Below are 115343 nucleotides of genomic sequence, written 5' to 3' on the forward strand. Positions count from 1 at the left end.
TGCGGAGAACTCCACGCACCAACTTCTCCCGGCACAGCGTCCGCGCATCCATCTCTCCCAGGCGAAGCCGTCCGGGAGAGGTCGGGCGAGCGGAGCGATGCCCGGGAGAGGGCCGACCGCGCGTTCAGCCTTTCGACAACACAGCACCACGTACGCGCGGACGACAAACGAATCCATACACTTCCGTTTTCCGCAAACCTGGCGAATATCCTGTCCGATGGCCGAGCGGTCTGCGTTATCGTGAGAAGTCGACGCCATCAATCTGACTTCCCCCGGGCATCGTACAGCGGCGGCTGTGACGGGTGACAACTATGGACGACCTTCATTTTTCGCAAGATTCGTCAGATGACCCCGATTCGATTATCGATCTGCAGCAGCACCGCTGGAGGAATGGCGACCGCGTTTCGGTTGAGGCGCTAATCGCTGAACAACCGGCGGTCGCGGCACGGCAGGATCTAATGATGGATCTTGTTTACGGCGAAGTTTTGCTGCGCGAAGCCCGCGGGGAATCACCGGCACCGGAGGAATACATCCGGCGGTTTCCTCAACTGCAGGCCGAGATCGCCCGCCAGTTTCAGATTCATCGAGCGCTGGAGATCTCGGTTGGCGACGCTTCCACAGCCGACCCTGATGCGACTCTGACCGGTACTCCGCCGTCGCTGCCGAGCCGCGCGCCTCGGATTCCCGGCTTCGAACTGGAACGCATTGTCGGTCGCGGCGGCAATGGAGTCGTCTATCGCGCGACGGAAGAACGTCTGAACCGGCCTGTCGCGGTCAAACTGCTGATGAACGTTGATGCCGCCGGAGAACAGCAGCGGTCGTCCCTGTTTCGTGAAGCCGAAGCGGCCGCGTCACTGCGGCATCCGGGAATTGTGCCGGTCTATCAGGTCGGTGAATTCGACGGCGCGGCGTTTCTGGTGATGGAATTTTGCGACGGTGGTTCGCTGGCCGAGCGTCTGCGGAACGGACCACTTCCCGTCAGCGACGCCGTCGCGCTGATGAAGCAGGTTGCGCTGGCGGTTCAGTTCGCTCATTCCCGGGGAACGATTCACCGCGATCTGAAACCGGGTAACGTGCTGCTGGATCGACACGGACAGCCTCAGGTCAGCGACTTCGGCCTGGCTCGACGTCTGGACGCCGAACACACGCTGCGCGCTACGGGCGACGTTGTGGGAACTCCCGCGTATATGGCTCCGGAACAGGCTCGCGGCGAAACGGCCGACGAACGGTCCGACGTGTATTCGCTGGGAGCGGTGCTGTATGAAACGCTGTGCGGTCGGCCACCGTTTCAAGCCGCCACTCCCTGGGAAATCGTCAGCCAGGTGCTGACAAATGATCCGCCGCTGCTGAGAGAGCTGAATTCTTCTGTCCCCGTTGAACTGGAAACGATCTGCGCCCGGTGTCTCGAAAAGGACGCGGCGCGACGTTACGCATCGGCACAGGAGCTGGCTGAGGAACTCGTCCGGTTCGAAAAGGGTGAACCGATTCTGGCCCGGCCGGTCAGCCAGTTTCAGCGGTTCCGAAAGTGGTGCGGACGCAACCGGCGAGTCGCATCGCTGGCTGCCGTATCGCTCACTCTGCTGCTTGCGCTGGGAATCGGTTCCACGATCGCGGCGTTCTGGCTGTCATCGGCCAATAATTCTGTCCGGCAGGAACGCACCAAAGCGCAGCAGGCGGAACTGGCGGCTGATCAGGATCGTACGGCCGCCGTCAATGCGCTCAATTCGCTGGTGGAGTCTCTGTACGACGATCTGTCCGCCAACGCGGCGACGATCAGGACACGCGAAAAGATCGTTGACGCGGCCATCGATGGTTTGAACTCTCTGTCGCAGGTTCGCGGCGACCGCGCCGCCGATCGGACAACACTGCGGGCTCTGCATCGCATCGGCGATCTGATGTCTCTGAAGGGATCGCACGACGAAGCCGCACAATCCTTTCAGCGGGCCATTGACCTGGCACGCGAGGTCCTTGAGCGGCACCCCGATGATCCGGAGCCGAAGCTGGACCTGGCAGCGTCGCTCGGCCGATTCAGCGTGCATTACACGAGACTGACGAAGCCAGCGCTGGCCGAAGCGTTCGCAAACGAAAGTTTCTCGCTGCTGAACGAAGTGCTGGCCGACGACCCGGACAACCAGCAGGCGCTGCGGCAGATTGTTGTTCAGCATCAGCAGAAGCTGGATTCCATGTGGCAGGCGATGGCCAGCCCCGCACAGGTCATCGAAGCCGGCAACCAGGCGATTTTGCACATCGACCGGCTCAATGCACTAGCGCCCGACGACACGGTTGCACAGCGATCCGGCCAGATGATTCATTTTCAGATCGGGCGAGCATTCCTCGACAGCGGAGACGCCGCGACTGCCGGGAAGCACTTTACAATCGCCCGCCAACTTGTGGATCGCCTGCTGGAAACGCAGCAGCACAACACCGATCTTCGCAGTTCCGCTGCGCTGCTGGATCGAGCCCAGGGGATGGTCAGTACGGCGCTGGGCAATCCCGATCGAGCGGCGGAATTGTTCGAACAGTCCTTGCTGACCTTTCGCGAACTGTCCGCCGCCGATCCACAGAATTCTCAGGCACGACGAAACATTGCCAACACCGAAAGTCTGATGGCCGACACTCTGCACGCCCTGCAGCGCGATGAGGAATCCATGCACTACCTGCAGGAGGCCATCGAAATCTACGACGCGATGATTCGGGATGAGCCTCAGAACAATTCGAATCGCATCCTGATCGCCGAAGCTCTGTTAAAGATGTCCAACGCTCATCTGGCCGGCGATCATTGGGAACAGTCGGCCGAAGACTGCCGGCAAATGCTGCACTACCTGCACGCCGACGAATCCGGCGAATCCACGACGGGCGGAGCTGCCGCCATGTATTCCCTGCTGGCGACACTTCTGCTGGAAAGTACCGAGCGTCTGCTGGGAAATTCCGCAGACAGCAAAACGACCACCGGCGAATGTATCGCTCTAATGCTGGCCGCCCGCCGCGATGCGCAGGCAGCGACGTCCGACGTCCTTTCCGAGGAAGCCAGGAATGTCATTCGCAACGTTAATCCGGACGTGACGGCAAACACTTTTGAAGAACTGTTCGACCATATCAACGGACTTCAGGATGTGAACCCGATGTTCAGCGGATACCGACTCATCTACCACGCCGGCACGCACGCCTTTCGAGCACAGAACCTTGTGGAGTCAGATTCCGAAGTGAATCGCGAGACGGCTGCCATTCACGTCGCTGAGGCGATTGCTTTGCTAAAGAAGCTCGCCACCGAAAACCCGCCATCGCTGCAATTCATTCTCAGCGACCCCGACCTGACCTGGCTGCGCAGCACCAGCGAATGGTCCACCACCAACTTCCTTCCAGCGAATTAGGCGCTCCGACTTCCTTCGAACGTCCTCGCGCGATGGATCCGGAAATCCAGCCCTGACGGGGCTCGGTGATCTCTGTTTCTCTGTGTTTCATGGCGCATCCGAAGGCGCGAAGTTGAAAAAGCTACTTCGCATCTTCGTATGAGAACCGCGGTCGCGGTGCGTCGCGAGGTGCAGCGGGAGAATTCGCGTTGTGCTGCGGCTCGTGTCAGCTCAGGTGGGAGCGCACTTTTTCGGTGGTGGGAGAATTGATCACGCCGCGTTCTGTGATGATTGCGGTGATCAGTTTGGCAGGTGTGACGTCGAAGGCGGGGTTGTAGACGTCGACTCCGTCAGGAACCGTGACTCTGCCGAATCCGCTGGCGATTTCGCTGCGGTCTCGCTGCTCGATCGGGATGGTGTCGCCGGTTTCCAGAGTCAGGTCGAACGTGCTGGACGGAGCGGCCACGTAGAACGGGATGCCGTGGGCTTTCGCCAGCACGGCCACTCCGTAGGTTCCGATCTTATTGGCGGCGTCTCCGCTGGCGGCAATCCGATCCGCACCGGTGACGACGGCCTGAATGCGACCTTCCTTCATCACCTGAGCGGCCATGTTGTCGCAGATGACGGTGATGGGAATGTTGCGCTGCTTGAGTTCCCATGCGGTCAGACGAGCTCCCTGCAGCAGCGGCCGGGTTTCGTCGGCGTAGACGTGAATCTTGTTGCCGGCGGCCGCCGCGGCGAATATGACTGAAAGAGCCGTGCCGTCACCGGCCGTCGCGAGCGCTCCCGCGTTGCAGTGAGTCAGGATGCCTCCGGATGACGGCATCAGTTGGCTGCCGTGACGCCCAATGTCGCAACACATCTGTTTGTCTTCGGCGTCGATCGTCTGTGCTTCCGTCAGCAGCGCAGCGTGGATCTGTTCGGACGCAAGCTGCGACCGGTCGGCGGCGAATCGATTCATTCGGTCCAGCGCCCAGAACAGATTCACTGCGGTCGGACGACTGGAAGCCAGATCGTCCGTCACTTGCTTCAGTCGAGCGTTGAAATCGCCGCGACCTGCCGAACGGTGCGTCTGCGTTCCGATGACGACTCCGTATGCCGCCGCGACGCCGATGGCCGGAGCGCCGCGGACTTTCAGCACTTTGATCGCGTCCCGGACGTCTTCGACACAGCGGCATTCGATTTCGCGGAATTCCGTCGGCAGCAGTGTCTGATCGATCATCCACAGCGATCCATTCGAACCGCCCTGCCAGCGCAGAGTTTCATATGTTTGCGTCATCCGGGGGGGCACCTGTTTCGGCGGTTACTGCCTTTCAGCGGGCAAAACCAGGACGTCAGCCGTAAACTTCCGGCACATTCTGCGTCACCGTGAAATTGTCCGCCAGTCACCGGTCTGACTGCTCTTGAGGCAGGGAATCAACACTGTTACTTCTGTGCCGTGCGAAGTGCGAACGATGATCATACGTCATGAAGTACCGGGCCGGTTCACCAGGCTTGTTCTGCTGGTGATCGGTCTGGCTCTGGCTGGAATCTTCGTTGTGGCGGCGCTGCTGAATCCGGATTCCCGGGGCTTCGGCACGCACGAACAACTGGGATTTCCACCGTGCCAGTTCAAGTCGCTGACCGGGCTGAACTGTCCCCACTGCGGCATGACGACAGCGTTCTCGCATTTCGTACGAGGACAGTGGAGCGACATGTGGCGATCGAACCCGAGCGCCATGATTCTGGCTCCGCTGTTTGTTCTGACTTCAGTCTGGTGCTTCACAGTTTCCGGCACGGGCCGGTGGTGGCTGACAGCGGAACCGACGTGGTGGCTGATCTTTGGCGGAATCGCCTATCTGGCCGCGACGGTTGTGCTGTGGGTGATCCGATTGTTGTGACTCACCGTACGGAGTCTGGGAACGCGCCGGCGACTGCGGCGTCGGGAATGCGTCGCTGGTTCAGGATTTGAATTGCACAGTTCAGACGGTGCCGAACAGTCATGTCGCAAAGTTCCATCGCAACCACGGAAGTGCGCCAACCCGCCCGAACAATGCCGAACGTCGCGCGGGGCATTGCGATCGCGCTGCTGCTGGCTTCGTTCAGCGGTTGTTCGCTGTTCGTGATGGCCGGGAAGGCCATCCTTGGTGACCCGCAGGTTTCTTCGGAGTTTCGGCTCCATACGGGCATCGACTTGACGGACGGCGATGACTCCGTGTTGATTCTATGTACAGCACCTCACGGAATTGTCGGTCAGTTTCCTTCTCTGCAGATCGATATCGTGGATCGGATGACGCGGACCCTGAAGACTCGCAAAGTCAAAGTGATTCCCTCGGACGACGTCGCCACGTGGTTTGATGACCACGGTGAATGGGGCGACTTCTCAGAGCTGGCGAAGAAGTTTGATGCGAAGTACGTCATGCATGTCAACGTGCAGGCATTTACCTACAAGGTTCCGGACAGTGAAACACTGCTTCAGGGAAGCAGTCACGGCCGCGTTCTGGTTTATGCCGCCAGCAGCGACGATGACGCTGAGGTGCCGATTCGACAGGTCTTCGACCGTTCCTTCAAGATTCATTTCCCGACGTCGTATCCGGTTCCCAGGGAAAACGAATCGGATGAAATCTTCGTGGAACGCTTTATGGATCGCGTTGCTCTGCACATCGCTCAGATCTTCTACGACCACCCGTTCAGCGAAAACATTCACTGATCCACAGAACCGCAGAAGCGACGGCCACAAAACTCGCGGCTGTCGGAGGATACGAGATGGCATTTTTCGGCAAGGCAGAGAATTCCCGTATGGTCCACAGAACCCGGATCTCGCGCGCAACACAATTCGCGGCAATGCTGCTGCTGTTGTTGACGCTTCCCGGATGCAACTATTTCATCCTGCTGGGATACCTGATCGGCGGTCCGCCGCAACTGGAGCCTCTGTTCGAAGCGGAAACAAAGGAGTCCCTGACAGATCGCGGAGTTCGCGTGGCGGTGGTCTGCTATGCCGACAAGGAGCTGAAATACTCCTATGACAACATCGACTATCTGATCGCCGCTCACCTGACGACGAAACTGCGGCAGAACAAAATTGATGTTGTCAGTTCTGACCGCATTCGTGTGTGGATGGAAAAGAACAAGGACTGGGACAGTCCCGAAGAAATCGGAGCAGAGTTCGACGTGACTTACGTGGTTTACGTCGACATCGCCGATTTCTCGCTGTTCGAACGGGACAGTAACAATAGTCTGTTTCGCGGTCGCTGCGAATGCATTGTCAGCGTTCACAAGATGGAGGCCGACGGTGACGGACGCCGGATTTTCGTCAAGGACGTGACCTCGGTGTTTCCGATCCAGGTGCCCCGATCGGCCGCCGAAGTCAGCTATGACACCTTTCGCGCGGAGTACTTCTGGCGACTGGCGGATGAAATCGGACGGCTGTTCTATCCCTACATGAATGGTGACGACATCGTCAACGCGACGTAGTGCCCTGTCCATCGTAAGTTGATGTGTGCCACTGGCCGTGCCAGTGCCCTTTGCTCCGGAAAAAACTGGCTGTGCCAGTGCCCGGCACTCCTGAACACACTGGCACAGCCAGTGGCACACGACCCACCGATCCACGCCTGACAAAGCACTAGTCGACGAAGAACAGCGCGGACGAAGAACTGCCAATGTCAGTGACCATCACCGGTTTCGAGACCTTTGATCTGAGGTTCCCGACCTCCGAGCAGCTTGACGGTTCGGACGCGATGAATCCGGACCCGGATTATTCGGCCGCTTACGTCGTGCTGCGAACCGATTCCGCGGAACTGAGCGGCCACGGCATGACGTTCACGATCGGCCGCGGAAACGAACTTTGCGTCGCGGCCATCGAATCGCTCGCGGCACTGCTGATCGGCACACCTGTCGAATCTCAGATGAAGACTCCGGCAGCGCTGTATCGCCGGCTGACGGGCGACAGCCAGTTTCGCTGGGTCGGGCCGGAAAAGGGAATCATCCATCTGGCGGCGTCCGCCCTGCTGAATGCCGTCTGGGACCTGTGGGCTCGCTTGCAGCAAAAACCGGTCTGGCGACTGGTCTGCGATATGACCCCGGAAGAGATCGTCCACTGCATTGACTTTCGCTATCTGACGGACGCGCTGACGCCCAACCAGGCCACGGAACTGCTGCAGCGTCAGCATTCGACGAAACGTGAACGCATGGAGTTCTTGTTGTCAGAAGGCTATCCCAGTTACACCACGTCCGCCGGCTGGCTGGGCTATTCGGACGAAGCGCTGAAGGAAAAATGCCGCGATCTGAAACACCGCGGCTGGTCTCACTTCAAGATCAAGGTGGGGCGCGACCTGGCCGACGACGTGCGCCGCTGCCGTCTGCTGCGTCAGGAAATGGGCGAAGACGCGTTCATGATGATCGACGCGAATCAGGTCTGGGACGTGCCTCAGGCGATCGAATGGATCTCGCGGCTGGCGGAATTTCGTCCGTGGTTTGTCGAGGAACCCACCAGCCCCGACGACATTCTGGGCCACGCGGCAATCGCAAAGGCGATCGCGCCGATTCGCGTCGCGACGGGAGAAATGTGCCACAACCGCATCATGTTCAAACAGTTCCTGCAAAGCGGAGGCATGCAGGTCTGTCAGCTGGACAGTTGCCGTCTGGGCGGTATCAGTGAAATTCTGGCAGTGATGCTGCTGGCGGAAAAGTTTCGCGTACCCGTGTGTCCGCACGCCGGCGGAGTCGGACTTTGCGAATACGTGCAGCACCTGTGCATGATCGACTACGTCTGCGTTTCGGGTTCGACGGATGGCCGTGTTGCGGAATACTCCGATCACCTGCACGAACACGTCAGGCATCCGGTCACGATGAAAAACGGTCGCTATCTGCCGCCCGGTGACGTCGGCTACAGCGTCGAATTCCTCGACTCAACGCTGGATCGGTATACACTGCGAAAGCCGTCGTGAGTGTGGCGTCGGCACTGTCCTGCTGATCCAGAGACCGTCCGATGTCCCGAATCGCTTTCCTGGCCTGTGCCTGCTGTTGCCTCATCGCAGGTGTTCCCGCCGACGAAATTCAGCCCGCTGTGAGCCAGCCCGCCGGCAACAATCCCCCGCTGGAGTTCACCAAATGGAGCGGCCGGATCAACGTGCCCGATCCCGTCGCCATTTCCCTGGACAATCACGGTCGCGCATACGTGACGCAGACACAGCGGCGCAAACTGCAGGATCTGGACCTGCGCGAACATCGCGAGTGGACGGCCGATGATCTCAGCCTGCAGTCGATCGACGACAAGCGAGCCTTCTATCATCGCACGCTTGCTCCCGGTAACGAAGCAGCCAGTGCAAAGCACATCGGCGATCTGAACAGTGACGGACATCACGACTATCGCGATCTGATGGTTGTCAGTGAAAAGATTCATCGCCTGGAAGACAGCGATGGCGACGGCACCGCCGATGCCATCACGACATTCGCCGACGACTTCCGCACCGAAGTGACAGGCATTGCCGCTGGAGTCCTGGCTGACGGTGACACCGTCTACGCCACGATCGCTCCGGATGTCTGGAAGCTTCGCGACACTGACGGCGACGGCGTGGCTGACGACCGAGAGCTCCTGGCCACCGGTTTTGGGCTGCACATCGCGTACGGCGGCCACGACATGCACGGTCTGACCGTCGGCCCGGACGGAAAGATCTATTGGTCGATCGGCGACAAAGCCATCAGCGTCATGTCGAAGGAAGGCCGGCGCTTTCACTATCCCAATCAGGGCGGAGTCATGCGGTGCAATCCGGACGGCACCGACTTTGAAGTCTTCGCACACGGACTGCGAAACGTTCAGGAACCGACCTTCGATCAATTCGGCAATCTGTTTGGAGTCGACAATGATTCCGACAACGAAGGTGAAAAGGAACGCTTTGTGTACATCGTCAGGGGCATGGATGCCGGCTGGCGGTTCAACTACCAGCTTCGCGAAAGCCGGTACAACCCGTGGATGGCGGAAGGCATCTGGGAAACGTACCACGAAGGTCAGCCGGCACACGTGATTCCGCCGATCAGCTATTCAATCGACGGTCCGGCCGGATGCGCGTTCAATCCGGGAACGGCTCTGAGCCCTGTGTGGCGCGACTATTTCTTTCTGACGGGGGCACCCAACGGAAATCAGATCGCGTTTCAGGTACAGCCGGACGGCGCTTCGTTTCGAATGGTGAACGAACAGACGATCGGCAACGGCATTCCGCTGGTCGGCATCAACTTCGGACCGGACGGTGCCCTGTACGGAGTCGACTGGGGCGGTGGCTATCCGCTGAATCAAACCGGCGCTGTCTGGAAGATCGACGATCCGGCGTCCGCGAATTCCGACATTCGCGCGCAGGTGCGTGAGTTGCTGGGACGCGGACTGAAGAACCAGGAAACAGCAGCGCTGGTCGGACTGCTGTCTCACGCGGATCAGCGAATCCGCCTGAACGCGCAGTTTGAACTCGTCAATCGAAATGCGGTCGGGGAACTCATCCGGACCGCCACGGCGCATGAAGAACAGCTCGCCGGAATTCATGCCGTGTGGGGACTCGGGCAACTCGCGCGACAAGGCAGCCAGCCGGCATTGACGAAACTGACTCACCTGCTGGTCGACAATGATCCGGAAATCGTTGCTCAGGCTGTTCGAGTGATCGGTGACCTGAAGTCGTTCAACGGAAGGCTGCTGCTGTCGATTCTGGCTAACAAAAGCCCGCGAGTTCAGTTTGCCGTCGCTTCGGCTTTAGGCGATCACCCGACTCCTGACGCCGTGCCGTCGCTGGTTGAGTTCTCCAAAACGCTGCGAATGTCCGACACGTACCTGCGATTCGCGCTGGTCCGGGCACTTGCGAGTTGCGCCGCGTCCGACCAACTGCAGTCGATGCGGGAAAGCGACAGCGAACTGCTGCGGCTTGCGGCCGTCGTCGCATTGCGGCAGCAGGCCAGTCCGCTGGTTGTCGATTTTCTGTATGACAAGTCTGAAGTTGTGGCGACGGATGCCGCGCGAGCAATCCACGATGATTTTTCCATACCCGCCGCGCTGCCGGAACTGGCTGAGGCGCTGACCGATCCCGTGTATCACAACGAAGCCTTTCTGCGCCGCGCGTCAGCGCGAACTTTCGGCTGGGGCAGCCGGAACATGCGCTGCGAATCGCGAAGTTTGCCGCGAGTCCTCAGGCGTCACCGGTCATGAGGCTGGAAGCGCTCGCCGCACTGGCGGACTGGAAGCATCCGTCACCGCTGGATCGTGTGACGGGACGGTACCGCGATCCGGCAGCGATCGAACGACACCTGGATCCCGGACCTTTGGCGGCAGTATTGTCCGGGCTGATTCGCGATGCACATTCTGAGATCAGCGCCGCGGCTCTGGCGACCGCGGTGGCGCTCGATTTCAAAGTCAACGAAGATGCCCTGGCAGATCTGGTGATGGCGAGAATACAGCGTCGGACGTGCGAGTCCAGGCTTTGAGCGCGCTGGATTCGCAGGCGTCCGAATTGCTGAATCCGCTGATCCAGAGATCACTGAAGTCCGAGACGACGCGGCCTTGCGAATTCGCGCTGGAACTGCTGGCGAAACACGATCCGCGTCGTGCGGTCATCCAGATTGCCGCCACTCTGAAGACTTCATACGTGACGGCCGAACGCCAGCGAGCGGCAGCGTTGTGTGCCGAACTGGACGTTCCTGGCGCCGACCGGCTGTTGTACACGCTGATTCAGGACCTGACCGCCGCGGAGTCCGCTGACATTCGGCTGGAAGTCATCGAAGCGGCCGAGATCCGCAGCCGGGACAACAGCCAACTGGCGGCTTCGCTGGCCGAATTTCGGACCGCCCGCGAACAATCCGCCGGTGACGACCCCGCGGCGGCGTTTGACGAATGCCTCGTCGGCGGAGATCCGCAGCGCGGCCGGCAGTTGTTCCTAAATCACATTTCCGCTCAGTGCGTTCGCTGCCATCGAGTCGGGCGTCAGGGAAGCAACATCGGTCCCAGGCTGGACGACGTCGCCCTTCGACGCGATGCCAAGTACCTGCTGAGATCCATTGTCGCACCCAGCGCCGATATCGACGACAAATATCGGTCGCAGGTGGTTGTGATGAATTCCGGAAAGGTCGTTCAGGGACTGCTGCTGAAAAAGGACGACCTGTCGATGACGCTCGCGGACGCGCAGGGGCAGGAAGTGGAAATCGCTCTGGCGGATGTCGAGGAATTCGTCGATCGGAAGGTGTCGATCATGCCGGAGATGACCGAAACACTGTCACGACGACAGATCCGCGACCTGCTGGCGTTTCTGCTGACTCTGGAAACCGAAGTCAGGCCAACAGCTCGTTGATAACCTGCGCGGGAAGAACACCCGTCAGCCGCTGATCCAGTCCCTGGAACCGGTACGTCAGTCGTTCGTGGTCGAAGCCCAGCAACTGCAGAATGGTGGCGTGAAAATCGCGGATATGAACGGGATCGCGGACGATGTTGTAGGAAAAGTCGTCGGTCTCTCCGTAGATCGCTCCGCCTTTCGTTCCTCCGCCGGCCATCCACATTGAAAAGCAGCGAGGATGGTGATCACGACCGTAATTTTCCTTTGACAGTCCGCCCTGACTGTAGATCGTGCGGCCGAATTCGCCGCCCCAGATGATCAGCGTGTCGTCCAGCATGCCGCGCTGCTTCAGGTCTTCCAGCAACGCGTAGCAGGGCTGGTCGATGTCTTTGCACTGGCTGGGCATCCGGCCCGCGACGTTGGCATGATGATCCCAGTTGTTGTGATACACCTGGATGAACCGCACACCCCGTTCCGCCAGCCGGCGAGCCATCAGCGCCGTATAGCCAAACGTGCCGGGCTTCTTCGAATCTTCACCGTAGAGTTCAAAGATATGCTGCGGCTCCTGGCTCATGTCCGTCAGTTCCGGAACACTGGCCTGCATTCGGAACGCCATTTCGTATTGCCGGATCCGCGTTTCCGTTTCCGGATCATGCAGCGACTGGTACGTCAGTTCATTCAGCCGGTTCAGTCCGTCGATGGAACGTTTGCGAATGAAGTCAGGAACGCCCGGCGGATTGTTGACGAAGAGAATCGGATCGCCGGTGCTGCGGAACGAAACGCCGGCATGCTGGCCGGGAAGGTAGCCGGAACCCCACAGCCGCGCGGAGATCGCCTGTTCCTGGTCGCGATTGCTGGGTGTGGCGATCAGCACGACGAAGGCCGGCAGATTTTCATTCATCGTGCCCAGACCGTACGACGCCCACGCTCCCAGACACGGACGGCCGGTGACCTGATTTCCCGTCTGCATCGCGGAAATCGCCGGCTCATGGTTGATGGCTTCCGTGTGCAGACTTTTCATCCAGCAGATTTCGTCGGCCTTCTCCGCAAGCCTCGGCAGCAGTTCGGTGTTCATCCACATGCCGCAGTCGCCGGCCTGGCTGAACTTGTATTTGGACGGAGCAATCGGAAAGCGAGCCTGTCCGCTGGTCATCGTCGTCAGCCGCTGACCGTTGCGAATCGATTCCGGCAGATCCTTGTCATACCAGTCGTTCATCACCGGCTTGTAGTCGAACAGATCCATCTGCGCAGGTCCGCCAACCATGTGCAGGTAGATGACTCGCTTTGCCTTCGGCAGAAAATCGGGCCCGACGGCAGCTTCGCTGGAACCGAATGCGGAGTTTCCCATCAGCGTCGCAATGGCCGCACCACCGAGCACGCTGCGGCCCGTCGTAAAGAAGTTCCGGCGGGAAAGGAGATGCGGCGAGTCCGCGGCTGCGATGAAAGGTGTGTGATGCATGGCTTGGAGTCCGGGAGGGGATACAGTCTTCAGTCGTCAGTCGTCAGTCGTCAGTCGTCAGTCGTCAGTCGTCAGTCGTCGGTGCCTACTTGTTCAGGACTTCGTCAAGATTCAGCACCTGATTACAGACCATCGTCCATGCCGCCAGAGTAGCGGCGTCGATGTCGGTGGCGGCCGGGGATTCGCCGACGTCGGTGAGTGCCTTTGCGTCGTCGGGATGTGACTGGTAGTAGTCGAAGAAGTCCCGTTTGTCGTTCAACAGCACTTCCATTTCGACGTCATTCATCGATCGAAACAGCGCGCGGCGAGCGATCTCGCTGACGATTCTCGCGTCGTCGTCGCCGCCAGCCGTGTGAATCGCGTTTTCGGCAAGATGCCGGGCTGCTTCGACGAACACCGGATCGTTCAGCGTCACCAGCGCCTGCAGCGGCGTGTTGGTTCGTTCGCGGCGAACGGTACAGACTTCGCGGTTTGGAGCGTTGAATGCTTCCATGTTTGGCGGAGGAGCCATTCGCTTCCAAAACGTGTACAGCGAACGCCGGTAGAGGTTCTCACCGGTGTCCGCGACGTATTCGCGGGTGTCGCTGACGTTCAGACCCACGACGTTCCAGATGTCTTCCGGCTGGTACGGTTTGACTCCCGGACCGTACATTTTCGGCGACAGCAGGCCGCTGACCGCCAGGGCGTAATCGCGGACCATCTCCGCCGCCATCCGAAAACGCGGGCCCCGCGACAACAATACATTGTCACGATCGAGTTCCAGCTTTTCAGGAGTGACCGCAGCCGACTGCCGGTACGTGGCGCTCATCAGCATCAGCTTGAACAGTCGCTTTGTGTTCCAGCCGGATTCGCGGTATTCCACCGCCAGCCAGTCCAGCAGATCCTGATGGCTGGGCAGCGATCCCATGACTCCAAAATCTTCGGGAGTCGCAACAATTCCCTGCCCGAACAATTCCTGCCAGAAGCGATTCACGGTGACTCGCGCGGTCAGCGGATTGGTCGGATCAACAACCCATTCGGCCAGTCCCAGGCGATTCTTCGGTGCTCCATCGGGCAGCGGGTGCAGCGCCGCCGGAGTGGTCGCCGACACTTCTTCACCGGGTTTGTCGTATTCGCCGCGCATCAGAATATGCGCCATGGCCGGTGAGTCCTTCCGTTCCTGCTGAATGTGAGTCACCGGGCTGCGTTTTCTGATGGCGTCACGTTCTTCTTCCAGCGACGTGACCGCTTTCGCCAGCGCGGGGAACTGAGGGTCGTGAACGTTGAGGTAATGGTCGAACAGCGACGCCTGCTGTTCCGGCGTGCGCTGGTCCGCGGGAATGCTCAGGATGGAACGCAGCAGGGCCGTGTCAGCAATCGCCTTGACTTCATCGGCGCCAAGAGCGCGAGCGTACACACGGACGTCCTGAACGGCACCACCTTCGAACACCTGCCCTGTGCTGCGCTGTCCGATGCGCAGAGACGTCGTGGTGTGAATTGACGCGTCCGGCTTCAGATTGTTTGTTTCGATCTTCGTTTCCTGCGGAAATCCGTTCACGTAGATGCGGATGCCATCCGGCTTTCCGGAACCATCGTACGTGGCAAACACGTGCTGCCATTCACCCGTTTTCAGGACGTCGTTTTTCGTCACGACCTTGATGGCGTTGCCGGGCCAGGTGTCGATGATGTGAACTCCCACAGCGCGGCCCTGCTGCCAAAGATCCCAGCCGCGATACGCGTTCTGTTCGTCCATCCGCGCAATGATCGCGCCGGAAACAGTGTCACTGGCGCTGCGAATCCAGGCACCGTCGCTGAACGGCTGGTTTGTTTCGAAGTCGGCCAGATCGCCAAGATCGAACGTGCCTCCCGGCTTCATCACCGGTGCCGGGCCGAGCCTGCCGTCGGGCACCCAGGAAATCTCGCCGGTTGACTGCAGCGAACTCGCGGAACCCGACGACGTCAGCACCTGATTGTCGCTGGCCGATGTCAGCGGGACGTGAATGACCAGTTGCTCGTTCGAAATCCCGTCTTCCGGCGATTCCGGTGTCAGAGCACTCAGCCAGCGTTCGAAGTCTTCGCGAGCGGCCGTCTTACGTTCGTCGCGCTGTCGAACTGCCGTGGCGATTTCTTCCGGCAGAGCATGCCAGCGAGACTGGTCGGCCTGAGTCGGGACGACGATCACGGGACCTCGACCGTCCTTGACATTGCCGTCCTTTGCCGGCTGGGTGGTGTTTCGGAAATACGCGGCCAGCGAATAGAAGTCCCGCATCGTCAGCGGATCAAACTTGTGATCGTGACACTGGCCGCAGTTCGTCGTCAGGCCCAGAAACACCCAGCCGAACGTCTGCACGCGGTCCGTGGCGTAAATCGCCAGATTCTCCTCGTCGATCGTGCCGCCTTCGTTGGTGGTGATGTTGCAGCGCTGGAATCCGGTGGCGATCAACTGATCGTCGGTGGGATTGTCCAGCAGGTCGCCGGCAAGCTGTTCGATCGTAAATTGATCGAACGGCTGGTTGGCATTGAACGATCGAATCACCCAGTCCCGGTACGGCCACATTTCGCGGTAGTTGTCGAAGTGCAGGCCGTGAGTATCCGCGTACCGCGCGGCGTCCAGCCAGTAGCGAGCCCGCTGTTCGCCCCATGCCGTGGAACTCATCAGCCGGTCGATCCATTCCGACAATGCTTCGTCGCCGCGTGCGCGGTAGTCAGCGACAAACGAATCGACATCCTGCGGCGCAGGCGGAAGACCGGTGATGTCCAGATGCAATCGGCGGTAGAGAGATCTCGGTTCCGCTTCTTCGGCGGGAGTCAGCCCGTGAGCCTCCAGCTTTGCCAGCACGAATCGATCGATTTCGTTTTTCGCCCAGGCTTCGTTTTTCACCGCCGGAGGCTGTGGTTTCACCGGCGGGATCAGCGACCAATGCGACTGATACTCGGCGCCTTCGGCGATCCAGCGTCTTAGCGTGTTCTTCTGCGCCGGCGTCAGTACCTTCTTCGTTTCCGCGGGCGGCATCACAAGATCGGCGTCATCGGAATCGATGCGTTCGATCAGACCGCTGCCGTTTGGGTTTCCCGCCGCGATTGCGCCGGCGTCGAGCGCCGCTTCACGTCGATCGAGCCGCAGGTCGGCTTTCCGAGCGGCACTGTCCGCGCCGTGACACGCAAAGCAATTCTCCGCCAGAATTGGGCGAATGTCGCGGTTGTATTCCAGCTTGTCTTCGGCGCACGCCGTCGTTGTGACAAGCGCTGAGACGGCCAGCGTCAGCAGCAACAGGCTGCCTGTGCGGAGGAAGCCGCCGTTCGACGGGCTCGCGGCGGCGGTGCAGAACGCAGTGCGGCCGCGGAAGCACGCTGCGATTTGAGCGGAAGTTGCGTCCAGGCGGCGACCCGTGAAATTTGCCGGATTTTGAATCATGGAAGTCTTCCAGGAGTCAGCGAATGAATGTCGCTTCCACGATGGCTCAACGCGGCGATCGTGCAGCGATTGGCAAAAACCACCTTCAATTTTACAGACGCGTCATGGCCGTGTCTCACGATTCGCGCGGGCGGGAATCGGATTCTCACGCGGCAGGACGAATGTGCCGGCAGGACGAATGTGTCGGCAGACGGCGTGAGCGGTTGGCGGCATCGACACGATTGCTTGACGCTCCGCAGGTCCGCCTGCACACTGAATGCCGCGTGCGACGTCTGCCGAACACGGTCGAATCTCGCAGCCGGGCAACATTTTTCGCAGCCGCGATGCATGTCATTTCACCACACTGGTTCCGTTTGTCATGAAGATTCGAGCACTCCGCCGGTTTCGCGAAAAGCTTCGTCGTGACGACAGCGTTTACGGCCTGTGGGTTACTCTGGAATCGGCCACCATCACGGAAATCGCCGTCGCGCTGGGGGTGGATTGGGTCGTTGTCGACGCCGAACACGGGCACCTGGGCTGGAAGGACATCAACGATCACGTCCGCGCCGCTCTGCGAAGTGATACCGTCGTGCTGGTTCGTATTGCCGAACGCAGCACGTCGCTGACCAAACGCGTGCTGGATATCGGAGCCGACGGCATCGTCATTCCCTGGGTCGAAACGGCCGAGCAATTTGACGAAGCGGTTCGCGACTGTCGCTATCCGCCCGAAGGTCGACGCGGAATCGGCGGCGAGCGGGCGACGGCGTGGGGCCAGAGTTTCGCCGAACATACGGCCGACGCGAATGATCACGTGCTGGTCGTGCCTCTGATCGAAAGCGTCGCCGCGATCCCGAATGTTGAGGCCATGTGCGCCGTCGACGGGGCCGAAGTTTTCTTTTTCGGCCCGGCGGATTTTTCGTCCACCGCAGGGTTCCGCGGTCAGTGGGAAGGACCGGGTGTCGCGGAGCAAATCGTCACGCTGAAAGACACGATCCGATCGCACGGCAAACACTGCGGGTTGATGACAACCAGTATCGACGACTTGCTGAAACGCCGCGAACAGGGGTTTCGAATGCCGGGGCTGGCGTCGGACACGGGCTTTCTGCTGCGGTCACTGCACCAGGCACTGCAGGCCGTTGGACGCGATCGCATGCCCGCTGCCAGTCTTGATCCGAAAGACGGCCGAGCTGTGCAGCAGCCACTGCCAAAGCGGCCGACGGCCATGCAGCCGGACCGTGATGAAGTCGTCACCCGGTTGAGCGACGTCAGCCCGGTTGAAATTCAGTCCGCCGTGACTTTCGAAGCGCTGGTCGGCGGATTCAACGCGGCCCGGAATCTGACAACCGGTATCGTGACGTTTCAGCCATCGGCAGTTCTGGACCGTCATCGTCACCCGTGCAGCGAATCGATCACGGTTCTGGAAGGCGAAATCGAAGTCACGGTGGAAGGGCGCGTCTATCGCCTTTCGCCGCTGGACAACATCGTGATTCCGCGGTGGGTGCCGCACACCGCGCGCAATCCTGATTCGGAAAAACCAACCATGCTGCACGTTGCAATGGCGATCAGTGTTCCGGAACGAGAACTCGTGACGCGGCAGTTCCCGCTGGAGCAAATGCCGTCGACGTCCTCGGGACTGCCAGGCTGCGAACGTGTGACGCGGTATCAGACCGCTCAGCGAACGTTTGGCGTCGGTCCCGGCGCGGAGTTCGTCGACTACTTCAACGCGGAACTGATCCCCGGAATTGAAATGAGCGGCGGGTTCGCGAGATTCCAGCCAGGCGGCAGACTTCCCGCGCATCTTCACGATTTCGACGAATCGATCTGCATCACGGCCGGAACAGCAACGTGTCTGGTTGAGGGGCAGCGTTATTCTCTGAGCGGCTGTGCGACCGCGATGGTGCCTCGGGGGCGGATCCATTACTTCGTCAACGAATCGCCGGCGACGATGGACATGATCTGGGTCTACGCCGGCCCGATGCCGGAACGCATTGTCGTCGAAGAAGCCTGTGCCTTCGCGCCGAGATCCGGATAGAGCGCGGCTTCGGCAGTTTCTGCGCGTGAGAGCCCGATGTTCGATCGGTTCGCATCTTTCGCGAGCGGCAGATGAACTGTTACCTGCCCGCACGGCGCAGGGCTTACGCGGATTGGCTTCGTGGCTTTGAACCGCGGCCATCGGCGCAGGATCCGCGCGTCGCTCCGGAATTCCGTGGCACCGGCAAGTGGGTTTGAGGCGAGGAATCTGGTCGGCTGGAAAGACGGGGACTTCAGGAAGACATTTCCGGATTTGCGGTTTTCTCCGATTTTGTTCCGGGAACTCCTGGTATCGACGGTATCAGCGGTGCTGAATGATTCATCCTCACAACCGTCATTAGCCGAACTTTACGACTGAGGTGCTTTGTTTCACCTCGCCGTACCTGACGACAGGACGATCGAGTTCGTAAGCCACGGAGGGGGCAAAGCGATGCTTCGCAGAGGATTAGTAGCGCTCATGGTTGGCGTCATGGGCATAGCCAGCGTAAACGCCGAAGACGCCGGTCAGAATCGAAACGGGATGATGGGCTGGCTGCGAAAACAGACTCCGCCCGCCAGCCGCCAGCAGGTTCGCAGCGGCGCGCCGATCCGACATGCAGTTGTCGCGGATGCAGCCCGGCAGGCTCCGGAGATCCGGCAGACCAGCAACGAGCCTCAGCCGGCTCAGCCGCAGCCGGGAACAGTTCCACTGCAGCCCCTGCCGATTCAGTACACGCCGCCCGTGCCGAATGCCTCGGCCGAATCCGGGCCGCAGTACTTCAGCGCCGTCGGCAGCAACGGACAGGCGATGCCCGTTCAGCCGGCTAACAACTGGCAGCAATACAGTGCTCCGACCGCCGTCTATACGGGCTCGTCTGCACCGTTCCACTTTGCTTCTTCAACGGGAATGATGTCCGCCACCAGCGGCGCTGCCGGTCCGTACGTGACGGGTGTCGGCGACGTGGTGACGGGTTCGCCGTCCATGGGAGTTCCCCGAACGGGAGCTGCTTTGTACCCGGCACCGATTCCCGGAATTGCTCATCAGATCGGCGGAGTCACAATTCCGACGCAGGCCCTGCATCCTCATGAGATGCTGTATCCGCACCACTACAAGGCCATGTATCCGCCTTACTACTACAAGGTGAATGGCGGCTGGGTCGTGACACCATGGGGCGTCTGGTCGCACGAAGACTGGAAGCTTCAGGGAACGACGGTCGACGTGAAGTACAAGTCCTACATCAGCCCGTGGGCAAAGTTCACGCCGCCGATCATTCGCTGAACGGCTGATTTTCGCCGCCTGGCAGCGTCCGACGGCGCTGCCGAACCGGCGATTTCTGAGCGACCCGACTGTTAACTGAACTGCGACGCATTCCGGTGTCATCCGGGCTGCCCATCTTTCATACCGCCAGCGGCGGTCAGGAACGGATCTGTCACGTGGATTGACACGCGAGGAATCGTTCGGGCCCTTATCGCCGGCAGTGAAACCTCTGAACACAGGTGAAACCCAAAATGAGACCGATTTGCTGCAACCTGAGCTGGTTCGCTGCCGCGGTCTGTGTGCTGGCAGGTTCCGGATTTGCCGTCGCACAGCAGGGCGTGGTTCGAATCTCCGATACCGGACGAAACGTTCCGGCCGCCTCCGCCGCCAGCCGACAGGCGCCCGGTGTTCATCGCACGGGATACGTCGTGAGAGCGCAGTCCGAAGGCGCAGGCGCGTATGTGCCTCCCGCTGATTTCAATGAGAACATGGCTCCTCCTCCGGTACCGACGCCTGATCCAAGTTCGTACGCTCCTCAGAACTTCGACAGCGGTGCCTGCGGACTTGGCTACTGCGGCGAAGGCGCTGCGTGCGGCGAAGGCTGCTATGACGGCTGCGGCTGTGGCGAAGGCTGCGATCAGGGCCAGTGCTGCGGATGCGACATCTGCCTGTGTGACCCTTGCTTCTGCAACGGCGGCAACGGCTGCCAGTGCGGCTACGGCAACGGCTTCAACCAGCGGATGTGTACTCTGTTCGCGCGGCCGGCAAAAAGCTGCTCGGGCAACATCGCCTGCAAAGCCTGGCGAGGACAGCAGTACAACTATCTGAATCGCAACCAGCGGCTGTCCAACTGTCTGTTCGGCTGGATGGTGCCGTCGGGCAACTGTGGTCAGGGCACACCGCCGGTCGGCAAGTACCGCATTACCTACGCGAACCAGCCTGACTACGCAGACGCTCGCGACGGTCAGTTGTACGGCGTCCAGGGTTACGGCATGCCGATGACTGTGCCGATCGCGCCGACAGTTCGCTATGCGTACAACTATAGCTGGGGAACTCCGGCCAGCCGGCTGACTCCGCTGTCGACCTACAACCCGCAGACGTCGCCACAGCACCTGCTTCACCGCACGTGGTAGTCTGCAATTCCCTGCAACGACTTGATGGCTCGGACCCTAACTTACCCGCAACACGAAGTTCTCGACGGCCGCAGAGGTTGGCGTCGAAGGAGACGGATCTCATGAAACGAATGATGACTCTGTTGCCCCTGTTCGCAGTGGCAGCGCTGACGGCGGATGTCGCGAACGGTCAGATTCTGCAGGCCGACTGCTACGGCGGATCCGCATGTGCCTGCGGTGACGGCTGCGGCGAAGGCTGCGGCATGGAAGGCTGCCAGAGCTGGGACTACAGCGGCGGCGGCTACTACGGCGATGGCTACACCACCAGCAACTGCGACTGTGAAAACTGCCGCCGCAGCAATCGCCAGGATCGACGCAGCCAGCGGATTGAAGACCGGAACACGCGCCGCACAGATCGCCGCAACCGTGCGATCAACAGTTGGAACAACTTTGCTCTGAACTGGTGTGGCGGCTGTGCGAAAAACACCTGTCTGTGCAGGTGCTGCTCGACAAAGGGCTCCGGTGACTCTGGCTGGGCTCCTCCCGCCCGGCTGCCCGTGAATCGCGACGGCCTCTGGTACCAGAACTTCACGCCGCAGACATGGTACGGAAACTCCGGCGGAGGATTCGTCGGAAACTATCCGACGGTCTACCAGCCAACCGACACGGCTCAGCTCGGCTACACCTACTCCCAGGTGCCGACATGGCGTCCGAATCCGAACATGATTCCCGCCACGCCCTGTCCGTCCATGTATCACGCTCGCGTTTGTCCGCCGGACCAGACCGTTCGTTACCTCGGCAACCCGTGCAACTCCGCGTACGGCACCGTTGATACCTACTACGGTTCCGGATTCGGAACCTGCTATGACTGTCAGGCGTCCATGACGGCTCCGGAAATGCCGATGGAAACGGCGGAACAATTCGCGGCTGCGGCACCTTTCAGCTATGCCGTGCCGTACACCGCTCCGGAACTGCAGCAGGTGAAATTCCAGGCGGAAGAGCCTTTGGACCTGCTGAGTGTCCAGGGAGTTCAGCCGCCTGCTCAGCGCGAACAGACGACTGCCACGCGACCGGCGACAGCTACGCGACCGGCGACACAGACTCGCCCGCAGGTACAGCTTCCGTCGCGACGACCGGTATCGCAGGCGAGCCGTGACACGTTCGAACCTCCGCGTCGCGGAAACCCCGTCAAGCGGTTCTTCATGAACACCGCACTGACGGCATCAGACCTGTTCAACTAGCGAACCACGCCGCGAACTTCGCGCGGCCGGATCACTTCACTTCGCACAGCAGCCCGTCATGTACCGCAGCATGATCGGGCTGCTGCTGTTTTTGTTTCGGTCTGCTGGTGGCACCGGCACAGACGACGTTCACGCCGTTTGCCCGATCATTGTGGTGTGTACCCGGCCTGTCAGCCGACGCTGATCTGACGCAGCCAGTTCCGCTGCGAGCTGACCGCTTCCGGAGCAAACGCTGCGGTTGGCGCTTCCGACAACAGTGTCTGATCGAGCCGTGTCGGTTCATCCAGCCAGTTCAGGTCGGCGAAGACTTCATCGGTTTCTGTCTGGACGGAAGATGGCGTCTGCGCGGCGGCGCCGTTTCCGAGCCCGAATGCTGACGCAAAGGCAGTTCCGTCAGACACGGGAGCTCCGGCCTGCGGTGGAAGATAGCCGTTCAAATGCGCCGTTACCTGGGCGGCGGTTGTGCGAGTCGCATCGGGAGCGATCGCGTTCTGAATCAGGCTGTTACCCGTCAGGGGCACAAGAAACCGAACGATCAGAATGCCGTCGGTGAAAAGTTCCCTGACACCGTTGCCGTCGGCGTCCAGCATGTCGTGAGCGTTGTCCAGGAACTCCTTGACTGCCGCAGCTGTCGTCCGCGTGGCTCCAGCGCCGATTGCATCTCTGATCAGCGGTTCGCCCGTGAAGTTGATGATGTAGCGGGCCATCAGGATGCCGTCGGTAAACAGCTCCGCCTGCCCGTTGCCGTCGACATCCAGCGAAGGCAGCACGGGAATCGAAATCGTGACCGCGTAATCTTCCACTTCGCCATTCGGCGCGGCTCCCGTGGAATTCGCGGCCGCGGTCGTAGTGCTGATGCGGAATCTGGCGTATGTGTGTTCCACCGCAGTTCGGGGAACCTGCGGGAATGTCAGCGTGACCGTACCGTTGACGGTGCCGGCAGCAACGGTCACAGATGCTCGTTCACCGGAATTCTCGAACAGGCCATTCCCGTTGTAGTCGATCCATCCATACAGCGTGGCGGCGCTGGCGAGTTGGTTGGTGACGGAAACGCTGACGACGGGACGAGTGCCCGCAACCAGCGTCAGTTGCTGAGCGGCGTTCGCGATACCGTTTTCGTCGTCGGAACCATTCGTGTCGTCCGCGGTGGCGGCTGCGTTCTGCAGGGTTCCACTGTCGGCGTCGACACTGCCGCCCAGCCGAAGCTGAGCACCGACGACGTGACTTGCACCGCCATCCGCGGCACGAGTCTTATAGTTTCCGGTTCCGGTACCGTTCGACGCATCCGGCGCGTCACCGAAATCGAGCTGCGTCGACACAGCGGAAACGTCCCAGCCCAAATCGTCCAGTCCGGCCCAGTCCAGATCGGTTATCAGCTTGCGCACGCCGGGCTCAAAATCCGGATCCATCAGCGTTTCCTGACGCGTCGACGTGCCGGGAAGATTGGCTGCCGTATCAACCATCCAGTGACCGGCTCCCGTTTCCAGCGGCACGTTTCCGCCGAACAACTGACGCGACTTGGTTCCGGTAAACTGGTTCGAGGCGTTGACGAGTCTCATGTAAGACGGCGCCAGACCGAAACCAAGCAGGTGCGCCATTTCATGAACAGCGACGGAGAAGAAATCATACTGGTTCGCGCCGGGCGCTCCGGTGCCGAAGTTCCATGACTGCCCTGCATCCAGCGCCGTTGTGAATGCCAGGGCTCCACCCCACGCGGCGAAATCGGTGCTTGCCGCCGGATTGGAAACGTTGACGCCGGACTGTCCGCGAGTGACGACCGCCGTGCCAAACGCCTGAGTCCCCCGCCAGGACGGGACGCCACCCGAACTGCCCTGACCAAGTACCGGGCGAGTGCCGATTTTCCCGAGGTTTCTGGCGCCCGCAAAGATCACGATCTGATTTGCCGCCACAGTCAGGTTGCCAACCTGCGATCTGTTACCGGTTGCCGGATCGAATAATTCCGCCGTCCACGTGTTTCCGCTGCCGGGAGTAATCGCCGAAAGCGTGTCGGTGATCCGTGCTTCAAGAACCGCCGCGGCACGTTCCAGAGCGTCCTTCCGTTCCTGCGGCGCGAAGAACCTCGAATCGTCCATGCTGTAGTCGAACTTGATGTTCAGTGTCAGCAGTCGACGATCTTCCAGAACCTCAGCAGGCCCGGTGATGATCGATCGATGCCGGCAGTTTCGACGAACCGAGGATGACGTTTCGCGGGCATTCCGTTTGAGCAGAAATGTCATTGTCTGGCCTTTTCCGGACATCACTCAGGGGACGGCGGTAAATCAGGTTTCCGGCAGGAAAGGGGACATGTCCCACTGCGTTCGCGACGCCAAATAACCCGGCCGGGCATATATCGACACACGGTTAATCCTGCCGCCAGGGTGCGCCGAATCCCGTCCGCGGACGTTGCTTCCCGTTTCGGTGTCTTCACTTTGACAGCGTGACCGGCTGCCGCGACACTCACAGGGTACGCACCTGGCTCCGAAAAATGAACATCTCGTCGCAAACTGCGGACCGGGCACACGGAAATGCAATTCCGGCTCCCGAAACCGGGACTGACTTCGGAACACAGCAAGGCAACGTCATTCGGTGACCGCTTCGCGCGCCGGGAGTTGCATGATCGAGCTGGCGAACAGGATGCGGCGAACAGCATGCGGCGGTGAGCCGTTGCCGAATCGTCAGTCCAGCGGATTCGAATCGTACACTCAACCCCGACCCAGGAGATTCTCCATGAAACTGATGAAAAGCCGGTCTTTGGCAGTCTTCAACGTCTTCGCGGTCTGCGGCGTGGCTCTGGCCGTGCTGTCCGGAGCTGTCCAGGACGCGGAACGCAGGTTTTCAGACACCACGGTCGACCTGGGAATCGTCGTCAGTGATCTGGACCGCAGCCTGAAGTTTTACACGACAGTTGTCGGTTTGACGCACGACAGCGAATTTTTCGTCGATGAAAACTTCTGCCGAGACGCGGGTCTGACAGACGGGCATGGCCTGAAGATTCAGGTGCTGCACCCGAACGGCGACGTCGACGGCACGGGAATCAAACTGATGCAACTCAATGGCGTCAACAGCGCCAAAGCCGATCACGGCTTCATTCATTCGACGCTGGGCTACAGCTATCTGACCTTCCATGTGGCCGACATTGATGCCGCGTCGGCTCGCCTGAAAGCCGCGGGAATCAAGCCTGTCGGAAAGGACCAGGTCCGTGTCCCGCTGGAAACGCCGGAACCCATCTATCTGACAGTCATTGCCGATCCGGACGGCAACCTGATCGAACTGCTCGGCCCAAGAGGGGCAAAGTAGTTTTAAAGCCCGTGGCCGATGAGAACAGACCCTCCCGTTTCAACGGGAGGGTCGAAGTTTGATCGCCGTGCAGGCGATCAAACGAGGGGAGGGCGTCCGCGCAACGGGAGTTGCCCGTGCATGGCCCTCCCCGCGATCGAACGCCTGAACGGCATTCGATCGGCGACCCTCCCGTTTCAACGGGAGGGTGAAGCTATTGTCGCTGTGCGTTGGTAAGTTCTCATCTGCCAATCGCCGTACGGTCGCGAGCCTGCATGCCTCGTTTTTCCCCGCCCGCGGCATAAATTCTCATCTGCCGATCGCCAAAGACATCAGACAGCGCGACATGCGCGACGTCAAACCCGGTCGCGGCGACTGCCCATGTCCCTCCGCGAACTCGGGATTTCGCCGGGTCGCCTTCTACAGCGGCTGCGGATCATCGACTCGCAGCGTCCGGCGGATTTCGTCCGTCTTGAATCCCAGCGCCTTTGGCCGACGAATTTCCGGCAGGACAACCACGTCGTAGAGTTCTTCGACGATCCCGTCGATCCGGAGCCAGTGAACGCTGTCGCCGGTCCTGAGGTCGATGATCTGCAGGCCGCAGCGAGGTTCGGCCTGGCGCGACGCCAGATTGTCATCCAGCGGAAGGTCGCTGAACGTGCGGTTCTGACGCTGCTTTGAAAGACCAACCACCGCGTAGTCACCGATGAAACTCAGTCCCCGCATATAACCCGGACAGAACGTGACTTCTTCGAAGCGGCCGTTGACGGGATCAACGGTTCCCAGGAACCCCGTACCGGAATTCAGCAGCCACAACCGGTCTCGGTACCATCGAGGCGAATGCGGCATCGCCAGTCCCGTTGCGATGACCTCGTCCGCTTCAACATCGATGACGCAGCCCGAATCCCTTCGGCGATCACGCCAGCCGTCCGCGACGTCCGACTGGCTGACAGCCGTGACGTATTTCGGCCGACCATCCTTCATCGCCATTCCGTTCAGATGACAGCGATCCTCCGCGGCAAGACGGCTGATGAACGGTGGTTTCCAAAGCGGCGCAAAACTGTGAGTGTCGCTGGTTGTCGCAAGGCAGCAGAACAGCGTGTTCACAAAGATGACTCGCCCGCTGCAATCGACGGACACATCGTGAATGTCCAGATCGCCCGTCGTATATCCGACCTGAGGCACATACAGCCGGTCGTAGCCGTCCGCGTCGTGTCCGGCCGGAATCACGTTTTCAAAACGCCAAAGCTGGTACAGCGACGTCATCCACATCGTCTGGCCGTTGCTCCACAGCCCCATGCAGCGGTTGAATGTTCGCTCGAATACCGAAAGCCGTCCATTTGGCTGCAGTCCGACCAGAAACAGCTTGCCGGACTGATATGTTGTGAATGCAAAGCTGACGAAGTGTTCAAGCATCCATTCCGGAAGCTGACGGGATCCCGTCAGTTCCAAGCGCGGTTCTGTCACTGCAGTTTCCGAAGAGTTCACTCTGGAGTCTTTCGATACGTGTCCCGCGATCGTCGCAGGAATTGCAGATCGCAGGCCATGCAGCATAGTAAACGTGCCGACGCCGGACATGCGACATCGAGCAGCCGCTGAAGTCGTGAATCGAAGCGCCGGACGCTACGCAGGCAAATCCACACTGGTCTGCCGACGTGTTCCCGAAGCAAATTCAGCATTCCGGAACGTGATCGCAAAAAGGCACGACGTACGGACCTTCCGGAATCACGGCCACCGCGTTGTCCGCACCTTGCTCCATGCAATGGCGAATCGTCGAATCCAGTGACTCCGCTCGCTGAACGCCGGTCAGTTCAAATTCGTCGGCGGACAGTCCGTGGCTGTGCAGAAAGACGTTTCCAATCGCCTGCGTCCTGAGCTGCATCTGCGTCTGCCATTCATCGATTTCGGCATGTGATTTCAGCAGCAGCGAATTCAGAAACGCCTGCGGTCCCAGAGCCCGCAGTCGCTTCTGAGCGTTCGTGAATTCCGCCGAGCCCATTCCTTCGGAACAATCCGACACAATTATCAGGCTGCCGCCGGGTTCCAGAATGTCGATCGCCGTCACCATGCCCTTGACCGTTTGATAGTAGGTTCTGTCCAGCGGATAACCGGCGGCACTGGTGATCACCGTGTGGAATCTGCGGCCGACCGGCACTTCGCAATACTTTCGCACATAACTGACCGCTGCCTGGTGACTGGCAATCACTTCACCGAAATTGACGAACGACAGTCTGCGGAATTCATCAATCACTGTGTTGACGGCGAGTGCTCCGCCCAGCAGTCGGACAATTTCCAGTTGTTCTTCGTGCAATGGATTACCTGCGAAGTTACAGCTTGTTGCGGCCGGATCGGCCATGAAGCGAGCACTGTGGAACGTTGTGATCGTTTCCGCGTGAGCCAGGCCGGGAGCGATCACCTTGCGGCCTCCCGAATATCCGGCCATGAAATGCGGTTCGACCAGTCCCGTGGCGATCCGCAGATCGGCTTCGACGAACCGGCGATCCAGCCGAACCACGGTGCCGCGCGTGCGCGTATTGCCGAGATGAACATGCTGAGCATCGTCGCGAGCGAAGTGGTTGACGACCGACACGTTTTCCAGCACCCACGGATCACCGATCAGTTCCTTCAGTTCGTCCCCTTCGTTCGGGCGGTGCAGTCCCGTCGCGATCAGCACCTGGATGCGATCCGGCGAAATGCCGCCTGCGATCAGCGTTTCGATCAGCGGTCTGAGAAACAGATGATTCGGCACCGGCCGAGTAATATCGCAGACGGCAATGCAGGCACTGTTCGCGCCGCGGGCCAGTTCACGCAGCGGCGGCGATTCCACCGGCTGCGCGAAAGCGGCGGCAACAGCATCCGGCGGTGAACTGATAACCGGCATCGGCGGCTTGCGAATGACCGTCACATCAGCGTCATCCGGCAGCGACACCGGGACCGAGCCGCGCCCGCATCGAAGTTCGATCTGCATAGTCCTTCGCCGAGTTCAGCGCCACTTCAGAAGACGCGGTTCCCAGCTCTGCTCAATGCGCGAATACGCGACGACAAAGCCGGAGACACCGGAATCAGTCGCTACCGCAATCTGAGCGGCGATGTCGTCGTCGTCGACACCCCAGCCCTGAACCACCGTGACCAGTCGCGCGGCTTCCACTCCGCGGGCTCCCTCACGGCGCGGCATGGTTTCGAAGAATTCGACAGCCTGCCGAATCCACTCGGCCTTTCCGCCGTAGACTTTTGAATCGCGCTGAAATTCCCGGTACGCCGCCAGCACTCCCACGCGACGACTGACCCTGGCAACTGGCACAAGCTGTTCGGTCCACGCTTTCCAGCAGATGCCGTTGAAGCAGCCGACTCCCGCGCAAAGCCCGTCGGCCGCACCATCGTGTTCTTCGCACTCGGTGGCCCAGACGGGAATGACCGCGCATTCCGGCAGCGAATCCTGCACCGCTTTGACAAACAGCGCCGCGGCGTCCGGACCGAGCGCTGTTGTCGTTCGTTTCCTGCCATAGTCGCTCGTCCAGCGGCACAGTGGATGTCCGCAGCCGCACGCCGACGGCGCTCCCTGCAGGTCGTTGAGGAAAACTCCCTTCGCGTCGGTTCGCTTCGAAAGCAGTGCCGTCACGCGCTGAAGCTGGCCATCAAAAGTTTCACGCGAAAGTATGGGAACCCACGGATAGACCTTGATGACTTCGTCGTCGCCCGCGGCGGGAGCATCCGGAAACAGCCGCCGCCATTCCTCATGAGTCTGCAGGCTTGCCATCCACTTCGGTTGAGCGTTCGCCAATTCCGGGCAACGCGCGACTTCGATCCAGTAATAGAGTTCCAGACCCGCGGCGGCGATGCGTTCGACGGCTTTCTGTTCGGCAGGCGTGACGTTTCCGGCTGCTTCCGGAAGCGATAACACGATGCCGGTTGTGCCGCCGGCTTTCAGCGTCTGAATCCGTTTCTCAGTTGCGTCATCAATCGACAGCAGCGCCCCGCGCAGGCCATCGGTGACGTGAATTTCCGCGGGATCATCGGCCAGGGCCGCGGAACCGGCGCACGCCGCCGCCAGGATCAGCACACGCAACAGGCAATCATTCCGAGTCGACATGAAGCTTAGTCTCCGGGTATTCGGCCGACCAGGCGAACCAGCGGCACTGAATGCTGCTCACCCATTTCAGTTCTTTTCCCCGCAGAGGTCCGTCGATTCCGCGTCCGGCGATCGACCACCGCGTTCCCGTTTCTCTGTCCTTGAAGGGCGCCGATTCCGGAGAAATCTCGTCGGCGTAAAACGTCAGCGTCTGGTCATCCACCCGTCGATCGAACGCCACGGCGGTTGCCGTTGGCTGATACCAGAACACGGCAACCTGCTGGTCGTCCTCTTCGTCCACGATGCATGCACGTTCAGGAAGCTCGTCCAGCGAATACGCCTTCTGACCGGAATCAAACTCGATTCCCAGCACCATCGCTTCGGCAGGAAGCCGCTGGTCGGCGTCATCGAGAGCGGCCTTCGCGACCGGGCCAACTTCCATCGGCAGCGCCACGGATTTGTACGTGTCGCCATCGAACAGGTCATACGTTGTTGATTCCGGATGCAGCATCATCCAGTAGTTCCAGTCCGTAACCAGACTGGGAATCCGCTGCAGGCGTTCTCCCTTCCGGGGCCCGGAAAATGCCATGCCCGTCAGTGCCGACCACAGTGTTCCGTCTTCTCCCTGAACAATCATGACACCGTTTCGCCGGCCGTACATGCGGTATCCGTAGGCTTTCTCGTACGCCGCCACGAAGTTGCTGTCCGGGTCGTAGAAGAACAGGCCATAGGTGTCGTTCACGACTCGCGGTCCGGCCAGAAAGTAGCGAATCGGAAAAGCGCCGCCGTTGTGGCTGGCTCGCAGCCACGCAATCACGCGATCGTCGCCGCGGATGAGAGCCTTGCGGTTTTGAGTCGAACAATACGAACACGGCGGTTCCGTGATGGGCTTCGCCGTTTCGCGGGGAATCGCGGGCTCATCGTCCGCACGCGTGCATCGAGGCAGCACTATGCAGGAAATCAACACGTGACGACCGACAACACGCCGCGGAAGAGAGGCCCGGGGTGTCCAGGACTTTACGGCAATCCGGTATCATGACCTGGCGTTTCCGAAATTCGAGGACAGACAGGGTTGTCGACTACCGCAATGATATCGCAGGTAAGACGCTCCGGCCACGCCATGCAATCGTCCCGCGTTCGCCGGAGTCCATCATTCGCAAAGCGTCGCCGCCGGATTAAAAGCTGCGGATTCGAAGGTCTGCCGAAGTGTGCTGGAAGCGTTGCTGCACGAATCGAACACGAACGCATTCTGCATGACCATGTAACGTGATTTCGGTCGAGCCCTGTCGACGTCTACTGCCCTTCTTTCCGAACCACCGGCAGCACCTTCACGATTGATTCCGCAAGGTCGAAGAATGCCGGCTGCGCGTCGGCAAGGTTGCCGTCGTTGGTCACAACAACGATTACGGCATCGCGCGAAGGCACCAGCATCAGTAGTGTGTACCACATCGTGTTCGAGCCGTTGTGCCAGATCAGTCGCCCGTCGGCCCAGTCTCGCTGCCAGATGACCCAGCCGTAGCCGTAGTCGCCGGCAGCCGGTGTATGCAGCTTCACGAAAGTATCCGCCTTCAGCATGCCGTCCGGTGTGGTCTCGCCATGCAGGTGCTGCCAGCCGTAGGCCGCGAGATCCTTCATGGTCATATGGATGATTCCTGCCGGTCCGATGATCGGAGAATTGTCCGCCCCGCCTTTCGGGTCGGCGGGAACGCGGACGAACAGCGATCGCCGATGTCCCCACGGCTGATCGAGTTCATTCTCGCCGACCGGCGGACCGAAGCCCGCTGATGTCAGTTTCAGGGGAACAAACAGTTCACGTTCCATCAGCGTTTCCCATGGCACACCGGCCTTTTCCGCGGCGATGAATCCGGCAAGCGTGTAGCCGATGTTGGAATAGGAATGCCTGTCACCGGGCGGTGATCGCGCTGGTTCCGCCAGGACCGCCACCAGTTCCTGACGACGCGTTTCGTGAAGTGACGACCGTGATTCAGGCCGCAGAAACTGCACACGAACCGGAAAGTTTGCCGGAAGCCCGGCAGTGTGGGTCAGCAGATGATGCAGGTGGACGTCATTCCAGCTCGAGTCGAAGTCTGCCGACATTTCGGGAAGCAGTGCCGGCAGAGTCGCGTCCCAGGCCAGTTCGCCTCGTTCGACGAGTTTGGCGATCACCGTGGCGGTCATCGATTTGGTGACCGATCCGATGTGCCAGCGGTCGTCTACGGTGACGGGTACGTCGGACCCCTGCCGCCGCTCACCGACAGCCGCCTCCGCGATGACCTGGCCATCAACCATTACCGTCGCGCCGATTGCTGTCAGACTCGCAGATTTCCTGATCGCCTGAATCTGTTCACTCAGCGTCGGGGAGTCGATCGATGTGACTTGTCCCTGAACCGGCATGGCGGTGGCAGGCAGCAGCGCGAACGCCGCGGCGCACAAAGCGAGGTTTTTCATCATGCGACCTTCCGGATCTGCAACCTCAAGTCGCAGACATTTGCGGGCAAGCGGATCGTCCCGCAGCGATCACGCACCGTCCAGAACCTTCCGATACACTTCGCGGATTTGTTTGGTCATGGATTCGTGGCGAAACCGTTCGGTGAACCGGTCGCGGCCGGTCGTTCCGAAGCGTGCTCGCAGTTCCTGGTCCAGGCACAATCGGTTGACGGCCTGAGCAAGTTCGCTGACCGATCTCGGTGGAACCAGCAGTCCGGTGACTTCGTCTATGCAGACTTCGGATGCTCCATCGATGTCAAAGCTGACAACCGGCTTGCCCGCGATCAGCGCCTGCGGCAGAACTCGCGCCAGCCCTTCCCAGACACTTGTGTGAACGACGACGTCCATCGCGTGCAGATAGTCGGTCACCCTTTCCGGAGGAACCAGGCCGGCAAACACGAAATGCCGCGTCAGTCCAAGTTCGGCGATGCGCTGAACGAACTGGTCGTACAGGATGCCGTCACCGAGCAACAGGAACTTCACGCGGGGAACTTTCGCGACGATCGCCGGAGCTGCTTCGATCAGGTATTCGTGCCCCTTCAGATTGAACAGCCTGGCGATTTTTCCGACGACGATTTCATCGGGACTGATGCCCAGTTCGGCCCGCACCTCCGCCCGGCTGCGCGACGGCTGAGCAAACTGTTCCACTTCCATGCCGCTGTAGATCGTCGTGAACTTTTGGGCCGTTCCGATTCCCGCCGCCAGATACTGCTGCGACATGGCGTCGCACACGCTGATGAAATGTCGGCACCATTTGTCGGCGAAGCGTTCGGCAATCCGGTAGCTGTGATGCAGCAGCGCCGGCTGCCCGAAGTGAAACGAGGCTCCGTGAATGGTGTGAACCGCGGGAATCCCCAGAGCATACGCCGCGCGCCGACCCAAAATTCCGCCCTTGGAACTGTGAGTGTGGACGATGTCCGGCCGGTAGTCCCGCAGCATTCGCTTCAGAGCGAAATAGCAGCCGATATCCCGCCACGGATGCAGACTGCGCTGCAGTTCGGGAAGCGTTCTGATGTCGAGTCCGCGGTCATGTGCCCGCTGTTCCAGCGACCCTTCCGGACCAAGGCCCGGCCCCGTGATCAGGCACACGTCGTCGCCGTGAATGTGGTGCTGGTCGTCGACGTTGTACAGCGTGTTTTCCTGAGCACCACCGATGATCAGCCGCGTAATAATGTGAGCGACTCTCACTCCGCCAGCCACTCCGTCGCGCTCACGTTCTGCAGCATCGAATACAGCACAATGTTGATTCCCAGCCGAAGGGCATCTTCTTCCAGATAGCCGTCACAGGCCAGCGACGCCTGATTTTCCAGAGCGCAACTGATGTCGTAGGGACTGTAGATGACCACGTAGCGGCCTTCAATTTTAACGCCGTAAAGCAGCGGCGGCCCGACAACTGTCTGAGTCTTCATCGAGGCATTTCCCTGACCGGGAACCTGTTTTCGTCGCTTGACGTCTTCGATCTTGAAACCAGTGGTCTCAGCGTAGAGTTCATGGTCGGCGGGAATCAGTTCCAGCGGGTTGTCGGGATACATCTGCTGCATCAGGTCACGGAAGCTCTGATCAAATCGCGGCGAACCACAGCAGGCGTCCGCGAACAGCATCGTGCCGCGGCTCAGATAGTCGCGCAGAGCGTCGCGTTCCTGCGCGGCAAGCTGAAAGCGATAACGGCCGTGCATATAGGCAATGGGAAACCGCGTCAGTTCGGGCAGAGTAATGGGAATCGCCTGACGCTCGGGCGACACGGCGATACCATCGATCTCACTCAGACCTCTCAGCAGATTTGTCAGCGCTTTCGGGGCGGTATCCCAGCCGCCGTCGTGCCGCAGTTGAGCGATCTCCAGCAGTCCCCGCTTGACGCGCATTTCGGCGTCGTCTTTTCGCACCATGGCTTCGTTCAGCTTCTCCGGCGGTTCGCGACCGGTGGCATAGGCCAGTACGTTCACTCCGACTCGAGTACTTCGAATAATTGCCGTCGTCAGATCCTGCTTGCGGTCTCTGGGATCGTGCTTCATCCATTTCTGCCACAGACAGGCGTGGTCTTCGGGAGCGTAAACGATTGCCGTGCGGCAGCCGAAATCGACTCCGTGCAGCTCGATTGAATCGGCGTTCAACGGATGTTCGCTGCGGAAGATCGGATGATCGGGCTGCAGCCGCTGCAGTGAGGCTTCACCGAGAGGAAACATTCGTTCGACGATCTCGCGAAAGCCGGCATCGAAAGTTCCGCCTTCGCAATTCGCCACGGCGAAGATAAAGCCGCCTTCGTCGACGTAGTCACGCAGCCAGCGAATGTGCTGATCGGTCAGTTGCGGCGCGTCTTTTCCGGAAATATACAGCACGGGAGCCTGGTTCATGTCCAGCACAGCGCTGTCATCCGTCAGCCGAGACAGCGACAACACCTGACTGGTCAGTCGGGGAGGCCAGCCTTCACTTTGGTCGATCAGTTCAATCAAATTCGGGATGTCCAGCGGATGGCGGTTCCACGGACCATGAACGTCCTGTTCCAGTCCCGTTGAGGAATAATCCAGCTTGTTCACGACGACTCGCGAAAGTCCCTTTGACAGAAACAGCATCGCATACGACGTCGGCATTGTCAGATCCCACTTCGCTCCGTTGCGGCTGACCCAGCTTCCGTCGGCCTGCTGTACTCCGTTGCTGACCAGATAGCGGGCTCCCATTCGGTACCAGTCGTGCTGTCCGAAGAACCGCACGCTGCTGAGTCGCCCGGCGCGTTCCAGGCCATAGAGATAGTAGTAATGCCAGTTAGGCGAACCGGGGTTCTTGAAAACGTCGAAGTAGGTCGCCATCCAGCGGCGGCCTTTTTGAAACGCGTCAGAAACCGGATGCTCGGCACAACAGTCGGGACGTCCGTTGGCCCCGACATCAGAATCGTCGGCCAGCATCCGTGTCGTAATCGCCAGCGTCGACAGCCCGGCTACGGTCATGCTGCCCCGGGCGGCGTCTTCGGGATGATAGCCCCATCCTCCGTCCGGCCTCTGCAACCGCTGCCAGTGTTCGTGCGTCCGCTGCCAGACAGACCGGTCAATCGGAACTCCCGCGTAGGCCGCATCGCGAAGTGCCAGAACGGCAAACTGACCGTTGCTGCGGTCTTCTCCGTTGCTGCCGGGAGATCCGCCAAGCCGAGCCAGCCGATACCCCCACAGACCGCTGTTCTGCCCCTGCTGACACTGCGTTTCGATCAAAGCGGTTGCCAGGTTGTTGATCCGCAAACCGTCGCGCTGCGGATCTTCAGCGGCACACAGAGCCATGATCATCAGCGATGTTTCATACACCGAACGTTTATCGTTCGCCTTCAGGTGCGCTTCGCCGTGGTTGCGAAGATAGTTCAATCCTCCCTGAACTTCGTCCGACGTCACAGGGACGTCGCTGTTGATCAAGGCCATCACCGCCAGCGACGTCAGTCCGACATGATGCTCGCCATACTCTTCGTCGATCCGGCCCCACGAACCGTCCCCATTCTGCCGCCGGCGCAGATAGTCCGTTCCGTTCCGAAGAGCCTTGTGGACGCGGTCCCGAAGTTGCAGGTCGGTCAGAGATTCAGCGCGAAACTGAGCGTCCGCCGACGTGGTCAACCCGATGGAAACCATCCATGCCGACAGGAACATGAGCACGATTTGTCTCATCAGGACGATGCTCCTTCACACACGAACGTCAGGGCAATCGGCAACACGCGGGACCGCACGGGCCGGCTTCCGGAGGCGGACACCCATTCGCCAGAGGCAGCGCCGACGAACTGCCGACGCGACCTGTCGACACGCTCATCAGCTTTTCCAGCTTCTTCGAAGAACATGCGGGGCACACCGGCTTTTCTCCGTTGCGGACCAGAAGTTCGACTTCCCGGTGGCAATCTTCACAGAAATACTCAAACAGCGGCATTAGGTCACCTGCTTCTCAATCTTCTTGATCGATTATGGAATATACGAGATTTGTTCATTTGCTCCGAGACGCACTTCCGCCTGATGTCGCCGAATGACCGTCGGCTGCGACAGACGAGCCGGGCCACATCGCGACTTGACAACCGGCTCACGCGGAACCAACTGGTCGCGCACAACATGTACCGGAACTCGCTCAGCCGGCACCGATCAGCAGAATACTGAGACGAACGGAACCGCGACAAACTCCGAATCCTTCGCGGCCATATCAAAGCGACAGCGGATGCGACAACGAGCGCCCGGTGGGACACCATTGTTCCATCGGCAAAGCGAATAATACCGCCAACCGCCGACACAGGCGAGTCGTCACCGTTCGCCACTGCTGGCGACCGCCGCGCCGAAATTGCTGCGTTGTCCAAGCGCCCTGCAGGAGAAAACAGCACGGCAACCGCGATTCGTCAGCCAAACGCTGACGGACCGCTCGGGCGCGACGTTCGGAACGGCGCGGCACGCGCAGAAGCGCCGTAAATGGGAGCGAGAGGCTCCTGTCGAGCCGCCGCCGCGTCGGGCGACCTCGGACACAGCGATTCTGCAGGAGCAACGAAATGCCGACCGTGGTCACGGTCGCACGTCGGCATTCGTCAAACGGTGCATGACTGACGATTAGTTCGTCAGGTAACCGGACAGGGCATCGGCAGGCTGTTCACCGTTACCTTTCAGGTGGAACCTGCGGCGATAGATTTCCTGCCCGGAACTGCGAAGGACGAACTCGTATTCGCCCGGGACCAGCCTGCTTCCGAGCAGATACGGGAAGTTGACGCGGTACATGTCGCGCGTCGCGAACTGACCAAGTTGTTCGATCGTGCGTTTTTCCGTGTCCTGCAGAATACATTCCACCCACATATCTTCATGGGGAGGATTCAGCGTACACTGAGCAAAGACCTGTTCACCGTATTCGAATTCGTGACGTCGATTTGCCAACTGACCACCAATGGTAAAGCTGCCGAGTTCAAAGGAAAAGAACTTGTCCTTTTCGCGCAGCGGCAGTTCGTTGGTGGTTTTTGCCAGCGCTTCGCTGGTGGACATTTTTTCCAGCGGCATCAGTCCTTCCGGACGCCGCTGGCCATAAAGATCCGCTCGATATTCCACTTCCGTTGCCGTCACAGCCGTTGCACACACAAGCAGAATCCATGTGGCCGCTGCGGGCAGTGGTGCCGGCAGCCGATCGAAAAGCTGATTCAGTCTTAGCTGGAAACCGTTCCGAACGGGCTTCAGGAAGGACAGCCTTCGTGCCTGAGCCCGCAGCCAGATCACGTCGCGCTCATTGATGAACGACAGGTAACCGCTGATACAGATTGCAGGAAAAATCCGCAGCCCGAGCAGAAGGAAGGTGAAAAAGTGGAACGTCGCACCGATCCCCAACACGAAAAAGCGGCTGCGACCACGCCACACCAGAAACACAAAAACAATCTCCCAGACGACCGTGATATAGGCGCTGACAAGGAGCAGGGGTGTCCACATCGCCATTACCTCGCCGATGGGATTGTCATAGTTCAAGTTGCTCAGCATCCAGTAACGCATTTGTTCGCCGCTGAAGAATGCATCCGTTTGAATCTTCGTGATTCCTGCACCAAAATACATGAAGGCAAACACGATCTGCATCATTCTCGCCGGCCAGACGGGAAACCGCGGCGGCACAATATCTGCCATTGCTCCCTGGCGACGTCGTTTCAGAAACGCGTCGATCGACCAGATGGCTCCCGCGTTGGACAATGTCAGCATCAGCAGCAGATGAGTCGACAGGACGGAATACTTTGTAAACGTGCCAATCGTGTCCAGGAAATTAAAATAAGCATACAGCACCGTCCCGATGGCTAGTGAAATTCGAGTTCTCCAGCCGACGATTCCACACACCAGGCACGCAACCATGACGGCGAACAGGGCAACGGCTATCGCCGGCGGAGCCAGCGGCATCCACTGTCCGACTCCGAAACTCTCGGACAACTGCACGCTGGTTCCTTCAGTGGAATACAATTCCCGCACTCGCGGAAACCGCTGCAGCATCGGAGTCAGTGCAGCGGCTGGAAGAAAGATTCGGGCCAGCGCCGCGCCATAGGGAATCTCTTCCGCGAAGAAAAACTGTCGGATACGGGCAGAAAAAGCAGCAGACTCGGATTTCATGGCGTTCGTCCCTGAACATGAAGGCGTAGTCAGTTTGTCGAAACGGGTCCGGCGGTGAAGCTTCCGAGTGCCCCGGAGCTCGCTCCCGCAGTGACAGGTGTAAACAATGTGCTGTACGTCGACTGTGCCTGCTGGATCTCATTCCGCAGGCGCGGGTTGTCTGCGACGGAATTCAGCGCCTGTTGTGTCATCCAGTTGGGGAAGGCGGATATCTGCTGGCCGGTTTCCGTAAACACTGCCCGAACGTGATAGTAGGGCACACGATCGGGAGGCTGCTGATAGTAGTGATCCCAGAGCCGGGGTGGCATGTTGTACTGCTTTGGCCAAATCTCTTCGGTCACAATCACGCGATCAATGGGTTCGTGAGCCGTGTACTTCAGGATGTTGGCAATCTGCTTTGGCAGCAAAGCGTTATTGACATCATAGTGGATTCGATCCGTGTGCCCGAACGGCTGGAACGCACCCCACGGCTCCGTGACCCTGTAGTATTGGCCACTCGCGCCCTGCGCGATGATGTGAGTGCGGTCATCATAGGCACTCCAGCCGCAGAACATGTCCCAGACCACGTAATAGCTCATCGGATTGCCGCAGATTCCCACCTTCAGCGCGTGGGCGACAATTCCCCAGGACAGCCAGCCGAGATAGCAGGTGATAAACAGGCTGGTGACAGCAAACATCAAACGACTCATCTTCCGCCCTCCATGGCTGGCGATGACAACGGAAAGAGCCGGCAGTCAGGCAGATCAATGACTGACTGCCGATCAGTACGACTGCCGATGTTCACGGAGCCGTCAATACACGGGTACTCGAAATTTGCTCGTTTTTTCAAATTGCGTCAAGATCGATCGAACATTGTCCGCCGTTTAAGAGTGAAACGAGGCAGGCGACTGGCGATCAGTTGGTGGCGACCGCCCGACGGCGGTTCAGAACTCGCCCGTCACGTGCCCGTCATTTCGCTGGCCCAGATGCCGCCAAAGCGTCAGATCGATGTTCTCGCTGACGCTTCGGGCCGAGCCGTCCATCAGCAGAGACTGGACCGCTCCGACGTGCCAGCTTCGGATGTCACCGCGGCAAACGTTGGACCGCTGCAGCCGGCATCTTCGCGGCAGGAGGTAAAGTCACCCTCGTTCGGCCGGTTCCCGCCCGGCACCGTCATCTTTGCATTCGGGCCAAGCGTGACAGTGAACCCCGTCTGATGAACTCTGCCGTCGACCCATTCCGTGTGGCCGCTGTCGGCCTTGCTGCTTCCTCCGGCGGCGACCAGTGATTCGACATCCGTGGCGGTCGTCGGAATCGCCGCCGTGCCGGTGTCGCCATCGCGGTTATAGGCCGTGAAGGCCTTGACCTCGGAAAAGCAAAGCGTGTTACTCATTCCATCCGTGAAATCGGCCGGCCGAAATCGCGAATTGGGCGCGAACGCGCCATCGCCCTGCTGGTGAGTGGCGTTCGTCCAGACACGCCAGGTTCCGCCGTTGAAGCCGTACGTCAGCGGATAGTGAACCTTTTGACCGGAGCTACTATCCGTGCGAGCGCGATCGTTGGGTTCCGACGGGCACAGGTACGCGGCGATTCGCTGTGTCGCGATATTGCCGTTGGCAGGGTGCTGGTACGGAAGCTCCAGACTTGCCGCGCTGTAAAGGTTTGCCTGCTCCAGATATGGCAGGATTCGCGCCTGGACGGACCACTCGCCGCCGGTCGTGTTCAGCGTTGAAATGTCGGACACGAACGACGGAGGAAACGCGCTGTGCACGTCCAGGTAGTTGTGCAATGCCAGCCCGATCTGTTTCAGGTTGTTCTTGCACTGAATGCGCCGAGCTGCCTCGCGAGCTTGCTGCACAGCGGGCAGCAGGAGCGAAATCAGGATCGCGATAATGGCGATCACCACCAGAAGTTCGATCAGTGTAAAGCCACGCTTGAGAGATTTCCGAGCCACGATGGAAAGCCTTTCTGTCTGGCGTCGAGCGCACGGGCTGACGCGGAAAGATGCTGGCTTGCTCCAAACGGGCTGGCTGGCGAAAAGTAGAGATTTGGTAACAGACTGCACCGCGATGTATTGCGACTGAGTCTCAATATCACTATCGTAGCGGCGTTGTTCCCGAATGCAATTCCGCGAACGAAGACTTCCCGGACACGGGAATGACTGCCGCAACGTTCCTCCAGGAAGACTCTTACATCGAATGCACGTCTATGACGCCGGATCCGCGTAGCCAGGAATTGCACTCGACCGGTCAACGACCGGACAAACCGGAATCGCAGGAAATCGTCCTGTCAGAAGACCTGCTGCGCGGCCGGAATCAGGTGCTGATCCGGCACGGGAACGATGTCTACCGACTGTTTCGCACGAAAAACAACAAGCTGGTGCTGCAGAAGTAGCCCGCGCGGACGTCGGGGGCACATGTTTCTGCCGGACGCTCGGCGGATTGGAAGTCAGCAACCGGTGACGGATCGCAATCGCGATTTGCGGCGGCGCTGCTGAACCCGATTTCGTGCGGATCAGACCCGGCGATACGTGTTACCGAAGTCGCAGTGCCCGTCGCGGCGAACGGTACGGACATGTTGAACGCAGACCGCGCGGATGTCGGTGCGGGGCGGAATCGCGTTACCGGCGCCGGTCCTTGTCGGACGAAGTGCCTTCTTCGATGTGCGTCAGTGTCAGCGTGCGTTCGGCGGAATTGATGCGGAACTCGAAGTTCTTCAGGAAGCTCATCCCCAGCAGCGGATCGGCATTGATCGCGTCTCGTCCAAGCACAGCGCAATCGACATCCGGAACTTCGAACTGACCGACTCGCACCGTCTTCAGCTTTACTCGTGTTCCCGTGATCTGGCTTCCGTCCGCCAAAACCAGTGTGATGGGCGGGTCGCCCGGTCCGGGGACGACATTCAGTTTCGCGGCCGCATCGGCGGGGAGCGTGATGATGCTGGCGCCGGAGTCGATCACCATCTCGATCGCGTCCTCTCCGTTGACGACAACAGACACGCGACCCGTGCCACCGGGGTCGGCTCGAATGGCGATGTCCTCCGACAGCACCATCGCTTCCAGATCTTCCAGTTTCTGCAGCGCCTGCGAGAATGCTCGCGACGGCTTGTCGAGCGTGTATTCCCTGTCGTCGGCGGAGTTGAGTTCCCGAACAGCCGCCTGAGCGGCTTCATTCTGAGCGGCCTTCTGACGTTTTTCTTCAACGGCATTCGCGAGGGCGCGAGTTTCCAGGACGTATTGAATGAAGTCCTCCTGAGCCTGGTTGGCGGCGGCCCGGATCTGTTCAATCTCCTTCCTTCCCGCCTGAAGCTGCTGCTGGCGAAGTTTGATGCTGCCGACGTTTGCGTTGTTGGCGCCGACCAGTTGATTGTAAAGCGCCGCGTTGCTGTTTGGATCGGTGTTGGTCAGTTGAGCGTTGATCTGGATGTTGGCCGCCGTCAGTGCCGCCAGATTCTGTTCCATCTCCAGGATCTGCAGTTCGGCAATCGCCAGTTTCTTTGCCGCTTCGTGCATGGCGCGTTTGACCTTTGCGGCCTTCGCGACCTGCGACCGGAACTCGCCTTCGTCCTCCATGGTCAGCGTGCTGCCGAGCACCCGGACACCGTGTTCCTTCAGCACGGTTTTCGGATCATCAAGCGTCGTGCCGGCAATCGCGACGACGGATGACGTCAGCAAGTATCCAGACAGCAGGCACAGCATTTTCATGTCAACGGCTCCCGGAGCACGGTTTTCGAAATGCGGTCTTCGAAGGGCTGGACGCGGCAATGGTTGATTGTTTCCCTGTCGCCGAACAAATGCAATCCGTGATATCAATCAACTGCCGCACAGCCGGTGACGTCTTTGCAGCGTTTGCGGACACGCCGCGTATCGAGTGCGTCCGGCGAGCGGCTGGAATACTGATCGAACCGGGACTCCCGTCCTGCGGACGACGAAGTGCGCAGGCTGCGAAGTGCGAGAATCACGGCGGGGAGACGATTGTGCGGGCGACTCGGAAACCGGCACGTTCGTTGGTGAAGCCGACGTCGTAGTGATATCGCGCGGCGGATCGCAGGCCGTTTGCCGGTGTCCAGACGGAGCCGCCGCGAAGTCGTCTGGCACGTTCTCCCGACGGTTTTGTCACCGTATCGTGGATCCATTCGGAGATGTTTCCGAGCATATCGAACAGGCCCAGATCGTTGGGCTTGCGAAGGCCCGGGATCTGGACGATTCCGTGAGCTTCGATGGCGCCAAAAGCGTAGTGCCGAAGCATTGACCGATCGTGCCCGAACGGCTGAGCCGTCAGTGTTCCTGCGCGGCAGGCCATTTCCCATTCGATGTCGGTGGGAAGGCGATAACCGGTCAATTCAAGGGCATTCGACCTGGCTTCCATCCGGCCGTTGCTGTTGTGAATGGAGATGTAGCACCATTGTTCACTGGGAATACCATCCAGTTCGCTGAGACGATTGCAGTGCCAGGCAGCGGCGTCCCACTGGCAGTTATTGTGGGGCAGATCAGGCTGATTCGCGGGTTCTGATTTCCAGTGTTCCGGCCGCAGATCAAAAAACTGTTGCCTGCTGACTTCTTTGGTGGAGATCGCAAACGAATAGGGAATTGTTTCCTGGTGCAGTGTTTCGTCCTGCAGCGGCTTGTTTGTAACGCGGTCCGCTTCGTCGTCCGGCGACCCCATTGTAAACGTCACCGGCCCCGGGATGACGACCATCGTCTGGCCCTGGCTCGTGACGTACCAGCCGCTGTCGCGCGGAATTGATTTGCGCCTAAGGATCGGCAGCAGCGACTGCACTTCGTCCGCGGCGCCCCAGCGACGCAGCAGCCATTCCACGGCCGAATGCAGCGCGGGATCGTTTTCCGACTGGAACCATTCCAGAAGTGCGGGCGTCAGCGTGCCGCGAAGTTCGGCGGGCAGCGTATCGGTGTCGTATTCACCGAGAGCCATCACCAGCGCCGCGCGGACTGACGGAGTCTGCGGTCGGTTCAACTGATCGACGAGTCGCTGCGGATCGACGCCCGCAGCCGCGACCTGATGAATGATGGCCGTTCGAACTGTGGGATCGGCGCTGGCCTGCAGCAGATGACAAACATCCTGCAAATCGGCGGCGTCGGGTGAAGAATCGCGGATGCGACGAACAGCGTCGTCTGTGATGGCAGCGACTACAGTCTCGTCCGCCGCAGGCTGTGTCGCTCTCGGCACGTGGACGTTTGGTGGCTGCGTGCCGTCAGCAACGCCCGAATCGCTGCTTCCGGTGATATGGGGCCGGAAGTGATCCTTCACGGAGTTCCATGCCGCCATCGCAACCAGGACGGCGATCACCGCGACGGCGGCCGGGCGCGCGATCCGGGACCTGAATGACCGTCGCGGGGAATTGACGGTGGCGAACGGTGGATCGATGACTGCCGTCGCAGCCTGACGCCCTGCGACCTGCGGATGCGGGTCCGTTGCGGAAACGTCCTGCAGAGACACGGTGGGAAGTGCCGCAGGCCGCACGCTCCGGGTGGTTTGTTGGCTCGGTGCCAGCAGCGAGGACGATTCTTCCATGCTGAACGAGATGGAAATCGGAGCCCAATCGTCAGCGGAAATCCCGGATCGGGACATCGCGTCGGCAATCAAAACCCGCGGATCGGCACCGTGACAGAACGGAGTCGCTGCGGCGACGATTTCGGCGGGTGTCTGAGTGCGTTCGTCGGCCTCATGTTCCAGCAGGTTTGCCACAACGGCGGCAAGATCCGGCGACACGTCATTGCGAAACTCCAGCAGCGAAGGCGCCGGCTGCGTTGCCAGCGCGGCGATCTTTCGAAACTGAGACTTGTACTTCCTGCCTCCGAACGGCCCGTGTCCCACCATCAGGGCGAACAGCGTGGCTCCCAGACTGTAGATGTCGGTTCGGATGTCGACCGCGTGAGTGTTGTCAGCCTGCTCCGGAGACATGTAGTCGATCGTGCCGAGCAATTGTCCCGTCGCGGTCAGTTCCTTTCCGTCGACGGCAGTCGCGTGCAGCAGTGCCAGACCCAGATCGAGGATCTTGACCTGTCCGGCGACGGTCAGCATCAGATTTCCCGGCTTCAGGTCGCGATGCACCATCCCGTTTTCGAACACGTGCTGCAGTCCGGTGGCTGCCTGGCGAACCAGTTCGCAGGCATCCGGAACCGGCAGCGGGCCTCGTCTGCGCGTGAGCGCGGAGAGATCGATGCCATCGACGAATTCCATGACCATGAAGTGGACACCGTCAATCTCGTCCGCGTCGAATGCCCGGACGATGTGCTTATGGTCAAGACGTGCGACGGCCTGCATTTCCCGATCAAACCGTTTCAACATCTCTTCATTCTGAACGACGGCCGACGACAGGACCTTCAAAGCGACGATACGGTCCAGCCTGACATGCCTGGCTTTCAGCACAACTCCCATTCCGCCGCGGCCGATCACCGACAGCAGCTCGTACTGCCCCAGCCTCTGACCGGGGCTGACCTGATCGGGAATTCGGTGCTGAAACTGCGTCGCCGCTGATCGCTCGGTCGACTTTCCGGAGCCGTCAGACAGCAGAGCCCGCTCGGGCAGTGGCTGCTGTCCGGTGTTCGGCGAGGATGACAACTCACTGACGGCACGAGAACACGAGTCGCATGTGCGAAGGTGCCGGGAAAGCCGTTCCTGTTCGGCCGCGGTGCCTTTGCCTGCGACATACCGCACAAGGTGTTCGGGGCGGGGACAGTCTGACGTGTTCACGGTCGAGCCATTCAATGCAGGTCTATCGATCTGCCGGAAGACCGCAGGTTTATGTTTCGCGGCAGGATCGGGAGGGAATTCGGGCCCGGAGCTGCATTCTAACACGATCGTGCCGAAAAATGTTCGCGAAAAAGCCCCCGCGGCGGATGGGAATCAGTCGGTGCGGCAATTGCGTTCAGATCCGTTTCGCAGCGCGACTTTGCCGGGCAGGCACCGGTTTTCGAAATATCGCGGTCAGCTCCGCTCCTGCATGGCATTGAGCGATGCCGCACTTTTCTTGTGTGCGGATTCTGAAATCCGGCACACTCGCGCGTCACGGCTGCACACTGCCGGACTCGGACATGAGACTGCGGAGAACATCGCGTAAAAATCGGCCGCAGTACAGTGGTCGATCACTTGAAGTATGGGGGGAAATCCTATCTAAAGCCGCCAGTTGACGAGATCGAGGGCCTGTCTATTCAAACTAACCTGCCCTGTTCTCCAGGGCGGGTGGGTGCTTCCCAAGGAGTCTCCCCGTGCTGCTGACACATTGGCTCGCTGCCTTCTCACGCCACGTTCGGAACGGTTCTGTGCTGGCAAATCGGTTTCGAGGACGTCGAAACCGAAAGTCATCCGGCGGCGCTGGTGGTAGCGGTCAGATTGAGCATCTGGAAGACCGCGTCCTGCTGACGTTTGAAGGTCTGGAGCCACTGGGATCGCTGGCCTACCAGGATTCCGTTTCCGCTGACTTTGCCGCGGTGAACGAGACGGATCAGTTCACGTTCGATCTGGATGCCGACCAGGTGCTGTCTGCCGCGTTGTTTCCGTCCAGCGGCACGCTGCAGTCTCGGATTGAAATCTTCGATCCGTCGAACGCATCTCTGGGAGTCTTCGACGCCCCGGCAGTCGGCGAACCGGCGTTTTTGCAAACGGTTTCCGTCAGCAGCTCAGGCACCTACCGGATCGAAGTCACCAGTCTTGCGGGGACCGGCAACTACGATCTGGATGTCCTGCTGAATTCCGCCGGGGAAGAAGAGGGCTTCACCGGAGTTTCGAACAACACGATCGCCACGGGCCAGGACATCGACGGCAGTTCGATTTCGCTGGCCGGTACGGCGTCACGACTGGCGGTGAATGGCGAAATCGACAGTGCCGACGCCGATTTCTTCAGTTTCACGCTGACTGCCGGTGAGTCGACGGACCTGGTTCTGGCCAGCGACGGCGGAACTGCGGCCGTCGCACTGTTCGACAGCAGCGGAGTTCAACTGGCTGCCGGAATCGCGGGAGCCACCAACGCGAACGAATCAATTACCGGCTTTATCGCTCCGTCGACTGGGACGTACTTCGCGCGGGTCGATTCGGCCGCGGCTTTCGAAAACTACGGCCTGGTCGTAACACGCGGCATCAGCTTCGATCTGGAACCGAATAATGCTGCGGCAGATGCTCAGGACATCAACGGGACGTTCGGAGTCGTCGGGGAACTCGGCGGATCGGCGGGAGCCGGAGGTGGCGGCGAGGTCTTCACCGACAGCCAGACGCAGACGAACGTCTACACCCCGAATACATTGACGTACACGTTTTCCGGTCTTCCCAACGCCGGAGGCGACGCCACACTGACTATCGATGCGAATGCGGACCTGGACCTGACATCGGAATTTCTGGCATTCAACGCCGAAGGCTTGCTCGCTCAGAACTTGTTCGTCAACGGCGGGCTGCAGATGGTTCCCGTCCAGACACAACTGACGATTCCGCTGGAAACGCTAAGTCAGTTGCTCAGTGACAACGCGATCACGTTCACATTCACACCTTCATCGTCTGTCAACAACCTGGGCGGCAGTCCGTACCTGACCGTCACTCTGGAGTATCCTCTCGGCGACGATCACTACTCCTTCGAAGCTGTTGCCGGCGACACACTAACGCTGTCGACAACGACGCCGGGCGGTGGTGCCGGCGAACCTGTGAACCTGCTCGATCCGTCGGTTCGGCTGTTCTTCGAAGACGGCATCAATCCGCCTGTCGAAGTTGCGTTTGACGACAACAGTGGCGGCGACGGTCGAAACTCGCTGATCAACTACACCGTTCCAGCCAGCGAAGGCGGCACGTACCGCGCGGTGGTTCAGGGGACCGGTTCGGGGGACTATACGCTCAGCGTTGTCGGGGCCACGGCCGCTGCCGTGCCGACTCTGGATGGAATGGCGGTGGCTCCGGCAGACGGAGATTCCGTCCCTGTTTACCCGGCGACGGTCCGTTTCGATTTTTCGGAGCCCCTGCTGTTCTCGACCCTGACTGCGAGCGACCTGCAGGTGACCGATCCGCTGGGCACAATCAGTCCGGCGGCCGGCGTTTCGATCATCGACGGAGATACGATCGAATTCGATCTCTCGACGCTGAACGTCGGCGACGGAACGTATTCGCTAAGCATCGCCGGAGGAGCGCTGTCATCGATCGAAGGTGCGGCGAATTTGCCGATTTCCGCGACGTTTCAGTTCGACACGGTGGCGCCCACGGTGGCCTCCGTCACCGCCAACGGGACGGCTTTGCCGGGAGGTTCACCGATCGAAACGGGAGCGAACACATTTGTGATCACGTTCTCCGAACCGATGGCCGATTCCGACATCGGACCGGAAGACGTCGCTTTGAATAACCTGTCGTTCGGAACAGGCTTCATTCCATCCTCCGGCGTGCTGGACCCGAGCGGAATCACGCTGACTCTGACCTACGACGACCTGCCCGAAGGCCTTTACGACTTCTCGATTCGCAGCGCGGCCGATGGAGCCCGCGACCGTGCCGGCAATCTGCTGGACGGTGACAGCGATGGTACGGCCGGCGGCGATTTTGTGCTGTCGTTTGCTGCCGACTTCGGTTCCGACACGCCGTTTCCAACACCGCTGGAAGCCAAGCTGCCGCTGGGGTCTCTGATCTATGATCCGCCGGTCACGGGTTTCTTCGATGCGGTCGGAGACGTCGACAACTTCACCATCGACGTTGATCCGGGACAGACGATTACCGTCGTGTTGACTCCCGACGATCTGAGCATCCAGGCGTCCGTGGACCTGATCGCACCCGGCGGCGGATCGGTCGCGACGTCGTCCGCCGCTGCGGCTGGCGAAGGCGTGCTGATTCAGACTTTTACGCCGACGGTTGCGGGCACGTACACCGTACGAGCAACCGGCCTTGCGGGCGCCGGGATATACGACGTCGACGTCTTTCTGAACGCCCATGTCGAACTCGAAGCCGCCACCGAAGGTACCGTCCCGAACGACACGCTTGCGCAGGCCGAAAACATCGACGCCAGCGCCGTTGCGGTAAGTGGCACCGCCGATCGACTGGCGGTCGTGGGAATCTCGGATTCGGTTGCCGGACCCGACGTCTATTCGTTTACGGCTGCTGCAGGGGTGCCCGTGACGATCGTGATGGCTTCCGAAACGTTCGACGGCATCGCAACCCTGACCGACGCCTCGGGCAATATCCTGACGTACAGCGTGGCCGGCGCTGAGAACGTCACCGGCTCGATCGTGGACTTCGTGTCGCCGACCGGCGGAACATACTTCGTCCATCTGACCGGAATTACACCGGACGCTCGCTACTCACTGGTCGTGACCCGAGGTGCCACATTCGGAATCGAACAAGTCTCCGGCGACGCTCAGCCGATTGGCGGCAGCGGGCAGGTTCTGGGATACGCCGGAATCGGCGAAATCGACGTCCCGGCGGGAACCGGCATCACTTTGCCTCTGGGAACCGCACTGGTCGACGGAAGCGGTGCTCAATGGGACATTCAGGGCAGCGGTTACGTCCTGGACGGCAGCAACAATGCGTTTGACGGCGCCTTCAATTCTTCGCCGTTCGGTTTTGGAAATCCGGCATCGACCGAAGACGGCGGCCGCGAAATTGTGATTGGACCGCAGTTCAGCGGAAACATTGAGGCTCACCGCAAGATTTATGTTTCGGACACCGAGGGCTTCACTCGCTTCCTGGAAATCTTCACAAACACGGGCACCTTCCCCGTCAACCAGTTCATTCAGATCTTCACGAATCTGGGTTCGGACGCGGACACTCGCGTGGTTTCGACATCCAGTGGCGACACGCTGTTCGATACTGACGACGACTGGATCGTTACCGACGACAACGTTGCCAATGGAGGCGACTCCGCGGTTGCTCACGTGATTTCCGCGCCCGGCGGCGTGCGTCCGGACTTTGCATTCCGGTCCGGAGCTGACGGGATTGCGTATGAATGGAACCTGCAGCTGCAGCCCGGCGAAACGCAGATCATCATGCACTTCGGAGTCCAGGATCCGGACTCCGCAATCGCCGCCTCGACCGCCGCTGGTCTGGCAAATTTGCAGGGTGACGCTCTGACGGGAATGACGCCCGATGAAATCGCCGCTGCCGTGAACTTTGCCGGAGCGTCAACGGCGTCCGTGGACCGGTACACCATCGACGTGACATCCGCCACAACGCTGACGCTGTCAACGACAACTCCGGGAGACGGTCCCGGCGAATTCCGGAACGACATGAATCCGTCGATCGAACTTTTTGATCCGTCCGGCACGTCGATCGGCTTTGACGACAACAGCGGTGTCGACGGCCGTAACGCGGCGTTGACCGTTTCTGTGTCAACGCCTGGTCGGTACGAGATCGTTGTTCGAGCCAGCGGCAGCGCAGCCGGTGAATACGGATTAGCCGTGGACAGCAGCATTCCCGGCGCGGTCGCGGGAATTCCGTTTGAAGCCACGGCTGTCGACCCGCTCGACGGCGAAGCATTCGCGGCACTGCCGTCGCGACTGACACTGGATTTCAGTCAGGCTCCGCTGCTGGCGACGCTGCAACTGACGGACATCGTGATCACTCAGCCCGGCGGATCGACAGTCAATCCCGCCGGACTGCTGGTGATTGACGGCGATACGGTTGACTTCGACCTGACCGGTCTCGACATCGGCGAAGGCGCTTACGTCATCGATATCGCACCCGGTACCGTCGACAGCATTTCGGGAGAACCGCTGGCCGCGTTTTCGACCACGATCTTTGTCGACGCGACTCCGCCGACCGTGGCCGAAGTCCGAGCCAATTCCAGCGTGATCGTTGATGGTGATGTCATCGATGTCGGTGCTCTGACTCTGGAAATCGACTTCAGTGAGCCGGTCCTGAATTCCTTCCCGTCCGTGTTCGAAGCTCCGCTGTACGATGCCGTCACGGGAATTACATTTCTGCCGACGTCAATTTCCGTGGATCCCGGCGGGACGACGCTGTCCGCAACCTACGACGCTCCAGGACTTCCGGAAGGCGACCTGACTCTGACGCTGGACAGCTTTGCGTTCCGGGACCTTGTCGGCAATCCGCTGGACGGCGGTACCGACTTCACGTTCCGCTTCTTTACGGACATTGTCAGCGAAGCACTGCCGGTGCCGCTCGTTCCGCGGAATCCGCGCGGATCGCTGGTCTTCGGACAGGACGTTTCCGGCGCCTTCCATCCGCTCTCCGATGTCGACGAATGGACGGTCGACCTTGACCCCGACCAGACGCTCAGCGCCGCTCTGTGGGTGAGCGATCCGTCGGTCGTCAGCGAAATCACGCTGCTGGATTCGACCGGAACGCCGGTTGCCACGTCCGCAGCGCTGGCCGCCGGGGAAGCCGTCTTTCTGCAGAATATCGCCGTCGCCAGCGCCGGTATTTACACGCTGCAGGTTTCCAATAGCGCCGGAAACGGAGGCTACCGTCTGCGAACTCTGTTGAACTCGCAGATTGAAGAAGAACCCTTTGCGCTGCTTAATTCCAATGACGACATTGCCAGTGCAATCCTGATTGACGCGTCAACGGTGTCGCTGCCCGGCGCAGGTACCGCCGATCGGCTGGCGGTGACCGGACGGTTTGGTCCCGAACCCGCAGAAATTGTATCGCCGCCGAACAATCCCGGCGAACCAAACGATACGTTCGCAGAGGCTGTGCCAACGGGTATCGTCGGGTCGTTCAGCAGCTTCTTCCTTTCTGCCAATATCGGCGACAACCTGAATATCTCGGCAGGACTGGATGTCGACATTTACGAAGTCACGCTGTTTCCCGGCGACACGCTGCTGATCGATATCGACGCCCAGGTGCTCGGCAGCGGCATCGACAGCTATATTCGGTTATTTGATGCCTTCGGCAATGAACTTGACAGCAACGACGACGACCCGGCCGGAGGAACTCTGGATTCCTACCTGGAGTATTCCTTCTTCGGGGAAGTTCCGGAGACGTTTTACATCGGCGTCAGTGACCTGAGTAACACCGGCTACAATCCGAACGTCGAAGGCAGTGGTAGCCCCGGCAGCACCGGCATCTACGACATCTACATCGAAGCTTTCGGTTCCGTCGCCGCGCTGGCGGCTGTCGGTGGTGCCGTCGAATCGGATGTCTACAGCTTTTCCGTCAATCCGAACGAACCGACATCGCTGGTGGTCAGCAGTGACACCGCGATCGCAACTCTTGAATTGCTGGATTCCGCCGGAAACGTCATCGCGGTGGGAGCGTCTGATCCGACAAATGCCGATCAGGCAATTCCCGATTTCGTTTCTTTGACCGGCGGGACATTCTACGCTCGCGTCACCGGCAGTGAGCCTGACGCATACTCCCTGGTTGTCACGCGCGGCGCGGCCTTTGACCTGGAAGCCAATAACGAAACGTTCGAAGCGCAGGACATTTCCGCCGCCAATCGGGTTCTCGGCGCGCTATCCGGCGGTGCGGGGGGAGAGCTGTTTTCCGTCAGCGAGACACAGAACACCGTCTTCTGGCCGAATACGCTGGACTACACATTCAATAACCTGCCGTCCCCCGGCGGGGACGCAATCCTGACGATTGATGTCAACGCCGACCTGGATGCCACCAGCGAGTTCCTGTCATTTAATGCCGAAGGCCTGCTGGCGCAGGATCTGTTTGTCGTCGGCGGTTTGCAGGACAGCCCGGTGCAGCTTCAGTTGACGATCCCGCTGGCCACGTTGACGGAACTGCTTAGTGACAGTTCGGCGACATTCACGTTCGTTCCATCGTCGGCAGTCGACAACCTCAGTGGCAATCCGACCCTGACCCTGACGCTGGAATATCCACTGGGCGACGATTATTACAGCTTCGAAGCAGTGGCCGGCGACACGCTGTTCCTTGAAACATTTACTCCCGGCGATGGCAGCGGTGAACCCGCCAACAATCTTGATCCGCAGATCGAGCTGTTTTTCGACGACGGCATCAATCTGCCGGTTTCGCTGGCGACAGATGATAATTCCGCCGCGGACGGCCGCAATGCATTGCTGTCGTATACAGCTACTGAAACCGGCCGATACATCGTTCTGATTGAGGGCGTGACCGGATCGGGATCGTACGTGCTGAACGTCAGCGGAGCTACCGGCGCTCCGGCGGCCATGCAGGCCACCGCTGTGACACCGGTCGACGGTACCGTGGTGACGTCCACACCTGCCACCGCGACTCTCGATTTCTCGAAGGTTGTCCTGTTGTCGTCGCTGACGGCCAGTGACGTGACGATTCAGATTCCCGGCGGCGGTACCTACACACCCGCTGGTGTGACGGTGATTGATGGAAACACCTTCGAGTTCGATCTCACCGGACTGTCCGGCCCCGACGGGACTTACGTCATTCAGATCGCTGCCGGGGATGTGCTCGACGCCGCAGGCAACGGCAATGCCCCGTTCTCGTCGACATTTCTGCTGGACGCGACGAATCCGTCAGTGACCGGCATCAGCGTCAACGGCACTCCGCTGGCACCGAACGACGTGATTGCTTCCGGCAGCACTGTCGTCGAAATCACGTTCAACGAAGAACTCAGCACTCTGAATCTCGGGCCGGAGGATGTGCTGCTGGATGACACGCTTTCGGGAGCGTCGCTGGTACCCGTGAGTTTCGTGTACGACGCAGTAACCAGTGTCCTGACGCTTGATTACGGCGACCTGCCGGAAGGTGAATACACGCTGACACTGATCGAAGGCGCGGACGCGTTCCGTGACGTCGTCGACAACCCGCTGGCTCCGTTCAGCATCGACTTCACCGCCGACAACGTTCTTGCCGCGCTGGCCACTCCGTTTGTGCCGCTGGTACCGCTGGGATCGCTGGTCTATCAGTCAGCGGACACGTCGGGTGTATTCCATGCTGTGAATGACGAAGACACATTTTCCGTTGACCTGCAGGGAGGACAGACGCTGTCCGTGTCTCTGTCAGTAACGGATCCGGACCTGGTGGCGACCGTGGAACTTCTGGACGCGACCGATGCCGTCATTGGATCGGCCACCGCCGCCGCAGCCGGAGAAGCAGTGTTCCTGCAGGACGTCGCGATTCCGTCAGACGGCACCTATCGCATTCGCAATACGGCAACAACACTGAATTCCGTTGCGACGTATTCCTTTACGGCCGTGCTGAACGCCCACATTGACGCGGAACCGAACGACACCGCGGGCCAGGCTCAGAACATCAACGGCTCCGCGATTCTGTTTGCTGCCCCGGGACGTGATCGCATGGCGGTTGCCGGAACCGGTGGCGCCGATGACGACTTCTTCAGCTTTTCGCTGGCGTCGGGCGAAACGGCCAGTCTGTTCCTGTCCGCGGAGGACGCCGGGCTGGAACTGGAACTGTTCGATCCATCCGGCAATCCGTTGACACTCGGGACGGTCGGTGAACTGGATTCGAGCATATTCCGCAGCGTCATCGACGGCTACACGGCATCTCCGCCCGGTAACTATCAGGCACGCGTCCGCGCCGGTGCGGGAATCGCGTACACGCTGGTCGTGACTCGCAACGCACAGTTCGAACTGGAACCCAACAACGTCGTCGCGGATGCTCAGCCGCTTCTGCAGATCGGCGGCCCCGGAACGTTTACAGCGTCCGTCCTGGGTGCTCGCGAGACGTCAGCGCTGCTGATCGATCCGGATGATTTTCCACCCGGAACAGATCTGACGAACGCCTTCGCGGGTGCCACGCTGACAATTGTCGGCAGCAACGGCGTGACTCCCACGGGAGCCATCGCGAGAACGCAGACATCCAGTCTGGCGTCCACGGGTTCGCGAGTCTTTGCGCAGGATACCAACACGTTCTTCAACTCCAGCAGCAGCTTCCTGCGGGTCGACTTCGACAATCCGACTCGATCGGTGTCGATTGACGTAATCGGCGACGATTCGATCGACCCCGGAATCCTGCGCGCCTATGCGGCTGACGGAACACTGCTGGAGGAAGTGCACGGGTTCAATACCACAGCCGGTAATCCTCAGACGCTGACGATTACCCGGCCGGATGCCGACATCAGCTACATCCTTGCATCCGGTCTGGGAGGCGACACCGCGAATCTCGACAACCTGGTCACGTCCGGCGACCTGGCAGACATCTACCAGATTCAGCTCGCCGACGGCGATGTGCTGGAAGCCGTAACGTCGACTCCCGGCGACGGCACCGGTGAATTCCACAATTCGTTCGACCCGTTTCTGCGGCTGGTGAATGCAGCAGGCCTTGTCGTCGCACAGGATGACAACAGCCTGCCGGACGGCCGCAATGCAAGATTTGTCTACACCGTTCCGGCAGGAGCCGGCGGGAACTTCACCCTGCAGCTCGATGGAATCGGCGTCGGCGAATATTCCATCACTGCAATTCGCACCGGCGATCCGCTGCCGGACGAAGCGCCTTCCGTGGTCAGCACCAGTCCGGCCGACGCAGCCAGTGTCGGAAGCGCTCCCGCGTTTCTCGATGTGACGTTTTCCGAAGCACTGCTGGCGAATTCGCTTGACGTCACCGATCTGGTCTTTGCCAACGGTTCGGTCACCGTCGATTCCGTGCAGTTGCTGGCCGGCAACACGGTTCGATTCAGCATCACCGTCCCGAACACCGAAGACACCTACGATTACACCATCAGCGCAGGTTCAGTCAGCGACCTTCAGGGGACCGGAAACACGGAATTCGCCGGCAGCTTTGTGGTTGACCAAACCGGTCCGCGCGTGGTGTCGACAACGCCGGGGATTCAGGCATCGGCTCCGTTCAGCCAGTTGACGTTTGTCTTCAACGAAGGCATCGATCCGGCCAGCGTTTCCACCGCCGACGTCCTTTCCTTCAACGGTCCCGGCGGCAATCTGCTGTCTTCCGTCACCGGGGTTTCCGTTTCCGGATCCGAACTGACAGTGACGTTCAACGGTCAAAGCACGGCCGGTGTCTACGTCATGGTGATCGGTCCCAACATCACCGATCTGGCCGGCAATCTGATGGATCAGAACAACAACGGAACCGGCGGTGAAGCGGGTGATACCTTCAGCCGACAGTTGACGCTGCAGTCTCCCAACCTGGACGTGCTAAATACGATTGCCGCTCCGGCAGCCGCGGAGTTCGGTGATGTGATCGACTTCACCTACACCGTTCGCAACATCGGTTCCGACCCGGCCCTGGAACACTGGGTGGACCGAATCTTCCTGTCGACAGACTCCGTCCTGGACGCCAGCGACACCGTCCTGGCAACCATTCCTCAGAACGGCGGAACTCTGGGGCCGCTGGACGCCATCAACGGCGCGAATGACAGCTACACGCGGACTGAGTCCCTTACGCTGCCGCTGAATGTGGCTTCTGTTGCCGGCGGCTACTTCCTGTTGGTCAAGACTGACGTCAACAACCAGCAGCCGGAATCCAATGAAGGTGATAACGTCGGTTCCCATGCGATCAACCTGACTCTGCCGCCGCTGCCGGATCTGGTCGTCAGCGACATTACGGCTCCCGTCGAAGCGCTTTCCGGTCAGCAGATCCCGATCTCCTGGACGATTTCGAACCAGGGAACCAGCGACTTCTCCGGCACGTTCAGCGACGACATCTTCCTTTCGACGGACGAATTCCTCGGCGGCGACCAGTTCTTCGGACGATTCGAATTCACCGGCGACATTCCTGCCGGAGGTTCAGTCACGCGTACTCAGACAATTACGCTGCCTGCCACGATTGAAGGTGACTATTTTGTCATCATTCGGACGGACGAATTCGGCCAGGTTTTTGAAGGCCAGGCCGGTGAGTCAAACAACATCACCAGCGACGACGCGGCCATCGCCATCGAACTGCAGCCGTTCCCGAATCTTCAGGTCGCCAGCGTGACAACTCCGCCGACCGCGTTTTCGGGACAGCAGACGGTCATTCAGTGGGTTGTCGAGAACACGGGGACAGGCTCGACGAATTCGCCGTCCTGGTCCGATGCGATTTACCTGTCAACGGATGCGTTCTACGACGCCAGCGACCTGTTTCTCGGCACGGCCGTCAATCCCAGCTTTCTGGTACCGGGCGACAGCTATCTCAACAGCCGCCTGGTCACGCTGCCGGAAGGGATTGACGACAGCTACTACTTCATCGTGCGGACGGACATCTACGGCCAGGTGTTTGAGTTCGAGAATGAAGGCGACAATATCACCGCCGGAGGTCCTACCGATGTGATGCTGACACCACCGCCGGATCTGCAGGTCACCAACGTGAATGCTCCCGGTACAGTGTTCAGCGGCCAGCCGATCAACCTGACCTGGACCGTGGAAAACCTCGGGTCCGGTTCGACTCGCTCCGGTTCGTGGTCGGACCGAATCTATATGTCGACCGACACAACTCTGGACGCTTCCGACCAGTTGCTGGGCACAACCGGCCATTCCGGGGTCCTTGCAGCACTGGACGGTTATACGGCCAATTCAACCGTCACCCTGCCAGTCGGCGTCAGCGGCGACTTCTATTTCATCGTGCAGACGGACGCGTTCAACCAGGTCTTTGAACATGTCTTCGAAGCAAACAACACCGGCTTTGACGCCACACCAACAACGGTCAGTCTGACGCCTCCTCCGGATCTGGTCGTCACTGACATCGTGGCACCGGCGACGGCTCTTGCCGGCCATACCATCAGTGTTGACTACACCGTGGAAAACCTGGGCTCCACCCTGACACCGAATTCGTCATGGCAGGACCGGATTTTCCTGTCAACCGACGACATCTTCGACGCCGCCACCGACACTCAGATTGCCTCCAGGACGCACTTCGGAGCTCTGGATATCGGTGAAGGCTACACAGAATCGTTCATCGCGACCCTGCCCAACGGCCTGAACAACGACTTCTATGTATTCATCGCGACCGACTTCACGGACCTGGTGTTCGAGCTGGATAACGCCAACAACATCCTGTCCGCCGCAACGCCGATGACTGTGGAATTGCGTCCGGCAGATCTGGTTGTTGTCAGCGTGGTCGATCCGGCGGCTGCCGGTGGACCGTCGACGGCGGAAGCCGGCGGATCGCTGCTGCTGCAATGGGAAGTTCAGAACCAGGGAACCGGGATCACCACGCAGTCCAACTGGGTTGATCGCGTCTATCTGTCCTCCAACGTAACCTTCGGAGACGGCGATGATCTGCAGTTGTCGCAGCTCACGCATTCCGGAGCACTTGACGTACTGGAGACCTACACGGTCTCCGGCCACACGCTGCAGATTCCGGCGTCAGTCCCCGGCGGCAGCTATCGGGTATTCGTTAAGACCGACGCCGCCAATGCTGTCTTTGAGAGCCAGGAGGGCAACAACGTTCTGGGGCTGCCTGTGGAAATCACACGGACAACGGCGGACCTGCGTCCAACAGCAGTGACCGCTCCTGCAACGGCGGATTCCGGCCAGGCGATCACGGTTGGCTGGACTGTCGAAAACTTCGGCGCTGCAAGGACCAATTCCACATACTGGCACGACGAAGTCTTTCTGTCGGCGGATCAGACGATTTCCGGCGACGATGTTTCGCTCGGAAGCGTTTTCCATTCCAACGCGCTTGACGGCGGGCAGCAATACACGGCATCCCGGACGTTTACTCTGCCGATTGACCTGTCCGGCGATCTTTACGTCATTGTCCGCACGGACACAAACAACGTCGTGATTGAGGATCTGCAGGAAGGCAACAACGACCTGGCGGCCACCGCTGTGACGGCGATCTCGCTGAGCCCGGTTGCCGATCTTGCCGTGACCGACGTTGACGCTCCGCCGGTCGCATTCAGCGGGCAGCCGATCACTCTGAACTGGACTGTCGAAAACATCGGCGGCGGTGCGGCAAACGGAACCTGGTACGACGCAGTGTACTTGTCGCTGGACCAGATCTTTGACCGAACCACGGACACCTACATCGGGTTTGCCAACCGCCCGGCTGCACTGGCCGCCGGCGAACAATATACTCAGACGGCGACACTGAACATTCCCAATGGTCTGTCCGGACCGTACTACGTGTTTGTCGCCGCGGACAGCAATCAGCGAATCTATGAACGCGGTGCCGAAGCCAATAATGTCGGTCAGGATCCGCTGGCCATGGAAGTGTCACTTACTCCGCCGGCTGACCTGGTCGCCGGTCTGCTCACACTTCCTTCCGACGCGGTGCCCGGCAAGGATGTGACCGTCAGCTACACCGTCGAAAACCAGGGAACGAACGCCGCGAATGGTACGTGGACCGATTCTCTGTACATTTCGGCCGACGATCACTGGGACGTGACGGATCCGCTGCTGGGGCGAGTCGTGGTGACGGCCAACGTCACAAGCGGCAACAGTTATACGCGGGACCTGACGGCTCCGCTGCCAGGTGTGGTTCCCGGTGACTATCACGTCATTATCCGAAGCGACATCCTGAACAACATTCCGGAATCCGACGAAACCAACAATCTGTCCGCGTCGCTGAACACGACGGCGGTGGATTTTGAGGAACTGACGCTGGGCACCGCCAGTTCCGGCAGCCTGGGAACCGGCCAGTCCGTGTACTACAAGGTCGACGTCCCTGCGGGAGAAACGCTTTCGGTGCTGTTCGACAGTGCCGCAACGGACGGTTTCAGCGAACTGTACGTGGCCTTCGACCGAGTCCCCACCCGCAGCGACTTCGACTTCGGCGGAATCGAACCATTCCAGCCGGATCAGCGTGCGATTCTGCCCGCGTCAGAGTCCGGCACATATTTTATTATGGTCTATGGCAACAGCGCCTCCGGGGCTCCGGCGTTTGATATTACGGCGGAGTTGCTGGCGTTTGATGTCTTCACGACTGACTTCGGGCGCGGCGGGAATTCGGGGAACCGGACAATCGAGATCCACGGTGCCCGCTTTGATCAGAATACAACAGTGTCGCTGACCAACGGTGCCGGAATCACGGTTCCCGCGGAAACGCACTATTACATCAGTTCGCTACAGATGTACGCGACGTTTAACCTTGCGGGACTTCCTGCGGGACAATACGACGTTGTCGTTGAAAAGGATGCGTCAACGTCAGTGACGGTGCCTGACTCGCTGCAGGTTGTTGACCAGTTGCCGTCGGCTCCGATCCGTCCGACGATCGACGCGCCTTCGCGAGTCCGTCGCGGGGCCGCATATTCGTTCGATGTCCGATGGGGCAACGATTCGATCAACGACATTACCGTGCCGCTACTGACTGTCGGCAATACCGCTCCATTCGGTTCAGCTCCGGGAGATACGTCGTACGGTACTCGATTTACGTTTATCGCCAGCAGGCCGGAAGGGCCTCAGGGAATCTTGATCCCCGGTGACGCTTTTTCACGAACGTTCTACACTTCCAGCGATAGCTTCACACAGAGCTATACGGCGTTTGTTGACCGCGTCGGCAAGGACTCTGCAGAAGCATTCGACTGGGCGGCGATTGAAGCAGAACTGCGGCCGCAGGATATTCCTGATGCTGAATGGGATGCGATCTTCCAGCAGCTCATTCTGCAGACCGGAACGACCTGGGGTGAAGTCCTGCCCGTTGCAGTCCGGAATGCGGACAGGATCGTCCTTCCCGGTAACGCGTCCGTAACCGTCTCGCAGCTTTTACAGCCCGAGGTCACAGCGGTTTGGGCCAGCCTGAGCAACTCCATCAGCGGCACCGTGCATCTGGATGCCATTAGAAGCCTGTCGGAACCGTGGCGAATTCTGGCGGTGCAGGTCGGGACTGACGTCGGTTTTGCTGCGGTCGGATATGAGGACGGAACGTTTTCGCTGCCCGGACTCGAAGACGGCGACTATCAGCTGACCGTTCAGTTAGGACAGTTCACCCAGTCGTTCCCCACGACATACACTCTGGCGGGCGGTTCCACCGTGATTCAGGATGTCGAGCTGGCGCCCTCAGCACCCGTGGACGTCGTACTGGACATCGCCGCATCAGACGGCGGTCCGGTGACAGACGCAGACATTCTCTTGTACCGCAACGGGATCCTGCTGAGTCGTGGTATACTTGATGCCGATGACCGTGTGACCTTCGAGAATCTTCCCGAGGGCACCTACGTCGTGGTTGCTGAGCTTGCCGGCTACGGCAGAGTCGTGGCTGACCTCGACACGTCCGAACCACTGGCGACTCGCCTTTCAGCAATTCTGTTCGCTCCCGGAACAGACGTACGCGGTACCGTCGTGTCTGACGCCGGCGCCAGCCTCGATTTCACAATCGCGGCAATCGCGAATGACGGACGAAATCTGCCGCCGGTGGCGGCCACCGTTGACGCCGGTACGTACCTGTTCCCGTCACTTGCCGCCGGAAACTACGATCTGGTGGTTCTGGCTGAAGGGTATTCACCGCTTGTGGTCGCGGCCGTTGACGTACCTGCTTCCGGCGAACTGGTGCTCGACGACATCATCCTGACACTTCCTGGACAGCAGACACCTTCGCTACAGGCCGCCGGCGATGAGGCGGCTGCCGGAGCGATCCCGGACTGGTTCATCGAAACAGTCGAACGTCTGACCAACCTGTATATCGCTTTTCGCGGTCCGGGATTTGTCCCTGACATTGGCACGTGCTGGGACAAATATCAGGCAGCGCGAAGCCAGGGATTCTTCACCGGCATGGGGCTGTTTACACTCTGGTTCCAGCAGCGATATGCCACGCTGATCATGGTTTCCGGAGTGTCCGGCGGCGATCCGATTTCGTTGGCGCTGTATATGAGATACTTCGATGCACTTGGTCCGGTCGGGACACAGGGCTTCGGATTGAACAACGGAATGAAGGCGGAACTGGAACTTCAGGCCCGCAGCGGCTGGGACAGCGCCATGCAGGCGGCGGTTACGGCAATTCAAAGTGATCCTGACTGGATGCGGGAATTTGATTGTGACGAGGCGCACACTCGCACATATACCGTCCAGCAACTCTACAATCTGCCGGCCGGTAATGTTTCGGATTACGTCTCGGTCGGCTCAGGCCTCTATTCCGGTGATCGCGGCAACAACAGCAAGTGGAGGTTCGTGTTCGTCGGCCCGATCGGTGTGCTTGCCGGCGGTGTGGGATCGTGGGGAACTTCGGCTGGAAGCAACCTGCCGGAGATCGCCGATTTTCGGCGACTTTCAGGCAGTGTCACTGCGGAACTGAGTGCCGATGATGCAACGGTTAAGGTTACGGCGGACTGGCAATTTACGGTTTCCGATGCCGTCGATTTCGAACCTGGAAACGCGCTGGGACCGCTGCTTTACGGTCTCAAGGTACTCGAACGCAATGGCATGACATGGGACGTGCCGTTCGAGTTTACAACGCCGATTGAAGTGGATCCCGGGACGTTCGGCGTCCGGCGGGATCCGGAATGTGATCCATGCAACAGCGACGATCCTCCCGACGACTGCGACGACACGGATGCTCCCGTGTCGCGTGACCCCAACGATATTCTTGGTCCGGATGGCTTCGGGCCGGAACAGTGGATTCCTGCTTCGCAGCCGATTGAGTACACGATTCGATTCGAAAATGATGCCGCCCTGGCCACGGCTCCCGCTCAGGTTGTCCGCATTACTCAAACGCTTGACAGCGACCTTGACCCGCGAACTTACCGCGTCGGCGATTTCGGACTGGGTGATCTGTTCGTCGACGTTCCCGCGAATCGGGCGTTCTACACCGATCGAATTGACCTGACGGCGGAGCACGGCGTGTTTGTGGATGTGGTCGCCGGAATCGACGTTGCCACCGGGGAGGCGTTCTGGGAATTCACTTCGATTGATCCCGCCACCGGTGACATTCCTGCCGATCCGCTGCTGGGGTTCCTGCCTCCGAACGAAACCTCACCGGAAGGAGAAGGCTTTGCACGTTATTCGGTGAAACCCCGGTCATCGGCAGTGACGGGCGATGTGATCGATGCCGAAGCACGGATTGTGTTCGATATCAATGAACCCATCGACACGCCTCCAATCTTCCACACGCTGGACGCCGACCTGCCCGTCAGCAGCGTCACGGCGCTGCCGGCGTCGTCTGTGGAACCCGTGTTTGACGTTTCATGGACAGGGACCGATCCCGGCAGCGGATCGGGGCTGGCCGGCTATTCGATCTTTGTTTCCGTCAATGGCGGGCCGTTCGAAGTCTGGCTGGAAAACACCACGCTGACCGAAGCGTCGTACACCGGCGAACCGGGAAAAACATATGACTTCTTTAGTGTGGCCTACGACAACGCCGGCAATTCCGAACCCGCTCCCGCCGTTGCCGATGCCGTGACGGCTGTTATCGGTGGAGCTGTTCTGACGGTGACGATTGATCCGACCACGATCTCTGAGAACGGCGGCACCGCAATCGGCACCGTGACTCGGACAGGCAACACGGATGCCGAATTGATCGTGACACTGGTCAGCGACAACGAAACGGAAGCGATCGTCACAAATACGGTCACGATCGGTGTGGGAGCGGACTCCGCGACGTTTACGGTCACCGGTGTGCCTGACAACATCGTCGATGCAACTCAGACCGTGACGATCACCGCCTCCGCTGTCGACTTCGACGACGTGACGGCAACGGTCGATGTGACGAACGTCGATGTCGCCACGCTGACCGTTCAACTGGATGCCGCATCGGTCAGCGAAACCGCGGGTACGGTTTCCGGAACCGTGTCGCGCAACACCGGCACGACCGGTGATCTGGTCGTGAACCTCCTGAGCGGTGACGTATCGGAAGTCACCGTTCCGGGACCCGGAACCGTGACAATCCCAGACGGCCAGGCATCGGTTCCGTTTGTGCTGACAGTCGTCAACGACGGATTGATCGACGGCACACAGACAGTCGACATCACGGCGTCGGCGGCGACATTTGTCGACGGAACCGATTCCGTTGACGTCACCGACGTCCAGTCCGGTACCGTCAGCATTACATCGCGGCGAAATGGCGCCGAATCCGGACCTCGCGACGGCTGGTTCGTCATCAGCCTGAGTGCCGAAGCCGAACAGGATGTGATCGTCAACTACACGATCACCGGCACGGCGACGGCTGACGGTGACTACGTTGCACTGCCCGGAAGCATCACTATTCCGGCCGGCGAACTGTCGGCTCAGGTTGATGTCGTAACGATCAACGATGACATCGCGGAAGGCGGAGCCGATACTGTTCGGCTGACGCTTGATTCCGCATCGACCGCCGGCACCGTCACCGTGAATCCCGCCGCTGCCAGCCGGCAGATCTTCCTGATCGACAATGACCGGGCTCTCATCCGAACGTCACGACGAGCTGCGACCGTCAGGGAAACCGGTACCTCACGAACATTTGACGTGACGCTGCGGTCCGAGCCGGTCGGCACTGTGGTGCTGACCGTGACCAGTACTGACCCCGGCGAAGCAGTCGCGGATGTCACCCAACTGACGTTCGACTCAACGAACTGGAATGTCCCGCAGACAGTGACAATTACAGGCGTTGACGATGCGGAATCTGACGGGGCGCAGGTTTCCGAAATTCAGGTCACCGTTGACACCGGAGCGACGACTGCCGCGGAATATCTGGCGACTCCGGCGGCGATCGTTACTGTCACCACGCTGGATGATGAACCTCCGGCTCCCACGGCGACGGTTCAAAGCGTCACATTCTTCAACGAAGATGCGGACGAAGAACGCAACTTCAGTCCGGAGCAGAACGGTCAGCGTTCCATCATTCGGGGCGTCTCCGTTGTCATCGATCAGGAAATCGACGTTACCGACGCGTCCGCCTTCAGTCTGGTGAATACGACTCTGGGAAGCAGCGTCGGGCTGCAACTGGTATCGGCGACCAAGGCCGACGGCCGCACAACGGTTGTTCTGGCGTTTCTGCCGGCGCCGCGGTTGAGTCGGACAACCAGTTGAAGGACGGCAACTACACGCTGTCAGTAGCCGGCGGTTCACTTTTCGATGCGGGAACATTCGGAACGGTCAATTTCCACCGTCTGTACGGCGACAGCGACGGCGACCGGGACGTCGACGGTCTGGACTATGGTCTTTTCCGAGCCGCCTGGCTGTTCGGGCAGACCCAGTACATCAACCTGTTCGACATCAACAACAGCGACATCCTCGACGACGACCTGGATGATTTCTTCGCAGCCTTTGGTCGTGTTCTACCAGGTTGACGGCAACGGACGATTCAGCACGCAGCGGCATTCAGGCTGTATCCAGTCAGGGTGTTTCACCCGCGGAGTGCTGTTCCGGATTCGGCATTTCCGAATCCTTGTGCGGTAATGGATGTTTTGTAGAATTCAGCGAAGCTGAGCAGTTTCGCCAGTCTGTTCACAATCAGTATTGTTTTTCCGGGAAATCATCCCATGGCACGTTACGTAGTTTATCTCGCTGTCATCCTCTCCATTGGCAGCGAAAGTGCGCAGGCTGATCTGGTGCTGGACCTGGCGACGGGGAGTCCAACGAGCGTTGTCAGCGGCAGTACCGTGTTCATCGACATGGTGCTGATCGACAATGATGACTCACATTTTGGACCCAATGCCGGTGGCGTTGGCGTGGGAAGAGGTCTGTCATCCGGCGGCGGCCAGATTTTCCAGTCGGCTGGCACAGGGACGACGTCAGGTGCAGTCTTACCGAATTCCGGCCTGGATTTTGATTTCACAAATTCCAGCGGCTCCCGGCGGTATTGCCGGAGCACTGTCACTTGTGGCTCTTTCCGACCCGGCTGGAATCAACACTGGCATCGCTCACATCGCGACATTCAGCGTCACAATCACCGGCGATGCAGGGGACACCGTGACGATCATGTCGGATATCCTGCCAATTACGGCAAACGTTGTCGACGACGGGACGCTGCTGGGGACTCCTATCGACGCCGATATCGCCAACTTCGGTTCTCTGACGTTCACGGTTTCCGCTGTGCCTGAGCCTTCGACGTGGCTGGGTTGTTCGCTTGTGCTGGTGGATTGATCTGGCGAAGTCGCCGACACGTCGGCGGCAACAGCCGGTCAATACCGCGAGCGGGGCAGAATGAGACATTCGGGCTCGCGGGAGTAAGAAGAGCGAAAGTATCGGCGTCCGCCGCGGCCAGTATGACGATCAGACCGCAGCCAGTTCGGGTTCTTCAACGGTCTGGTCCATCTGTTCCACGATGGAGGGCAGCAGTGCCATCGCTTCGCTGGCAGGAATCTGGCAGGTGCCGGCCGCTGTATGGCCTCCGCCGCCATGTTCCAGACACAGGTCACCAATATCGACTGGATTCGTGCGTTTCAGAATCGACTTGCCGATCGCCAGAACCGTCAGCTCCGGCTTATGAGCTCGCAGGACGTGGACGGAGGCATTGCATTCCGGGAACAGCGCGTAGACCAGGAATCGGTTGCCGCTGTAGATGACATCTTCGTTCCGGTAGTCGACGACGACGACATTCCCGTGAACTCCCGAACAGCGAGCGATCTGTTCCAGAAACTGTTCGCGCTGAGAGTTGTACAGATCGACGCGTTCGCGGACGTCCGGAAGTGCCAGGATATCCTTCAGATCGTGAGTCCGGCAGAAGTCGACCAGCGCCATCATCAACTGGTAATTGGAGATTCGGAAGTCGCGAAATCGGCCCAGTCCGGTGCGCGGGTCCATGATGAAATTCAGCAGCGTCCAGCCTCGCGGAGCCAGGATTTCGTCTCGGGAGAAGCGAGCTGAATCTGCCTTGTCGACGGCCTGCAGCATGTCCCGGCAGATGTTGGGAAACCGTTCCGCTCCGCCGTAGTAGTTGTAAACAACGCGAGCGGCCGAGTCCGCGGCAGGGTCCAGAATCAGATTTTCGCGCACCACGTTGCCATTTCGGATGGCTTCGCTGGCGTGGTGATCGAAGCACAGATGACACTCGGAAACGTACGGCAGGTTCGTGATGATGTCCCGCGAGGTCACTTCGATCAGGCCATCCTGCATGTCCTTGGGATGGACGAACAGAATATCGACCAGCAGATCAAGCTCACGCAGCAGTGCTCCGCAGACCAGGCCGTCAAAGTCGCTTCGTGTAATCAATCGGTACCGGGGCTTTTCGGTGGACATCGTGCTGTTTCCGGGGTTGGGGCTGTGGGTGAAGCGATCGTCCGCCGACACAAGTCCATTCGTACCGGGACGTGTTCCGGCCGGGCGAGTTGACGGCGGCGGTCGAGTGCAGCGTAGGTCGCGAATGGCGCCGGATTGCCTCGGACTGCGGGAAAACCCTGGTCGTCACGGACAAGAAACTTCCGGCCCGCGTTCGATTGCGCGGCATGGCGGTATCGAATGATCATGCGGGTTCTGCGGAGGTCGGCGTTCCGGTCGTGGGCGAGAAGCATGGCCGGCTCGTCACGCATTCCACGGCACGAAATGCCAATGTACTGCGGTTTGTCCATGGCAACGACGACGTCAATGGCCGAGTTAAGTGCGAAGCGTCTGTCGGCAGCACGGGGCGAGGCGACACGGTTCGTTACGATGCTCGCAACCCGGCTGCGTGCGTCATTCACCGCAGCGCAGCATTCCTCGCGACGTGTTTCCCGGCCGGCGTGTCCGCGAGCCGTTGCGGCAGGAACCCGGGATTCAAACCACAGTCTACGAGCTCAGAAGGTACGCCCGCAGTTGCTGCATCAGCATTGTGCACCGGGTTTCGAACGTATCGACGTCCGTGACGCGTCCAACGGGCACGGCAGTCACCACGACGAACCGCAGCGTCTTGGCATTTCCCGTTTTGGTGTCGGTGTTGCGAGCTGTCTCGAAACGGATATCGACACTGACCGGCTGGCGGGCGACCGTACTTCCCCAGCAGCCGAGCAGCCCCAGGCTTCCGCACTGCAGATTCATGGCACCATGTTCCTGGTGCGTGATTCTTGCGTCCTGAGTCGCCAGAAAGGCGTTCAGCTTCATGGCTGTCAGTTCGAGTGATGTTGACACGGGGATCGATTCACGGAACTGCAGTTTTCCGTCGATCTCGGTGACTTTCGGTGCCGACTCATCAAAGGGATTTTCCGCGGTGGAAGGTTCATCGTCGGCCTGCCCTTCCCAGCAGGTTCGGTTCCGGCCTGTTTCCTTGGCTCGGTACAGAGCCGCATCGGCTCGTTCCAGCAGAGTCTGTACAGAATCGCCCAGACGTGCCGTTGAAACACCAAAGGAAGATGTCACGGAAAGTTTGGAGACTCCGCCGATGGAACTTTTTGCGATCGCATGTCGCAGCCGTTCGCCGCGCCGGATGGCTGCCTGCAGATCGGTGTCGGGGCACAGCAGAACAAATTCTTCTCCGCCATACCGGCCGATTAGTTCTCCGGAATAGGTTTCGTGCTGAAGCAGTCGCGTCAGATCGACCAGCACCTGGTCACCGGTTTTGTGACCGAATGTGTCGTTGATGTTCTTGAACCGGTCGACGTCCAGAAAGATCGCGCTCAGATGCCGCGTGCCTTCGTGGTTGTGGAAATCATCGATCAGGTGCCGCAACTGCGTTTCGAGTTGCCCGCGATTGGCGACACCGGTCAGTGCATCGCGCGTGGCGGCAAGTTTCAGTTCCACGTATTCCTTCGACTGCCGGCGTACGCCTCCCTTGCAGCGGAACAACTGGACGACGCCCTCCACATGACGCGGGTGTTCGGCAATCCCGGTGGTGTAAACGTCGACGCTGACCTGCTGTGAATCATTGATCTGGCAAACACGGCTGCCGAACTGTGATCGTCCGTTGCGCATCACCTGTGACACGATTTCCTCGCGGGGTTTTGCGTTCTGGCGGTCGGTCTGTGTAATCGGTGACAGTCGCACGTCGGTTGCCTTCCAGCTTCGTCCTACGACGTGTTCCAGCGGAAGTCCGGTCAGTCCCGGCATGCCGTCTGACCAGATGCAGTAATTGCCGCGTGTATCCAGAATAAAGTAGCCGTCGTACAGCATTTGAAACTGATACAGCACGTGCAGCATCTGTGTCAGCACGACGATCTCGTTGCGCTGTTCGACAGAAGGTTCTTCCGTGGAGTCTTCGGGAGAACAGAACGGATCGCTGTGCCGGAACAGCTGATGCCCATCGGCTTCGTACCAGCGTCCCAGGGTTCTGACGATGTTTCCGTCATAGCGACTGCCGGCCTGATCGAAGAGCACCTTCATGACTTCATCGTGAGCCATTCCGCGGCGGTAGGCTTTGGGTGAACTCAGCGAATCGTACGCGTCGGCCACGGCCAGAATTCGGGGTCCCAGCGGCAGATCCTGAGACGACGGACCCTCAATTCCCACGCCGGAACCGTCAAAATTGTGGTACAGCAGAGTCAGCATTCCCACCAGTTGGTTGTCCGCCTGCAGGGCCTGCAACAGGCTGACGGCGGCGTGGTGGTGCAGAGTGACCAGGTCGTATTCTTCGCTGCTGAGCTTTCCGGGCTTGTGAAGGATGTGCTGGGAGACACCGATCTTGCCGAGATCATGCAGCAGCCCGGCCACTTCGATCTGCCGGCGCTGGATGTCATCCCAGCCCAGCAGTTGAGCGACTCCGCTGGAGATCGCGGCGATTCGCTGGCCGTGAAGGACGATGGACGGATCGCGCAGCTTCATGCAACGCAGCAGCATCCGCAGGACCGTTCGGGGAATGATCGGCGCTTCGGTCGCTGCCGCCGTTTCCGCTTCGCGCTCGTTGCGGGCGTATTCGCAGAGTTTCAACAGCCGGCTGACGATGCCGGTGGTGTCGGTCGGAACCGCAGGCGACAGTCCAAAGCAGACTCCGGAGACGTCAGGTTTTACGGTAGTAGTGCTCACGGGAATCGTTTCAATCCGGGGCAGGCAAAAGAATTCATTCGCCGGGTGTACACGGCGGCCGCTGGATGAAACTTTAGGTCACAATGACGCCTGTGCGAAAAAACCACATCCGAATTGCGTGCCGTGGCACCGTCATTGTCCGCACAGGCCGATTAATCGTACGGAAGAAGCGCGGGCCGCTGAGTTTTTTCGCTTCCACGGGAACAGCCGGATCGAACGGCGGATGGCTGACGGCGGGTGGAGCACAGGGTGGTCGCGACCGGGCGGACCGATCGCTCACAGCCAGAAATATCGCTGCAGAAATTCCACAACGTCGCCAAACAGGTAGTAGCCAAGGCTGCACTTGCCGCAGTACAGGCGGACGGTGACTTCCGCACCGATGCGCGATTCCGGAAGTTCCTGACCTTCGTCTGCCACCGCGACCAGTTCGAACGCCGTACCGATTTCCGGATCGGTTGTGGAACGCGTGGCGACTTCTGTCAGGTGGCATTTCATGTCGTCATTTTCCGGCTGCGTCGCCAGATAGAATTCTCCGGCAAGCTGTTCCGTGCCGCCGGACTTCTGCAGTTCCTGCATAGCTTTCAGGATATGCCCCATTCGCTTTTCTTCGACAAGCAGTTCCATATGCCATGGCCCGTTGTCGTTCATGATGTCAAACAAGTGGTCTCCCTGGCTGACGGGGCGGTCGCGCAGCAGTTGCTCGATCTGAAAGTTGGGAATGATGCCGCCGGCGTTGGCTCGCAGTGTCAGCTTCTCTTCCCGGCGCCGCAGCAGGGTTGCCAGATGGTCCTCGGCAATCCGCTGGTCCGCTTCGATGGTCTTTTTCTGGATTTCCAGTTGGTGACGTTCCTGCTCGTCATCGTTGGATGCGGCCTCTTCAATCGACAGCGCCGTGACGTGAGCCATCTGGATCTGCTTCTGAACCTCGCCGCGGGCCTGCAGGATCTGTTCTTCCATTTCATCGTTGACCATCACCAGCAGAACGTCGCCCTTCTCGACGCGCTGACCGCCGCGGACTCTGACTTCGCGGATTTCTCCGTTCCAGAGAGCGAACACGGCGTGCTGTTCGACGGGCATCAGTTTGCCTTCGGCGTCGACCGGATACGAAAGACGGACCAGTCCCATAGCGGCGCCGATTCCCGCGATGGCCAGCAGTACCGCAGTGGTGATCGCCAGCTTTCTTCCGTGGAACCATTCCAGGCACCTGCCGATCAGCTTCCACAGCGACAGCCCGAAGATGCGGTGATGTGTGCGAGCATTCCACAGCGCGGCTCCGATGTGATCCGCCAGCAGTTCTGCCCGCTGTTCCATCTGCGGGCCGGGTTCCGTTTCCGCCACCTGTTCGATGACCAGACATCCGGTTGCTCTGGGCCGTTTTGTTTTTCGTTTCCGTTCGTGTTCTTCGCCCTGCTGCCGAACCAGTACTTCGTTTTCGAAAGTCGGCACCAGCATCACCATGCGGGAACCGCTTTCCTGAATAAAATTGGCCAGCGGTTTTTCGATCTGCGGCGCCAGGCCCTCAATTCGGCCCTTGTAAACCAGAGTTTCGCCAGACTCGATAACACGCCGCGACAGCTTGACCATCGACGTAATCAGGTTGGCCCGCGGATTGACGCTCGACTGTCCGCTGACGGCCTTGATGCGCACACTACGGCCCTTGCGGACGGCGACGCTGAAACGGTCGCATCCCAGCAGCGGCCGAGCGTCGCTGGCTGCCGCGTCGGCAACCTCCTGTTCGTCAAGTGACCGCTGGATTCGCAGCGTGAATTGTTCGAAGTCGGTCCAGAAGCGGCTCTTCAGGTCCGCCGATTCCGTCGGGTTGCGACGTTTGCCTTCAATGTAGCGGGACGCGTAGCCGCACATCTGTTCCAGGAACTGCATGTATCCGGAACGCGCCTTCTCCGGAACCGCCGTTCGCTGAAATAGTTCCACGACACCGACGCACGCCTTTTCCCGATGCAGAGCGGACAGTACCAGCACATGTTCGGTGGGAAGCTCCGTGCCCTGCCCGCTGATCAGCGTCTTCGCCTCACCGGTCTGCAGCACATCGATCAGCAGACGTTCGTTGATCTGCAGAGCGCCGGGCTTTTCGCGGAGGCCGGTTTCTTCCAGGTTCACCTGTGCGGCCACGTTCAGGCGGTTGTTTTCGTCCATCAGCCACACAACACCGGCGCGGGCTCCGATGGCCGCCACGACTCGCGTCAGGAATTCCTGAAAGAACAGATTCGGGGGCATGTCTTCGCCCGACATCTGTTCGACTTCCCTGGCGAGCTGCATGACCTTCTCGCGCACGCGACGAAGGTTTTCGTCGGATGGTGCGGGGCCGGCTGTTTTTTCTGACATGGTGACTTCCGGAACTCAGAATCGGCCGGAAGGCAGTTGCTTCCGGATTGCTGGCACGCTGACTGACGACGTTGTCCCGCCGGTCTTGAGGGGCAATATGCTAGACGGCATCCGGCAGCGGATCGAACAGATTCGCTCCGGAACCGCCAATTGTGAATCATGTTGCGCCGATCCGCGCGATCAGACCGGGGGTTTTCCACAGAAATTCAGCGATGTCCGGGCACCAATGCGGCAACTTCCAGTGTTCGCCGGCGACGAATTCCACGCGATTCACGCAGTTTGGCCAAATCCGCGCGTGTTTTCGGGCGGACAGGATCCGCGACATTGGCGAGCCGCCGGATGTCAGTCGGCGGAACACGACCGCGCCGTCTGCGGACTGACGTCACGCAGCTCGCCAAAGCGCGGACAGCTCACGCCAGCAGGTCGTTCAAGACATTCCCATGCACGTCGGTCAGGCGATAATCGCGGCCCTGGAAGCGGAACGTGAGCTGTTTGTGGTCGAAGCCCAGCAGGTGCAGAATCGTGGCGTGCAGGTCGTGGACGTGGACCGGTTTGTCGGCCACGTTGAAGCCCAGATCGTCGGTGCTGCCGTAGGTCAGTCCGCCGCGAACGCCTCCGCCGGCCATCCACATCGTGAACGAATTCGGGTGATGATCGCGTCCGTCGTTGCCTCCCTGAACCATCGGAGTCCTGCCGAATTCGCCGCCCCAAATGACCAGCGTATCGTCCAGCATTCCCTGCTGCTTCAAATCCGAAATCAGAGCCGCGCAGGCCTGATCGGTGTCCTTGCAGTTCTTTCTCAGGTCGGTGACCAGGCCGCCGTGCTGGTCCCAGGATTCGTGGAACAACTGCACGAACCGAACGCCTCGCTGAACCAGCCGGCGAGCCAGCAGGCAGTTGTTGGCGAACGACGGCTTGCCCGGTTCGACGCCGTACATGTCCAGAATGTGCTGAGGCTCGTCCTTCACCGCCATGACTTCCGGAGCACTCGCCTGCATCCGAAACGCCATTTCGTACGAATTGATCCGCGTTGCGATTTCCGGATCGCCGACGACATCCATGCGGCTGCGGTTCAGTTCGTTGACTGCGTCCAGCGTCGCTCGCTGCAGACTTCGATCCATGCCGGACGGGTTGGAAAGATACAGCACCGGGTCGCCGCTGGTGCGGAACTCGACGCCGGAATGCATGGTCGGCAGGAACCCACTGCTCCAGTTGCCGGAGCCGGCACTGGACTTCTTGCCGCTGTTGAACGTGTACGACGGCAGGTGCGAGACTCACTGCCCAGCCCGTACGTCACCCACGCTCCCATGCTGGGCCGACCGAACTGCTGCGTTCCGGTGCTCATCAGAAGCTGGCCCGGAGCATGATTGAACGCATCGGTGGTCATCGATCTCACAATACACAGATCGTCCGCGACGCCCGCCATGTGAGGCAGCAGTTCCGACAACTCGGCCTGCGATTCGCCATGTTTCGCGAACTCGAACTTCGGCCCCAGCAACCGGGAACTCGGATTGATAAACGCCGCCCGATAGCCTTCCAGCAGATCCCTGGGCGGAAGCGTGCCGTCGAGCCTGGCGAGTTCCGGCTTGTTATCCGACACTCTCGAACTGACTGGAAGTACGCCGCCCATGAACAGCAGGATGACGTTCTTTGCCTTCGCCGGATAATGCGGCTGCTTCGGAGCCAGCGGGTTCGCCGACGAATCAGCCCGTTCCGCTGCTCGGCAAAGATCGGCCAGAGCAATCGATCCCAGACCGATGCCACACTGCTGAAGAAACCAGCGTCGTGCGAGTGGAGTGTTCATGGTTGGTTGTCCCGTGTTGGCGTGGTCGAAGTCTCTGGGTTTCAGCCGCGGAGCGGCAGCAGCATAGCCGTGGGCGTCAGCCCACGGAAATCGGCCAATTGATTCCCAAGCCCCGGAGGGGCGAAACAGCGGCTTAGAATCACCTGTTATTAGCCCTTCGGCAGATGAAAGTACACCCTCCCGTTTCAACGGGAGGGGTCAGCTCGCCGTGCAGGCGATCAAACAGGAAGAGAGCGATCCGAGCACCGGAGTTCCATCCGTCACCCTCCCCGCAATCGAACGCCTGAACGGCTTTCGATCGGCGACCCTCCGTTGAAACGGGAGGGTGAAGCAGTGTCGCTCTGCATTGGAAAATTCTCATCCGCTGATCGCCTTAATGTCGCCCCTCCGGGGCTTTCCATTGTTTGTTGACTCCAACCGTGAGCCGCGGCTACCCGATATCGCCGCTCCGCGGCTGAATCGCAGCCTGTTGGCAGGTATTGTGCTTTCAATCCTGTTTTCTGGCATCCCAGTCGTCGTCGCCAATCGATTCGCCGCCGGATCTTGTCATCAGAGCTTTGAGTGTTTCGCGTGGCAAGTCTGTACGAATCTGGCCAATGTGACCATCGGCGAACAGTGCGTTGACGTGCCCGTAATGGTTGCCGGAAATTCCGTTTGCCATCAATGATTCGAAGGAAACATCTTGCGGTGCGGCCCACGAATCGGACGTATCCGGGCATTCGATGACAAGGATCGTTGAACTCGGATTGTCGGTGATTTCATCCTCGGTCAGCGGCCTCTCGCCTGGCCAGGCAGTGTCTGAACCGGTGACGGCACGATAATTGGTTGTGAGCAACGATTCACTGTCGCCGCTCGGGCAGACATACAGAGAATATGGACTGGAAGTCCTCACCGGCCGGTTTCGTTCGTCGTTCCAGGGTACCGAAAGTCGTACTGATCGTAGAGTGGCTGGTTGTCGATGAATGGCAGAATCAGGACTCGCCAACTGTGAGCTGGCCGTCCGTCGTCTCCAGCAATATAAGCAGGCGGATAAGAACCGTGGATGTCATGGTAGTTCAACAGTGCGAGTCCGATTTGTTTGAGATTCGCCAGGCTGTGAGTCGCAGCGACCTGTTCGCGAGCCTGTGGCACAAAAGCTGCGATGGTCAGGCATGCTCCGAAGCACATCCAGATCACGATCACCATCCGGCGTCTGTGCATCTTGAGGTCCACGGGATCGACTTGCTCGTCTGTGGTCATTTGAGTTGAGGTAGAAAGTTTGGCAGCTCCGGCAACGCTTTGATGACTTACGAATCGCAGGCGCTTGCCTGTACTTCACGATCACTGCCGTGTAATTGTTTCATCCAGATTCAGGATCGCTCGGCAGACGATCATCCATGCGGCGAGGTCGTTCGCGCTGGCTGATTCGGCGCCGATAAGGTCCGAGGCATTCAGTTCGCCGGAATCCAAACGCTGCCGCTGACTCGACAACAGCTTCTTCAAAATCGTCAGTTCTTTGTCGGTCGCCGGCCGGCTGGTGCAGAGTTTGTGGGCGTATTGCAGACGGTCCTCTTCGGTGCCACGAACTTCCTTCAGAACGCGAGACGCCATTGCTTTTGCACATTCGACGAACTGGGGTTCGTTCAGGACGACCAGAGCCTGCAGCGGTGTGTTGCTGCGAGTGCGGCGGACGCAGGCGGCGTCGCCTTTCGGCGCGTCGAAGACCTGCAGCGGCGGATACGGGACAGAACGGTACGAATGCACGTACAGACTGCGGCGATACGCGTCATCGCCGGTGGACGTCCACCAGTTCTTCGGGCCGTAGCTCGCCGGCGGCTGGAAAAGAAATTCCGGAGCGTCCGGGTAGATGCTCGGGCCGCCGATGCGATCGTTCAACAGACCGCTGGCGGACAACGCGATGTCGCGGACGATCTCCGCGTTGACTCGAAACCGGGCACCACGAGCCAGCCAGCGGTTGAACGGATCGGCGGACAAGAGGTGTTCGTTGACGTTCGAAGATTGCCGGTAAACGGCCGAATTCACAATCAGCCGGTGAATGTGTTTCAGGCTCCAGCCGTTGTCCATCAGTTCGACGGCCAGCCAGTCCAGCAGTTCCGGATGCGACGGCGGTTCCGACTGCGAACCGAGATCTTCCGGAGTGGTTACCAGGCCCTGGCCGAAGTACGACTGCCAGATGCGATTCACGATCGCTCGCGCGGTCGTGGGTCGATCGCGGTCCGCGAGCCAGCGAGCGAAGTCCAGCCGATCCGGCGCGGGAGAATTCTGCATTTCGCCCAAAAACACGGGAACCCCGGGGCCGACGGCTTCGGCAGGTTTCAGAAAGTCGCCGCGAGTCAGCACGTAGGACTTCCGCGGCTTGTCCATCGCGGATGCAACCAATTGAGAATCGCCGCCCGGATGCTGCTTCCAGAGTTCCTCGATCGTCGCGTTGTATTCGGCGAATTCCGGCACGGTGGCTCGCCACGCGCTGAAGATCGCGGCCTGCTGTTCGGAGCTTTGGGAGGGCGAAGCTCCTGCTGAGCCGCCTGAGCCGAGCGACTCCCTTGGTTCCAGCGGCTCGGCGGGAATCTCGCCCTCCCTGGCGGCAAACGCGTCGATCGCGCGAATCGAAAACAGCGGATCGGCTGTCGGGTTCGGCGATGTGGTGACGGAGAAGCGGTATCGGCCGAGCAGATTGTTTTGGTTGTCGTCGGAGTTCCAGCCGCCGTGGTTCATGCCCAGCGTGAACGAAATAACGGCGTCTCCGTCGATGTCGATCGGATGTTCCGGGACGAACACAGCGTTCCGGTTGACGTTGCGTCGACCGGGTCCGTTGTCGGTGGTCCACGCGGTCTTGTTGTCGCTGTCGATCGCAAATTCGATCGGGCCGGTGATGCGGTCGTCCTTAGAAGCATCCTTTTGCAGATACGGAGCCGTCAGGTCGGCCTTTTCCGGGTTGACGTCGGCGGTTGCCGACACCCATTTCAATGTTTGCTTCTGATCCGGCTGATCGGCGGGAGCGACACTGACGGAAAATTCCGTAAGGGCACCTGTGCCGTGGATCGATCGGCCCGGTCCGTTGTGCGGAAGCTGGCCGTGAGTCAGCAGTTCCAGCCGAATTCCGGTAACGCCTTTCAGCTTCGCCACCGCGCCGAAGGTTGGGGACGTATACGTCGGAGCATAGCTTTCGCCGACGAATGACCCATCGCCCAATGGTCGGAACTTCTGGCCGTCGAACGGGATGTCGGTCGGTGTGATGACGGTCCATTCGGGCTGGCTGTCCTGAATGGATTTTTCCCAGGCCGACATTCGTTCGCGCCAGTCCGGGGTCTTCTGTTTGATTTCCTCTTCGATGGCTGCGATCGCGTTCAGCACGTTCTGGCGCTGCTGTCGGGCTTCGGGCGTATAGACGGTCAGCGTGGCTTCGTTGAAGTCGTTCAGCGCGGCGAACATCTGGTAGTACTCACGCTGCGTCAGCGGATCGTACTTGTGCGAATGGCACTGACCGCACTGCGTCGTGATGCCCAGAATCGCTTTTCCGATGGCGTCGATGCGGTCAAACATGCCTTCGACACGAAACTGTTCCGGGTCCGCTCCGCCTTCTTCGTTGACCATCGAATTGCGCAGGAAACCGGTGGCCACGTGATCGGCCTGAGTCGCATTCGGCAGCAGGTCTCCGGCGATCTGCCGGATGATGAACTGATCGTACGGCGTGTCCTCGTTCATCGCGCTGATGACCCAGTCGCGGTAGAACCAGACGTCTCGCTGTTTGTCCTTTTCGTAGCCGTCGGAGTCCGCGTAGCGAGCGGCGTCCAGCCACCAGCGAGCCCAGCGTTCGCCGAAGTGTGGCGATTTCAGCAGCCGCTCGACGAGTTGGTCGTACGCGTCGGTGCGACTGTCGTTCACGAATTTTTCGACTTCTTCCGGCGACGGCGGCAGGCCCAGCAGATCGAGAGACAGCCGGCGAATCAGCGTTCGCCGGTCAGCCGCCGGGCTCTGTTTCAATTGCTGGTCATTCAGTTTCGCCAGCACGAATGCGTCGATTGGATTTCGGACCCAGCCGGCATCTTGAGCAGCAGGCAGATTCGGCCGAGCTGGTGAAACGAAGGCCCAGTGAGCGGAGTAGTCGGCGCCTTGTTCGATCCAGCGTCGCAGCAGATCGGCTTCTTTTGCGGTGATCTCTTTGTCGCTCGAAGGCGGAGGCATCTGCAGGTCGGGATCCTTCGACATGACGCGATCAAGAAGCGTGCTTTCATCGGGTTTCCCCGGAGCAATCACCTGCATCGTATCGACGGCGCTGGCTCGCTGGTCGAGCCGCAGATCAGCCTTGCGATCTTCCTCAGCGGGTCCGTGGCAGACGAAACACTTGTCGGAAAGTATCGGCCGGATATCGCGGTTGAAGTCAATGGAGTCGTTCGCGAACAGCGCGGCAGGCGAACAACAGAGCGATACAACAACCGCAGCGAAACGCAGAAGAATTCGCGGCACCGTGGCAGCCTTCATGTTCTGGAACAGTCGTGGCGGTGACGACGTTTTCGCCGTGAAACATTCGCCGTCGAAGGCTGTTCATTATTCCGTGTTGCAGGTCCACGTCAACGATCGACATCGGGCTTCAGAAGTGCGCTGTCGTCGGTCCGAGCCATTTCCGGCGAAGGTTCCTGCTGCCATGCGTTCCAGTAGACGCGAAATCGTTTTGACATCTGTTTTGGCTTCTCGCCGAACAGACGCCGTCCGACGCTGAACGCATTCCGGCACAGTTCCGTGTGCCGTTGCTGAATGAGTTTCCGCAGCGGCTTCCGATCGGCGGCTTCACATAGGTGTTTCGAATTCTGCCGCAGGATTTGCCGCAGAAGCGACAGGTCATGGAGTCGACCGAGATCCTCCGCGAGCTTGCCGGCAATCAGGCAGCGATGTTCCATTTCCTCCGGCCAGATCGGAGTCAGAATGCGGGAATGATACCAGTGGTCTTTGACGCATTTTCTCCATTCGTGCAGGTTGTCTTCCGACGCGTCAGAACGGGCGGACTTCATCGTGACGCGGCACCGCTGGTAAGTGAATCGCAGGCCCGTGGAAATCGTCTTCCAGCCTCGATCCGGAATCTTCCATGACGTGACGCGCCGGCGACCGGCCTGCATGCGCCGGCGAAATTCCCGCAGCGGTTGTTCCGCATCAAACGGCGTTCGGCAAGCATGATGGTTCAGTTCGATGAATCGTTCCCGAATCCTGACCAACAGTTCTTCGCCAGCTTGACCGCGATGATGTTCGGCCAGTTCCGCCAGGCATTCGAGCGATGAATCGGCATTGCGAATCTCCGACAACAGACGTGCGGTGTCCCGGTACCAGAGATTCTCACGGCGATAGGTGCCTTGAAACGCCGGCCGTACCAGACGGATCAGCCCGCGGATCATCTTGCAATGCTTGCGAACCTGATGCACCGTCTCGACGCGGTCGTCGCCCTCGCAGTCTATTGCTTTGATGGCGCGGTCGATCTGATCCTTCGCGATCCGGCGAACGGCATGAGGCACAGTTTCGTGTCTGCGGATGCGGAAGGACATGGGAAGGGACCGACGTTGTCTTGATGTGTTTGAATCGAGGTTCCTGTCGCCGGCGCGGGAATTCGTTCCGCGTCGTCAGCCATGAGCCAGCGGTGCGGCGCATGCACGCGGCATCGGCGACGATCCGGGGTGCTGGCTTCGTTCGACAGCACCATTCTATCGCCGTCGCGGTTCGCGCGGACAGGGCGCCGAAAAGTGCAGGCGGTCAGGCGGCGTCCGAATTGTGCAGAAAGACGTCGCGTGACGGGAACGGGATCGTGAATCCTCGTTCGTCAAAGCCCAGCTTGATGCGTTCCGTCAGGTCGAATTTCGTGGCCCAGAAATCCGCGCTGGCCACCCACGGACGCACGACGAAATTGACGCTGCTGTCGCCGAGTTCCGACACAGCTACCACCGGTTTTGGGTCCTGCAGGACTCGCGAATCTGACGTGATTGTTTCCAGCAGAAACTGTTTCACGGCCGGCAGGTCGTCGTTGTAACCGCAGCCGATCACCAGATCGATGCGGCGTCGTTTTTCGGCCGAGAAATTCTGAATCGTGTTGCCCGTGATATTGCCGTTCGGAATGATGACTCGAACATTGTTGGGAGTCAGCAGGACGGTGTGAAAGATGTGAATTTCCGTCACCGTCCCGCCGGCACCGGAGACCTCAACATAGTCACCGACCTTGAACGGCTTGAACATCACCAGCATCGCTCCGGCCGCAAGGTTGCCAAGCGATCCCTGCATCGCCATCCCGACGGCGAATCCGGCGGCTGCCAGTACTGCGCTCAGCGACGTCGTGTTGACGCCCAGTTGCCCGAGTGCCGCGATGCAGACCGCCGTCAGCAGCAGCATGTAAATCAGATTGCTCAGAAAACTCAGCAGCGTTGCATCCGTCCCGGCGCGCCGGGCTGCCCGCACGGCGACGCTAGTGACGAATCTGGCGACCCATCGGCCAATCAGCAAAATGGCCAGCGCCGCGACGATCTTCGGTCCCCACGTCTGCGCGAAACCCAGCACCGCTTCCGGCGTAACGCGGTCCTTCACGTCGGCCCAAAGCGAATCCAGAAAACCATCGGTCACCGCGTCACCCGATTCGCCCTGAGCCTGCGGAACAGCCTGGAACGCGAACGCCACAACGTCAGAAACCGTCACTTCCGAAACCTCCTTGTCCGGGACTTTTTGCCGAATCTACGGCATTCAGAATTTTGCGTAAACAGGAATGCGGGTTCGCTGCGCAAACGATCACGTATCGACGGAAATCCGCGGGTTTCGTACAGTTCCGCTGCAATTCAGGGACCCGCGGACGCGATTACGCTGGTCCGCGACGCATCGGAAAGGATTCGAAATCGTGGTTGTACGAAACACAGTTTTTCTCCGTTTGTGCGTTCTGCTGCCGGTCATTGCTGCCGCAGTGTTGCTTCCTTTGTCAACGGTGAACGGGCAGGAAACGTCCCGCGTCGCCGCCGCCGGCGAACTGACCGACAGAGCGGACACCGCGGACGATGCGAAAGCGAACGCTGCGAAAGACGGAGCCACCGTGAGTCCGTTCGCGGTGGTCGTTGATCCGGAACGCATCACCGCTTTCGACTACACGATGTCCATCTCCGGCCAGTTGCTGACTCCAACGGAATCCGGACTGCAGAAGTGGAAGCTGGAATCATCGGGTGACTTCGGTTTCCTGCAGCGGCAGCGAAATACGGAACTCAGCGGCCCACTGTCCCTGGACGCCGTCCGTCGATTCAGCGACGCGGAAGTCGTCATGAACGTTGGTGACGAGCACCGCACGGTGACTCAGCTTCCGGCGTCGCTGCAGACGATTCGCTGTACGGGTGCCGACACGGGGATCGTGTACACGTCGGCTTCGTCGACGCGAGGCCGGAACATGCCGCTGACTCGAAAGCACCTGGACCTGCTGCAGATGCCGGGAGATCCGCTGGTCTGCAGCGGTTTGATGCCGACCGGCGACGTGAAGGAAGGTGAAAAATGGAACACCGGTTCGTGGGTGATGCCGCTGCTGACCGGACTCGAAGCGGTCATCGAACAAAGCGTGACCTGCGAAATGGAATCGCTCAAAGACGATACAGCGAGCGTCACGTTTGAGGGCTCTGCCAGCGGTGCCGTTGTGGGTTCTGCGTCGAAGATCAATGTGAGCGGCAAGCTGACGTTCGATCGCAGGACGGGACTGATCACGTCGTACGCGGCGACTCACGTGGAAGAACGGTCGGCCGGGCCGATCAGTCCGGGGCTGCAGGTGACCGTCGACGTCAACTGGACTCAACGTGTCGCGGAATCACCAGCGGACGAGCCGTCTGCGGACGAAACTCCGGCCGACACGGAACTGGCCGCGGACTTCGGTGATTCTGAACCAACGCCCGCGGAACTGTCGCTGCAGATCCAGACACCGTGGAAGCTGCAGTTCCAGCATTCGCGGGAATGGCACGTTTTCAATCAAACCTCCACGCTGCTTCTGCTGCGTCAGATTCGAAATGGCAATCTGATTGCTCAGTGCAATTTGTCACCGGGAGTCAGCGTCGCTCCGGGGCAGGCGGCCGATGATCGGCAGTTCGCGACGGACGTTTCGCAGGCCCTGTCGTCGCGTGACGGTCAGATTGTGGACCAGTCCACGGTTCGCGATGATGCCGCCTGGCGAATCCGGCAGGTGCGCGCGATCGGGAAAGCCAGCGATCAGACGATCAATTACGACTATTACCTGTGCTCCGCGAAAACGGGCGAACAGTTTTCGTTCGTGTTTTCGTATTCGGACGCGGACGCCGAAGCGTTTGGCGATGAAGGCAGCCGAATCCTGGAGACTCTGGCGCTGCTGCGCCGCCGACCGGCGCTGCCGTTTCGATGAACGGAACGAAGATGGCGCGATTGCAGCTTCGTGGCGAGCCTCGGCATGTCTGGAAGTCTGCTCGTGCGGGAAAGCGGTCGCATCTTGAGGAATCGGCGTCGCCGACGGTGGCAGCCTGGTGTCGCATGAGTACGATTCCCGCCTGAACCCGGAACCGCCGATGCGTAAATGCGGTCTCGGAAACTGCCTTCAAACCGGAGTGACGCAACGTGGGGGAATCAGTTGTACTGGCATACAGCGGCGGGCTGGACACATCGGTCCTGGTCGGCTGGCTGCAGGACGAAGGCTATGACGTGCATTGTCTGTACGTTGATCTCGGCCAGCCGTGCGAAGATCGTCCGGCGATCCTGAAAAAGGCGCTGGACATCGGAGCGAAGTCGTCGGAACTCGTCGATGCGCGGGAAGAAATGTGCCGCGATATCGCGTTTCCCGTGCTGCAGTGGCAGGCTCGGTACGAAGGCATCTATCTTCTGGGAACCTCCATCGCGCGCCCGCTGATCGCGAAGGTTTGTCTGCAAAGAGCTCGTGAAGTGGGAGCCGTCGCGTTTGCTCACGGCGCTACCGGCAAGGGAAATGACCAGTGCCGGTTTCAGTTGGCGGCGGAGGCTCTTGACCCCAAAGTGAAAATCATCGCTCCGTGGCGGATTGAGCGATTTCGCGAACAGTTTCCTGGTCGCGCCGAAATGCTGGACTATTGCGAGCAGAAGAAGATTCCCGTCAAGGCAACCGCGCGAAAGCCCTATTCCAGCGACGAAAACTGCCTGCACATCAGCTACGAGGCCGGTGACCTGGAAGACCCAACCGTCGACGGCGAAACCGTGATCGATTTCGGAATGACTGTCTCCGCGAAGGAAGCGCCGGATTCCGAGGAGGTCGTGAAAATCGGCTTCGAAGCTGGTGTTCCAATCAGCGTCAACGGCCGGAAGCTCTCGCCGGCGGCCATCGTCGCGGAACTGAACACGATCGGCGGACGCAACGGCTGCGGTCGGATCGACATTGTCGAAAACCGTTTCGTCGGAATGAAGAGCCGCGGTGTCTATGAAGCACCGGGAATGACGCTGCTGTATGCCGCTCATCAGGCGATGGAACAACTGACGCTGGACCGCGACCTGACTCACCTGCGCGATCAGCTCAGCCCGGTCGTCGCGGAAATGGTGTATTACGGATTCTGGTACTGTGCAAAGATGGACGCCCTGCTGGCCTTCATCCGCGAAGCCGAAAAGCCGGTCACCGGCGAAGTCACGCTGACGCTGTACAAGGGCAATATTCGTGTCAGCAGCCGCACGTCGCCGAACAGCCTGTACAACGCGGAAATCGCCAGCATGGAAAAAGGCGGCAGCTACAATCAGACGGACGCCGAAGGTTTTCTGCGGATCATGGGCCTGCCGGGGCGGGTTCAGGGATCGGTCAGGCCAAGGGAGTATTGATCACGGAATGTCGCCGGAGGATACGCGCCCGTATCCTGCCGCGGTTAAAAAAGCTGTTTGTTGCGACATCTTGATCGTGAGCAGCGTGATCCACTGCGTTCGTCGGAGTTGATTGCACCCTGGAACATGCCCGTCCGGTACGCTCACCGCGTCGAGGGGCTGCCGGTCAAACGCATATCGAGACTTCTTTCATGACCCCCTTCGAATCCGCCTGCCACTACTTCGAAACGGCGGCAGCCATCATGGATCTTTCGCCCAACATGCGAAAGCTGCTGCGGACTCCCGAGCGGGAAGTGAAGGTCCAGGTCGCCATGAAGCTGGACAACGGTGAGATCGCTACCTTTGTCGGCTATCGAATCCAGCACAACAGTGCTCGCGGGCCGATGAAGGGAGGCCTGCGGTATCACCACGAAGTCGACGCCGACGAAGTGCTGGCTCTGGCTTCGCTGATGACATGGAAAACAGCCGTCGCCGCGCTGCCGTTTGGCGGTGCCAAGGGCGGTATCGCCGTCAATCCGAAGGATCTGAGCCCGCATGAGCTTGAACAGATTACCCGCCGATTCACCGACGAGATTCAGGACATCATTGGTCCGGACAAGGACATTCCCGCTCCCGACATGGGCACCAATGCTCAGGTAATGGCGTGGATTGTGAATCAGTACGAAAAGTTTCACGGCTTCAATCCGGCGTGTGTCACCGGCAAGCCTCTGGAACTTCACGGCGCTGATGGTCGGGAAGAAGCCACCGGTCGAGGCGTGGGCCTGCTGACGGAAGCCCTGCTTTCAAAAGCCGGACGGTCACTGCAAGACGTGACCGTGGCGATTCAGGGATTCGGCAACGTCGGATCTTTCGCCGCGTCGTACATTCACGAACACGGCGGAAAGGTGGTTGCAATTTCGGATGTCAGCGGAGCCAGGTTCGATGCGAACGGAATCGATATTCCGGCGGCGCTGGCTCATGTGAGAGAACACCGTTCACTGGAAACGTTCGATGCGGAGTCCCGAATTTCAAACGCCGAATTGCTGACACTGGATGCGGACGTGCTGATTCCCGCGGCTCTGGGAGGAGTCCTGACGGCTGAGAATGCTCACGATGTTCGCGCGAAGTTCATCATCGAAGCCGCCAATGGCCCTGTGACTCCCGAAGCCGATGAAATCCTGAAGGATCGGGACATTGTGATCCTGCCCGATATTCTGGCGAACGCAGGCGGCGTCACGGTCAGCTATTTCGAATGGGTACAGAATCAGCAATACTTCAAATGGGATCTGGAACGCACGCGACAGGAACTTCACAAGACACTGACCGGCAGTTTCGACAAGATGTGGCAGATCGCTCTCGATAAACATATTCCGCTGCGAACCGCCGCCTATCTGATGGGAATCGGCCGAGTCGGGCGGGCGACGGTTCTGGCCGGGATCTGAGGCGCAAACGATGGGCATGACGATTGAAAAACTTTCGCCGTTTCACATCTTCTCCGGTCTGGAACGAGACGATGCTCAGGCCATCTGCAGCGCATTCAAGACGGATACCTACGATCCCGGTGAAGACGTTCTGCACGAAGGAGCATCCATTCCGGCGCTGTGGATCATCCTGTCCGGCGAGTGTGAAGTCTTTCGATCGTGTCCGAAAAACGGCACGTATCGACTTGCGGAACTGAAGGCCGGCGACGTCTTCGGAGAAATGTCGTTCTTCCATCCCGCTCCGCATTCCGCCACCGTTCGGGCAGTCACACCGCTGACGGTTGGCTGCTACGGCAGAAGCGATTTTCTGAAACTGGCCGAACAGAGTCCACAGGCCGCGTTTCGTGTTTCTTCAAACGTCGCCGCGGTGCTGTCGGAACGACTGCGAAGCATGGACAACTGGATTTGCGAACTGATGAGCCATCCGGATGCCGGTCACCGCCGGGACGAATGGCAGACGTTTCGGTCTGCGGTTTACTCGAATTGGGACTTCTAACAGCCGATGTTTCTGAAATGACGACTCAGTCGATGGCGAAGGCAACCGATCTCAACACGTATGCTCGCGATGTCGCCGAGCGGTCGCGCGCGGCGGCGCGGGAACTTGCCGTCGTGACCGGTGAACAAAAGCTGCGATGGCTGAAACGATGTGCCGAGCAACTCGTCACGCGGTCCGGCGACATCCTTGCAGCAAACGCGCAGGACCTGGTGGCCGGCGAACAGAAGGGGCTCAGTTCCGCGATGATCGACCGGCTGCGGCTGACCGATGACCGGTTGAAAAGTCTCGCTCAGGCGGTGCTGGGAATCGGAAGCCTGCCTGATCCGGTCGGTGAAGTCATCGAAAGCAGCAAGCGTCCCAATGGTCTGCTGATTACCAAAGTACGAGTTCCGCTGGGAGTCGTGTTCTTCATCTACGAATCCCGTCCGAATGTCACCGTCGATGCCGCTGCGCTGTGCGTCAAAAGCGGCAATGCCGTGATTCTGCGAGGCGGCAGCGAGGCACATCACAGCAATCGAGCGCTGTTTCAGATTCTGCACGACTCGCTGACTGCGGAAGGAATGCCGGCCGACGCCGTCCAGCTCGTGGAAACCACCGATCGCGCGGCTGTGGGTTCCTTTCTGAAACTCGGAAGTCTGATCGACGTCACGATTCCCCGCGGCGGGCGGTCACTCATCGAACGTGTCGCCCGTGAAGCGACCATGCCCGTGATCAAGCACTTCGACGGGATCTGTCATGTCTTTATTGATGCTTCCGCCGATCCGGAAATGGCCGTGAACATTACCGTCAACAGCAAGTGTCAGCGGCCCGGTGTCTGCAATGCTGCCGAAACGCTGCTGATTCACCGGGACGCGGCACCAGCGATCTGGCCGAAACTTGCCAGCGAACTGAAGCAGCACGGCGTGGAATTGCGCTGTTGCTCCGAAAGTGCCGCGATGGTGGACGGCTGCCGGGCGGCGACCGAAGATGACTACGGCACCGAATTCCTGGACCTGATTCTTGCTGTAAAGATCGTGAATTCCGTTGCTGAGGCGGTCGAGCACATTCGAAAGTTCGGTTCCGGGCACACCGACGCCATTGTGACAAATGACCTGCGGTCCGCGGAGTCCTTCCAAAGCCGCGTCGATTCGTCAGCGGTGGTGATCAATGCCAGCACACGGTTTAATGACGGCGGCGAGTTCGGGCTGGGGGCGGAAATCGGAATCAGTACCGATCGATTTCATGCCCGCGGACCCTGCGGATTGCGGGAAATCACGAGCTACAAGTACGTCGTCCACGGTTCCGGACAGGTTCGGTCATGATTCGCGGCCGCGAGTGCTGCAAATTTTGTCGATCGGTGACGACCCACTGGACTTCTGAATTCGCAAACCACTATACTCCGCCGCTTGATTTTTCAGAGAATGCACAGTTGTGCAGGTGCTGACAGCGTCAGCGCTGGCAGGCAACGTAGTTTCCGTCGCAGCGGGATCAGGTCCCGGATCGAGTGCAAAGAATGCCAAAGCAGAAAACACACAAGGGAATGAAGCGCCGCTTCAAGATCACGGCGTCCGGCAAGGCTAAACACCGCAGTGCGTTTCGAGGTCACCTGCTGAGTGGAAAAAGCGCCAAGCGGAAGCGTCATCTGCGGAATCACGGGATCGTCGACGGACAGGACGCGAAGAATATCATCGAAGCCCTGCGTCCCAGCCTGTAGGCCAACTAAATTCCGCGTGAATTTGCCGCGTGTGTTCCCTTTGCCGGTCGTTCTGTGGGCTGACTGGCGGCGACCGTTGAAATGGGGCCACACGTCGTTTGTCAGTGAAGTCATTGTGAGAGATTGAAGTCATGCGTGTCACCACGGGAAAAGCCCGGCGTCGTTCCAAGAAGCGGCTGTTTAAGGAAGCCCGCGGCAATGTGGGCGGCCGTAGCAAATTGCTGCGGACGGTTAAGGAAACAATCCTGCGGTCTCGCGCCTTCGCGTATCGGGATCGCCGGGTGCGCAAACGCGACTTCAGACGCCTGTGGATTACCAGACTTTCCGCGGCATGCGCCGAGCGGGGGATTTCCTATTCGCGGTTCATCCACGCTCTTGAAGCGGCAAACATCCGTCTGAACCGGAAATCTCTCAGTGAACTGGCGATCTCTGACCCGAAGGTGTTTGACGAAATCGTCAACGCCGTAAAGTCGGCGAAGGCCGCCGCCTGACGTTTCATGGCAACCAGATTCAATTCGGGCGAGCGCCTTTGCTTGAGGCTCTCGCCTTTTTTGTTGACGCACTCAGTTCACGATTCAAGATCGAACGTCGCTGCCTACTCGGACCGAATCAGAAATGGACATCCTGAAAGCCTTCGAAGATTACCAGGCCGCGGCACTGGCCGCGATTTCCACGGCATCGACGGCTGAACAACTTGAGGCGGTACGGATTGAGTTTCTCGGCCAGAAAAAGGGGAAACTGCGGGATTTACAGGGACTTGTTGGCAAGGCTTCGAAGGAGGAGAAGCCTGTAGTCGGCAAGCGTTTCAACGAAGTTCGGTCTGTCGTGACCGCAGCGCTGGATGAAGCGGTTGGCAGAGTTCAGGCCGGCGTGCAGACATCGGCGGCGGGGTTTGACGTCACTTTGCCGGGGTCGCATCCACGCCTGGCAGCGCTGCATCCGGTGACAAGGACGATTCAGCACTTTCGCGAGTTGATGGGGCGATTTGGATTCGAAGTCGTTGAGGGGCCGGAGATCGAAGACGAACGCCATAACTTCGAAGCGCTGAACATTCCCGAAGATCATCCCGCCCGCGATTCCCTGGACAACTTCTATATTGCCACCGCCGGCCTGACAGCGGGTGGTCCCGTGCTGTTGCGCAGCCAGACGTCCACCGTGCAGATTCGGACGATGGAAAACGTTAAGCCACCCATCCGTATCGTGTCGCTGGGACGCGTGTACCGTCCGGATACGATTGATGCCACGCATTCGTGTATGTTCCACCAGATGGAAGGCCTGATGGTGGATACAAACGTCACGATGGCGCAGTTGAAAACGGTGCTCAGCCTTTTTGCTCGGTCGTTTCTGGGGCCCGACGTCCAGATTCGCTTCCGGCCATCGTTCTTTCCGTTCACCGAACCTTCTGTCGAGGTGGACATGAAGTGGGGCGATACCTGGATGGAAATCGGCGGTGCCGGAATGGTCGATCCCAACGTCTTTCGAGCGGTGGGTTACGATCCGGAAGCCGTCACCGGGTTCGCGTTCGGTCTTGGAATCGAGCGATTCTGCATGCGGTATTTCGAAGTCGACGACATTCGCCGATTCTACGAAAACGACATTCGATTCCTGCAGCAGTTCTAGAACGAACGGCCCGTGCCCGGCGCAGACGATTGGCGGGCGTTCGGTGAGCCGAACTGATCAGAGCTGCAGCGCGCCTTCACAGAACCGGCAGGCAACTTTCTGTCCGACGTATTTCAATGCAGCCCGAATCTCTTCGCTGCAGTGTGGACAACTGCCGTAAACCGCCTGCTGTGAGACGGAAGTGTCGTAAAGAAACGGATGGTGACAATGCCGGCACTGTACATTTGCGCCCAGGTATTTCTTGTTGATGCGCAGTTCTTCGGAACATCCCGGACAGGAAATGTAATGTCCACGGATGTCGACCGGCTTGATGTGGCGAATTTCCGGCAAAGGGATAAACTCCGGGATCTGAATGCTGTCTTCAGACAACTCCGCATTCAACAGGAAGCGGCAAGTCTGACAATGGACAACGTTGGCGGGCATGTCGTCACCGCATTTCGGACACGGTCCTCCCGGCCACGCACCGTGTACGCCGCGAATCGCATCTGACATGACCGATGTGCCTGTCCTTTCAGGAATTCTTGTGCTCATGTTCAACACTGCATCAATGCGACGCTACCATGTTGCGAATTGCAACAGTCGACCTTCAAAATGCGTCGTCGGCAGGTCGCTGGTGGCGTCAGGGTTTTTGACCAGGGGCGTCAGGCTTCTGCGCGCCTAAGACGGATCGCAAGTTGCGCAGCGGTACCTGCAGCCCTGAAGATACTAATACGAATGAACGAAACACGTTGAACGGAATCCCGGGAGTGCGGCATTTTTGCTCAGGAAATCCGGTACGATTGACGTTTTTGCCGCCCGGACTTCTGACAGAATGACGTCGGCACGTGCGACCAAATTCGGGAATTCCCAGCGATTTATGGGTTGCTCGCTCCGCCGGCAGTAATGAACGACCGATCGGTGGCGAATTCTGCTGCACAAAATGTACCATTTTGCGCGAATGGCTGGGTTCTGCCCTATTCTGGATTGCCTGAAAGTCCAATGCCTGATGAACTCGATTTCGCTGGCGATCCGCCATCCAGTGACGGACTCGCCGGCAACGGAGAGCCACCAGCAGCGTTCCTGCTGAGTTGGGACGGCAGCGCATGGCGAGACGTCGTGCGTTTGCGGCAGGGGCACGTTGTCACGATCGGACGATCCGAAACGAACAAAATTGTGCTGCACGACGAAGCGTGCAGTCGCAATCACTGCGAAGTGTTTTACTCCGAAGGGCGATGGACGCTTCGGGATCTGCAAAGTCGAAACGGAACCATCGTTGGCAGCGTTGGAGTCTCCGGCGACGTGACGCTGACGTCCGGCGACATTGTCAGTATCGGGCTGTGCCGGTTGGCGTTCACTACAAACCTGGAACGCCCTCCCGCGCCGCCGCCAATGGATCCTCTGGGAGACCGGGAAACCGCAACGTTCCACGACAGCGCTGCGGAGGATGACGAGCCGGCGATTTTGCATCGCAGCGCTGCCCCTGGATTCCTTGCACGCAACCGGGATTCCAGCGTTGACGTTGCCCGTGGTTCCAGCGTCGGACTGGCGAAGCTGTACCAATTGGGACTGGAAATGGGAGCTGCCCGCAGTCGACGGCAGTTGACCGAGGTCGTTCTCAAAAGCCTTGCCCGTGAAACCGTGGCTGATATCTCCGCCGTGCTGCTTGTCCCGGCGGGTGGCCCGGATCATCCGGTCCCTTCTGACCTGCAGGTCATCGCGTATGACAGCGTCAAAGACCTTCCGTATCGGCGCGTATCTGACAATCTATCGCGAATCGTACTTTCCAGCCGTGAAGCGATTCTTGCCCGCGACGTGAAAGGGAACACTCAGCTTGCGGTCTTTGACAGCCTGGGAGAAATGCGGGCCGTCAGCGTGATCTGTGCCCCGATTCACTGCGACGACAAGGTGCGCGGACTCGTTCATCTGTATGCGACCAATCCGGACAACGCTCTGGATGAAAACGACCTGGATTTCACGATGGCTGTCGCTCGCCAATTGGCGATCGCGCTGGACTTTGTGACGGAACGAGACACGCTGAAATCGGGTCTGGACCAGGTTCGCAACGAAAACAAATCGCTGCGCCGGCAGCTTGAGCACGAGCAGAAGCTGATTGGTGAAAGCTCCGCGATGCGGGGCCTTCGGGAAAGGCTGGGACTGATTGCGGAGACCGACGCCGCTGTGCTGATCCGTGGTGAAAGTGGCTGCGGAAAGGAACTAATTGCCCGGACGATTCATCTCAGCAGTCCTCGAAGAGACGGTCCATTCGTCTGCCTGAACTGCGCGGCGCTGAACGAATCGCTGCTGGAAAGTGAGCTGTTCGGTCACGAAAAGGGTTCATTTACGGGTGCCACGGAACGGAAAATCGGCCGCTTTGAACAGGCCCACCAGGGAACGCTGTTCCTGGATGAAGTGGGCGAGATGAGTCCGGCGATTCAGGCGAAGTTTCTGCGAGTGCTGGAAGGGCATCCGTTTGAACGAATCGGCGGGCGCAAACCGATCGAAGTGGATGTCCGAATCCTGGCAGCCACGAACCGGAACCTGGAAGAAGCTGTCGAAGACGGCGATTTTCGCAAGGACCTGTATTTTCGACTGCACGTCGCGGAGCTGGTGGCCACGCCCCTTCGTGAGCGGCGCGACGACATACCGATGCTGGCGCAGTTCTTTCTGGAACGTTTCGTCGATAAGACGGGCCGCATGATTACCGGTTTCACCGACGAAGCGATGCAGCTGCTGACGGAGTACTCCTGGCCGGGCAACGTCCGCGAGCTTCAGAACACGATCGAACGGACGGTGATTCTGTGTTCCAACGAGGTTGTCCGGCGAAGCGACGTCCAGCTTTCACCGCTTGCCGGGAGACTTTCGGTCAGCGAACCCGCTCGACCGACGTCTGAGGAATACGAGGAGTTGTCGCTGGCGGACATCGAGCGTGATCACATCCTGACAACGCTCGATCACACCGATTGGAACAAGTCCCGCGCTGCTCAAATCCTTGGCATTGAACGTTCGACACTCGATCGAAAACTCAAGCGCTATCACGTGTCAAGACCGGACTGAAGAATCGAGCCCCGACCCTGGAATCGGCAATCTTCCGCTTGCTGCGAGACACTGTTTTTTCCTGAAGAACGGGTCATTTGGCACGCAATTCTCGCAGCGGTATTTCCTTTGGAATCGCTTTTCAGGATTGTCCTTTTTTGTTGACATTTCGACGCGCCAATCAAAAAATCAGGGCTCGAACGGATTTGTGAATTTCGAGCGAGATTTTGCGAAGGCGGGCCGGTTGATTTCTCACCATGTGACGCCTCCTTCCAGTGTGTCTGGATGAGTTTGCTTGAGTTCAGCTTGCGGAGCCAACGGAGTGGACAGAAGTACGACTACACATCGTTTTGAGCACATTGGAGTCCATGAATGTCGTCATTCTACGCCGAGGTGGAAGGAAGCCTTGAGTCGCTTTCGGAAATTGAGGGCTACGAGTTTCTGAGCGACCTCGACGCCGGTTTCGAAGAAGAACTGAAGTCGCTGGGCGTCGATCCCGGTTCACCGACTGCTGCAAAGCCGGGTTCTGAAGAAAAGGTGATGATGCTGGCCGCTCGCTATGCCGCTGGTCTGCCGCTGTGGCATACTGATGACTGTTACGACCACGGACCCGGCAGTGTCGGAAATCTCTTTGTTGACAATTCCATCGTTGGAGATGGTGTTTCTGAGGAGGAAGAAGAGTTTGAGGTTGCGTAGTTGTCGGCTGTAACCTCATCCGCCAAGCGGGTGCTGCCAACTGCTGCGACTCTGAATTATCACTGAACCAACAAGAAACGGGTGCTGCTGAATCTTCGGCAGCACCCGTTTTTCATTACGCGACAGCCAAAGTCTGCGGCGGTATCGTTCAGAATTCGCGGCCTTCTTCTTCCATCCGCTCCTGCAGCTCGTCGCGTTCGTTTCGTGTGGTTTCCAGATCGAACATCAGATACTTCACGTCAAGTCGCAGTTGCGATAGGGCTTCCTGGACGAGGCCCAGGATTCGGCGACGTCGACGAACGGATTCAACGACTCGGTGATAGCACTGCAGCAGTGTTTCCCGCTCGACGTGATCCAGCGCGGCGATCAGCTCCCCGAGCTCAATCAGGTCGGGCGGTAATTCGTCCGCCTGAGAATCCTGGAAGCGCTTCCGATCACCCATGACTTGATCTCACGTCTGGCACCACTGCCTGGCACAACACATCTGGCGGAACACCGCGTAACATTCAACGCGACATGTTGCCGTCGGGACGCCCGGATCGACGCAGCGCCGGCTATTGCCGCGAATATCTACTTCAGTCAATTCTGTGCCGGGAATCGTCGCCTCACAAGGAAATAATGATACCTATCGGGTCGATTCTGACGGCTGGCCGGTCTGGACCGCCGATCTTGCCTGCGCTACGAGGACACTGCAGTTGCCCGCGAAAACCGGGATTCGTTCCGAGCGCGTGGTGGCGAAACGACCATGCTGAGCCCAACCTGCGATCGGAGCCGACCCGTTTCCTCGGTCGCCCTGAACGCTCCGAAGCAGCGACTGCACGGAGTCAGATTCACGATCGCGTCTTTCGGACGATTCCCTTCCCATCCGGAGAGCCCGAGTGAACGACATGCTCAGGATTTTCCGCCAAAATCCGCTGCGACGGGCAACCAGTGGACGTGTGCCGGCGGAGAGCCCGGCCTTCGCGCCGAATTACGGCACCGGCGGGACGAGTCGACAGGAAACCGTTCGCGACGGCTTACTTTTTGGTGCGTTTTTCGTGATTCCGCCCGGAACCGCATGACCTGAACCGTCGCCGCGGGCGTTCACGGAATGAAGCGATTTTCGAGCGTGATTTCGAGGTGTAAGAGATGAATCCAAGGATTGCCGAGATCTTCTTTGCGTCAGTCATGACAGCGGGCGTTCTGGTCTGGGCGATTTCACTTCGCAAAGCTGCAAACCTGGGGAAGCAGACACCGTCGCCGGACGACGATCCGTGGTCGCCGCTGAACGACATCAATGATCGCACGACGTCACCATCTGCCAACGTTGTAACCGGCGAACGAACGGTTTCCGGTCAGCCTGCCGGGGTATCGGACTCACTCGCGAGACTGATGATGACGTCGACGACGATGGGACCGTTTTCGTCGTCCTACGAGATCATCGATCGAACGTCGGAGCGGCTGCTGGTTCGACCGTCAGGTTCATCGATGGGAAACCGTTCGGCGGGTGTGAACTTCAGTGAAGCGGAATTCACCTTTGAACGGGTTGATCGGAACCTGGTTTCCGTCAGGTATCGGCTCGATTTCGATCGAATGGCCGCCAGACTTCGCAGGGCTACGCTTGCCATCATCCTGGGGCTGGGACTTCCGGTTCTGATTCTTGTCGGCAGCCTGATTTGGCATTTCGTAGTTCGCAGCGCCAATCCCGGTGTTCGCTGGCAGGTTCTTCAAACGCTGCAGATCGTCCACGTACTCTGGCCGCCGTTTCTGATGATGCAATCCTACAAATGGCGCCGTACCCACGCGACGACGTTTGTTTCAAATCTCCTGGCGTCTCTGGAACTGGCCGACGCCTGAATCTGCCACCGCAAACGGATGCCGCGATTTCAGTACGGTCTCTGTCTTCGTTGAAAGGCCCGCGATATCATCTGGTCCACCGCGCAATTAAACCTGCGGTTTGCCGACCGGCTTTCCTGAACTGCGACCCTGCATTCGTCCAATCCTGGTGACGTCTATGCTTCCGTTTCCCGCAGAACTGCATTTGCAGCGCCCGTCACGACGGGAACTGCTGCGTCTGGGAGCCGGCATCGGGGCGGTCAGTTCCCTTTCGATACTGCAGCGTGCCTGTGCCGACACCGCCCGGATGGCTGAACAGGCGATGTCGGCGGAGTCCGTTCGTTCTTGCATTGTTGTGTTTTACTACGGCGGTCCCAGCCACCTGGACACGTATGACATGAAGCTCGACGCGCCGGATTCGGTGCGCGGCGAGTTCTCCGCAATCGCCACGTCGGTCCCGGGACTCAGGATCAGCGAACACCTGCCGCACATGTCGCGAGTCATGCACAAGGTGGCGCTGGTTCGCAGCATGCATCACACCAACCGGCTTCATGATTCCGCATCGACGGAAACACATACGGGGCGTCAGGGACCGAAAGGGGATCGCGAAGAGTTCGCGCCGATCGAACAGTTCTATCCCTGCCACGGAGCGGTGCTGTCGATGCTGCGAAAGGGCGAACAGACGGATGTGACGCATGCTGTTCTGCCGTGGCAGTTCCACAACGTCGTGACGACGCCGTGCCAGGGAGGCGGCTTTCTGGGCCATCAATACGATCCGCTGCTGATCAACGGTGATTCCGCGAAGGTTCGCTATTCCATTGAAGCACTTCTGCGTCCGCCGGAATTGACGATGGATCGGATCGGTGTGCGTCGAAGACTGCTCAGTCATCTGGACGCTTCGCAGCGGGAGTTCGTTCCCGCTGCGTCGCTGGATGAGTTTCGGCGCAGGGCTCACGAACTGCTCGGGTCAGCCACGCTTCGCGACGCGCTGCAGATCGAAGACGAACCGGCTGCTGTTCGCGAGCGGTACGGCATGAAGGAACCGGAAGCCGGTGCCGGTGATGCCGCCGCTGCTCTGGCTCCCGCCAGAAACCTGCGGGGACAGAACCTGCTGCTGGCTCGACGACTTGTCGAAGCGGGAGTCCGGTTCGTGAATGTGCATGACTTTCGGCAACAGGGGCAGAACTGGGATTCTCACGCGCAGAATTTCCGCCAGCACAGCCGATATCTGCTGCCTCAGGCCGACCAGTCACTCGCGGCGCTGATTGAAGATCTGGATGATCGCGGTCTGCTGGATTCCACCCTTGTCGTTGCGCTGGGGGAATTTGGTCGCACGCCAAAGATCAATGAGAGTGCCGGCCGGGATCACTGGCCGGACTGTTACACAATTCTGCTGGCCGGCGGCGGCATTCGCGGCGGAGCGGTGTTTGGTTCAAGCGACAAGATCGGTGCCTACCCGGAGACCAATCCCGTGACTCCGGCCGACCTGGCGGCGACGATCTACTGGCGGTTCGGCATGAATCCGCGTCAGGAGATGCACGATCAAACCGGCCGGCCGCACCGACTGTCTGACGGCCAGCCAATTACCGAAATCTTTGGATGAATCGCCGCCGCCCGCATCGCGCGACGGCGACCAACGCTGGCGGCTTCCTTTCGAACGAACAGACGTCGGGCGATTCTTCGCTTCAGGCCATGCGCGCTGTTGTTTGTCCTGGCCGCAGCGGTCACTGATGCTTTTTCATACACTTCCTGCCACGAGCCTGATTGCCTCATTTATCCCGTTCGCGGTTTATACTGGCCGCGGCGGACGCCGATACTTTTCGCTCGTCTTACTCCCGCGAGCCCGAATGTCTCATTCTGCCCCGTTCGCGGTATAGATTCGCATCCGGAAAGTCGCTCGCCGGTTCTGAAACGCATTTGAGCAACCACGCTGGTGTCCCGACGAATTTGAAGGATTGCGGACCGTTCGCACGATCAGCAAAGTTCTTCACCACAGGTTTTCCAGCTTTCCTGTGTGAGCGTGCAGCAGCCGGCCGGGTCCTGTCCATTTCGGCGGTCGCTGCAGGATTCTGAGCCACACCAGGTGGCCTCGTGCCTGTCCTTCAAATGACACATGCTGCCCGAGTTCATCGTCGTCACAGACCGGGTCTGACTGCCAGTAGATCTGCGGCACTTCGTCGAAGATCTGCATCACCTGGACGATGTCGAGCTGAACCTGGCTTGGCAGAGTCGTACCGTCTTTGGCTCCGCCGACCACCTCTGTCATGGCAACAAAGATTGTGACTTCCCATTCGTCGCGAACGGGATCGTGAAAGAAATGGCAACCGACGGGAGCCTGGAAGGCATCGGACAGAATCCCGCGAGCTGCGTCATTGGCGAACCACCGCAGCCAGGTAGGCGGCCGCGTTTTGACATTCCCCGTCGATTCCATTTTTCAATGTCCTCAGTGTCACGCTGAGCAACGTATCGTGTGCAATGTGCGGGTACCTCCGACTGGCAGACGCGTGACAATCGGCGCGGTTCGAACTGAGTTCGGCGAAGTCAGAACTGCAATTGCCGCGCCGGAGCGGTTCGGACCGGAGCGAACCGGCAGTCGTGTCTTTCCCGTGCCGCCTGCCACGAGCCGAAACTTCCCGTTCGGTCCGCTCGCAGGAACTGACTGTCTGTGCGCCGAAGTCCGCTTCTGACGGATTGTTGCCGCGCAACAACGTTTCAGAATTGTGTCAGCTTCTGAACAATCTGTTACTCTGTTGTTCAGCCACCGAAACACCGGTGTTCCGGCCTGTTGAGTGAAAGGAACCCCAGTTGACAAAGCTTGCCCTGTTCCTGCTGCTTCTCGTGTCGCCGCTGGCTGGCAATGTCGCTGCCAGTGCCGACGACGAGATCCCTGTGCGTCAACGCGCAATGGATGTGCTGATTCTGAACGATGGTACGCGGCTGCTGGGAGTCCTGCCGTCCCGGGAAACCGGCGATGACGGGCAACTTCCCGACACCACGCGCCTACTGCTGCGAACGGCGTGGATGAAGGAACACGCTCCGCAGATTCTCGCAAACACTCAGCCAATACCTGCCGCCCTGGACGCAAATCTTCCGGCAGTCACCCTGGAGTCCCTGCTGTCACAGCATGTTGCAGAATTGCAACAACAACCCGACGCGTCTCCCGAACGCGTTGGTTTTCTGCAACAGCGTCTGGCGGAGCTGCAACGGCCGCCGGTCGATGCCAATACCGTCGAATCCAGGCTGCTGGTCCTGACGGTCTCCAACGACATTATTCGGCGCACGCTGCAGCAGACCGCCAACGTTCGACAACTGGGATTTCTGGGCATTGTCAATGACATGGAAAACGTCGAATCGCTGTCGCAGCGTGAAGTTAATCAGAAACTGCGACTGATTCCTGTGGCAAATCGGCTCCACGCGCTTCCGGATGACAATCATCAGTTCCCCGAAGAGCAATTTGAAAGACTTCTGGCTGCCGCCGACAGTCTGTTCGGAAAGACCTGCCGTCTGATTCGTTTCGAAGATGAATTCATTCCGGATCAGCCAGGCGACGACAGGGACCTGGCGGGACTGGCCATGAAGATGCTTTCAAAGCAGACACAGTCGCAGCTTCAGCAGTTGCTGGATGAAGCACTGAACGGAAAGACTCCGGCACAGCAGCCGCAGCAGGACGAAAGTACCTGGACATCCGAAGAACTGCCGGACGCCGCCCGAAAAATCGCGGAAGACCAGAATGCGGACATCGTTCAGGTGTCTCAAATGGCGCTGGGAATGACGGCGGGAGTCGCGACGGTGCGAGTGTGTCTGTTTCATCGCAACCGGTCGACAGGTGAATGGAAGTCGGCCGTGTGCGTTACGGAGACCGCGTTTGCCAAAGACGTCAGCGAAGAAGAAGCACAGCAACTGGTCGACAACCCGCAGCTCAAACCCATGTTGGCGCTGTTCGAAAAACTGGGAGCGTCCCCGGCCGACATTTCAAGGGCACTGTCGATGGGAGCCGTGGTGCGGATTGCTCAACAGAAGACGGAAACTTCATTGCAGGAGTTCATTCGAGCGGCTACGACGGTTGGAGCCGCAACTCCGGAAGTCGCCGCGCGACAGCTCACTTCGCTGCCGAAATAGGCGGACCTGTGCATTGAACACGTCGGCCCTTCGAACATCAGCGCCGGCAAGGACCGGAAGTCTTGTGGCGGCGCTAACGACCTTCGTTACATCAGCAGCGATTTTGAAAAACGCAGGACGACTGCGGCAACGAAAACGCGACCGAACACGATTCGCGGAATCGGCCGTTTCTTTATCTCCATGCACGGCAGACGCTGCCGGAGTCGACGTGCGTAGAGTGAACACCGAACGCCGCCAGGCGTGGATGTTTCCCGCGATGCGATTCAGCGAATGCCAGTCAGCGGTGCCGGAATCCGCGATGTTCAACGCTTCCTTGTCGTTCCGCAGCCCGTAGAATGCCGCAGTTTCAGCGTCCCTGTTCGCGCTGCATAAGGAATCGCGCTGTTGGCGTTTCTGTCCAAAGTCCATCTGTCCTGCTTTCTGCTGAGTTATCTGCTTGCCTTCGCGGGTGAGATCCTCCAGGTGCTGCGCGGACGTTCGCGGGCCGTAAGAATCGGACTTCTGCTGCTGGCCGCCGCTGGTCTGGTGGCACACACCGCCTACCTGGTGACTCGCAGCCGGCAGTCGGGACTACCGCCTTTGGTTGGCAGCAGTCATGACTGGCTGCTGGTGCTGGCGTGGCTGGGAGCCGTCATGTACCTGGCGATCGCCCTGACGCATGAAAAGTCGGCTCAGGGCCTGTTCCTACTGCCCGCGGTGCTGATCATGGTGGTGCTGGCAGTATTCGTTGAAGGAGCCGTACCGGCAAAAGTACACGAGCTGGCGGAGACGCGCTGGGGAATGCTGCACGCGTCGACGCTGGTTCTGGGAATCGCTGCCGTCGTTGCGGCCACGCTGACCGCGCTGATGTACCTGCTTCAGCACCAGGGCCTTCGTCGGCCGCGTTCGGGAGTACACCGGCTGAAGCTGCCAAGTCTGGAACGGCTCAGCGCCGTCAATCGCTGGCTGGTCGTCGGATCGGTGCCCATGCTGACCGTTGGCCTGTTTACCGGATTCGTGCTGGCCGCGATGGTCCGGAACGACGCGACCACGTCGTTTCGCTGGACCGATCCGATCGTCATCGGGACGCTGATTGTCTGGTGCCTGATGGTGGCCGTGCTGGCATGGATGCTGACTCGAAAGGATCAGACCGGACGATCGGTGGCCAAACTGACCGTGCTGGCTGGAGGCTTCCTGCTGCTGACGATCTTTGGACTGACGCTGCTGGCGGGAGGGTTCCACACGTCACGAGAATCCACGTCCGCGGAGTACCGTCGCGTGCGCGCGATCGCGACGACGGAGCTGCGAACATCGAATGTCCGGCTTTGTGGTCTCTGCGTACTCATGCCGACGACAGCTGCCGGCAATGCACAGGGCGATGCACGCAACGCGGCTGCCGTTCGCGGGCATGTGTACCGCGTACCACACGGCGGCATCACGGAAGGTACGCTGTCTTTCGCCATCACAACTCAGGGCCGCGTCTGATGAACGTCTTCGTCCTGAGCTGCAATCACCACCACGCCGGGCTGCAGGTCCGCGAGAAGCTGGCGTTTTCCAGCACTGAGCAGCTTGCGCGAGCCTACGCTGAGTGGCGCGACCAGTATCCGGATTCGGAACTGGTGCTGTTGTCGACGTGCAATCGCGTCGAAGTTTATGCCGCCGAAGATGCTGAAAGCGGGTCGCTTTCGTTCGATCATATCACCGATTTCATATCGCGGTTTCACAACATCCCGACGGATGAATTCACCAGCTCCGTTCTGTCGCATCACGGCAGGGCCGCGGTTGAGCATCTGTTTGAAGTCGTGTGCAGTCTGGACAGCATGGTTCTGGGTGAACCTCAGATTGTGAATCAGGTCAAGGAAGCGTATCGGATCGCTCAGGAGAACGATTCCTGCGGTCCGCTGACAAACCGGCTGTTTCAACACGCATTGACGGTGTCCGGCCGCGTTCGCAGCGAAACGCGGCTGTCGGAAGGGCGCGTTTCAATTGCCAGCGTCGCCGTGGGAGACTTCGCTCGCAGCATCTTCAATCGCTTTGACAACAAAACCGTGCTGGTAATCGGCGCCGGGGAAATGGCGTCGGAAACGCTGCGATATCTGAAGGATGAAGGTGTGCAGCGGATCGTTGTCGTCAATCGCAATCGAGACCGCGCGGTGGCGCTGGCCGCGGAGTTCGGCGGTGAGACCGATGCCTTTGAAAATCTCGACCGATGGCTGAGCGAAGCCGACGTCATTGTCAGCACCACCGGCGCCACGGAACCTGTCGTGACTCATGAACAGTTTGCGAAGGCTCGCCGGCAGTCAAACCGCCACCCGGTGTTCATTCTGGATCTCGGCGCGCCGCGCGACTTCGCTCCCACAATCGGCGCGATCGATGACAACGTGTTCCTGTATGACATCGATGCTCTGGAAGCGACCTGCCAGGAAAACCGCAAGCTTCGGGAAAACGAAATCGCCGACGCGAAGAAGATTATTGAAGTTCAGACCGAACGCTTCATGCACGACGTCTACCATCGCGCGACAGGACCGGTCATCCAGCGGCTGCGTGATCACTGGGGCGAAATCAGTCGCAGTGAACTGGAGATTTTGTATCGAAAAATGCCGGAAATGGACGCTTCGCAGCGAGCCGCCATCGAGAAGACGATTCATCGGATCGTCAACAAGCTGCTGCATCCGCCTCTGGAAACGCTCCGCGACGAAGCCCGCGCTGGTGAACCCCACGGACTGCTGGATGCCGTAAAGCGACTCTTCAACCTTGGTGAGTAGCCGGTGGGGCATTTCGCCGCGGACGACGGGCCGCCGCCAGTTGACCAATGTGCTCCCACAGATGACGATTCCCGAATCTGACCTCGCGCGGTTCGTTCGTGCGAATCACCGCACTCACTTCGAAATCCTGAACCCGGCTGTTCCATGCCTGACCAATTCCTGAAAGACCTGCTCGCGACACCCGGAACATCGGGCTTTGAAGAACAAGTCCAGCAGGTTGTGCGTTCGTTTGCGGAACCGTTCGCCGACGATGTCACAACGGACGTGCATGGAAACGTACTGGCCACGGTCAATCCCGCAGGGTCGCCGCGAATCCTGCTGGACGCGCACTGCGATCAAATCGGATTCATTGTCCGGCACATCGATGATCTGGGGTTTCTGCGAGTCAACCCGATCGGCGGGTGGGACATGCAGATTCTGCTCGGACAGCGAATGCTGGTGCATACTCGCGAAGGTTCCATTCCCGGCGTCATCGCCCGCAAGCCGATTCATTTGCTGAGCGATGATGAAAAGAAGAAGGTGCCGGGCTTCGGCGAAGTGTGGATCGACATCGGCAGCCAGTCGCATGAAGAAACCGCCGGTGTCGTTCGGATCGGTGATTCCGTCACGCCGGAACCGTGCCTGCGCGAACTTCGCAACGGCAGGCTGTCGGGAGTCGCGATGGACGATCGCACCGGCGTCTGGGTTGTGATGACCGCGCTGAAGCTGATTGCCGAAAAGAAGCCTTCCGCCGCCGTGACTGCGGTTTCGGCCGTGCAGGAGGAAATCGGACTGCGGGGAGCATCCACGAGTTCCTACAACGTGAACCCGCACGTCGCGATTGCCGTCGACGTGACTCACGCGACGGATTGTCCCGGCATCGATCAAAACGAATTCGGCCGGATCACAATTGGCGGCGGACCAGTGATCGTTCGAGGAGCCAACGCGAATCGTCACGTTGTCAATCGCCTGCTGAGCTGTGCCGAGGAACTGAGGATACCGGTCCAGATCAACGCTCTGGCCCGAGCCGCCAGCAACGATGCCGCCGCCATACAGCTCAGCCGCGGCGGCTGCGCCTGCGGACTTGTGACGATCCCAAACCGGTACATGCACAGCCCGGTGGAAGTCGTTGCTGAATCCGATATGCAGGAAGCCGCGAAACTGATCGCTGCCTTCTGCCTTGCGATCGATGAAACGACGTCGTTTGTGCCGTAGCTCCGGCGGCGCTGAAGTTCGACGATCAGCATGAACGCCTGTCCGTTCACGTCTTGGCTGCGTGACATCCGGAAGCACGAAACCGACTCCGGAACCAGAGAATCTGAAGCCTCCCGTCGCGTTCACATTTGAAGGCATCCTGTCGCGTGCCATACTGCGGTCCCGCCCGCTGACTGGTCGTCAGATAGCCTCGCAACATCGCACCACAGAAAGCGATTGATGTCCTCCGACCAACGATACCGCTGCGTTCTGCTGTTCGGCCCTCCCGGAGTTGGAAAGGGTACTCAGGGAAAAATCCTGGCCAACATTCCCGGCTTCTTTCATTTGTCCGTCGGCGATGTTTTCCGGGCCATAGACATCGGTTCAGCGAACGGTAAAGAGGTCTACAACTACATCTCCCGCGGCGAACTGGTTCCCGATGAGTTGACGATCAAGATCTGGAAGAAAGCGGTCGACGCCTACGTCGCGCTGTCGTGGTTCAAGCCTCGCGAAGACCTGCTGGTGCTGGACGGAATGCCGCGCAACATTCAGCAGGTGGAAATGGTCAAGCCGTACCTGGAAATTCATCGCATCATCTATCTGGAATGCGTTGATCAGGAAGACATGGTTCACCGCATTCGTCGGCGGGCGATCCGGGAAAATCGTACCGATGACGCCAACGAAGAAGTCATTCGGCATCGGTTTCAGGTGTACTCAAACACGACCGCTCAGGTTCTGGAAAAGTACGATCAGCAGATCATCAACCGCATAGACTGCAACGGATCACCCGCCGAAGTGCTTCGAGCAATCCTGGATGTGACCATTCCCGTGCAGAACGAGCACTTCCGGTCAAATCGGTAACTCCGCCGAACACAGCCGGAGCCGACACCGACGGACAACGTTCGCAATCGACCGGAGTGACGCTATCGGCGCTGCCGACAGACTATGCCGCGGGAAGTCGTGCCGGTTGCGATGATGTCCCGGTCGCGACAACCGGAAGCCGGTGCTGATTGCGGAATGCAGGATGGCACGGTGCGTTGACGACACGTATAATCAGAACGTGTTCCGTTCCGAACGGAAGAAAGTGCAGGAACCGTTATGTCTGTTGCCCCGTGCGGCACCTGTCCGTTATGACATCTCCCCGCGATGGCATCTGAAAGTTGCGGTACCCGCCTCCATCGATCCTCGTTGTTGTCCCGCCTGTTTGTCTGATCTCTGCACAGGAGCGGCCCATGGCCCAGCGCGCTCCGCGATTGTTTTTCGCAACACTGTTCGTCACCTGCATCGTCGTCTCCGCCGCATCAACGGTGGTCGCCGACGACGTCGAGTCCGCGGAGCAGATTGCGTACTTCGAAAAGCATGTTCGGCCGCTGCTGATTCAGCGGTGCTACGAATGTCATTCGAAGAATTCGGATACGGCGGACGGCGGCCTGCTGCTGGACACGAAATCCGGCTGGGTTACCGGGGGCGATCAGGGAGCGGCGATTGTTCCCGGTGATGTCGAAGCCAGTCTGCTGATTCGGGCCGTCAGGTACAGCGACCCCGACCTGCGAATGCCGCCGTCCGCGGCTCTGCCGGCTGAAGAAGTGGCTTACCTGGAACGCTGGGTTGCGATGGGAGCGATCGATCCCCGGACGGAATCAGAAACAGACGAACCACCGAAGAGCGATCCTTCCGATCCCGTCGCGGGACGCCAGCACTGGGCCTTCCAGCCGCTGAACGTCACGTCCCCGCCGTCCGTCCAGTCAGCCGACTGGCCCGTCAATGACATTGATCGCTTCGTGCTGGCCGGACTGGAATCTGCCGCGCTGAAGCCTGCCGCCGATGCTCCGCCGCGAACCATCGCCCGCCGACTGTATTTTCAATTGACAGGCATGCCGCCGACTCCGGAACAGATGCAGACCTTTCTGGATGACCAGCGACCGGACGCCGTCGAACACCTTGTCGACCGACTTCTGAATTCGCCGCAGTACGGTGAACGCTGGGGTCGCCACTGGATGGACCTTGCCCGGTTCGCAGATTCCAACGGCCTGGACGAGAACTTTCTGTTTCGCGAAGCCTGGCACTACCGCAACTGGGTGATCGATGCAGTCAACAACGACATGCCGTTTGACCGGTTCGTGCTGGAACAAATCGCCGGAGACCTGCTTCCGTACGATTCAATTGAACAGCGCGACAGCCAGCGGATCGCGACGGGATTCATCGTTGTCGGCCCGAAAGTACTGCTGGGCAGCGACCCGCAACAACAGCGAATGGATATTGCCGACGAACTGATCGATACGATCGGCAAGACGTTTCTGGCTCAAACGCTCGGCTGCGCGCGCTGTCACAATCACAAGTTCGATCCATTCCCGACGGCTGACTACTACGCGCTGGCCGGTATCTTCACCTCAACCGAGGTCGTGGAGCGTCGTTACATGCTGGGAGAACAGCGTGTGATGGAACGGCTGACGGGCCTTGGGCCGGAAGGTGAAGATCTGGACGCCGCGTATGAAAAATACTGGCGTGACCGAAAGTCGCTGCAGGAAACCGCAAAGCAGGCAAAGACTGCGCTCGACCTGCTGAAGAATGGTGACCTGGACGCCGTGAAGGCGCTGGCGGAAAAATCCGGCGACGCCGTCGCGGAGGGCGTTCTCGATAAAGACCAGCCGGCCGAACAGCGCGTCGCCGCACAACAGAAGCTGGCCGATGAGATCGCTCACATGGTCGCCAATCCGCCGCCGATTCCGCCGCGGGCGATGATCGCCGCCGACCGTGACAAGCCAGCCGACGAATACATCCGCGTCGCCGGTGTCTTCGATTCGAAAGGTGACCTGGTTCCTCGCGGTTTCCTGCGAGTTGTCGGTGACGATGAAGTCGCGATCCCGGGATCTGCCAGTGGCCGGGTGGAGCTTGCCGAATGGCTGACCGACACCGACAGCGGCGCGGGACAACTTGCCGCGCGAGTCCTGGTGAATCGCGTCTGGCATCACGTGATGGGACGCGGCATCGTTCGCACCGTCGACAACTTTGGTCGCACCGGTGAGTCGCCCAGTCATCCGGAATTGCTGGACTACCTGGCCAGCCAGCTGATTCGTTCCGGCTGGTCTTTGAAGTCGGTTGTCCGCAGCGTCGTGCTTTGCCGCGCAAATCGCATGGGTACCGACTTTGACGAAACCGCGTTTGAGATCGATCCGGAGAACAGGCTGCTGTGGCGATTCAACCGGCGCCGGCTGGATCCCGAATCCATGCGCGACGCCATGCTTTCCGCCGCCGGAACACTCGACCCCGCGCCGATGGATTCCACGGTCTGGTACCTGGGCGATCAGGCCACTTCGGTCGGCGATAATAAGAATCGCCGCCGCACCGATTTTCCCTGCCGAAGCGTCTATCTGCCGGTGATTCGCAACGACCTTCCGGAAATCTTCGACGCCTTTGATTTCGCGGATCCGCACGCCACGACCGGCAGCCGACCGCGGACAACCGTCGCGACTCAGGGCCTGTTCATTCTGAATTCCGAATTGGTCATGGACGCGGCAGCGACAACGGCCGAACGAATCCTGAAGGAGGCTCCGTCCGGCGATCCTTATCCGCGAGTGGAACGGATGTTCGAACTCATCGTGAACCGAGTGCCGACGGACGAAGAACAGCGGGCCGTGGTCGACTTCGTTAGCAGCATCACGACGGCAGACGCCGATCAATCGGAAATCTCCGCCGAAGAATCAGAACAGCGTGCCTGGTCGCGGGCCTGTCACGCGCTGTTCGCTTCCAGCCGATTTCAGTACCTGGAGTGAGCCATGAGGTGCAACCATTTCACAACGTCGCTGACTCGACGCGGCCTGCTGCAGTCCAGCGCCTGCGGATTCGGCCATCTTGCGCTGGGGGCTCTGGCCGCGAAGAACGCCGCAGCCGATTCGTCGCCGGCGATGAGCCCGCTGGCGGCCTCCGTCCCGCACATTCCCGCGCGAGCGAAGCGGATCATCTTTCTGTTTATGTGGGGTGGTCCCAGTCATGTCGATTTGTTCGACCCGAAGCCCCGCTTGAATTCACTCGAAGGCAAGCCCCTGGCCGGTGCCGACGTGGGCCGCGACGACCGGAAGAATCTCGGCACGCTGCTCGGTTCGCCGTTTCGCTTTCGACAGCACGGCGACAGCGGTATCTGGATCAGTGAACTGTTTCCTTCGCTGGCCAGACATGCCGACAGACTGTGTGTGATCCGGTCGATGCACACGGAAGGCGAAGCTCACGGCGAAGCACTTCTGAAGCTGCACACCGGCAAAGCCAATCTGGTCCGGCCCAGTGTCGGAGCCTGGATCAGCTACGGCCTTGGCTGCGAAAGTGACAGCCTGCCGGCGTTCGTCACGATATCTCCGCCGCGAGGTCACGGTGGAGTTCAGAATTACGGCAGCGCGTTTCTTCCGGCCATTCATCAGGGAACCGCCATCGGATCGGCCGAAATTCCCATCGCCGAATCGACGGTCTCCAACATTTCCAACGCTCGGATGAATTCCGGTCAGCAGAGGTCTCAGCTTGATCTGATCCAGACACTGAACCGTCGGCATCTGCAGCAGGCCGCCGCCGATCCTCAGATCGAAGGACTGATCGCCAGCTATGAACTGGCATTTCGAATGCAGTCCACGATGCCTCAGGTGCTGGGTCTGAACGGTGAATCGAAGTCGACGCTGGATGCTTACGGAATCGACAGGGAACCAACCAACAACTTCGGCCGACAGTGCCTTCTGGCTCGCAAGCTTGCTGAAGCGGGGGTTCGCTACATTCAGGTCTCCACAAACTACACGTGGGACCACCACAACAAGGTCGTTGATGGTCACATCGGTGAATCGGCGAAAGTCGACCAGCCGATTTCGGCGCTGCTGACCGATCTGGATCAGCGGGGACTCCTGGAGGACACGCTGGTGCTGTGGGGCGCGGAATTCGGCCGTACGCCGACGGCGGAAAACGGTGACGGTCGCGGACACCATCCGCGAGCATTCACCATGTGGATGGCAGGCGGCGGAGCGAAGGGCGGACTGACGTACGGTTCCACCGACGATTTCGGCTACTACCCCGCAGACAATCCCGTGCACATGCACGACCTGCACGCCACTCTGCTGTACGCATTGGGCATGGACCATCAGCGCCTGACGTATCGGCACGCCGGCCGCGATTTCCGACTGACAGATATCTTCGGCAACATCATGCACGACCTGCTGACGTAGCAGCTTGCGCCGCCGCTGCTCGTTCCAGCGGCTCCCGCCCTGGAACGCTCCGCCGCAGTCCGTCGCGGAATGCAGTTGCCTTCCGAAAGGGCGGAAGCACCCCGGCAATCAGTTGCGAGCCTGGAATCGAGTCGAACTCGCGTAGCCGCGGATCATTCATCTGTCTCGGCATGATGAAATTCCAATCCCGTCGTACACAGAGAGTCAAACATCCGCTCCAGCCGGACGAGACCTGGCCGATCATTGAGCAGCGATGCCAAGACTTTCACGATGACCGTCGAGCCCGATGCCTTCCGGCCGGCCATTGCGACGAGTCCGGTGTGGCCCTGCGTGTTCACAGGCTGATGGTGATGCCTGCAAGTGGACGTCCTTGTCGACTTCTGGCGACGTGATTCCACAGACCGACGGTTGCCTGGTTTGCGCGCTGGTGCGAAACTTCTGAAAGCGGCTGGCGAGTTCTGCTGCTGCACACAATCGTCGAACGGGAGTTATTCACATGTCTCGAAGTCAGCAGTTCATTCTGTCGAGCTTCGCTGTGATCGTGCCCTGCGTTCATCCGGCGGTACTGTCGCCGGCGGCTGCGCAGGATTCAGATTCGATTTTTTTTCACGACGACTACAGTAAGGCTCTGGAAGAAGCCCGACTGACGAAGAAGCCGATGTTTCTGGAATTCCGGTGCGCCCCCTGAGTCAACGGTCGCGCCTTTGACACGCAGGTTGTGTTGTCACCGCCGAATTCCCGACTGGGGAAACTTCTTCAGCAATACGTTTGCGCGCGCATCACAAGAATGGACAAGGTGGACATCGGCCTGTACGACTTCGACAGGCACAACGCTTTGTACTATTTCGTGGTCAACGCCGATGAACAGATCTATCTGCGATATGGCGGTCGTGACTCGGAATCGGCGACCACGTACCTGAATCTGCGCAGCCTGGAACTGGCATTGTCGGAGGGTCTGAAGATGCATGCCGCCGGCGACATTCCTCCATCGCCGCGCCCGAAGTCGCTGCCGGCCTCCGACATTCCCCTGTTGCGAAGTCGAACTGTCGACCGTGGTGAGTGCATCGAGTGCCATCTCATCGCCGATTACCAGAACATCAACAGAGAGCTAAACAATGATCTGGACCGTCCGCGCGACATGTATCGTTCCCCGGACATCAAGACCATCGGCATTCATCTGGATGTTCCCGCCGGCTTGAAAGTGAAAACGGCAACCGGTGCCGCCGATCAGGCGGGCATGAATTCGGGCGACGTCATCACTCATCTGAACGGCACGCGAGTCCGCACGTTTGGCGACCTGCAGTACTACTATGACAAAGTGCCGCGCGACTCGAAGGTGATCGACATTCAGGTGCTGCGAAACGAGACACCGCGTTCGCTGACGCTGAATCTTCCGAAAGGATGGTGGGTCACGGACCTGGGCTTTCGTCACTGGACGGTCGAACCGCTTGTTCATTTTCAGACGCAGCCGGTGACGGCCGAAATCCGGGAGAAGTTCGGTTTCCCCGCCGGCGGATTCGCCGGTGAACTGACCGACCGCGATCAGTTTCTTATCCAGGCGAAGCCGCCGCTAAAGCGAGGTGATATCATCTACGGAGTCGAAGGAGTCTTCGAAGACGACATCGCCGATTCTCCTGAACTGCACATTAAGCTCCGTCATCGCGCCGGCAGCACAGTCCGTCTGCATGTCCTGCGAGATCAGGAACGATTCATTTCCGAACTGACAACCGAGCGACAGAATTTCCGAAAGATCGTTCCATGATTGCTGCTCTTCTGCTGGCTCTGGTTCAAATCGCGACAACCGCTGACGATCCGGCATGGTCCAAAGCGGTGCCTGTCCGAAACGGCAGACAACCGGTTGCCCGGTTCCAGGCACGAATCGACGGCGACTACCTGATCGTGCGAGCTATCCACGAAGAAGGCTGGCACACCTACGCGATGGACAACGAAGTCCGAGCGGAAAAAGCGCTGAAGGGAAAACAGTCGCTGGGAATTGAGCAGGGGATTGAAATCGAGATCGAAAGCGGTCTGAAACCGGCGGAACAATGGCGACAGACCAACCCTCACGATTTCTCCAAACCGGAAATGCGCTGGTACACGTACGGCTTCAGCCAGACCGCGCTGTTTGCTCGCCGAGTCGCGACGGTGACGTCGGAACCGATCGTGCTGAAGGTCCGAGGCCAGGCGTGCGACGGTGAAACCTGTTGCCGGGTTGACATCGTTCTGGAAGTCGAAGAGCACAGCGCGGTAGAGCGGACGCCGGAACAAACCGAACGACTTCGAAAAATGCTGAACGAACTCGTGCCCGTCCAGCCGCGCGAACCGGATTCGTCTCCGTCAAAATAATCCGTCGGACACTGACACGGGTGCGCGAGCGGCCGGACTGGCAGCGACACCCCGAAATTCCTCACGACCCAAAACAAAAGCGGTCGCGGAATGGTGGTTCCGCGACCGCTGGCTTGCTGGCTGAGTTTCCGTGATGTCTCGCGCGTCAGCTTCGATTGACCGTCCGCAGATTGTCACGCAGTTCCATGTAATCCACGGAGATATTCAGCAGTTCGCGGTTGTAGGAATCGTTCCGGAAGATGTCCTTGTCGTCGCTCATGCCGCTGGCCTGCTTCATGGCTTCCTCTTCTTCCTTCTGTTCCCGCTTCAGTTCTTCTTCTTCATAACGTAGCGTTTCTTCGTTCAGCGAGATCGTCTTGCGGTTCTTGCGTTCCAGATAGCGTTCGACGTTCTTAACGGTCTTCTGGAAGTCAGGATCCTGCTGAACTCGCTGGCTGCTGCGTTTTGCCATTTCCGTGACGATGGCGTCGTTTCGATAGGTCGAGAACGGGATATAGCCATCGGCCCGCTGAATTCGGTCGAATGCCAGCGCGTTGTCGAGCGAATCTTCGCCGATATCCCGATGGTTCAGCAGTGACGGAAGAGCAATGTCGGAAAGGACTCCTTTGTTCTGAGTGCTGTCTCCGTTGACGCGGTAGAACTTGCTGATCGTCAGCTTCAGTGCTCCGCGGTCCTTATCGAAGAATGACAATCGGTTGGCGACGTTCATGACATTCTGAACGCTTCCCTTGCCATGCGTCTTGACGTCACCGACAACGATTCCGCGACCGTAGTCCTGAATGGCTCCCGCGAAAATCTCTGACGCTGACGCCGACAGACGATTACAGACGACAATCATCGGCTTGCGCCAGTACATGTCGGGATCTTCATCCTTGTACGGAGTCACCGTGTTGTCCGGTTCTCGCACCTGAACGACGGGACCGTTGGGAATGAACAGTCCGGACACTTCAATCGCTTCGCTCAGGGCACCACCGCCGTTCCAGCGAAGATCGACGATCAGCGCTTCGACGCCCTGGGCGTTGAATTGCTGCAGGACTTTCTTGACGTCCTTGCTGGTGCTTTTGAATTCACCGCCAAGCGAAGCATCGTCGAAATTTCGGTAAAACGACGGAATGTTCAGGACACCGATGCGGGCTTTGCGACCGTCAAGCCATTCCCCGGTTTCGATAATCTTGCCCTTCACGTCCTGGTCCGTCAGTTTCACAACCTGTCGATCCAGAACGAAATCTTCGATGCCGCCGGCTTCCCGCTTGACCTGAAGAGTCACGCGTGTGCCGGCTTGTCCGCGGATGTAGCTAACCACTTTCGTCAGCTTCATTTCGACGACGTCCACAAGTTCCGCAGGGCCGTTCGGACCATCAGGGTCAACGCCGATGATTTTGTCGCCCTTGACAATCCTGCCGTCGGCGAAAGCGGCTCCGCCTTCGATCACTTCTTCAACGACGGTGTAGCCGTCATCGTATTTCAGCCGGGCTCCAATGCCCTGCAACTCGTTCTCCATGCTGATCTTGAAATCCTCCAGCGTCTGCGGCGACATATAGGCGGAATGCGGATCAAGACAGTGCGTCAGCGATGACAGATAGAGTTCCAGGATTTCGTGGGACTCCGTCTGTTCCATGAACTGCTGATTACGGTGGTACCGCTTGTGCAGCCGCGTACGGGCCTCCGCGAGTTCCGTGTCATCCAGCTTCAGCATCAGCAGATCGAACTTGATTCGCTTGCGCCAGCGATCCTGCAGTTCCGCTTCGGACTTTGCCCAGTCCAGGTTGTCCGGATCCAGAACCATCTCTTCTTTGACGGCAAAGTCGTGGTCGGCATCGATCAGCTGGCTGATGGACGGCATTCTCTGAGCCAGACGCTGACGGTATCGTTCGAAGACGGTAACGGCGAAATCGACGTTGCCAGCGCGAATCAGGTCGTCAAGCTGATCCTGGTATTTCGAGAACTCGTCCAGATCGGACTGCAGAAAGTACAGCTTCTGCGAATCCCAGACGTCGACGTAGCGTTTCAGCAGCCGCTCGGAAAGTTCGTCGTTGATTGACGGATGGTTGATGTGGCGGGCCGCAATCATGTTGGCGACCAGCTGAGCTGTCCGGCCGTCTTCCTGCGAGATGCTGACGGAGTCCCCGGCAAACGTGAATCCCGCGGCCATCAGTGCCGCCAGAGAACAGACCAGCAGTCGACCCGGGGTGACCAGATTCAATTGCATATCGGACTTCCCTTTTTGACGAAGCGTCCGGCATTCGACACGCCCGTGTCATCGCCGGCCGGAGAGTAACGGAAAACGGCAAGAGTCAATTTCCGGCGTCCCGTCCCGAAGACTGACAGCTCCACGCCAAATCGTAGACCACTTATCCTGTTTGGAGCAAGGCGTTTGTCCACCAGACGCCGCACGACCGTCCGGAACGCAAAAACGCCTCGACGAAACAGGGTTTCATCGAGGCGTTCGGCCGCAAACAGGTTAGCCGGCTGATCGGTGGTGCCGCCCAGCCGCCGACAACAGTGACGATTCGGCTTTGCTGAGACTATTCGGCTCCGTTCATCAGGCGTGCGGGAGGCACGTTTCCGGCAAGTACCGCAAACGCTGCTTCCAGATCCGCTTCCATTTCCGCGATTGTCGAACCGCCGGGCACGTTCAGGTATTCGCCGCCGGTCATGTCGGCGATGGCCTGCATCAGCACGGTGTCCGCTCCGGCTCCCACCGAAATCGTGTTGACTGTGATACCGGCATCTTTTGCTTCTTTCGCCTTCATGAAGGCGTAAAGTGCCGCTCGCCAGTTTGAGTCCCAGCCGCCGTAGGAGCTGTCAATCGTGAAATCCGCCACGCCGTCACCGTCGAAGTCGGTGATTTCGTTCCAGTCCCAGTCGGACGGAAGATCGTTCTGGTCGAATCCGCTCGGGTATTGATTCGACTGCCCGTCCGTCATCAGCAGAATTGCCTTCTGTGCTCCGTATCGTCCCTGGCTGGCGATCAGGTCAATGGCGTCGTCGATCCCGTAGCCGATGCCGGTGGACCGGTTGTAGTGTCCTGGCTGCTTGTGAGTCTGAATCGTGTCGATGCCCGTGTAGTTATCGGTCAAGTGCTCCGTTCCCAGGTCGACTGTGACGTCGGCACCGTCATCCCACAATCCCGTTTCGACGCGTGATGTCGTCGCGTAGGTCACCAGACCTACATGGTCACCATAGCCCAGGCTGTCCAGGAAACCCGTGAACAGCGACATGCCTTCCTTCAGCGCGTGGTGCGGATAGATGGGAGCTCGCCAGAGATCTTCGGAATTGTGATTTTCCATCCGCTCTGAGATCAGATAGTGCATCAGTGTCCGGTAGCAGTACTTCTTGCGATATCCATAGGAATTCAGTGTGCTGTCGTTCATGACAAACTGAATGTAGTCTCGCCACAGGCTTTCACTGGTACTGGCGGACGGCTTGCCCTTTCGCAGCCCGGTTGACGTGCTCTTGCCTTCCTGTGGAAACGGAATGTAGGTTCCCGTCGACGATGCCAGATCCGTGTATGTGGACAGCGGAACATTCTGGTAGCTGTTGTTCGTGCCATCGGGCCGCCTCCAGATGCCGTCGGTATTGCTGCCGGTGACGTATTTTCTCCAGTCATAGCCAAAGGCCGTTGTGTAGTAGCGATTCCCGGAGTAGTTGCTGTTCTGATAGGACCAGTCCAGCCAGAACTCTTCATCAGGGCTCACTTCCGCCGGTGGGCCGCCGTCATCCAGGTTGAGTGTCTCGAAGACGGTCGTCACGTTGCTGCTGCTGATGTATCCGTCCGCCACAGTGTTGATGCCCCCGAATCCCGTCGACGGAAACTTCAGCGTGTTTGCATCATCACTGTAAGCGACGCCGGACGTCGACAATGCCGACCAGATGTCGTCAAGGCTGAGTTCAATGGCCGAAAGTCCCAGCCGGTTGATGGAACCGCTGTAGATCAGACTGTCGTAGGCCATTGATCCGGAATAGTCCAGCACGGCAACGATGTCACGAGATTCAATGAAGGCACTGGCTTCGGCGGTGATGGCCTGAGCCCGTTCACCGACAACAGGAGCAAAGATCAGGGGCAGCTTTGCGTCTTCGGCGGATGAATCCGGGTTGTCCTTGCGAATGCGGACCTTCACCATGTTGTAGGGCGGTGTTCCCCATGCTTCGACATAACTAACCCCGTCTTCCGCCAGCAGCCGGCTGCCGAGAACGACATCGGTTTCCGGTTCGATGTAAAAGCCGTTCAGGTCACAGACATGTTCGGCCATGTCGCGAGCCTGCGCGGCGGACAGAGCCTGCACGATCTGAAGGTCCGTTTCACCGGCCGCCGCTGCTTCGCGTACGGCAACGACGATTTCCTGAGCCGCCGCGAGCGCCGCGGAGTCTGCCGCGGCCTGCATTCGCGTTTTGGTGACGGTAATCATGCCCAGGTCGACCGACAGGCCGACAAACGTCATGGCGCCGATCAGGCAGATAATCGCCAGCGCGAAAAACACTCCCTTGCGGTGTTGCTTCCTGAACGCGGCCAGACGCCGCGTCATCTGTAGTCTCATTGTGATTGCCCCCCGTTTGTCATCCGCCGAATTGATGGATACTCGACTATATGGTGTGCCCGGCCGCCACTGGCCGGGAGTGATCCCGCGTCAGTGCATTTCTCAGTTGCCCAGTGATCCGCCGGCGATTCCCGCACGCATGACCACGGACGCTCTCACGTTCTTGCCGTACATGTGTTTGACGGGAAACAGACTGATACTGGTATAGGGGAGTTCAATTTCAATCTGCAGGAGTTCCAGATCGTTGTCTTCGTCGCTGATGTCGAACACCTCACCCTCGTTGCTGCCTTCGGCGTAAACGATACTGATTGTCAGGTCGTTTCCGGGGAGTCCGGACGCGGATACAAAGTTTCGAATGTCCTGCTCGACCTTTTGGTTGGGAGTCTGGTTGTCGGCGACAATAAACCGCCAGTCCATCGACGCCAGGCGACCGGCTTCGCGCACAGCCGACTGCAGAATCGTCTGTGCCCGAAGTGCCGTACCCAGTTCAATGGTTCCCAGCACAAGCACCAGCATCACCGGCAGGATGACGGCACATTCCACAGCGGCCACGCCGGACCGATCGTCCCGCGTGCGGGCAGCCGTATGCCGCATCGCGCCGCGGCGCGATGATGATCGCATTCTTTCCAAAATGCCGTTTTGTCTTTTCATGGCGGAACAGTTTTCAGAAAGCTGGCAGGTTCGCGCGGTGTTCATTCTTTTCTCATGACGGCCTGGCCGTACAGATTCAGCGAAGTGATCCAGCGCGGACCAAGGATTCCGACTTCGCTGTAGGGCACCTGGATGCGAACGAGAAACAACTGCCGAGTTTCAATGTCGGCCACTTCAATGTCGTCCAGGTCTTCGTAGTCGATTGATTCCGTCTCGACGTTGGGTGTGTCAAATATGCTCGCGTCCTTGATCCAGATCTGTACGTTCTCCAGATCCGCGTCGATGGCGGAGTCCAGGATCTGATGGGCGAGCGTATGGACGTCGTCCGTGGTCGTGTCTTCAGCGACTCCCAGCCGCGCGGCTCGACGTGCGGCGGAATTCAGCGTGTGGATGGTCATGAAGCAGTGACCAAACTCAATGAACGCAAAAATGAACGTGAAGAAGATCGGAAGCACCACGGCCGTTTCGACCAGCACCGCGCCGGCACGTTCACCGCCGCGCTGTGTGTTGCAGAGTTTTCGGGACCGAAGGTTCAGTCGCATGACCACGCATCCGCCGAAGAACTGCCCGCGGACGAAATTTGTGCGCCGCGGATCGAAACTGAGTTCAGTCGAAAATGTAGGTCAGGAACCACACGAGGTTCGGGTCCTCGGGTCCGCCGGGATGCTGGTATTTCGCACAGGGTGTGAAAGCTCAACAGCGACGATGCCGAAAGTCGGCAGGCACTCGCCGAAGCGTCGCAGGTCGCTGCGAGGTGATGAGTAATAACGAGAATTCGTTTCGGGTTATCCCCCAAACGAACCATCGCAGATCGGAATGAAATACGGCGTGCGCGGGTCGTATTGGAACTGCGATGCCGCTTTGGTCCGCTGCCGGAAAATATTGCGGCCGTCGTCGATACTCATGACTCGCAAAGAACACCGGAGTCTCCATCGGCAGAATGTGCTGTTGTGCATCGTCGGCAATCAACGCCGGAAGGAATTCCTTCAAGGCGGATTGGAACCGCTGGCAGTCGCGTTCGGCTCAGGCGGAAACGGCGAGGATTCCGATAACTGAAGCAGGGGCGGCTCGACTCACTTCAGGCTGCGCAGTCAGCGAGAATTCATCGCGGAGTCACCGGTCAGCAAAATGCCGGCCCGCAGGCTGATCGCTCGTGACCTCAGCCCCTGCGGCAGTTTTCGACAGGCGATTGTGACTGCGGCGCGGCGTTCCGTCCGGAGGTCCGGACACAGAAAGTGCGATGGCAACGATGAACGAACAGCTCTCACAGGACCAGCAGAAAATCCGTCAACTGGAAGAGCGGATGCGATT

Annotated in this window: 71 protein-coding genes and 1 pseudogene (1 of these 72 running past the window's edge); 39 read left to right on the forward strand and 33 right to left on the reverse strand. The window is 59.4% G+C overall.

Annotation, left to right across the window (positions count from 1 at the left end):
• Positions 1-311 precede the first annotated feature (311 nt).
• The gene (locus tag R3C19_20020; protein MEZ6062637.1) at positions 312-3371 is read left to right on the forward strand and encodes a serine/threonine-protein kinase; all 3060 of its coding nucleotides are present in this window, start codon (positions 312-314) and stop codon (positions 3369-3371) included.
• Between the two features lie 205 nt (positions 3372-3576).
• Here the strand turns inward: R3C19_20020 and mtnA are convergent, their stop codons facing one another.
• Entirely contained in the window at positions 3577-4629 is a 1053-nt protein-coding gene (mtnA, locus tag R3C19_20025) for an S-methyl-5-thioribose-1-phosphate isomerase (protein ID MEZ6062638.1), read from the reverse strand.
• A gap of 175 nt (positions 4630-4804) precedes the next feature.
• Between mtnA and R3C19_20030 the strand changes: the two genes are divergently transcribed.
• From R3C19_20030 to R3C19_20060, 7 genes are all read left to right on the forward strand, one after another.
• A complete protein-coding gene (locus R3C19_20030; GenBank protein ID MEZ6062639.1) occupies positions 4805-5230 on the forward strand; it encodes a DUF2752 domain-containing protein in 426 nt (141 codons plus the stop codon).
• 152 nt (positions 5231-5382) lie between these two features.
• Positions 5383-6039 (forward strand): hypothetical protein, encoded by a 657-nt coding sequence (locus R3C19_20035; GenBank protein ID MEZ6062640.1) that lies wholly within the window; start codon positions 5383-5385, stop codon positions 6037-6039.
• Positions 6040-6128: 89 nt separating this feature from the next.
• On the forward strand, positions 6129-6803 hold the full coding sequence (locus tag R3C19_20040) for a hypothetical protein (GenBank protein MEZ6062641.1): 675 nt from the start codon (positions 6129-6131) through the stop codon (positions 6801-6803).
• A 185-nt stretch (positions 6804-6988) separates the two neighbouring features.
• Positions 6989-8275 (forward strand): enolase C-terminal domain-like protein, encoded by a 1287-nt coding sequence (locus R3C19_20045; protein ID MEZ6062642.1) that lies wholly within the window; start codon positions 6989-6991, stop codon positions 8273-8275.
• Between the two features lie 41 nt (positions 8276-8316).
• Positions 8317-10515: a HEAT repeat domain-containing protein gene (locus R3C19_20050; protein MEZ6062643.1), complete on the forward strand. Its 2199-nt coding sequence runs from the start codon at positions 8317-8319 to the stop codon at positions 10513-10515.
• A complete protein-coding gene (locus R3C19_20055) occupies positions 10512-10790 on the forward strand; it encodes a hypothetical protein (protein ID MEZ6062644.1) in 279 nt (92 codons plus the stop codon). Before R3C19_20050 ends, R3C19_20055 begins: the two co-directional genes overlap by 4 nt.
• Positions 10772-11650, forward strand: a complete 879-nt coding sequence (locus R3C19_20060; GenBank protein MEZ6062645.1) for a c-type cytochrome — start codon at positions 10772-10774, stop codon at positions 11648-11650. The genes R3C19_20055 and R3C19_20060 overlap by 19 nt, the downstream gene beginning before the upstream one ends.
• On the opposite strand, the gene R3C19_20065 is transcribed toward R3C19_20060, so the two are convergent.
• Both R3C19_20065 and R3C19_20070 read right to left on the reverse strand, forming a co-directional pair.
• The gene (locus tag R3C19_20065; protein MEZ6062646.1) at positions 11631-13091 is read right to left on the reverse strand and encodes a DUF1501 domain-containing protein; all 1461 of its coding nucleotides are present in this window, start codon (positions 13089-13091) and stop codon (positions 11631-11633) included. The two genes, R3C19_20060 and R3C19_20065, sit on opposite strands and share 20 nt — an antisense overlap.
• An 85-nt stretch (positions 13092-13176) precedes the next feature.
• On the reverse strand, positions 13177-16485 hold the full coding sequence (locus tag R3C19_20070) for a DUF1553 domain-containing protein (GenBank protein ID MEZ6062647.1): 3309 nt from the start codon (positions 16483-16485) through the stop codon (positions 13177-13179).
• Between the two features lie 358 nt (positions 16486-16843).
• Between R3C19_20070 and R3C19_20075 the strand changes: the two genes are divergently transcribed.
• From R3C19_20075 to R3C19_20090, 4 genes are all read left to right on the forward strand, one after another.
• The gene (locus tag R3C19_20075; GenBank protein MEZ6062648.1) at positions 16844-18496 is read left to right on the forward strand and encodes an aldolase/citrate lyase family protein; all 1653 of its coding nucleotides are present in this window, start codon (positions 16844-16846) and stop codon (positions 18494-18496) included.
• Positions 18497-18952: 456 nt separating this feature from the next.
• Positions 18953-19753, forward strand: a complete 801-nt coding sequence (locus R3C19_20080) for a hypothetical protein (GenBank protein MEZ6062649.1) — start codon at positions 18953-18955, stop codon at positions 19751-19753.
• Between the two features lie 230 nt (positions 19754-19983).
• Positions 19984-20865: a hypothetical protein gene (locus R3C19_20085; GenBank protein ID MEZ6062650.1), complete on the forward strand. Its 882-nt coding sequence runs from the start codon at positions 19984-19986 to the stop codon at positions 20863-20865.
• 101 nt (positions 20866-20966) lie between these two features.
• Positions 20967-22085, forward strand: a complete 1119-nt coding sequence (locus tag R3C19_20090; GenBank protein ID MEZ6062651.1) for a hypothetical protein — start codon at positions 20967-20969, stop codon at positions 22083-22085.
• A gap of 170 nt (positions 22086-22255) precedes the next feature.
• On the opposite strand, the gene R3C19_20095 is transcribed toward R3C19_20090, so the two are convergent.
• Complete coding sequence (locus R3C19_20095; GenBank protein ID MEZ6062652.1) at positions 22256-24322, reverse strand: GEVED domain-containing protein; 2067 nt, start codon at positions 24320-24322, stop codon at positions 22256-22258.
• Between the two features lie 490 nt (positions 24323-24812).
• Between R3C19_20095 and R3C19_20100 the strand changes: the two genes are divergently transcribed.
• On the forward strand, positions 24813-25382 hold the full coding sequence (locus tag R3C19_20100; GenBank protein ID MEZ6062653.1) for a VOC family protein: 570 nt from the start codon (positions 24813-24815) through the stop codon (positions 25380-25382).
• Positions 25383-25781: 399 nt separating this feature from the next.
• Here R3C19_20100 and R3C19_20105 read toward each other — a convergent pair whose 3' ends face one another.
• The 10 genes from R3C19_20105 to R3C19_20150 all read right to left on the reverse strand — a co-directional run bounded on the left by R3C19_20105 (position 25782) and on the right by R3C19_20150 (position 39921).
• Positions 25782-26828: a TIGR03032 family protein gene (locus tag R3C19_20105; protein ID MEZ6062654.1), complete on the reverse strand. Its 1047-nt coding sequence runs from the start codon at positions 26826-26828 to the stop codon at positions 25782-25784.
• Positions 26829-27033: 205 nt separating this feature from the next.
• Complete coding sequence (gene larA / locus R3C19_20110; protein MEZ6062655.1) at positions 27034-28329, reverse strand: nickel-dependent lactate racemase; 1296 nt, start codon at positions 28327-28329, stop codon at positions 27034-27036.
• Positions 28330-28344: 15 nt separating this feature from the next.
• Positions 28345-29451, reverse strand: coding sequence for a hypothetical protein (locus R3C19_20115; protein MEZ6062656.1), 1107 nt, complete (start codon positions 29449-29451; stop codon positions 28345-28347).
• On the reverse strand, positions 29435-30379 hold the full coding sequence (locus R3C19_20120; GenBank protein ID MEZ6062657.1) for a DUF3179 domain-containing (seleno)protein: 945 nt from the start codon (positions 30377-30379) through the stop codon (positions 29435-29437). The genes R3C19_20115 and R3C19_20120 overlap by 17 nt, the downstream gene beginning before the upstream one ends.
• A 344-nt stretch (positions 30380-30723) precedes the next feature.
• Positions 30724-31881, reverse strand: a complete 1158-nt coding sequence (locus tag R3C19_20125) for a serine hydrolase domain-containing protein (protein ID MEZ6062658.1) — start codon at positions 31879-31881, stop codon at positions 30724-30726.
• Positions 31882-31947: 66 nt separating this feature from the next.
• A complete protein-coding gene (locus R3C19_20130; protein ID MEZ6062659.1) occupies positions 31948-33105 on the reverse strand; it encodes a glycosyltransferase family 4 protein in 1158 nt (385 codons plus the stop codon).
• Positions 33102-35558, reverse strand: coding sequence for a DUF4159 domain-containing protein (locus tag R3C19_20135; GenBank protein ID MEZ6062660.1), 2457 nt, complete (start codon positions 35556-35558; stop codon positions 33102-33104). The genes R3C19_20130 and R3C19_20135 overlap by 4 nt, the downstream gene beginning before the upstream one ends.
• A 912-nt stretch (positions 35559-36470) precedes the next feature.
• A complete protein-coding gene (locus tag R3C19_20140; protein MEZ6062661.1) occupies positions 36471-37988 on the reverse strand; it encodes an HTTM domain-containing protein in 1518 nt (505 codons plus the stop codon).
• A gap of 29 nt (positions 37989-38017) precedes the next feature.
• Positions 38018-38677, reverse strand: coding sequence for a hypothetical protein (locus tag R3C19_20145; GenBank protein MEZ6062662.1), 660 nt, complete (start codon positions 38675-38677; stop codon positions 38018-38020).
• Positions 38678-39009: 332 nt separating this feature from the next.
• On the reverse strand, positions 39010-39921 hold the full coding sequence (locus tag R3C19_20150; protein MEZ6062663.1) for a DUF1559 domain-containing protein: 912 nt from the start codon (positions 39919-39921) through the stop codon (positions 39010-39012).
• 203 nt (positions 39922-40124) lie between these two features.
• Here R3C19_20150 and hemP point away from each other — a divergent pair, with 203 nt between their 5' ends.
• A complete protein-coding gene (gene hemP / locus R3C19_20155; GenBank protein MEZ6062664.1) occupies positions 40125-40361 on the forward strand; it encodes a hemin uptake protein HemP in 237 nt (78 codons plus the stop codon).
• Positions 40362-40587: 226 nt separating this feature from the next.
• Here hemP and R3C19_20160 read toward each other — a convergent pair whose 3' ends face one another.
• Both R3C19_20160 and R3C19_20165 read right to left on the reverse strand, forming a co-directional pair.
• Complete coding sequence (locus R3C19_20160; protein MEZ6062665.1) at positions 40588-41670, reverse strand: retropepsin-like aspartic protease; 1083 nt, start codon at positions 41668-41670, stop codon at positions 40588-40590.
• 253 nt (positions 41671-41923) lie between these two features.
• Positions 41924-44680 carry a bifunctional serine/threonine-protein kinase/formylglycine-generating enzyme family protein gene (locus R3C19_20165; protein MEZ6062666.1) on the reverse strand — a complete coding sequence of 919 codons (2757 nt, stop codon included), beginning with the start codon at positions 44678-44680 and terminating at the stop codon, positions 41924-41926.
• 515 nt (positions 44681-45195) lie between these two features.
• Between R3C19_20165 and R3C19_20170 the strand changes: the two genes are divergently transcribed.
• From R3C19_20170 to R3C19_20180, 3 genes are all read left to right on the forward strand, one after another.
• Positions 45196-63684, forward strand: a complete 18489-nt coding sequence (locus R3C19_20170; protein MEZ6062667.1) for a CARDB domain-containing protein — start codon at positions 45196-45198, stop codon at positions 63682-63684.
• Positions 63681-63944, forward strand: a complete 264-nt coding sequence (locus tag R3C19_20175; protein ID MEZ6062668.1) for a hypothetical protein — start codon at positions 63681-63683, stop codon at positions 63942-63944. Before R3C19_20170 ends, R3C19_20175 begins: the two co-directional genes overlap by 4 nt.
• 364 nt (positions 63945-64308) lie before the next feature.
• Positions 64309-64740 carry a hypothetical protein gene (locus tag R3C19_20180; GenBank protein MEZ6062669.1) on the forward strand — a complete coding sequence of 144 codons (432 nt, stop codon included), beginning with the start codon at positions 64309-64311 and terminating at the stop codon, positions 64738-64740.
• 129 nt (positions 64741-64869) lie between these two features.
• Here R3C19_20180 and R3C19_20185 read toward each other — a convergent pair whose 3' ends face one another.
• From R3C19_20185 to R3C19_20230, 10 genes and pseudogenes are all read right to left on the reverse strand, one after another.
• Positions 64870-65835, reverse strand: a complete 966-nt coding sequence (locus R3C19_20185; GenBank protein MEZ6062670.1) for an exopolyphosphatase — start codon at positions 65833-65835, stop codon at positions 64870-64872.
• Between the two features lie 525 nt (positions 65836-66360).
• A complete protein-coding gene (locus R3C19_20190; protein ID MEZ6062671.1) occupies positions 66361-68526 on the reverse strand; it encodes a diguanylate cyclase in 2166 nt (721 codons plus the stop codon).
• Between the two features lie 276 nt (positions 68527-68802).
• Entirely contained in the window at positions 68803-70869 is a 2067-nt protein-coding gene (locus R3C19_20195) for an efflux RND transporter periplasmic adaptor subunit (protein MEZ6062672.1), read from the reverse strand.
• Positions 70870-71279: 410 nt separating this feature from the next.
• Positions 71280-72134 (reverse strand): DUF1501 domain-containing protein, encoded by an 855-nt coding sequence (locus R3C19_20200; GenBank protein ID MEZ6062673.1) that lies wholly within the window; start codon positions 72132-72134, stop codon positions 71280-71282.
• A 62-nt stretch (positions 72135-72196) separates the two neighbouring features.
• A pseudogene (locus R3C19_20205) lies at positions 72197-72673 on the reverse strand (DUF1501 domain-containing protein).
• A gap of 487 nt (positions 72674-73160) precedes the next feature.
• On the reverse strand, positions 73161-73334 hold the full coding sequence (locus R3C19_20210) for a hypothetical protein (GenBank protein MEZ6062674.1): 174 nt from the start codon (positions 73332-73334) through the stop codon (positions 73161-73163).
• Between the two features lie 227 nt (positions 73335-73561).
• Positions 73562-73912, reverse strand: coding sequence for a DUF1559 domain-containing protein (locus tag R3C19_20215; GenBank protein ID MEZ6062675.1), 351 nt, complete (start codon positions 73910-73912; stop codon positions 73562-73564).
• Between the two features lie 81 nt (positions 73913-73993).
• Entirely contained in the window at positions 73994-77140 is a 3147-nt protein-coding gene (locus R3C19_20220) for a PSD1 and planctomycete cytochrome C domain-containing protein (protein ID MEZ6062676.1), read from the reverse strand.
• A gap of 104 nt (positions 77141-77244) precedes the next feature.
• Positions 77245-78207, reverse strand: a complete 963-nt coding sequence (locus R3C19_20225) for a CHAD domain-containing protein (GenBank protein ID MEZ6062677.1) — start codon at positions 78205-78207, stop codon at positions 77245-77247.
• 205 nt (positions 78208-78412) lie between these two features.
• Positions 78413-79342, reverse strand: a complete 930-nt coding sequence (locus tag R3C19_20230) for a mechanosensitive ion channel (protein MEZ6062678.1) — start codon at positions 79340-79342, stop codon at positions 78413-78415.
• Positions 79343-79538: 196 nt separating this feature from the next.
• Here R3C19_20230 and R3C19_20235 point away from each other — a divergent pair, with 196 nt between their 5' ends.
• From R3C19_20235 to pheS, 8 genes are all read left to right on the forward strand, one after another.
• Positions 79539-81044 (forward strand): hypothetical protein, encoded by a 1506-nt coding sequence (locus R3C19_20235; protein ID MEZ6062679.1) that lies wholly within the window; start codon positions 79539-79541, stop codon positions 81042-81044.
• A 209-nt stretch (positions 81045-81253) separates the two neighbouring features.
• Positions 81254-82471 (forward strand): argininosuccinate synthase, encoded by a 1218-nt coding sequence (locus R3C19_20240; protein MEZ6062680.1) that lies wholly within the window; start codon positions 81254-81256, stop codon positions 82469-82471.
• Positions 82472-82662: 191 nt separating this feature from the next.
• Entirely contained in the window at positions 82663-83892 is a 1230-nt protein-coding gene (locus R3C19_20245; protein MEZ6062681.1) for a Glu/Leu/Phe/Val dehydrogenase dimerization domain-containing protein, read from the forward strand.
• A gap of 16 nt (positions 83893-83908) precedes the next feature.
• Positions 83909-84427: a cyclic nucleotide-binding domain-containing protein gene (locus R3C19_20250; GenBank protein ID MEZ6062682.1), complete on the forward strand. Its 519-nt coding sequence runs from the start codon at positions 83909-83911 to the stop codon at positions 84425-84427.
• Positions 84428-84444: 17 nt separating this feature from the next.
• On the forward strand, positions 84445-85728 hold the full coding sequence (locus R3C19_20255; protein ID MEZ6062683.1) for a glutamate-5-semialdehyde dehydrogenase: 1284 nt from the start codon (positions 84445-84447) through the stop codon (positions 85726-85728).
• Positions 85729-85919: 191 nt separating this feature from the next.
• Positions 85920-86120, forward strand: coding sequence for a 50S ribosomal protein L35 (gene rpmI, locus R3C19_20260; GenBank protein ID MEZ6062684.1), 201 nt, complete (start codon positions 85920-85922; stop codon positions 86118-86120).
• A 131-nt stretch (positions 86121-86251) separates the two neighbouring features.
• Positions 86252-86611, forward strand: coding sequence for a 50S ribosomal protein L20 (gene rplT, locus R3C19_20265; protein MEZ6062685.1), 360 nt, complete (start codon positions 86252-86254; stop codon positions 86609-86611).
• 124 nt (positions 86612-86735) lie between these two features.
• The gene (pheS, locus tag R3C19_20270; protein MEZ6062686.1) at positions 86736-87740 is read left to right on the forward strand and encodes a phenylalanine--tRNA ligase subunit alpha; all 1005 of its coding nucleotides are present in this window, start codon (positions 86736-86738) and stop codon (positions 87738-87740) included.
• Between the two features lie 57 nt (positions 87741-87797).
• Here the strand turns inward: pheS and R3C19_20275 are convergent, their stop codons facing one another.
• A complete protein-coding gene (locus R3C19_20275; protein MEZ6062687.1) occupies positions 87798-88232 on the reverse strand; it encodes a hypothetical protein in 435 nt (144 codons plus the stop codon).
• A gap of 486 nt (positions 88233-88718) precedes the next feature.
• On the opposite strand from R3C19_20275, the gene R3C19_20280 reads away from it, so the two are divergent.
• Both R3C19_20280 and R3C19_20285 read left to right on the forward strand, forming a co-directional pair.
• Positions 88719-90773, forward strand: coding sequence for a sigma 54-interacting transcriptional regulator (locus tag R3C19_20280; GenBank protein ID MEZ6062688.1), 2055 nt, complete (start codon positions 88719-88721; stop codon positions 90771-90773).
• A 351-nt stretch (positions 90774-91124) separates the two neighbouring features.
• Positions 91125-91448, forward strand: coding sequence for a hypothetical protein (locus R3C19_20285; protein ID MEZ6062689.1), 324 nt, complete (start codon positions 91125-91127; stop codon positions 91446-91448).
• A 148-nt stretch (positions 91449-91596) separates the two neighbouring features.
• Here R3C19_20285 and R3C19_20290 read toward each other — a convergent pair whose 3' ends face one another.
• Positions 91597-91890: a transcriptional regulator gene (locus R3C19_20290; protein ID MEZ6062690.1), complete on the reverse strand. Its 294-nt coding sequence runs from the start codon at positions 91888-91890 to the stop codon at positions 91597-91599.
• Between the two features lie 686 nt (positions 91891-92576).
• On the opposite strand from R3C19_20290, the gene R3C19_20295 reads away from it, so the two are divergent.
• Both R3C19_20295 and R3C19_20300 read left to right on the forward strand, forming a co-directional pair.
• A complete protein-coding gene (locus tag R3C19_20295; protein MEZ6062691.1) occupies positions 92577-93284 on the forward strand; it encodes a hypothetical protein in 708 nt (235 codons plus the stop codon).
• 157 nt (positions 93285-93441) lie between these two features.
• Positions 93442-94866, forward strand: a complete 1425-nt coding sequence (locus R3C19_20300; GenBank protein MEZ6062692.1) for a DUF1501 domain-containing protein — start codon at positions 93442-93444, stop codon at positions 94864-94866.
• A 384-nt stretch (positions 94867-95250) separates the two neighbouring features.
• On the opposite strand, the gene R3C19_20305 is transcribed toward R3C19_20300, so the two are convergent.
• Complete coding sequence (locus R3C19_20305; protein MEZ6062693.1) at positions 95251-95694, reverse strand: hypothetical protein; 444 nt, start codon at positions 95692-95694, stop codon at positions 95251-95253.
• Positions 95695-96068: 374 nt separating this feature from the next.
• On the opposite strand from R3C19_20305, the gene R3C19_20310 reads away from it, so the two are divergent.
• The 9 genes from R3C19_20310 to R3C19_20350 all read left to right on the forward strand — a co-directional run bounded on the left by R3C19_20310 (position 96069) and on the right by R3C19_20350 (position 108843).
• Positions 96069-97382: a hypothetical protein gene (locus R3C19_20310; GenBank protein MEZ6062694.1), complete on the forward strand. Its 1314-nt coding sequence runs from the start codon at positions 96069-96071 to the stop codon at positions 97380-97382.
• Between the two features lie 384 nt (positions 97383-97766).
• Complete coding sequence (gene ccsA, locus R3C19_20315; protein ID MEZ6062695.1) at positions 97767-98846, forward strand: cytochrome c biogenesis protein CcsA; 1080 nt, start codon at positions 97767-97769, stop codon at positions 98844-98846.
• Complete coding sequence (gene hemA, locus R3C19_20320; protein MEZ6062696.1) at positions 98846-100126, forward strand: glutamyl-tRNA reductase; 1281 nt, start codon at positions 98846-98848, stop codon at positions 100124-100126. Before ccsA ends, hemA begins: the two co-directional genes overlap by 1 nt.
• Positions 100127-100270: 144 nt before the next feature.
• Positions 100271-101320, forward strand: coding sequence for a M42 family metallopeptidase (locus R3C19_20325; GenBank protein MEZ6062697.1), 1050 nt, complete (start codon positions 100271-100273; stop codon positions 101318-101320).
• Between the two features lie 219 nt (positions 101321-101539).
• Complete coding sequence (locus R3C19_20330) at positions 101540-102160, forward strand: nucleoside monophosphate kinase (protein ID MEZ6062698.1); 621 nt, start codon at positions 101540-101542, stop codon at positions 102158-102160.
• 371 nt (positions 102161-102531) lie between these two features.
• Positions 102532-105072, forward strand: a complete 2541-nt coding sequence (locus tag R3C19_20335; GenBank protein ID MEZ6062699.1) for a PSD1 and planctomycete cytochrome C domain-containing protein — start codon at positions 102532-102534, stop codon at positions 105070-105072.
• A 3-nt stretch (positions 105073-105075) separates the two neighbouring features.
• Positions 105076-106497 carry a DUF1501 domain-containing protein gene (locus tag R3C19_20340; GenBank protein MEZ6062700.1) on the forward strand — a complete coding sequence of 474 codons (1422 nt, stop codon included), beginning with the start codon at positions 105076-105078 and terminating at the stop codon, positions 106495-106497.
• 496 nt (positions 106498-106993) lie between these two features.
• Positions 106994-108259: a Trx7/PDZ domain-containing (seleno)protein gene (locus R3C19_20345; GenBank protein MEZ6062701.1), complete on the forward strand. Its 1266-nt coding sequence runs from the start codon at positions 106994-106996 to the stop codon at positions 108257-108259.
• Positions 108256-108843, forward strand: coding sequence for a hypothetical protein (locus R3C19_20350; protein MEZ6062702.1), 588 nt, complete (start codon positions 108256-108258; stop codon positions 108841-108843). The genes R3C19_20345 and R3C19_20350 overlap by 4 nt, the downstream gene beginning before the upstream one ends.
• A 145-nt stretch (positions 108844-108988) precedes the next feature.
• On the opposite strand, the gene R3C19_20355 is transcribed toward R3C19_20350, so the two are convergent.
• From R3C19_20355 to R3C19_20370, 4 genes are all read right to left on the reverse strand, one after another.
• On the reverse strand, positions 108989-111052 hold the full coding sequence (locus tag R3C19_20355; GenBank protein ID MEZ6062703.1) for a carboxy terminal-processing peptidase: 2064 nt from the start codon (positions 111050-111052) through the stop codon (positions 108989-108991).
• Positions 111053-111368: 316 nt separating this feature from the next.
• A complete protein-coding gene (locus R3C19_20360; GenBank protein MEZ6062704.1) occupies positions 111369-113381 on the reverse strand; it encodes a VWA domain-containing protein in 2013 nt (670 codons plus the stop codon).
• 102 nt (positions 113382-113483) lie between these two features.
• Positions 113484-114002, reverse strand: a complete 519-nt coding sequence (locus R3C19_20365; protein ID MEZ6062705.1) for a TadE/TadG family type IV pilus assembly protein — start codon at positions 114000-114002, stop codon at positions 113484-113486.
• A 71-nt stretch (positions 114003-114073) separates the two neighbouring features.
• Positions 114074-114574: a TadE/TadG family type IV pilus assembly protein gene (locus tag R3C19_20370; protein ID MEZ6062706.1), complete on the reverse strand. Its 501-nt coding sequence runs from the start codon at positions 114572-114574 to the stop codon at positions 114074-114076.
• A gap of 698 nt (positions 114575-115272) precedes the next feature.
• Here R3C19_20370 and R3C19_20375 point away from each other — a divergent pair.
• Positions 115273-115343, forward strand: the start of a protein-coding gene (locus tag R3C19_20375; protein MEZ6062707.1) for an ATP-binding protein. 736 nt of this gene lie beyond the right edge of the window; 71 of the gene's 807 nt are visible here — the first part of the coding sequence; its start codon is at positions 115273-115275; its stop codon lies beyond the right edge, outside the window.

Source organism: Planctomycetaceae bacterium (assembly GCA_041398785.1).
Taxonomy (GTDB): Bacteria; Planctomycetota; Planctomycetia; order Planctomycetales; family Planctomycetaceae; genus JAWKUA01.

What these genes read in the sequence shown, in the direction of transcription:
- R3C19_20135 (MEZ6062660.1), bottom strand. Translation starts at nt 35,558, where the DNA reads ATGAGACAAATCGTGCTCATGTTCCTGTCGGCATGGATGGTTTCCATC.
- R3C19_20330 (MEZ6062698.1), top strand. Translation starts at nt 101,540, where the DNA reads ATGTCCTCCGACCAACGATACCGCTGCGTTCTGCTGTTCGGCCCTCCC.
- R3C19_20195 (MEZ6062672.1), bottom strand. Translation starts at nt 70,869, where the DNA reads ATGTCAGAAAAAACAGCCGGCCCCGCACCATCCGACGAAAACCTTCGT.
- R3C19_20035 (MEZ6062640.1), top strand. Translation starts at nt 5,383, where the DNA reads ATGCCGAACGTCGCGCGGGGCATTGCGATCGCGCTGCTGCTGGCTTCG.
- R3C19_20070 (MEZ6062647.1), bottom strand. Translation starts at nt 16,485, where the DNA reads ATGATTCAAAATCCGGCAAATTTCACGGGTCGCCGCCTGGACGCAACT.
- R3C19_20255 (MEZ6062683.1), top strand. Translation starts at nt 84,445, where the DNA reads ATGACGACTCAGTCGATGGCGAAGGCAACCGATCTCAACACGTATGCT.
- R3C19_20100 (MEZ6062653.1), top strand. Translation starts at nt 24,813, where the DNA reads ATGAAACTGATGAAAAGCCGGTCTTTGGCAGTCTTCAACGTCTTCGCG.
- R3C19_20140 (MEZ6062661.1), bottom strand. Translation starts at nt 37,988, where the DNA reads ATGAAATCCGAGTCTGCTGCTTTTTCTGCCCGTATCCGACAGTTTTTC.
- R3C19_20020 (MEZ6062637.1), top strand. Translation starts at nt 312, where the DNA reads ATGGACGACCTTCATTTTTCGCAAGATTCGTCAGATGACCCCGATTCG.
- R3C19_20215 (MEZ6062675.1), bottom strand. Translation starts at nt 73,912, where the DNA reads ATGACCACAGACGAGCAAGTCGATCCCGTGGACCTCAAGATGCACAGA.
- R3C19_20090 (MEZ6062651.1), top strand. Translation starts at nt 20,967, where the DNA reads ATGAAACGAATGATGACTCTGTTGCCCCTGTTCGCAGTGGCAGCGCTG.
- R3C19_20290 (MEZ6062690.1), bottom strand. Translation starts at nt 91,890, where the DNA reads ATGGGTGATCGGAAGCGCTTCCAGGATTCTCAGGCGGACGAATTACCG.
- R3C19_20115 (MEZ6062656.1), bottom strand. Translation starts at nt 29,451, where the DNA reads ATGTCGACTCGGAATGATTGCCTGTTGCGTGTGCTGATCCTGGCGGCG.
- R3C19_20325 (MEZ6062697.1), top strand. Translation starts at nt 100,271, where the DNA reads ATGCCTGACCAATTCCTGAAAGACCTGCTCGCGACACCCGGAACATCG.
- R3C19_20075 (MEZ6062648.1), top strand. Translation starts at nt 16,844, where the DNA reads ATGAAGATTCGAGCACTCCGCCGGTTTCGCGAAAAGCTTCGTCGTGAC.
- R3C19_20280 (MEZ6062688.1), top strand. Translation starts at nt 88,719, where the DNA reads ATGCCTGATGAACTCGATTTCGCTGGCGATCCGCCATCCAGTGACGGA.
- R3C19_20370 (MEZ6062706.1), bottom strand. Translation starts at nt 114,574, where the DNA reads ATGCGACTGAACCTTCGGTCCCGAAAACTCTGCAACACACAGCGCGGC.
- hemP (MEZ6062664.1), top strand. Translation starts at nt 40,125, where the DNA reads ATGACTGCCGCAACGTTCCTCCAGGAAGACTCTTACATCGAATGCACG.
- R3C19_20040 (MEZ6062641.1), top strand. Translation starts at nt 6,129, where the DNA reads ATGGTCCACAGAACCCGGATCTCGCGCGCAACACAATTCGCGGCAATG.
- R3C19_20055 (MEZ6062644.1), top strand. Translation starts at nt 10,512, where the DNA reads ATGAGGCTGGAAGCGCTCGCCGCACTGGCGGACTGGAAGCATCCGTCA.
- R3C19_20160 (MEZ6062665.1), bottom strand. Translation starts at nt 41,670, where the DNA reads ATGAAAATGCTGTGCCTGCTGTCTGGATACTTGCTGACGTCATCCGTC.
- R3C19_20180 (MEZ6062669.1), top strand. Translation starts at nt 64,309, where the DNA reads ATGCCGGTGGCGTTGGCGTGGGAAGAGGTCTGTCATCCGGCGGCGGCC.
- R3C19_20145 (MEZ6062662.1), bottom strand. Translation starts at nt 38,677, where the DNA reads ATGAGTCGTTTGATGTTTGCTGTCACCAGCCTGTTTATCACCTGCTAT.
- R3C19_20080 (MEZ6062649.1), top strand. Translation starts at nt 18,953, where the DNA reads ATGGTTGGCGTCATGGGCATAGCCAGCGTAAACGCCGAAGACGCCGGT.
- R3C19_20305 (MEZ6062693.1), bottom strand. Translation starts at nt 95,694, where the DNA reads ATGGAATCGACGGGGAATGTCAAAACGCGGCCGCCTACCTGGCTGCGG.
- R3C19_20225 (MEZ6062677.1), bottom strand. Translation starts at nt 78,207, where the DNA reads ATGTCCTTCCGCATCCGCAGACACGAAACTGTGCCTCATGCCGTTCGC.
- R3C19_20095 (MEZ6062652.1), bottom strand. Translation starts at nt 24,322, where the DNA reads ATGACATTTCTGCTCAAACGGAATGCCCGCGAAACGTCATCCTCGGTT.
- R3C19_20275 (MEZ6062687.1), bottom strand. Translation starts at nt 88,232, where the DNA reads ATGTCAGATGCGATTCGCGGCGTACACGGTGCGTGGCCGGGAGGACCG.
- rplT (MEZ6062685.1), top strand. Translation starts at nt 86,252, where the DNA reads ATGCGTGTCACCACGGGAAAAGCCCGGCGTCGTTCCAAGAAGCGGCTG.
- R3C19_20030 (MEZ6062639.1), top strand. Translation starts at nt 4,805, where the DNA reads ATGATCATACGTCATGAAGTACCGGGCCGGTTCACCAGGCTTGTTCTG.
- R3C19_20350 (MEZ6062702.1), top strand. Translation starts at nt 108,256, where the DNA reads ATGATTGCTGCTCTTCTGCTGGCTCTGGTTCAAATCGCGACAACCGCT.
- R3C19_20085 (MEZ6062650.1), top strand. Translation starts at nt 19,984, where the DNA reads ATGAGACCGATTTGCTGCAACCTGAGCTGGTTCGCTGCCGCGGTCTGT.
- R3C19_20300 (MEZ6062692.1), top strand. Translation starts at nt 93,442, where the DNA reads ATGCTTCCGTTTCCCGCAGAACTGCATTTGCAGCGCCCGTCACGACGG.
- R3C19_20185 (MEZ6062670.1), bottom strand. Translation starts at nt 65,835, where the DNA reads ATGTCCACCGAAAAGCCCCGGTACCGATTGATTACACGAAGCGACTTT.
- R3C19_20340 (MEZ6062700.1), top strand. Translation starts at nt 105,076, where the DNA reads ATGAGGTGCAACCATTTCACAACGTCGCTGACTCGACGCGGCCTGCTG.
- R3C19_20065 (MEZ6062646.1), bottom strand. Translation starts at nt 13,091, where the DNA reads ATGCATCACACACCTTTCATCGCAGCCGCGGACTCGCCGCATCTCCTT.
- R3C19_20295 (MEZ6062691.1), top strand. Translation starts at nt 92,577, where the DNA reads ATGAATCCAAGGATTGCCGAGATCTTCTTTGCGTCAGTCATGACAGCG.
- R3C19_20250 (MEZ6062682.1), top strand. Translation starts at nt 83,909, where the DNA reads ATGACGATTGAAAAACTTTCGCCGTTTCACATCTTCTCCGGTCTGGAA.
- mtnA (MEZ6062638.1), bottom strand. Translation starts at nt 4,629, where the DNA reads ATGACGCAAACATATGAAACTCTGCGCTGGCAGGGCGGTTCGAATGGA.
- hemA (MEZ6062696.1), top strand. Translation starts at nt 98,846, where the DNA reads ATGAACGTCTTCGTCCTGAGCTGCAATCACCACCACGCCGGGCTGCAG.
- R3C19_20050 (MEZ6062643.1), top strand. Translation starts at nt 8,317, where the DNA reads ATGTCCCGAATCGCTTTCCTGGCCTGTGCCTGCTGTTGCCTCATCGCA.
- R3C19_20210 (MEZ6062674.1), bottom strand. Translation starts at nt 73,334, where the DNA reads ATGGCAAACGGAATTTCCGGCAACCATTACGGGCACGTCAACGCACTG.
- R3C19_20125 (MEZ6062658.1), bottom strand. Translation starts at nt 31,881, where the DNA reads ATGATGAAAAACCTCGCTTTGTGCGCCGCGGCGTTCGCGCTGCTGCCT.
- pheS (MEZ6062686.1), top strand. Translation starts at nt 86,736, where the DNA reads ATGGACATCCTGAAAGCCTTCGAAGATTACCAGGCCGCGGCACTGGCC.
- R3C19_20285 (MEZ6062689.1), top strand. Translation starts at nt 91,125, where the DNA reads ATGTCGTCATTCTACGCCGAGGTGGAAGGAAGCCTTGAGTCGCTTTCG.
- R3C19_20365 (MEZ6062705.1), bottom strand. Translation starts at nt 114,002, where the DNA reads ATGCGATCATCATCGCGCCGCGGCGCGATGCGGCATACGGCTGCCCGC.
- R3C19_20355 (MEZ6062703.1), bottom strand. Translation starts at nt 111,052, where the DNA reads ATGCAATTGAATCTGGTCACCCCGGGTCGACTGCTGGTCTGTTCTCTG.
- rpmI (MEZ6062684.1), top strand. Translation starts at nt 85,920, where the DNA reads ATGCCAAAGCAGAAAACACACAAGGGAATGAAGCGCCGCTTCAAGATC.
- R3C19_20360 (MEZ6062704.1), bottom strand. Translation starts at nt 113,381, where the DNA reads ATGAGACTACAGATGACGCGGCGTCTGGCCGCGTTCAGGAAGCAACAC.
- R3C19_20245 (MEZ6062681.1), top strand. Translation starts at nt 82,663, where the DNA reads ATGACCCCCTTCGAATCCGCCTGCCACTACTTCGAAACGGCGGCAGCC.
- R3C19_20335 (MEZ6062699.1), top strand. Translation starts at nt 102,532, where the DNA reads ATGGCCCAGCGCGCTCCGCGATTGTTTTTCGCAACACTGTTCGTCACC.
- larA (MEZ6062655.1), bottom strand. Translation starts at nt 28,329, where the DNA reads ATGCAGATCGAACTTCGATGCGGGCGCGGCTCGGTCCCGGTGTCGCTG.
- R3C19_20045 (MEZ6062642.1), top strand. Translation starts at nt 6,989, where the DNA reads ATGTCAGTGACCATCACCGGTTTCGAGACCTTTGATCTGAGGTTCCCG.